Annotated in this window: 104 protein-coding genes and 1 pseudogene (1 of these 105 cut by a window edge); 44 read left to right on the top strand and 61 right to left on the bottom strand. The window is 73.3% G+C overall.

Annotated features, from left to right (window positions below):
* The first annotated feature begins 7 nt into the window (after window positions 1-7).
* Entirely contained in the window at window positions 8-1,894 is a 1,887-nt protein-coding gene (locus ABD665_RS03350) for a CheR family methyltransferase (protein WP_204912236.1), read from the top strand.
* On the opposite strand, the gene ABD665_RS03355 is transcribed toward ABD665_RS03350, so the two are convergent.
* From ABD665_RS03355 to ABD665_RS03380, 6 genes are all read right to left on the bottom strand, one after another.
* Window positions 1,823-2,974 (bottom strand): chemotaxis protein CheB, encoded by a 1,152-nt coding sequence (locus ABD665_RS03355; RefSeq protein WP_204912235.1) that lies wholly within the window; start codon window positions 2,972-2,974, stop codon window positions 1,823-1,825. The genes ABD665_RS03350 and ABD665_RS03355 overlap by 72 nt on opposite strands.
* Window positions 2,975-3,088: 114 nt before the next feature.
* Entirely contained in the window at window positions 3,089-3,469 is a 381-nt protein-coding gene (locus ABD665_RS03360) for a hypothetical protein (RefSeq protein WP_204912234.1), read from the bottom strand.
* Window positions 3,470-3,507: 38 nt separating this feature from the next.
* Window positions 3,508-4,887: an MFS transporter gene (locus ABD665_RS03365; protein ID WP_204912233.1), complete on the bottom strand. Its 1,380-nt coding sequence runs from the start codon at window positions 4,885-4,887 to the stop codon at window positions 3,508-3,510.
* A gap of 68 nt (window positions 4,888-4,955) precedes the next feature.
* Window positions 4,956-5,291 carry a Rieske 2Fe-2S domain-containing protein gene (locus tag ABD665_RS03370; RefSeq protein WP_204912232.1) on the bottom strand — a complete coding sequence of 112 codons (336 nt, stop codon included), beginning with the start codon at window positions 5,289-5,291 and terminating at the stop codon, window positions 4,956-4,958.
* Entirely contained in the window at window positions 5,288-7,828 is a 2,541-nt protein-coding gene (gene nirB / locus ABD665_RS03375; RefSeq protein ID WP_204912231.1) for a nitrite reductase large subunit NirB, read from the bottom strand. Before nirB ends, ABD665_RS03370 begins: the two co-directional genes overlap by 4 nt.
* Complete coding sequence (locus ABD665_RS03380; RefSeq protein WP_344741053.1) at window positions 7,828-10,413, bottom strand: molybdopterin oxidoreductase family protein; 2,586 nt, start codon at window positions 10,411-10,413, stop codon at window positions 7,828-7,830. The genes nirB and ABD665_RS03380 overlap by 1 nt, the downstream gene beginning before the upstream one ends.
* Before the next feature lie 294 nt (window positions 10,414-10,707).
* Here ABD665_RS03380 and cobA point away from each other — a divergent pair, with 294 nt between their 5' ends.
* From cobA to ABD665_RS03400, 4 genes are all read left to right on the top strand, one after another.
* A complete protein-coding gene (gene cobA / locus ABD665_RS03385) occupies window positions 10,708-11,850 on the top strand; it encodes a uroporphyrinogen-III C-methyltransferase (protein ID WP_204912229.1) in 1,143 nt (380 codons plus the stop codon).
* A complete protein-coding gene (locus tag ABD665_RS03390; RefSeq protein WP_344741057.1) occupies window positions 11,847-13,019 on the top strand; it encodes a uroporphyrinogen-III synthase in 1,173 nt (390 codons plus the stop codon). The genes cobA and ABD665_RS03390 overlap by 4 nt, the downstream gene beginning before the upstream one ends.
* A gap of 40 nt (window positions 13,020-13,059) precedes the next feature.
* Window positions 13,060-13,830 (top strand): DUF6498-containing protein, encoded by a 771-nt coding sequence (locus ABD665_RS03395; RefSeq protein ID WP_204912228.1) that lies wholly within the window; start codon window positions 13,060-13,062, stop codon window positions 13,828-13,830.
* A 70-nt stretch (window positions 13,831-13,900) separates the two neighbouring features.
* Window positions 13,901-14,479 (top strand): carbonic anhydrase, encoded by a 579-nt coding sequence (locus ABD665_RS03400; protein WP_204912227.1) that lies wholly within the window; start codon window positions 13,901-13,903, stop codon window positions 14,477-14,479.
* Between the two features lie 95 nt (window positions 14,480-14,574).
* On the opposite strand, the gene ABD665_RS03405 is transcribed toward ABD665_RS03400, so the two are convergent.
* From ABD665_RS03405 to hisI, 9 genes and pseudogenes are all read right to left on the bottom strand, one after another.
* Window positions 14,575-16,041: a glutamate synthase small subunit gene (locus ABD665_RS03405; protein ID WP_204912226.1), complete on the bottom strand. Its 1,467-nt coding sequence runs from the start codon at window positions 16,039-16,041 to the stop codon at window positions 14,575-14,577.
* A gap of 264 nt (window positions 16,042-16,305) precedes the next feature.
* Window positions 16,306-20,874, bottom strand: a complete 4,569-nt coding sequence (gene gltB / locus ABD665_RS03410) for a glutamate synthase large subunit (protein WP_425562103.1) — start codon at window positions 20,872-20,874, stop codon at window positions 16,306-16,308.
* 289 nt (window positions 20,875-21,163) lie between these two features.
* A complete protein-coding gene (gene lgt / locus ABD665_RS03415; protein WP_344741060.1) occupies window positions 21,164-22,192 on the bottom strand; it encodes a prolipoprotein diacylglyceryl transferase in 1,029 nt (342 codons plus the stop codon).
* Window positions 22,189-23,079 carry a tryptophan synthase subunit alpha gene (gene trpA / locus ABD665_RS03420; RefSeq protein WP_204914359.1) on the bottom strand — a complete coding sequence of 297 codons (891 nt, stop codon included), beginning with the start codon at window positions 23,077-23,079 and terminating at the stop codon, window positions 22,189-22,191. Before trpA ends, lgt begins: the two co-directional genes overlap by 4 nt.
* A gap of 125 nt (window positions 23,080-23,204) precedes the next feature.
* Window positions 23,205-24,425: pseudogene (gene trpB / locus ABD665_RS03425) on the bottom strand (tryptophan synthase subunit beta); the annotation flags it as partial.
* 146 nt (window positions 24,426-24,571) lie between these two features.
* The gene (gene trpC, locus ABD665_RS03430) at window positions 24,572-25,375 is read right to left on the bottom strand and encodes an indole-3-glycerol phosphate synthase TrpC (protein WP_204912224.1); all 804 of its coding nucleotides are present in this window, start codon (window positions 25,373-25,375) and stop codon (window positions 24,572-24,574) included.
* 44 nt (window positions 25,376-25,419) lie between these two features.
* The gene (locus ABD665_RS03435) at window positions 25,420-25,689 is read right to left on the bottom strand and encodes an HGxxPAAW family protein (protein ID WP_204912223.1); all 270 of its coding nucleotides are present in this window, start codon (window positions 25,687-25,689) and stop codon (window positions 25,420-25,422) included.
* 23 nt (window positions 25,690-25,712) lie between these two features.
* The gene (locus ABD665_RS03440; protein ID WP_204912222.1) at window positions 25,713-26,513 is read right to left on the bottom strand and encodes a Trp biosynthesis-associated membrane protein; all 801 of its coding nucleotides are present in this window, start codon (window positions 26,511-26,513) and stop codon (window positions 25,713-25,715) included.
* Window positions 26,510-26,929: a phosphoribosyl-AMP cyclohydrolase gene (gene hisI, locus ABD665_RS03445; RefSeq protein WP_204912221.1), complete on the bottom strand. Its 420-nt coding sequence runs from the start codon at window positions 26,927-26,929 to the stop codon at window positions 26,510-26,512. Before hisI ends, ABD665_RS03440 begins: the two co-directional genes overlap by 4 nt.
* Window positions 26,930-27,020: 91 nt before the next feature.
* Between hisI and ABD665_RS03450 the strand changes: the two genes are divergently transcribed.
* The 6 genes from ABD665_RS03450 to ABD665_RS03475 all read left to right on the top strand — a co-directional run bounded on the left by ABD665_RS03450 (window position 27,021) and on the right by ABD665_RS03475 (window position 34,726).
* Window positions 27,021-27,677, top strand: coding sequence for a TIGR03085 family metal-binding protein (locus ABD665_RS03450; protein ID WP_204912220.1), 657 nt, complete (start codon window positions 27,021-27,023; stop codon window positions 27,675-27,677).
* Between the two features lie 16 nt (window positions 27,678-27,693).
* Complete coding sequence (locus tag ABD665_RS03455; RefSeq protein WP_204912219.1) at window positions 27,694-27,918, top strand: hypothetical protein; 225 nt, start codon at window positions 27,694-27,696, stop codon at window positions 27,916-27,918.
* Between the two features lie 56 nt (window positions 27,919-27,974).
* On the top strand, window positions 27,975-30,509 hold the full coding sequence (locus ABD665_RS03460; RefSeq protein ID WP_344741065.1) for a glutamate--cysteine ligase: 2,535 nt from the start codon (window positions 27,975-27,977) through the stop codon (window positions 30,507-30,509).
* Between the two features lie 8 nt (window positions 30,510-30,517).
* Entirely contained in the window at window positions 30,518-32,293 is a 1,776-nt protein-coding gene (locus tag ABD665_RS03465; protein ID WP_344741067.1) for an N-acetylglutaminylglutamine amidotransferase, read from the top strand.
* A complete protein-coding gene (locus tag ABD665_RS03470) occupies window positions 32,294-34,243 on the top strand; it encodes a prolyl oligopeptidase family serine peptidase (RefSeq protein ID WP_204912216.1) in 1,950 nt (649 codons plus the stop codon).
* Between the two features lie 108 nt (window positions 34,244-34,351).
* Window positions 34,352-34,726, top strand: a complete 375-nt coding sequence (locus ABD665_RS03475; RefSeq protein ID WP_204912215.1) for a universal stress protein — start codon at window positions 34,352-34,354, stop codon at window positions 34,724-34,726.
* 65 nt (window positions 34,727-34,791) lie between these two features.
* On the opposite strand, the gene ABD665_RS03480 is transcribed toward ABD665_RS03475, so the two are convergent.
* The 5 genes from ABD665_RS03480 to ABD665_RS03500 form a co-directional block, all read right to left on the bottom strand.
* Window positions 34,792-35,685 (bottom strand): hypothetical protein, encoded by an 894-nt coding sequence (locus ABD665_RS03480; protein ID WP_204912214.1) that lies wholly within the window; start codon window positions 35,683-35,685, stop codon window positions 34,792-34,794.
* Between the two features lie 142 nt (window positions 35,686-35,827).
* Window positions 35,828-37,321 (bottom strand): Asp-tRNA(Asn)/Glu-tRNA(Gln) amidotransferase subunit GatB, encoded by a 1,494-nt coding sequence (gene gatB / locus ABD665_RS03485; RefSeq protein ID WP_204914356.1) that lies wholly within the window; start codon window positions 37,319-37,321, stop codon window positions 35,828-35,830.
* Window positions 37,322-37,344: 23 nt separating this feature from the next.
* The gene (gene gatA / locus ABD665_RS03490) at window positions 37,345-38,886 is read right to left on the bottom strand and encodes an Asp-tRNA(Asn)/Glu-tRNA(Gln) amidotransferase subunit GatA (protein WP_204912213.1); all 1,542 of its coding nucleotides are present in this window, start codon (window positions 38,884-38,886) and stop codon (window positions 37,345-37,347) included.
* Window positions 38,883-39,179 (bottom strand): Asp-tRNA(Asn)/Glu-tRNA(Gln) amidotransferase subunit GatC, encoded by a 297-nt coding sequence (gatC, locus tag ABD665_RS03495; RefSeq protein WP_204912212.1) that lies wholly within the window; start codon window positions 39,177-39,179, stop codon window positions 38,883-38,885. The genes gatA and gatC overlap by 4 nt, the downstream gene beginning before the upstream one ends.
* 145 nt (window positions 39,180-39,324) lie before the next feature.
* Window positions 39,325-40,515, bottom strand: a complete 1,191-nt coding sequence (locus tag ABD665_RS03500; protein WP_204912211.1) for a DUF1015 family protein — start codon at window positions 40,513-40,515, stop codon at window positions 39,325-39,327.
* Window positions 40,516-40,727: 212 nt separating this feature from the next.
* On the opposite strand from ABD665_RS03500, the gene ABD665_RS03505 reads away from it, so the two are divergent.
* From ABD665_RS03505 to ABD665_RS03525, 5 genes are all read left to right on the top strand, one after another.
* Window positions 40,728-41,348 carry an ACT domain-containing protein gene (locus ABD665_RS03505; protein ID WP_204914354.1) on the top strand — a complete coding sequence of 207 codons (621 nt, stop codon included), beginning with the start codon at window positions 40,728-40,730 and terminating at the stop codon, window positions 41,346-41,348.
* 93 nt (window positions 41,349-41,441) lie between these two features.
* Entirely contained in the window at window positions 41,442-41,951 is a 510-nt protein-coding gene (locus ABD665_RS03510; protein ID WP_204912210.1) for a hypothetical protein, read from the top strand.
* Window positions 41,952-42,069: 118 nt separating this feature from the next.
* The gene (locus ABD665_RS03515) at window positions 42,070-42,351 is read left to right on the top strand and encodes a hypothetical protein (protein WP_204912209.1); all 282 of its coding nucleotides are present in this window, start codon (window positions 42,070-42,072) and stop codon (window positions 42,349-42,351) included.
* A 44-nt stretch (window positions 42,352-42,395) separates the two neighbouring features.
* Entirely contained in the window at window positions 42,396-44,726 is a 2,331-nt protein-coding gene (gene ligA / locus ABD665_RS03520) for an NAD-dependent DNA ligase LigA (RefSeq protein ID WP_204912208.1), read from the top strand.
* Window positions 44,727-44,894: 168 nt separating this feature from the next.
* Window positions 44,895-46,337 (top strand): M1 family aminopeptidase, encoded by a 1,443-nt coding sequence (locus ABD665_RS03525; RefSeq protein ID WP_204912207.1) that lies wholly within the window; start codon window positions 44,895-44,897, stop codon window positions 46,335-46,337.
* Between the two features lie 43 nt (window positions 46,338-46,380).
* Here ABD665_RS03525 and ABD665_RS03530 read toward each other — a convergent pair whose 3' ends face one another.
* From ABD665_RS03530 to ABD665_RS03560, 7 genes are all read right to left on the bottom strand, one after another.
* On the bottom strand, window positions 46,381-46,779 hold the full coding sequence (locus ABD665_RS03530) for a hypothetical protein (protein WP_204912206.1): 399 nt from the start codon (window positions 46,777-46,779) through the stop codon (window positions 46,381-46,383).
* 116 nt (window positions 46,780-46,895) lie between these two features.
* Entirely contained in the window at window positions 46,896-47,966 is a 1,071-nt protein-coding gene (locus ABD665_RS03535; protein WP_344741074.1) for a uroporphyrinogen decarboxylase/cobalamine-independent methonine synthase family protein, read from the bottom strand.
* Entirely contained in the window at window positions 47,963-49,051 is a 1,089-nt protein-coding gene (gene mnmA, locus ABD665_RS03540; protein ID WP_204912205.1) for a tRNA 2-thiouridine(34) synthase MnmA, read from the bottom strand. Before mnmA ends, ABD665_RS03535 begins: the two co-directional genes overlap by 4 nt.
* A gap of 49 nt (window positions 49,052-49,100) precedes the next feature.
* Window positions 49,101-50,267, bottom strand: a complete 1,167-nt coding sequence (locus ABD665_RS03545; RefSeq protein ID WP_204912204.1) for an aminotransferase class V-fold PLP-dependent enzyme — start codon at window positions 50,265-50,267, stop codon at window positions 49,101-49,103.
* A gap of 154 nt (window positions 50,268-50,421) precedes the next feature.
* A complete protein-coding gene (locus ABD665_RS03550) occupies window positions 50,422-51,375 on the bottom strand; it encodes an FAD-binding protein (RefSeq protein WP_204912203.1) in 954 nt (317 codons plus the stop codon).
* Between the two features lie 49 nt (window positions 51,376-51,424).
* Window positions 51,425-52,207 carry an electron transfer flavoprotein subunit beta/FixA family protein gene (locus tag ABD665_RS03555; protein WP_204912202.1) on the bottom strand — a complete coding sequence of 261 codons (783 nt, stop codon included), beginning with the start codon at window positions 52,205-52,207 and terminating at the stop codon, window positions 51,425-51,427.
* Between the two features lie 161 nt (window positions 52,208-52,368).
* Window positions 52,369-54,336, bottom strand: a complete 1,968-nt coding sequence (locus ABD665_RS03560) for a protease pro-enzyme activation domain-containing protein (protein ID WP_204912201.1) — start codon at window positions 54,334-54,336, stop codon at window positions 52,369-52,371.
* Window positions 54,337-54,652: 316 nt separating this feature from the next.
* Here ABD665_RS03560 and glgX point away from each other — a divergent pair, with 316 nt between their 5' ends.
* The 5 genes from glgX (at window position 54,653) to ABD665_RS03585 (ending at window position 60,564) form a co-directional block, all read left to right on the top strand.
* The gene (gene glgX / locus ABD665_RS03565; protein WP_204912200.1) at window positions 54,653-56,755 is read left to right on the top strand and encodes a glycogen debranching protein GlgX; all 2,103 of its coding nucleotides are present in this window, start codon (window positions 54,653-54,655) and stop codon (window positions 56,753-56,755) included.
* 20 nt (window positions 56,756-56,775) lie between these two features.
* Window positions 56,776-57,744 carry an alpha/beta hydrolase fold domain-containing protein gene (locus tag ABD665_RS03570; protein ID WP_204912199.1) on the top strand — a complete coding sequence of 323 codons (969 nt, stop codon included), beginning with the start codon at window positions 56,776-56,778 and terminating at the stop codon, window positions 57,742-57,744.
* 130 nt (window positions 57,745-57,874) lie between these two features.
* Window positions 57,875-59,083 carry an iron-containing redox enzyme family protein gene (locus tag ABD665_RS03575; RefSeq protein ID WP_344741079.1) on the top strand — a complete coding sequence of 403 codons (1,209 nt, stop codon included), beginning with the start codon at window positions 57,875-57,877 and terminating at the stop codon, window positions 59,081-59,083.
* Window positions 59,080-59,364 (top strand): CDGSH iron-sulfur domain-containing protein, encoded by a 285-nt coding sequence (locus tag ABD665_RS03580; RefSeq protein WP_204912198.1) that lies wholly within the window; start codon window positions 59,080-59,082, stop codon window positions 59,362-59,364. The genes ABD665_RS03575 and ABD665_RS03580 overlap by 4 nt, the downstream gene beginning before the upstream one ends.
* Window positions 59,365-59,592: 228 nt before the next feature.
* Window positions 59,593-60,564 (top strand): type IV toxin-antitoxin system AbiEi family antitoxin domain-containing protein, encoded by a 972-nt coding sequence (locus ABD665_RS03585; RefSeq protein WP_204912197.1) that lies wholly within the window; start codon window positions 59,593-59,595, stop codon window positions 60,562-60,564.
* A gap of 376 nt (window positions 60,565-60,940) precedes the next feature.
* Here the strand turns inward: ABD665_RS03585 and glgP are convergent, their stop codons facing one another.
* Window positions 60,941-63,517, bottom strand: coding sequence for an alpha-glucan family phosphorylase (gene glgP, locus ABD665_RS03590; protein WP_204912196.1), 2,577 nt, complete (start codon window positions 63,515-63,517; stop codon window positions 60,941-60,943).
* 178 nt (window positions 63,518-63,695) lie between these two features.
* Here glgP and ABD665_RS03595 point away from each other — a divergent pair, with 178 nt between their 5' ends.
* From ABD665_RS03595 to glgB, 3 genes are all read left to right on the top strand, one after another.
* Entirely contained in the window at window positions 63,696-65,744 is a 2,049-nt protein-coding gene (locus tag ABD665_RS03595) for an alpha-1,4-glucan--maltose-1-phosphate maltosyltransferase (protein WP_344741912.1), read from the top strand.
* On the top strand, window positions 65,741-67,261 hold the full coding sequence (locus tag ABD665_RS03600; RefSeq protein ID WP_344741083.1) for a phosphotransferase: 1,521 nt from the start codon (window positions 65,741-65,743) through the stop codon (window positions 67,259-67,261). The genes ABD665_RS03595 and ABD665_RS03600 overlap by 4 nt, the downstream gene beginning before the upstream one ends.
* A 64-nt stretch (window positions 67,262-67,325) precedes the next feature.
* A complete protein-coding gene (glgB, locus tag ABD665_RS03605) occupies window positions 67,326-69,488 on the top strand; it encodes a 1,4-alpha-glucan branching protein GlgB (RefSeq protein WP_204912194.1) in 2,163 nt (720 codons plus the stop codon).
* 45 nt (window positions 69,489-69,533) lie between these two features.
* Here the strand turns inward: glgB and ABD665_RS03610 are convergent, their stop codons facing one another.
* The 3 genes from ABD665_RS03610 to ABD665_RS03620 all read right to left on the bottom strand — a co-directional run bounded on the left by ABD665_RS03610 (window position 69,534) and on the right by ABD665_RS03620 (window position 72,764).
* Complete coding sequence (locus ABD665_RS03610) at window positions 69,534-70,946, bottom strand: MFS transporter (RefSeq protein WP_204912193.1); 1,413 nt, start codon at window positions 70,944-70,946, stop codon at window positions 69,534-69,536.
* Between the two features lie 208 nt (window positions 70,947-71,154).
* Complete coding sequence (locus ABD665_RS03615; protein ID WP_344741086.1) at window positions 71,155-71,808, bottom strand: hypothetical protein; 654 nt, start codon at window positions 71,806-71,808, stop codon at window positions 71,155-71,157.
* Window positions 71,808-72,764 carry a tetratricopeptide repeat protein gene (locus ABD665_RS03620; protein WP_204912191.1) on the bottom strand — a complete coding sequence of 319 codons (957 nt, stop codon included), beginning with the start codon at window positions 72,762-72,764 and terminating at the stop codon, window positions 71,808-71,810. Before ABD665_RS03620 ends, ABD665_RS03615 begins: the two co-directional genes overlap by 1 nt.
* Window positions 72,765-72,856: 92 nt before the next feature.
* On the opposite strand from ABD665_RS03620, the gene pgm reads away from it, so the two are divergent.
* Both pgm and ABD665_RS03630 read left to right on the top strand, forming a co-directional pair.
* Window positions 72,857-74,491: a phosphoglucomutase (alpha-D-glucose-1,6-bisphosphate-dependent) gene (gene pgm, locus ABD665_RS03625; RefSeq protein ID WP_204912190.1), complete on the top strand. Its 1,635-nt coding sequence runs from the start codon at window positions 72,857-72,859 to the stop codon at window positions 74,489-74,491.
* 47 nt (window positions 74,492-74,538) lie between these two features.
* Window positions 74,539-75,297 (top strand): ABC transporter permease subunit, encoded by a 759-nt coding sequence (locus tag ABD665_RS03630; RefSeq protein ID WP_204912189.1) that lies wholly within the window; start codon window positions 74,539-74,541, stop codon window positions 75,295-75,297.
* A 42-nt stretch (window positions 75,298-75,339) separates the two neighbouring features.
* Here ABD665_RS03630 and ABD665_RS03635 read toward each other — a convergent pair whose 3' ends face one another.
* On the bottom strand, window positions 75,340-76,008 hold the full coding sequence (locus ABD665_RS03635; RefSeq protein WP_204912188.1) for a sigma factor-like helix-turn-helix DNA-binding protein: 669 nt from the start codon (window positions 76,006-76,008) through the stop codon (window positions 75,340-75,342).
* Complete coding sequence (locus ABD665_RS03640; protein ID WP_204912187.1) at window positions 75,998-78,271, bottom strand: ATP-binding protein; 2,274 nt, start codon at window positions 78,269-78,271, stop codon at window positions 75,998-76,000. The genes ABD665_RS03635 and ABD665_RS03640 overlap by 11 nt, the downstream gene beginning before the upstream one ends.
* 253 nt (window positions 78,272-78,524) lie before the next feature.
* Here ABD665_RS03640 and ABD665_RS03645 point away from each other — a divergent pair, with 253 nt between their 5' ends.
* The 5 genes from ABD665_RS03645 to ABD665_RS03665 all read left to right on the top strand — a co-directional run bounded on the left by ABD665_RS03645 (window position 78,525) and on the right by ABD665_RS03665 (window position 82,030).
* Window positions 78,525-79,712, top strand: a complete 1,188-nt coding sequence (locus ABD665_RS03645) for a spore photoproduct lyase family protein (protein WP_344741090.1) — start codon at window positions 78,525-78,527, stop codon at window positions 79,710-79,712.
* Window positions 79,713-79,853: 141 nt separating this feature from the next.
* The gene (locus ABD665_RS03650; protein ID WP_204912186.1) at window positions 79,854-81,056 is read left to right on the top strand and encodes an inorganic phosphate transporter; all 1,203 of its coding nucleotides are present in this window, start codon (window positions 79,854-79,856) and stop codon (window positions 81,054-81,056) included.
* Window positions 81,057-81,081: 25 nt separating this feature from the next.
* A complete protein-coding gene (locus tag ABD665_RS03655; RefSeq protein ID WP_204912185.1) occupies window positions 81,082-81,360 on the top strand; it encodes a hypothetical protein in 279 nt (92 codons plus the stop codon).
* A 5-nt stretch (window positions 81,361-81,365) separates the two neighbouring features.
* Window positions 81,366-81,722 (top strand): DUF3349 domain-containing protein, encoded by a 357-nt coding sequence (locus ABD665_RS03660; protein ID WP_204912184.1) that lies wholly within the window; start codon window positions 81,366-81,368, stop codon window positions 81,720-81,722.
* A 2-nt stretch (window positions 81,723-81,724) separates the two neighbouring features.
* Window positions 81,725-82,030: a DUF3349 domain-containing protein gene (locus tag ABD665_RS03665; RefSeq protein WP_204912183.1), complete on the top strand. Its 306-nt coding sequence runs from the start codon at window positions 81,725-81,727 to the stop codon at window positions 82,028-82,030.
* Window positions 82,031-82,376: 346 nt separating this feature from the next.
* Here the strand turns inward: ABD665_RS03665 and ABD665_RS03670 are convergent, their stop codons facing one another.
* From ABD665_RS03670 to meaB, 4 genes are all read right to left on the bottom strand, one after another.
* Window positions 82,377-82,937 (bottom strand): MarR family winged helix-turn-helix transcriptional regulator, encoded by a 561-nt coding sequence (locus ABD665_RS03670; protein WP_344741094.1) that lies wholly within the window; start codon window positions 82,935-82,937, stop codon window positions 82,377-82,379.
* Complete coding sequence (locus tag ABD665_RS03675) at window positions 82,934-83,464, bottom strand: PH domain-containing protein (RefSeq protein ID WP_204912182.1); 531 nt, start codon at window positions 83,462-83,464, stop codon at window positions 82,934-82,936. The genes ABD665_RS03670 and ABD665_RS03675 overlap by 4 nt, the downstream gene beginning before the upstream one ends.
* Before the next feature lie 8 nt (window positions 83,465-83,472).
* Entirely contained in the window at window positions 83,473-83,640 is a 168-nt protein-coding gene (locus ABD665_RS03680; RefSeq protein ID WP_183338635.1) for a hypothetical protein, read from the bottom strand.
* A 147-nt stretch (window positions 83,641-83,787) separates the two neighbouring features.
* Window positions 83,788-84,735, bottom strand: a complete 948-nt coding sequence (gene meaB, locus ABD665_RS03685; RefSeq protein WP_344741098.1) for a methylmalonyl Co-A mutase-associated GTPase MeaB — start codon at window positions 84,733-84,735, stop codon at window positions 83,788-83,790.
* Between the two features lie 89 nt (window positions 84,736-84,824).
* Here meaB and mce point away from each other — a divergent pair, with 89 nt between their 5' ends.
* The 3 genes from mce to ABD665_RS03700 all read left to right on the top strand — a co-directional run bounded on the left by mce (window position 84,825) and on the right by ABD665_RS03700 (window position 88,268).
* Window positions 84,825-85,361 (top strand): methylmalonyl-CoA epimerase, encoded by a 537-nt coding sequence (gene mce / locus ABD665_RS03690; protein WP_344741101.1) that lies wholly within the window; start codon window positions 84,825-84,827, stop codon window positions 85,359-85,361.
* A gap of 32 nt (window positions 85,362-85,393) precedes the next feature.
* Window positions 85,394-86,971, top strand: coding sequence for a DivIVA domain-containing protein (locus tag ABD665_RS03695; protein ID WP_204912181.1), 1,578 nt, complete (start codon window positions 85,394-85,396; stop codon window positions 86,969-86,971).
* A gap of 121 nt (window positions 86,972-87,092) precedes the next feature.
* Window positions 87,093-88,268, top strand: a complete 1,176-nt coding sequence (locus ABD665_RS03700; RefSeq protein WP_204912180.1) for a DivIVA domain-containing protein — start codon at window positions 87,093-87,095, stop codon at window positions 88,266-88,268.
* Between the two features lie 187 nt (window positions 88,269-88,455).
* Here ABD665_RS03700 and nucS read toward each other — a convergent pair whose 3' ends face one another.
* Entirely contained in the window at window positions 88,456-89,172 is a 717-nt protein-coding gene (gene nucS, locus ABD665_RS03705; protein WP_204912179.1) for an endonuclease NucS, read from the bottom strand.
* 65 nt (window positions 89,173-89,237) lie between these two features.
* Between nucS and ABD665_RS03710 the strand changes: the two genes are divergently transcribed.
* The 3 genes from ABD665_RS03710 (at window position 89,238) to ABD665_RS03720 (ending at window position 90,644) form a co-directional block, all read left to right on the top strand.
* A complete protein-coding gene (locus ABD665_RS03710) occupies window positions 89,238-89,510 on the top strand; it encodes a hypothetical protein (protein ID WP_344741104.1) in 273 nt (90 codons plus the stop codon).
* A complete protein-coding gene (locus tag ABD665_RS03715; protein ID WP_344741106.1) occupies window positions 89,507-90,319 on the top strand; it encodes an alpha/beta fold hydrolase in 813 nt (270 codons plus the stop codon). Before ABD665_RS03710 ends, ABD665_RS03715 begins: the two co-directional genes overlap by 4 nt.
* 91 nt (window positions 90,320-90,410) lie before the next feature.
* On the top strand, window positions 90,411-90,644 hold the full coding sequence (locus ABD665_RS03720; RefSeq protein ID WP_204912178.1) for a hypothetical protein: 234 nt from the start codon (window positions 90,411-90,413) through the stop codon (window positions 90,642-90,644).
* An 18-nt stretch (window positions 90,645-90,662) separates the two neighbouring features.
* Here the strand turns inward: ABD665_RS03720 and ABD665_RS03725 are convergent, their stop codons facing one another.
* The gene (locus ABD665_RS03725) at window positions 90,663-91,460 is read right to left on the bottom strand and encodes a peptidylprolyl isomerase (RefSeq protein WP_344741109.1); all 798 of its coding nucleotides are present in this window, start codon (window positions 91,458-91,460) and stop codon (window positions 90,663-90,665) included.
* Window positions 91,461-91,545: 85 nt separating this feature from the next.
* On the opposite strand from ABD665_RS03725, the gene ABD665_RS03730 reads away from it, so the two are divergent.
* Both ABD665_RS03730 and ABD665_RS03735 read left to right on the top strand, forming a co-directional pair.
* Window positions 91,546-92,157: a cob(I)yrinic acid a,c-diamide adenosyltransferase gene (locus tag ABD665_RS03730; protein WP_204912177.1), complete on the top strand. Its 612-nt coding sequence runs from the start codon at window positions 91,546-91,548 to the stop codon at window positions 92,155-92,157.
* A gap of 270 nt (window positions 92,158-92,427) precedes the next feature.
* Window positions 92,428-94,056: an SdrD B-like domain-containing protein gene (locus ABD665_RS03735; RefSeq protein ID WP_204912176.1), complete on the top strand. Its 1,629-nt coding sequence runs from the start codon at window positions 92,428-92,430 to the stop codon at window positions 94,054-94,056.
* 30 nt (window positions 94,057-94,086) lie between these two features.
* On the opposite strand, the gene ABD665_RS03740 is transcribed toward ABD665_RS03735, so the two are convergent.
* From ABD665_RS03740 to ABD665_RS03750, 3 genes are read right to left on the bottom strand one after another with little or no spacing between them, the layout of a single operon-like run.
* Window positions 94,087-94,461 carry a hypothetical protein gene (locus ABD665_RS03740; RefSeq protein WP_204912175.1) on the bottom strand — a complete coding sequence of 125 codons (375 nt, stop codon included), beginning with the start codon at window positions 94,459-94,461 and terminating at the stop codon, window positions 94,087-94,089.
* Window positions 94,458-95,018, bottom strand: coding sequence for an Asp23/Gls24 family envelope stress response protein (locus tag ABD665_RS03745; RefSeq protein ID WP_204912174.1), 561 nt, complete (start codon window positions 95,016-95,018; stop codon window positions 94,458-94,460). Before ABD665_RS03745 ends, ABD665_RS03740 begins: the two co-directional genes overlap by 4 nt.
* A complete protein-coding gene (locus tag ABD665_RS03750; RefSeq protein ID WP_204912173.1) occupies window positions 94,997-95,599 on the bottom strand; it encodes a sigma-70 family RNA polymerase sigma factor in 603 nt (200 codons plus the stop codon). Before ABD665_RS03750 ends, ABD665_RS03745 begins: the two co-directional genes overlap by 22 nt.
* 136 nt (window positions 95,600-95,735) lie before the next feature.
* Between ABD665_RS03750 and ABD665_RS03755 the strand changes: the two genes are divergently transcribed.
* From ABD665_RS03755 to amaP, 5 genes are all read left to right on the top strand, one after another.
* On the top strand, window positions 95,736-96,245 hold the full coding sequence (locus ABD665_RS03755) for an Asp23/Gls24 family envelope stress response protein (protein ID WP_204912172.1): 510 nt from the start codon (window positions 95,736-95,738) through the stop codon (window positions 96,243-96,245).
* 172 nt (window positions 96,246-96,417) lie between these two features.
* A complete protein-coding gene (locus tag ABD665_RS03760) occupies window positions 96,418-96,600 on the top strand; it encodes a hypothetical protein (protein WP_204912171.1) in 183 nt (60 codons plus the stop codon).
* Complete coding sequence (locus tag ABD665_RS03765) at window positions 96,597-97,001, top strand: Asp23/Gls24 family envelope stress response protein (RefSeq protein ID WP_204912170.1); 405 nt, start codon at window positions 96,597-96,599, stop codon at window positions 96,999-97,001. The genes ABD665_RS03760 and ABD665_RS03765 overlap by 4 nt, the downstream gene beginning before the upstream one ends.
* A complete protein-coding gene (locus ABD665_RS03770; protein ID WP_204912169.1) occupies window positions 96,998-97,570 on the top strand; it encodes a DUF6286 domain-containing protein in 573 nt (190 codons plus the stop codon). The genes ABD665_RS03765 and ABD665_RS03770 overlap by 4 nt, the downstream gene beginning before the upstream one ends.
* The gene (gene amaP / locus ABD665_RS03775; RefSeq protein ID WP_204912168.1) at window positions 97,570-98,187 is read left to right on the top strand and encodes an alkaline shock response membrane anchor protein AmaP; all 618 of its coding nucleotides are present in this window, start codon (window positions 97,570-97,572) and stop codon (window positions 98,185-98,187) included. Before ABD665_RS03770 ends, amaP begins: the two co-directional genes overlap by 1 nt.
* 29 nt (window positions 98,188-98,216) lie before the next feature.
* Here the strand turns inward: amaP and ABD665_RS03780 are convergent, their stop codons facing one another.
* The 19 genes from ABD665_RS03780 to thrB form a co-directional block, all read right to left on the bottom strand.
* Window positions 98,217-98,678 carry a DUF2550 family protein gene (locus tag ABD665_RS03780; RefSeq protein WP_204912167.1) on the bottom strand — a complete coding sequence of 154 codons (462 nt, stop codon included), beginning with the start codon at window positions 98,676-98,678 and terminating at the stop codon, window positions 98,217-98,219.
* 110 nt (window positions 98,679-98,788) lie between these two features.
* A complete protein-coding gene (locus tag ABD665_RS03785) occupies window positions 98,789-99,190 on the bottom strand; it encodes a F0F1 ATP synthase subunit epsilon (RefSeq protein WP_204912166.1) in 402 nt (133 codons plus the stop codon).
* A gap of 2 nt (window positions 99,191-99,192) precedes the next feature.
* Window positions 99,193-100,653 (bottom strand): F0F1 ATP synthase subunit beta, encoded by a 1,461-nt coding sequence (gene atpD, locus ABD665_RS03790; protein WP_425562128.1) that lies wholly within the window; start codon window positions 100,651-100,653, stop codon window positions 99,193-99,195.
* Between the two features lie 18 nt (window positions 100,654-100,671).
* Window positions 100,672-101,583 (bottom strand): F0F1 ATP synthase subunit gamma, encoded by a 912-nt coding sequence (locus tag ABD665_RS03795; RefSeq protein WP_204912164.1) that lies wholly within the window; start codon window positions 101,581-101,583, stop codon window positions 100,672-100,674.
* 1 nt (window position 101,584) lies between these two features.
* Window positions 101,585-103,222, bottom strand: a complete 1,638-nt coding sequence (atpA, locus tag ABD665_RS03800; RefSeq protein ID WP_204912163.1) for a F0F1 ATP synthase subunit alpha — start codon at window positions 103,220-103,222, stop codon at window positions 101,585-101,587.
* Between the two features lie 68 nt (window positions 103,223-103,290).
* Entirely contained in the window at window positions 103,291-104,166 is an 876-nt protein-coding gene (locus ABD665_RS03805) for a F0F1 ATP synthase subunit delta (RefSeq protein ID WP_204912162.1), read from the bottom strand.
* Window positions 104,163-104,726 (bottom strand): F0F1 ATP synthase subunit B, encoded by a 564-nt coding sequence (locus tag ABD665_RS03810; RefSeq protein ID WP_204912161.1) that lies wholly within the window; start codon window positions 104,724-104,726, stop codon window positions 104,163-104,165. Before ABD665_RS03810 ends, ABD665_RS03805 begins: the two co-directional genes overlap by 4 nt.
* A 13-nt stretch (window positions 104,727-104,739) precedes the next feature.
* Window positions 104,740-104,973 carry an ATP synthase F0 subunit C gene (gene atpE / locus ABD665_RS03815; RefSeq protein ID WP_091074010.1) on the bottom strand — a complete coding sequence of 78 codons (234 nt, stop codon included), beginning with the start codon at window positions 104,971-104,973 and terminating at the stop codon, window positions 104,740-104,742.
* A gap of 49 nt (window positions 104,974-105,022) precedes the next feature.
* Window positions 105,023-105,814, bottom strand: coding sequence for a F0F1 ATP synthase subunit A (gene atpB, locus ABD665_RS03820; RefSeq protein ID WP_204912160.1), 792 nt, complete (start codon window positions 105,812-105,814; stop codon window positions 105,023-105,025).
* Window positions 105,811-106,092: an AtpZ/AtpI family protein gene (locus tag ABD665_RS03825; protein ID WP_344741121.1), complete on the bottom strand. Its 282-nt coding sequence runs from the start codon at window positions 106,090-106,092 to the stop codon at window positions 105,811-105,813. Before ABD665_RS03825 ends, atpB begins: the two co-directional genes overlap by 4 nt.
* A gap of 41 nt (window positions 106,093-106,133) precedes the next feature.
* The gene (locus tag ABD665_RS03830; RefSeq protein WP_204912159.1) at window positions 106,134-106,619 is read right to left on the bottom strand and encodes a hypothetical protein; all 486 of its coding nucleotides are present in this window, start codon (window positions 106,617-106,619) and stop codon (window positions 106,134-106,136) included.
* Window positions 106,620-106,811: 192 nt separating this feature from the next.
* Entirely contained in the window at window positions 106,812-107,960 is a 1,149-nt protein-coding gene (locus ABD665_RS03835) for an MraY family glycosyltransferase (RefSeq protein WP_204912158.1), read from the bottom strand.
* A 161-nt stretch (window positions 107,961-108,121) separates the two neighbouring features.
* Window positions 108,122-109,093: an L-threonylcarbamoyladenylate synthase gene (locus ABD665_RS03840; protein WP_344741124.1), complete on the bottom strand. Its 972-nt coding sequence runs from the start codon at window positions 109,091-109,093 to the stop codon at window positions 108,122-108,124.
* Window positions 109,090-109,974 carry a peptide chain release factor N(5)-glutamine methyltransferase gene (prmC, locus tag ABD665_RS03845; RefSeq protein ID WP_204912157.1) on the bottom strand — a complete coding sequence of 295 codons (885 nt, stop codon included), beginning with the start codon at window positions 109,972-109,974 and terminating at the stop codon, window positions 109,090-109,092. Before prmC ends, ABD665_RS03840 begins: the two co-directional genes overlap by 4 nt.
* A 16-nt stretch (window positions 109,975-109,990) precedes the next feature.
* Entirely contained in the window at window positions 109,991-111,070 is a 1,080-nt protein-coding gene (gene prfA / locus ABD665_RS03850; protein WP_204912156.1) for a peptide chain release factor 1, read from the bottom strand.
* A gap of 83 nt (window positions 111,071-111,153) precedes the next feature.
* The gene (gene rpmE / locus ABD665_RS03855; RefSeq protein WP_204912155.1) at window positions 111,154-111,375 is read right to left on the bottom strand and encodes a 50S ribosomal protein L31; all 222 of its coding nucleotides are present in this window, start codon (window positions 111,373-111,375) and stop codon (window positions 111,154-111,156) included.
* Between the two features lie 112 nt (window positions 111,376-111,487).
* The gene (locus ABD665_RS03860; protein ID WP_204912154.1) at window positions 111,488-112,402 is read right to left on the bottom strand and encodes an EamA family transporter; all 915 of its coding nucleotides are present in this window, start codon (window positions 112,400-112,402) and stop codon (window positions 111,488-111,490) included.
* Window positions 112,403-112,544: 142 nt separating this feature from the next.
* Window positions 112,545-114,677 (bottom strand): transcription termination factor Rho, encoded by a 2,133-nt coding sequence (rho, locus tag ABD665_RS03865; protein WP_204912153.1) that lies wholly within the window; start codon window positions 114,675-114,677, stop codon window positions 112,545-112,547.
* 307 nt (window positions 114,678-114,984) lie between these two features.
* Window positions 114,985-115,343 carry the 3' portion of a homoserine kinase gene (thrB, locus tag ABD665_RS03870; protein WP_204912152.1) on the bottom strand. 529 nt of this gene lie beyond the right edge of the window, so only the last 359 of its 888 coding nucleotides appear in the window; its start codon lies off the right edge, out of view — the gene reads right to left on this strand; the stop codon is at window positions 114,985-114,987.

Consider the following 115,343-nt stretch of genomic DNA (forward strand, 5'->3'; position numbering starts at 1 on the left):
AGGACCGATGAGCGACACGGCTACGACCTCGGAGGACCCGGGGCCGGTGGGACCGGAGGACCGGCAGTTCGAGCAGCTGCTGGAGTTCCTGCGCGAGGTCCGCGGCATCGACTTCACCGGCTACAAGCGCCCGAGCCTGATGCGTCGCGTCCGGCACCGGATGGGCGAGCTCCACCTGACGTCGTTCGACGAGTACCAGGACCTGCTCCAGCTCCAGCCCGACGAGTTCGCGACGCTCTTCAACACGGTCCTCATCAACGTCACGAGCTTCTTCCGCGACGCGGACGCCTGGACCGAGCTGCGCGAGCGGCTCGTGCCGCAGCTGCTGGCCCGGGCGGACGGGGCCCCGATCCGGGTGTGGAGCGCCGGGTGCGCGTCGGGCCAGGAGGCGTACAGCATCGCCATGGTGCTGCACGAGGCGCTGGGGCCGGCGTTCCGGGAGCGCGTGAAGATCTACGCGACCGACGTCGACGAGCACGCGCTGAACGAGGCCCGCCAGGCCAGCTACGCCGAGCGGGAGCTCGACGGGCTGCCCGAGGGCTTCGCCGAGCGCTACCTGGACGCCGTGGGCGGCCGGTTCGTCGTGTCCTCGGAGCTGCGGCGCGCCGTGATCTTCGGGCGGAACGACCTCACCGTCGACGCCCCGATCTCGCGCATCGACGTGCTGCTGTGCCGGAACCTGCTGATGTACTTCAACGCCGAGACGCAGAACCGGGTGCTCGGCCGGCTCGGGTTCGCCCTCAAGCCCGACGGCGTGCTGTTCCTCGGCAAGGCCGAGATGCTGCTCAACCACGCGGACCTCTTCGAACCCATCGACCTCAAGCGGCGCTTCTTCCGGCGCATCCGGCTGGACGTGGCCGAGGGCGCGGGGTTCAGCGAGAGCGCGGTCCGCCGCCCGCGGGCGGTGGTCGCCGACGACACCGGCCGGCTGCGCAACGAGATCCTGCTCAACAACCCGGTCGCCCAGCTGGCGGTGGCCTCCGACGGGCGCCTGGCCATGATCAACCACCGGGCGAACGCGATGCTCGGCCTCTCCGACCGCGACCTCGGACGCCCCTTCCAGGACCTCGACGTCTCCTACCGCCCGCTCGAGCTCCGCCCGCACCTGCGGGCGGTGACCGAGACGCGGACGGCCGCCTGGCTCCGCGAGGTCGAGTGGCGCCGGATCGGGCCGGACCCGGTCTACCTCGACATCCAGCTCGTCCCGCTGACGGACAGCGAGGGGGGCGTGCTCGGCGTCTCGATCAGCTTCACCGACGTGACCCGGTTCCGGCAGCTGCGGGTCGAGGTGGAGACGGCGAACCGGCAGCTCGCGGCCGCGTACGAGGAGCTCCAGTCGACCAACGAGGAGCTCGAGACCACCAACGAGGAGCTGCAGAGCACGGTCGAGGAGCTGGAGACCACCAACGAGGAGCTCCAGTCGACCAACGAAGAGCTCGAGACGATGAACGAGGAGCTGCAGTCCTCCAACGACGAGCAGCAGAGCAGCAACGACCAGCTCCGCGAGCGCACCACCGAGGTCGGTGAGCTGAACGAGTTCATGGGCGCGGTCCTCGGCAGCTTCGGCGGCGCCGTCGTCGTCCTCGACCAGAACCTCGTCGTGCGCGTCTGGACCCCGCAGGCCCAGGAGCTGTGGGGCCTGCGGCCGGAGGAGACCATCGGGCAGTCCCTCCTCGACCTCGACAGCGGCATGCCGGCCGCCGAGCTGCACCCGCTGCTGCACGCCGTGGTCGTCGGCGACGCGCCCTCCGTCCGGGACCACCACATCTCCGCCGTCAACCGGCGCGGCCGCACGATCGACCTCGAGGTGGCGATCACCCCGCTACTCCGCTCGAGCGGTCCCGGGACCGCCGGCGCCCTCCTCCTCATGGAGGACGTCACCCCGGACGTCTGAGCCGGGCGCGAGGACCTCGGGCGGCGACGTCGCCCAGGACTCCGCCTCCCGGCGCAGCTGCCGCGCCCGGCCGCTGACCTCGGCGGCGTAGGCCAGCAGCCCGGAGTCGTCCGCGGGGCCCGTCGAGGTCAACCGGCCGAGCACCGCCGACTGCTCCTCGAGCGCGGCCACGGCCGCCCAGAGCTTGGCCTCGGACGCCTCGGCCTGCGCGGCCGCCAGGGTCTGCGGCGAGAACCGGTGACCGATGTGGCAGGCGAAGTAGGTGATCTGCGGCAGGTCGACCTCGGCCATGGCTCCGCCGCAGTCCGGGCACGCGAGCCGGGTGAGCCGGGCCTCCCCGGCCGCGAGGAAGTCGGGGTCGCCCGCGTCGACCATGGTCGCCGGCCGGTGCTCGTGCTCGTGCTCGTGCTCGTGCGCTGCGGCGATGCGTGCTGACATCCGGGCCTCCTCGTCCGTCGTGCGCTGCGTGATGAGGGTCAGGGCCGCGACGCTGCTGCGGCCGAGCTCGGGCGCGGGCACGGCTCGGGCGCCCGGGGCGGCGGCGAGCGCGGCCGCCGGCATGCTGGTGAAGTCGGCGTCGGCCTGGACGAGGACGGTCCCGCCCGCCCGGGCCACGAGCGCGGCGCCGACCGCACCGTCGTCGAGCACCCCGCTCAGCACGACGGCCACCGTACGAGGCCCGTACCGCGACGCCGCGCTCGCGAGCATCACGTCCACCGAGGGCCGCTGGCGGTTGACCCGGGGCCCGCTGCTGAGCCGCAGCCCTTCCGCGTCGACGAGCAGGTGGCGTCCCGGCGGGGCGACGTAGACGCGGCCCGCCCGCAGGGGCTCGCCGTCGGCCGCGGCGGCGACGGGCAGGGCCGTCGCCCGCTGCAGGATGAGGGGCAGCCGGCTCCGCGCGTGCTCGCCGATGTGCTGGGTGACCAGCACCGCGGCCGGCAGCTCGGCCGGCAGGGCGGAGACCAGGTCCACCAGCGGCTCCAGGCTCCCCGCCGAACCCCCGACCAGCAGGACGGCGTCTGCCCGCGGCCCGGCCGAGGGCTCCGCGGTCGCGTCGTGGTCGGTGTCGAGGTGGGGCACGAGCGTGGGCCTCCCGGCGTGCGGCAGCGGCTGCGCTGCCTGCTCAACGCCTGGTTCCGTTCTACACCAGGAGGGCACGTCCGGGCCGGAGGTCCCCGACGCGACCCTTGAGGGTCAGGCGTGCGGGACGTCGTCCGCCGCACGCTCGTCGGCCTCGGCGGCCGCGCGGTCGCGCTCCGCGGCACGGTGGTGCTCCGCCGCCTCGTCGTCCCGGCCCTTGGCGCTCGCCCGCACGGCGGCGGCGGCGTGCAGGGCGGCACTGGACCGGTGCGCCTCGGCGGCGAGCCGGTGGGCCTGCCGGTCGTGGCGCAGGGACTCCCCCGCCGCGCGTTCGGCGTTCTCCACGTCGGCCGGCGTGACCGGCCGACCGGCCGCGAGGTCCGCGCTGCGGTGCCGGAGCTCCGCGGCCCGCTCGCCCGCCTCGCGCGACCGCTCGGCCGCCCGACGGGCACGGTCCGTGCTCGCGGGCTCCGCGGGGACGTCGTCCGGGCTCATGTCCCCAGGCTAGAGCGTCCGGTGCCCGCCCGACCGGGTCAGACGCCGACCAGGCGACCGGGACGGTTGCGGATGAACACGAGGTAGGTGACGACCACGCAGACCACGTAGAAGGCGATGAAGGCGACGTACGCGCCGTTGCCGTTCTTGAGCGTGAGGAACGACTGGCGGAAGGCCAGGTTGACCAGCACGCCACCGAGGCCGCCGATCGCCCCGGCCAGCCCGATGAGGGCGCCGGCCCGCCGGCTGGCGAGCCGGGCGCGGAGGTCGGCCGCGGTCCCGTCGTCCGCCGCGAGGTCGGCCTTGGCCGAGAAGATCGCCGGGATCATCTTGTAGACCGACCCGTTGCCGAGCCCGCTCAGCACGAAGAGCAGCACGAAGCCCGCGATGAAGGTGGGCAGCGAGTGGGCCAGCGAGGCCAGGAGCACCACGACGGCGCCGAGCGCCATGGCGACGAAGGTGACCGCGCTGACCACCGAGCCGCGGTAACGGTCGGCGAGCGCGCCGCCGACCGGGCGGACGAACGACCCCAGCAGGGGTCCGAGGAAGGTCAGCGCCGCCGCCTTGACCGGCACCGGGAAGTCCTCGGGGAACTGCACCAGGAGCACCTGGCCGAAGGCGAAGCCGAAGCCGATGAACGAGCCGAACGTCCCGATGTAGAGCAGCGAGACGATCCAGGTCTGCGGGTGGCGCATCACCTCACGGATCGCGCCCCTGGCGTTCGACGCCATGGTCAGGTTGTCCATGAACAGGGCCGACAGGACCGTCGACACGACGATCAGCGGGATGTAGATCCCGACCATGATCTTGGGGTGGCCCGCCCCGGAGACGGCCAGGACCAGGAGGCCGACCAGCTGCACGACCGCGACGCCCAGGTTGCCGGCGCCGGCGTTGATGCCCAGCGCCCGGCCCTTCAGCCGGGCCGGGAAGTAGGAGTTGATGTTGGTCATCGACGAGGCGAAGTTGGCCCCGCCGACGCCGGCGAGCATCGCGCCCACGAGCACGGTGGCGAGCGAGACGCCGGGCTCGAGCACGACGGCGATGTAGATCGTCGGGACCAGCAGCAGCAGCGCGGAGATGATCGTCCAGTTCCGCCCGCCGAACTTCGCGACCGCGAAGGTGTACGGCACCCGCAGGACCGAGCCGACGAGCGCGGGGGTCGCGGTGAGCAGGAACTTCTCCGGCGCGGTGAAGCCGTACGCGGGTCCCATGAACAGCACGAGCACCGACCACAGGCTCCACACCGAGAAGCCGATGTGCTCGGACAGGACCGAGAAGACGAGGTTCCGGCGGGCGACCCGCTGGCCCGACGCCGCCCAGAAGGCCGGGTCCTCCGGGCGCCAGTCGTCGATCCAGCGGCCGCCGAGGTGGCGTTCGGCGGCGGCGGACAGCTCCGGCGTGGTGGTCGTCTGCGTCATGGCGGGTCCCTCGGGTCGGGTGGGCGGAGCGGGGGTCGGCGGTGGAGCGGGTGGGACGGCGGCGCGGGTCAGACGGTGAGGACGATCTCGTCACCGTCCAGGCGCACGTCGTAGCGCCGCAGGGGCGCGGCGCCGGAGGTGGAGCAGCCGGTGTCGAGCTCGAACGCGTTCAGGTGCAGCGGGCAGAGCACCACCCGCAGGTCGGTCTGGCCGTCGGCGATGGGGCCGCCGCGGTGCGTGCAGACCGCCGACAGCGCCCGCACGCGGCCGTCCCGGATCCGGAACACGGCGACCTGCTGACCGGCGACGTCGAAGGCGCGGCCCTCGCCGTAGGGGACCTGCTCGATCGGGCCCAGCCGGTGCTCGACGCCCGCCCCGACCTCGGCCTCGACCGACGCGCTCACCAGGCACCGCCGAGGAGCTCGGTGGCCCGGTCGGCCGGCACGTGCGGCAGCACCTCGAGCGGCAGCGCCGTGCGGAACTGCCCGGGCGTGACGGGTTCGCGGCCCTGGGTCCACGGGTCGACGTGGGTGTCGGCGTGGAGCTGGACCGCGGCGTCGAGCCGCTCCGCGATGCCCTCGGAGTCCTCGACGACGACGGCCCGGACGTGCTCGATGCCGACCCGCGGCACCCAGGCGTACGTGCGCTCGAGCCAGCTCGCGCTCTCGCGGTAGTACTGCAGGAAGCGGCCGGTGATCGTCTTGGCCTCGTCCGCGGTGTCGACGGTGCAGAGCAGGTCGCCCTTACGGATGTGCGCCCCGGCGGCCCCGCCGACGTAGATCTCCCAGCGCCCGCCCTCGATCGCGACGATCCCGACGTCCTTGCAGAGCGACTCCGCGCAGTTCCGGGGGCAGCCGGAGACGGCGAGCTTCATCTTGGCCGGCGACTCCATGCCCTGCATGCGGGTCTCGATCTCCACCCCGAGGCGGGTCGAGTCGCCCGTGCCGAAGCGGCAGAACTCCTGCCCGACGCAGGTCTTCACGGTCCGGAACGACTTCCCGTACGCGTAGCCCGACGGCATGTCCAGGTCGGCCCAGACGCCGGGCAGGTCCTCCTTCCTGATCCCCAGGAGGTCGATCCGCTGGCCGCCGGTGAGCTTGACCATGGGGACCTGGTACTTGTCGGCCACGTCGGCGATGCGCCGGAGCTGTTCGGCGGTGGTGACCCCGCCGCGCATCTGCGGGACGACGGAGAAGGTGCCGTCGCGCTGGATGTTGGCGTTGACCCGGTCGTTGATGAACCGCGAGTCCTTCTCCTCGACGTAGTCCTCGCCCCACATCATCTTGAGCAGCGACGCCAGCCCCATCTTCGACCTCGCGTCCTCGGCGCCGTCCGGGGCGAGCGCCGCGAACACGGCCGACGGGGTCATCAGCCGCTGCTCACGGATGATCTCCATCAGCGGCGCCTTGGCCATCGGGATCCCCGGCACGTAGTACGCGGCGGCCGGGTCCTCCTCCACCGCGCCGCCGGCCGCGTGCTCGACGAGCTGGGCGACCAGGCCCTTGCAGGTGCCGCAGCCCTTGCCGGCACGGGTGGAGTCCATCACCCCCGAGACGGTCTTGCAGCCGCCGTGCACGCAGTCGACGATCGCCTTCTTGGAGACGCCGTTGCAGTTGCAGACCTGGGCGTCGTCGGCGAGCTCGGCGACGCCGACCTCCTCGGACGGCCCGCCGAGGTCGAACATCAGCTCCACCCGCTGCTCGGGCAGCGGCAGCCCACGGTCGAAGGCCTGCTGCAGGAACGCGACCTTGGAGCTGTCCCCGAGCAGCGTCGCGCCGACGATCTTGTCGTCGCGGATGACGATCGACTTGAACACGCCGCGCTTGGGCTCGGAGAAGACGATGTGCTCGTCGGTCTCCTTCTCCGGGGAGGTGAGCCCCATCGAGGCCACGTCGACGCCGGCCACCTTGAGCTTGGTCGCGGTGCGCGAGCCGAGGTAGGCCGCGCCCGGGTCGTTCCCGGTGATCTGGTCGGCCAGCACCACGGCCTGCTCCCACAGCGGGGCGACCAGGCCGTAGACCTCGCCGCGGTGCTGCACGCACTCGCCGACGGCGTACACGTCGTCCTCGTCGACCACGCGCATCTGGTCGTCGACCACGATCGCGCGCTCCACCGTCAGGCCGCTGACCACCGCGACCTCGGTGTTGGGCCGGATGCCGGCGGCCACGACCACCAGGTCGCACTCCAGCTCGGCCCCGTCCTTGAGCCGCAGGCCGCGCACCCGGTCCGGCCCCCACACGTGCGTCGCGCGGTTGCCGCAGACGACGTGGATGCCGAGCGCCTCCATGCTCTGGCGCAGGATCTCGCCGCCCTCGGGCCCGAGCTGGGCGTTCATCAGGTGCTTCGGGGAGTGCACGACGGTGACGTCCAGGCCGTAGTGCTGCAGGCCGCGCGCCGCCTCGAGCCCGAGCAGCCCGCCGCCGATGACGACCGCGCGGTGGTGCTCCTCGTGCGTGGCGTGCTCGATCATCGCGTGCGTGTCGTCGATGGTCCGGAAGGCGAAGACGCCGCGCAGCAGGGACCCGTCCGCACCCTTGAGCCCCTCCATCGGCGGCATGAACGACCGGCTCCCGGTCGCGATGATCAGCTCGTCGTACGGCTCGGTGCGACCGTCGTCGGTGATCACCACCTTGCTGATCCGGTCGATGCGGTCGACGCGGACGCCCGCGTGCAGCGTGATGTCGTTCTCGGCGTACCACGCGAGGGAGTTCAGGTAGATGTCGTCGTGGCTCTCCTCGCCCGACAGGACGTGGCTGAGCATGATGCGGTTGTAGTTGCCGTACGGCTCGTCGCCGAACATGGTGATCGCGAACAGGTCGGCCCCGCCGCGGGCCAGGATCTCCTCGACCGCCCGCGCGCCGGCCATGCCGTTGCCGATGACGACGAGGCGGCGCCGGTCCCCCTGCGACCGGCTCGACGGCCGTGCCTCGACGGCCGTCATCAGTGCTCCACCAGGCCCAGGTCGACGACGAGGGTGCCGGTCAGGCCCTCCGGCGCGAGCAGCCGGAGCTCGATCAGCGACCCGCCGTCGATGTCCTCGACGACGCGGAGCGGCACGTGCACGTCGGCCTTGGCCCCGATCGGGAAGTAGCGCATGGCGACGCCGTCGCGCATCAGCACGAGGCTCACGAGCTCGTCGCTGGAGTTGCCGCCGCGGAAGTAGAGCGCCTGGCTGACCACGCCCTCGGGGACGAGGTGGCTGAGCTCGGGCGAGAGCGGCGCGGGCTTGTCCATGCCGGCGCCCTCGAAGGCGAAGACGCCCTGCAGGAAGCGGTTCTGAGCGAGCATCGGGAGGTCCTTACGTCGGGACGGCTGGAGTCTCTGGTTGAGCGTCGGTCGGGTGGGGGCGGACAGGGCGGTGTGGACGGGCGGGCGGGTGAGCAGCTCGTCCTCGTCGGGGGCGCCGAGGCGGGACACGGCGACGGCGCAGGCCTTGAAGGCCGGCATCTTCGAGTGCGGGTCGAGCGCCGGGTTCGTCAGAGCGTTCGCGGCCGAGGCGCCGCCCCAGTGGAACGGCACGAACACGGTGTCGGCCCGGATGTCGTCGCTGACCTGCGCCCGGAACGTGGCGGCGCCGCGGCGGGTGCTCAGCAGCACGATGTCCCGGCTGCCGATCTCCAGCCGCCGGGCCAGGTCCGGGTGCAGCTGCACCTCGGGCTGCGCCGACGACTGGCTGGGCGCCGGCACCCGGCGCGTCTGGGTGCCGCTCTGGTACTGCGCCATCAGCCGCCCGGTCGTCAGCACGTACGGGTAGTCGGCGTCCGGCGTCTCGGCCGCCTCCGCGTGCTCGACCCGCCGGAAGACGGCACGTCCGTCCGGCGTCGGGAACGTCTCGGCGAAGAGCCGCGGCGTGCCCGGGTGCGGCGCTCCCCCGTCGGTCGTGGTGTCGGGGCACGGCCAGAAGACGCCCTGCTCCGCGTCGATCCGCGCGGGGGTGATGCCGGAGTAGTCGGCGAGGCCGCCTGCGCTGGCCCGGCGCAGCTCGGCGAACACCTCGCCCGGGTCGGCCGAGAAGTACCGGCCGCGGCCCAGCCGCTCGGCGAGCTCCTTCATCACCCAGAGGTCGTCGTGCACGCCCGTGGGCGGCGGCAGCGCCTGCCGGCGGCGGATCACCCGGCCCTCGAGGTTCGTCATCGTGCCCTCCTCCTCGGCCCACTGGGCCGTCGGCAGCACGACGTCGGCGAGCTCGGCGGTCTCGGACAGGAAGATGTCGGAGACGACGAAGAGGTCGAGCGCCTCGATCCGGGCGCGCACCCGGTTGACGTCGGGGGCGGAGACGACGAGGTTCGAGGCCATCAGGACGAGCGCGCGCACGCCGCCCTCGGCGCCCATCCGGTCGAGCATCTCGAACGCCGACACCCCCACGCCGGGCAGCTCGTCGGGGTCGATCCCCCACACGCCGGCCACGTGCGCGCGGTCCGCGGGGTCGGCGAGCTTGCGGTAGCCCGGCAGCTGGTCGGCCTTCTGGCCGTGCTCGCGCCCACCCTGCCCGTTGCCCTGCCCGGTGACGGTGCCGTAGCCGGACCACGGCTTCCCCGGCAGCCCGAGCGCGAGCGCGAGGTTGATCCAGGCCTGCGCGGTGTCGGTGCCCTGGCTGTGCTGCTCCGCGCCGCGGGCGGTGAGGATCATGGCGCTCTCGGCGGTCAGCGCGTCGAGCGTCTGCTGCAGCTGGGCGACCGGCACGCCGGTGATCCGCTCGACCCGGTCCGGCCAGGACGAGGCGACGCCGGCCCGCACGGCCGCGAACCCCCGGGTGCGGGCGGCCACGTACGCCTCGTCGACGCGGCCCTGCCGGACGGCGAGGTGCAGCAGGCCGTTGGCCAGGGCGAGGTCGGTGCCGGGCCGCGGCGCCAGGTGCAGCGTGGAGCCGGCCGCGGTGGCCGTGCGGCGCGGGTCGACCACGACGTGGGTGGCGCCGTCGGCCCGGCCGGCGTCGAGGTGCTGCATCGCCGGGGGCATGGTGGCGGCCGGGTTGGAGCCGACGAGCACCACGGTCCGGGCCCGGGCCACGTCGGACAGCGGGAAGGGCAGGCCGCGGTCGATGCCGAACGTCCGGTTCGCCGCGGTCGCCGCCGAGCTCATGCAGAACCGGCCGTTGTAGTCGATCATCGAGGTCCGCAGCGCGACCCGGGCGAACTTGCCGAAGGCGTACGCCTTCTCGTTCGTCAGCCCGCCCCCGCCGAAGCAGCCGACCGCGTCGCGCCCGTACGCGGCCTGCGCGGCGGTGATCCCGTCGACCACCCGGCCGAGCGCCTCGTCCCAGGTGGCCTCGCGGAACGGGCTGCTCCGGTCCCCGCGCACCGTGCGGACCAGCGGGTGCAGCAGCCGCTGCGGGTGGTCGAGCAGCGAGGTGGCCGTCCAGCCCTTGGAGCAGAGGCCGCCGAGGTTCGTCGGGAAGTCGGCCTGCGGCTCGAGCGCGAGCGGCCCGGGCAGCCCGGGCACCGTCGGGCGCAGCTCGATGCCGCACTGCAGGGAGCAGTACGGGCAGTGCGTCCGGGTGGCTCCGGACGTGGGCGGCGCGCTCACGACGACCATGCTTGGGCAGGCCTGTTACGACGCCCTGGCCCGAGGGTTACGAGGCGTTCACCGATCTCTCACACGCCGCAGGAATGCCGGTGAGGGCCGGCGAGAGGCTGCCGGGCCACCCGCGACCGACCCCGGTTACGGGCGCGTGACGCCGAGGTCACCGCCGGGTGGCGCGACGAGCCCCGCCTCGTAGCCACGAGTTACCCGGAGGAAATCGGCGGGTAACGCCGGCTTCCTAGGGTGAGGCGTACCCGAGCCACCCCCGAGGCTCACGTCTGCAGGAGGTGGCTGCCCGTGCAGTTCGACCTCGACGTCACCGGCCGCAAGGTCGTCGTCCTGGGTTCCGCGAACGGTGCGCGTCGCGCCGTGGCGCGGTTCGTCCGGGGCGGCGCCCGCGTCACCCTCGTCGCCACCGACGGCCCGCCGGTCATCCGCCTGAGCACCGTGCGCTACGTCGCCGCGCCCGACGTGGAGGACACGTCCGGGCTGCTGCGGCTCGTCGGCCCGGCCTGGCTCGTCGTCTCCGTCGACCCGCCGGGCCCGCTGCGCGAGCGGGTCGCCGAGCTGGCCGGCCACCTGCGCGTGATGACGACGACCGAGGCGGCGGCCGACCACGCCGGTTCGGTGACGCTCGTCGGCGGCGGCCCGGGGCGTACGGGCCTGCTCACCGTCGACGCGGTGGCCGCGCTGGCCGCGGCCGACGTCGTCTTCTACGACCGGCTCGCGCCGACCGGGGACCTGGCCGCGCTGGCCCCGGCCGCCGAGCTCGTCGACGTCGGCAAGGCGCCGTTCCACCACCGCGTCGAGCAGCGCTCGATCGAGGAGCAGCTCGTGCACCGCGCGCGGGCCGGCGAGTCGGTCGTCCGGCTCAAGGGCGGCGACCCCTTCGTCTTCGGCCGCGGCGGGGAGGAGATGCTCGCCTGCCTGACCGCCGGCGTGCCCGTCCGCGTGGTCCCGGGCGTGAGCAGCGCCGTCGCGGTGCCCGCGGCGTGCGGCATCCCGGTCACCCACCGCGGCCTGAGCCACGCCTTCACCGTCATCTCCGGCCACCAGCGCCCGACCGAGGCCGAGCTGGACGGCCTGGTCCGGCTCGGCGGCACCCTCGTCGTGCTCATGGGCGTCGTGAACCTCGAGCAGATCGCGGCCGGCCTGCTGCGGGCGGGGATGGACCCGGCCACCCCCGCGGCCGTCGTCGAGCGCGGCTACTCCGACTCCCAGCGCAGCACCTTCAGCCACCTCGGCGCCCTGGCCGACGACGCCCGCCGCCTCGAGGTCGCCTCCCCGGCGGTCGTCGTGATCGGCGCCGTCGTCAGCGTCGCCCCCGAGCTCGCGGACGCGGCGCACGTCGTCGACCACCTGCCCGCGTGGGCCGGCGCGCTCGCCCCGGACGGGGCGCCCGTCGACCGGTCCCCAGTCGACCGGGGGTCCGGCCCGTGACCGCCCGCGCCGGCTCCTTCACCGACCGCGGCTCCGAGCCGTACGCCCGCCCCGTCGGCCTGCGCGTGGACCAGCTGCGCGGGTTCCGGATCGGGGTCACGTCGGACCGCCGTTCCGGAGACCTGATCGCCGCGCTCGAGCGCCGCGGGGCGCAGGTGCTGCACGCACCCGCGCTGAAGATCGCCCCGAACGAGCAGGACTCCGCCCTCGTCACCGAGACCCGGACGCTCATCCGGACCCGGCCCGAGGTCGTGCTCGTGACCACCGGCTACGGCGTGCGGCGCTGGTTCGAGGTCGCCGACGCCGCGGGCCTGGGCGCCGAGCTCACCGCGGTCCTCGAGGCGGCCCGGATCTTCGCCCGCGGGCCGAAGGCGGTCGGCGCCGTGCGCGCGGCCGGCCTCGTGGACGCCCAGCTCAGCGAGACCGACACGACCGCGGCCCTCGTCGACGCCGTCACCGGCTCCGGGCTGACCGGCTGCCGGGTGGCGATCCAGCTGCACGGCTTCACCGACGAGGAGCAGCTGCGGCGGCTGCGCGAGGTCAGCTCCGAGGTCGTCACCGTCACGCCCTACCGCTGGGTGCGCCCGACCGGCAACGACCGGCTGCCGCGGCTGATCGAGGCCGCGTGCTCGCGCCAGCTCGACGCCGTCACCTACACCAGCGCGCCGGGCGCCGCCGCAACGCTCGAGACGGCGTACGGGATGGGGCTCGGCGAGGCGTTCGTCGCGGCGCACCAGGACCACGTCACCGCGGCCGCCGTCGGGCCGGTCACCGCGCAGCCGCTCGTCGAGGCGGGGATCGTGCCGATCGTGCCGGACCGCTACCGCCTCGGCGCGCTGATCCGGCTCGTCTGCGAGGACCTCGCGGTCCACCACGTGCAGGTCTACCGCTGCCACGAGACGCTCGTCGAGGTCCGCGGGCGGAGCGTGTCGGTGGGCGGGCGGAGCGTCCTTCTCGGCCCGAGCGCGCTGGCGCTGTTTAAGGCGCTCGCCGCCTCCGACGGGGTCGTCTCGCGGGCCAACCTCGTCGCCGCCCTGCCCGAGCAGCTCGACGACCACGCCCTCGAGGTCGCGATGAGCCGGCTGCGCCGCGCGCTCGACGTCCCCGGGCTGATCACCACCGTCGTCAAGCGCGGCTACCGGTTCAACGGGACCCGCGTCGAGGTCTGAGCGGGGCCCGGGCGAGCCGGTGTCGTGGGACGCTGACCGGGTGACGCCGGACCAGCGCCCGTCCTACCCGCGCACCCCCGCGTACGGCGAGGGGTTCCCGGTCGGTGGCGCCGGGCCGCGTCCCGGGACCACGTCCGGTCCGCCCGTGCCCCGCCGGCCCGACCCCGTCGTCCCACCCGGCCGGGTCCGGCTCGCGCTCGGCCTGTCGGTCGCGCTCAACCTCCTGATCGTCGTGGGCGTGCTCGTCCTCGGGTGGCCGGCCGGCAACGTGTTCGTGCTGTTCTGGGCCGAGAACGTGGTGCTCGGGCTGGTCACGCTGGTCCGGATCAGCACGGCGGGCCCGGACGGGACGGGCCGGCTGACGACCGCGCTGTTCTTCGTCGTGCACTACGGGATCTTCTGCGCGGTGCACGCCGGGTTCACGGCCGTGGTGGCCTGGCGGCTGGGCACCGACCTGACGTTCGTCGCCCTCGGGCTGCCGGTCGCGCTCGTCGTCCTGCGCTACGCCGTGGAGCTCGCGACCTGGTTCGGGCCCGAGGGCCTGCGGGAGTGGAGCACGCCGTCCCGGGCGGCGGCCGCGCCGTACCCGCGGCTGGTCGTCCTGCACGTCGGGCTCCTGATCGCCTTCGGGCTGGTGCTGGTCGGCTTCTTCGCCGCCCTGCCGGACTCGCCGCTCGCCGCGTACGACCGGGTCCTGGCCGCGCTGCCGCCGTGGCTGGGACGTCCGGCGGTGCTGGCCGTCGTCGCGCTGGTCGTGCTCAAGACCCTCGCCGACGTCCCGACCACGCGACGGGCGCTGCGCTACCGCTGAGGCGGCTATTCCCTAGCGCTAGGGTCGGGTTTGCGCGGCACCGGTCGCGCACGACCGACCAGGAGACATCATGTCCGTGCTGCCCGAGGTGCTCGCCGCCAACGAGACCTACGCCGCCACGTTCGGGGACAAGGGCGCGCTCGCGCTCCCGCCGGCCCGCCGCTTCGCCATCCTCACCTGCATGGACGCTCGCCTCGACCCGGCCGGCTACGCCGGGCTCAGCGAGGGCGACGCCCACGTGATCCGCAACGCCGGCGGCCGGGCCAGCGACGACGCCATCCGCTCGCTGGTGATCAGCTACAAGCTGCTCGGGACGGCCGAGTTCTTCGTGGTGCACCACACGGACTGCGGGATGCAGTTCTTCACCGACGACGTGATGCGCGGGCTGCTGGCGCAGAGCCTGGAGACGGCCGCGCTCGACGAGAACGGCTTCCACGACGTCCGCACGGGCCCCGGCTCGACCGAGGGCGCGTACGTCGACTGGCTGACCATCGCCGACCCGGACGAGTCCGTCGTCGACGACGTCACCCGGATCCGGAACCACCCGCTCGTCCCCGCGGGCATCCCGGTCTACGGCTACACCTACGACGTGAAGACCGGCCGCCTGGTGGAGGTCGAGGCCGCCACCGCCGCGGGCGCAGCCTCGTAGGGCACGCCCCCGCAACCACCACGAGCGGTACCTCTTCCCGGTCTGGAGCTCGTCCAGACCGGGAAGGGGTACCGCTCGCGGGTGTGGGGTACCGGTCAGACCATCATCTGGCGGACCTCGGGGCCGATCGGCCGCGGCAGCGCGGACGAGCCCGAGAGGAACTTGTCCACGCCGTTCGCGCAGGCGCGGCCCTCGGCGATGGCCCAGACGATGAGCGACTGGCCGCGGCCGGCGTCACCGCAGGCGAAGACACCCTCGACGTCGGTCGCGTAGTCCGAGTTCCGCGCGATGTTGCCGCGCGGGTCGACCCCGACGCCGAGCTGCTCGACGAGCTTCTCCTTCTCCGGCCCCGTGAACCCCATGGCGAGCAGCACGAGCTCGGCCGGGATCTCCTTCTCGGTGCCCTCGATCGCCTTGAGCTTGCCGCCCTCGAAGACCACCTCGGAGAGGACCAGCGTCTTCACGTTGCCGTGCTCGTCGCCGCGGAACTCGGAGGTGGAGACGGAGTAGACGCGCTCCCCCGACTCCTCGTGCGCCGAGCTGACCCGGTAGGTCATCGGGTAGGTCGGCCACGGCTGGTTCTCGGGCCGGTCCGTCGGCGGGGTCGGCATGATCTCGAGCTGCGTGATCGACGCCGCGCCCTGCCGGATCGCCGTGCCGAGGCAGTCGGCCCCGGTGTCGCCGCCGCCGATGATCACGACGTGCTTGCCCTTGGCGTCGATCTGGTTCTCCGGCGGGTTCCCGAGCGCCGCCCGGTTGCCCTGCGGCAGGAACTCCATGGCCTGGTGGATGCCGCCGAGCTCGCGGCCCGGCACCGGCAGGTCACGCCCGACGGTGGAGCCGATCGCCACGACGACCGCGTCGTAGCGCTCCTTCAGCTGCGACCACGTCACCGAACCGCCGACGTCGACACCGACCCGGAAGTTGGTGCCCTCGTCGCGCATCTGCCGGATCCGGCGGTCGAGGACCGCCTTCTCCATCTTGAACTCGGGGATGCCGTAGCGCAGCAGGCCGCCGGGGGCGTCCGCCCGCTCGTACACCGCGACGGTGTGACCCGTACGCGTCAGCTGCTGGGCGGCGGCCAGGCCCGAGGGGCCCGAGCCGACGACTGCGACCGTACGGCCGGTGAGCCACTCGGCCGGCTGCGGGTCGACGCGGCGCTCGTCCCACGCCTTGTCGATGATCGACACCTCGACGTTCTTGATCGTCACCGCGTCGCGGTTGATGCCGACGACGCAGGCCGTCTCGCACGGCGCGGGGCAGAGCCGACCCGTGAACTCCGGGAAGTTGTTCGTCGCGTGCAGCCGCTCCAGCGCCTCGTCCCAGTCGCTGCGCCACACGAGGTCGTTCCACTCGGGGATCAGGTTCCCCAGCGGGCAGCCGGTGTGGCAGAACGGGATGCCGCAGTCCATGCAGCGCCCGGCCTGCTCCGAGATGATCGGCAGCAGCGCCCGCCCGGGCGAACCCGGGTAGACCTCTTTCCAGTCGTGCACGCGCTCGCTGACGGGCCGACGGTCCGCGACCTTCCGCGGCGTCGTGATGAACCCACGCGGGTCAGCCATGAGAAACCTCCAGCAAGAGGGAGAGCCGCGCGTGAACCACGCGGCAGGAAGGTCGGAGGGCGCCGCGACACCTGGAGCCAGCTGCGGACGGCGAGATGACGAACGGCGTCCGCCGCGCGACCAACGAGCGCTGAGCGGATGTCCCGGGCACCACCCGGTCCGAGCGTGGATGGGTCTGGCGGGAGCCCGGAGCCTGCGGAGGGCGGATGGTTGCGAGGACCGGGTGGTGCCCGGGACGTCCGCGGTCCCGACCGTCGAAGCTGCTCAACGCTTCACCGCGTCCATCATGCGCAGCGTCGTGGCGGCCTCGTCGAGACCTTCCGACTCCGCCGCGTCGCGTGCGGCCATGACCTTCGCGTACTCGCGCGGCAGCACCTTGGTGAAGCGCGGGGCGGCGGAGGCCCAGTCGGCGAGCAGCCCCTGGGCGACGACCGAGCCGGTCTCCTCGTGGTGCCGCTTGACCAGACCCTGCAGCAGCTCCAGGTCCGCCTCGCCGGGCACGATCGCGTCGACCATCTCGGTGTTGAGCAGCGACTCGTCGAGGTCGAGCAGGTAGGCGATACCGCCGGACATGCCGGCCGCGACGTTGCGCCCCGTACGCCCGAGGACCACCGCGACGCCACCGGTCATGTACTCGCACCCGTGGTCGCCTAGGCCCTCGACGACGGCGGTGGCGCCGGAGTTGCGGACGCAGAACCGCTCCCCCACCTGGCCGGCGATGAAGATCTCTCCGCCCGTGGCGCCGTAGCCGATGACGTTGCCGGCGATGATGTTCTCGCTGGCGACGAAGGTCGAGGCGCGGTTCGGCCGGAGCACGAGGCGCCCGCCCGAGAGCCCCTTGCCGAGGTAGTCGTTGCTGTCGCCCTCGAGGCGCAGCGTGACGCCGGCGGGCACGAAGGCGCCGAAGCTCTGCCCCGCCGACCCCGTGAACGTCAGGTCGATCGTCCCGTCCGGCAGGCCCTCGCCGTTGGTCGCCTTGGTCACCTCGTGGCCGAGGATCGTGCCGACGGTCCGGTCGATGTTGCGGACCGGCAGCGACGCACGTACGGCCTCGCCGTGGTCCAGCGCCGGACGGCAGATCTCGATCAGCTTCTGGTCGAGCTTGGCGTCCAGGCCGTGGTCCTGCGTGGTCACGTTGCGCAGGGGCGCGCCCTCGGGCAGCGCCGGACGGTGGAGCATCGGCGCGAGGTCGAGCCCGTGCGCCTTCCAGTGCGTCTCGGCGATCGTGGAGTCGAGCAGCTCGACGTGGCCGACGGCCTCGGCCAGCGTGCGGAACCCCAGCTGCGCGAGGTGCTCGCGCACCTCCTCGGCGATGAACTCGAAGAAGTTCACGACGAACTCCGGCTTGCCGGAGAACTTCTGGCGCAGCTCCGCGTTCTGCGTCGCGACGCCGACCGGGCAGGTGTCGAGGTGGCAGACCCGCATCATGATGCAGCCGCTGACCACCAGCGGGGCCGTCGCGAAGCCGAACTCCTCGGCCCCGAGCAGCGCGCCGATGATCACGTCGCGGCCGGTCTTGAGCTGGCCGTCGACCTGCACGACGATCCGGTCGCGCAGCCCGTTGACGAGCAGCGTCTGCTGCGTCTCGGCCAGGCCGAGCTCCCACGGCCCGCCCGCGTGCTTGAGCGAGGTTAGCGGGGCCGCACCCGTGCCGCCGTCGTGGCCGGAGATGAGGACCACGTCGGCCTTGGCCTTGCTCACGCCCGCTGCGACCGTGCCGACGCCGACCTCGGCGACGAGCTTGACGTGCACCCGTGCGCTCGGGTTGGCGCACTTGAGGTCGTGGATGAGCTGCTTGAGGTCCTCGATCGAGTAGATGTCGTGGTGCGGCGGCGGAGAGATGAGGCCGACGCCCGGCGTCGAGTGCCGGGTCTTGGCCACCCACGGGTAGACCTTCTGGCCGGGCAGCTGGCCACCCTCGCCGGGCTTGGCGCCCTGCGCCATCTTGATCTGGATGTCCGTCGCGTTGGTCAGGTAGTCGCTCGTCACGCCGAACCGGCCGGACGCCACCTGCTTGATCGCGCTGCGCCGCTCCGGGTCGTGCAGGCGGTCGGTGTCCTCGCCGCCCTCGCCCGTGTTCGACTTGCCGCCGAGGCGGTTCATCGCGATGGCCAGCGTCTGGTGCGCCTCGAGGCTGATCGAGCCGTACGACATCGCGCCGGTCGAGAAGCGCTTGACGATCGCGCTGACCGGCTCGACCTCCTCGATCGGGATCGAGGGACGGTCCGGGCTGATCTTGAGCAGCCCGCGCAGCGTCATCAGGCGCTCGGCCTGGCTGTCGATGTGCGAGGTGTACTGCTTGAAGATGTCGTAGCGCCCGGTCCGGGTGCTGTGCTGCAGCCGGAAGACGGTCTCGGGGTCGAACAGGTGCGGCTCGCCCTCACGGCGCCACTGGTACTCCCCGCCGACCGGCAGCGTCCGGTGCGCCTGCGGGATCCCGTTGGACGGGTAGGCCTGCAGGTGGCGCCGGTGCACCTCCTCGGCGATCTGCTCCAGGGTGACCCCACCCAGCTTGGACGTGGTGCCGGTGAAGTAGCGGTCGACGACCTCCGAGCTCAGCCCGAGCGCCTCGAAGATCTGCGCACCGGTGTAGGAGGCGACGGTCGAGACGCCCATCTTGCTCATGACCTTGAGGACGCCCTTGCCGAGCGCCTTGACCACGTTCTTGACCGCGACCTCGGGCTCGACGGCCGTGTAGACGCTGCGCCGGGCCAGGTCCTCGGCCGACTCGATGGCGAGGTACGGGTTGACCGCGGCCGCGCCGTAGCCGATGAGCAGCGCGACGTGGTGCACCTCGCGCACGTCGCCGGCCTCGACGACCAGACCGACCTGGGTGCGCGTCTTCTCACGGACCAGGTGGTGGTGGACCGCGGCGGTGAAGAGCAACGACGGGATCGGGGCCAGCTCGGCGTTGGAGTGCCGGTCCGACAGCAGGATGATCCGGGCGCCGTCGGCGATGGCCTGGCTGATCTCGGCGCAGAGCCGGTCGAGCGCGGCGCCGAGCGCCTCGTGGCCGCCGGACACCTCGTAGAGCCCGCGGGCGACGTACGTGGCGTAGCCGGGCAGGTCGCCGGCACGGTTGATCTTGACGATCTTGGCCAGGTCGTCGTTGTCGAGCACCGGGAACGGCAGCACCAGGCGTCGGCAGGAGGCCGGCGTGGGGTCGAGCAGGTTCTGCTCGGAGCCGATGGTGTTGAACAGCGAGGTCACGAGCTCCTCGCGGATCGCGTCCAGCGGCGGGTTCGTCACCTGGGCGAAGAGCTGGCTGAAGTAGTCGAACAGCAGCCGCGGCTTCTCGCTCAGGGCGGCGATCGGGGTGTCGGTGCCCATCGAGCCGATCGGCTCCGCACCGCCCGACGACATCGGCGCGAGGATCAGCCGCAGCTCCTCCTCGGTGTAGCCGAAGACCTGCTGGCGCCGCGTCACGGAGGCGTGGCTGTGGACGACGTGCTCGCGCTCGGGCAGGTCGTTGAGCAGGATGCGTCCCGCCGCCAGCCACTCGCCGTACGGCGCGGCCGCGGCCAGGGAGTCCTTGACCTCGTCGTTGGAGACGAGGCGGTGCTCGGCGAGGTCGACCAGGAACATGCGGCCCGGCTGGAGGCGGCCCTTCTGGACGATCTTCTCGGCCGGGATGTCCAGCACGCCCGCCTCGGAGGCGAGCACGACGAGGCCGTCGTCGGTGACCCAGTAGCGACCGGGGCGCAGGCCGTTGCGGTCGAGCACGGCGCCGACCTGGGTGCCGTCGGTGAAGACGACGCCCGCGGGCCCGTCCCAGGGCTCCATCAGGCAGGAGTGGAAGGCGTAGAAGTCGCGACGACGGGCGTCCATCGTCGGGTTGTTCTCCCAGGCCTCCGGGATCATCATCAGCATCGCGTGCGGCAGCGACCGGCCGCCGAGGTGCAGCAGCTCGACGACCTCGTCGAAGGAGGCCGAGTCCGACGCCTCCGGCGTGCAGATCGGGAACAGCCGCTCGAGGTCGCCGGGGATGAGCTGGCTGGCCAGGAGCGCCTCGCGGGCGCGCATCCAGTTCCGGTTGCCCTTCACCGTGTTGATCTCGCCGTTGTGCGCGATCATCCGGAACGGGTGGGCCAGCTCCCACGACGGGAACGTGTTCGTCGAGAAGCGCGAGTGCACGACCACGAGCGCGCTCTCCATGCGCTCGTCGCCGAGCTCGGGGAAGACGAGCTCGAGCTGCTCGGTGGTGAGCATGCCCTTGTAGACGAGCGTGCGGCACGACAGCGAGGAGAAGTAGACGCCGGCCTCGTTCTGGCTGCGGCGACGCAGGCAGTAGACGAGGCGCTCCAGCGCGAGGCCCTGCACCGGCTGCCCGGACGCGGTCACGAACAGCTGCTCGAAGGCCGGCATGTTGTCGCGCGTCAGGTCGGACAGCGAGGAGCTCTCGGTCGGCACCACGCGCCAGCCGAGGACCCGCAGGCCCTCCTCGACGGCGACCCGCTCGATGGTCTCCTTCGCCGTGGCCCGCGCGGCCCCGTCGACGGGCAGGAAGGCGTTGCCCACCGCGTACGACCCGGCCGGCGGCAGCTCGAAGCCCGCCTCGGCGCGCAGGAAGGTGTCCGGGACCTGCAGCAGGATGCCCGCGCCGTCGCCCGTGCGCGCGTCGGCGCCCGTGGCACCGCGGTGGTCGAGGTTGCGCAGGGCCTCGAGGCCCTGCTCGACGATCGCGTGGCTCGGGATCCCCGTCAACGTGGCGACGAAGGCGACGCCGCAGGCGTCGTGGTCGAGCGCGGGGTCGTACAGACCCTCCGCCTGCGGGCGCCGGAAGGGCGACGCGGCGGGGGCCGGGGAGGACGGGGGCGTGGAGAGCAGAGTCACGTGCGTGGACTCCTGTCGTTTCGTCGCCGAGCAGGACCCGGGCGGGGCTCACGAGGGGTACGAGCGTGGCGCACCCAGGACGTCGCTGGCCAGGAGCGGTGAGGATGCTAACGCAGGCTCGCGGGCATCGCTGAACATATTTCGGCCTGGACCGGCGTCTGGTTGCGCTGTCCGCGGCGTCATGGTGCTGGCGTGCTGGTCGACAGGGTGGCGCGACCGACTGCTAGGTAGCCCTAGCGTACCGACCCTGTGCGACCCCTGACGTCATCGTTCCCGTCACGGACGGACGTCACAGGTCGGTGCGGGACCGTTCCGGAGCCGCGGGCGAAGCGGTCGCACCGTCGCCCGGGACCGCGTCCGCCGGCTCGTCGGCCGTGCCGTCGTCGCTGACCGCCGCGTCCGTACGCGACTCGTCGCCCTCCCGGTCGGCCACGTCCGCGTCGGCGTCTACGACACCGTCGACCGGCGCGGTCGTGGCCGGGTCCTCGACGACCGTCTCGCGACCGGGACGGTTCCGGACGAGCCAGAGGAGCACGAGCGCGGCGGCCACGAAGACGATCACGGACGTGTAGTTGTTCAGGCGGAAGCCGCCGATCTCGTTCACGGTGTCGATCCGCAGGGCCTCGATCCAGAAGCGGCCGGCCGTGTAGAAGAGCACGTAGAGCGTGAAGACCTTGCCGTGGCCGAGGCGGAAGCGCCGGTCGAGCAGCACCACCGCGACGGCGACCAGGACGTCCCAGACGAGCTCGTAGAGGAACGTCGGGTGGAAGGTCGCGTACTGCTCGAAGCCGGACGGGCGGAACCGCGGGTCGATCTCCAGGCCCCAGGGCAGCGTGGTGGGCCGGCCGAACAGCTCGGAGTTGAACCAGTTGCCGAGCCGGCCGATGCCCTGCGCCACGGCGATGCCGGGGGCGCACGCGTCGAGCAGCGCCGGGAAGCGGATGCCCCGGCGGCGGGCGACCAGCCAGCCGCCGAGCGCCCCGAAGGCGACGGCGCCCCAGATGCCCAGGCCGCCCTGCCAGATCTTCAGCGCGTCGACCGGGTGGCGTCCGGGGCCGAAGTAGAGCTCGTAGTCGGTGATGACGTGGTAGATCCGGGCCCCGACGATGCCGAACGGGACGGCCAGCACGACCACGGACTCCAGCCCGTCGGAGGTACCGCCGCGCGCCCGCCAGCGACGGGTCGCGATGACCATGCCGACGATGATCCCGGCGATGATGCACAGCGCGTACGCCCGGATCGGCAGCGGGCCGAGGTGCCAGACGTTCTGGCTCGGGCTCGGGATGAACAGGGGCGCCAGGGCGACGAGCGGGCTCACCGTGCTGCGGGCTCCGCGGCCGCGACGCCCTGCGCCAGGTCGGCCACGAGGGCGCGCAGCGCGGTCAGGTCGTCGGGGCGGCCGGCGTCCTCCGCCTCGAGCAGCGTCTTGACGAGCGCGGAACCGACGATGGCCGCGTCCGCGTAGGCGACGGTCTCGCGCGCCTGGGCACCGTTCGAGATGCCGAGGCCGACGCCCACCATGGCGTCGGGCACCGCCTCGCGGATCCGCGCGACGAGGCCGGGGGCCGCGGTGGAGCTCTGGGTCCGTGCGCCGGTGACGCCCATGACGGACGTGGCGTAGACCCAGCCGCGGCACGCCGAGACGGTGTCGACCAGCCGCTGGTCGGTGGAGGACGGCGACACCAGGAACACCCGGTCGAGCCCGTGGGCGTCCGAGACCTCGAACCAGGTCTCCGCCTCGTCCGGGGTCAGGTCGGGCGTGATGAGCCCGGAGCCGCCCGCGGCGGCGAGGTCGCGTGCGAAGGCGGCCGGGCCGTAGTGCTCGATGAGGTTCCAGTAGGTCATGACGACGGCCGGCGTGCCGGTGGCGGCGACCGCCTCGGCGGCGGTCAGCGCGTCGCGGGTCCGCACCCCGCGCTGCAGCGCCCGCGTCCCGGCGCGCTGCACCGTGACCCCGTCCATCATCGGGTCGCTGTAGGGCAGCCCGATCTCGACGAGGTCGACGCCCGCCGACTCCCCCTCGCCGGTCAGCGCGCGCAGGGCGGCGACCGAGGTGGGGACGTCCGGGTAGCCCACGTGCAGGAAGCCGACGAGCGCGCCACGCCCCTGCTCGCGGGTCGCGGCGAAGACGCCACCCGTCTGCCCGCGGTCGAAGGCGGGGCGGGTCGCGGCGTCGGCGGCCGGGGTCGTGCCCGGCGTCGTCACCGTGCTCACAGCTGGACCGCGGTGGTGCTGGCGGGCCCGCTCTCGTCCAGCGACATGTCCAGGTTGGGGTCGGCGCTCAGGTTGGTGCCCACCGGGCGGCCGGACTCCGAGCCCGTGCCGCGCGTGTCGACGTTGAACCACTGGATGGCCGTGTCGACGTCCTTGTCCCCGCGCCCGGAGAGGTTGACGAGGATGATCGACGGCTCGCCGTCGGCCCGCGGCGGGAGCGAGCGGCCGAGCCGCAGCGCGCCCGCGAGGCCGTGCGCGGACTCGATGGCCGGCAGGATCCCCTCGGTCTGCGTCAGCAGGCGGAACGCCTCCATGGCCTCGGTGTCGGTGACCGGCTCGTACGTCGCCCGTCCGGTCGCCGCGAGCCACGAGTGCTCGGGGCCGACGCCGGGGTAGTCGAGGCCCGCCGAGATCGAGTGGGAGTCCTTGGTCTGGCCGTCCTCGTCCTGCAGGACGAAGGTGCGCATCCCGTGCAGGACCCCGACCGACCCGGCCGAGATGGTGGCCGCGTGCCGCCCGGTCGAGACGCCGTCGCCGCCGGCCTCGTAGCCGAAGAGCCGGACGTCGGCGTCGGGGATGAAGTCGGCGAAGATGCCGAGGGCGTTGGAGCCGCCGCCGACGCAGGCGGCGACGGCGTCCGGCAGCCGGCCGTAGCGGTCGAGGACCTGGGCGCGGGCCTCGGTGCTGATGACGCGCTGGAACTCACGGACCAGCAGCGGGAACGGGTGCGGACCGGCGACCGTCCCGATCAGGTAGTGCGTCTCGTCGACGCTGGCGACCCAGTCGCGCATGGCCTCGTTCATCGCGTCCTTGAGCGTCTGCGTGCCCGACTCGACGGCGATGACCTCGGCGCCGAGCAGGCGCATGCGGGCGACGTTCAGCGCCTGGCGCTCGGTGTCGACCTTGCCCATGTAGACGGTGCACTCGAGGCCGAAGAGCGCAGCGGCGGTGGCCGTGGCCACGCCGTGCTGGCCGGCGCCCGTCTCGGCGATGACGCGCGTCTTGCCCATCCGCTTCGTCAGCATGGCCTGGCCGAGAACGTTGTTGATCTTGTGCGAGCCCGTGTGGTTCAGGTCCTCGCGCTTGAGCAGGATCAGCGGGGCGGGCCCGTCGGCGGGACGCGCGTGCTCGGCGAACCGGCGGGCCACGGTGATCGGCGACGGGCGCCCGGTGTAGTCGGCGAGGAGGCCGGCGAGCTCGGCGCCGAAGACCGGGTCGGCCACCGCCGCGTGGAACTCCTGCTCGAGCTGCGCCAGGGCGGCCCAGAGCGCCTCGGGGACGAACTTGCCCCCGAACTGCTCGAAATGACCGCGGGCGTCGGGCAGGGCGCTGACCACAGGAGGACCTCGTCTCGGGAGCGGCCCGCGGTTCACGGGCACCCGCGCAGGATACGGCGCGGGGCCGCACGGGCCTGGTTCTTTACGGCTGGGTGGTTCGGCTGGCTGGTTCGGCTGGCGGGTGGCGCTGCGCGGGCGCGGCGGCGTCAGCTGCGGTGCACGGCCGGGTGGGCCCCGGCCGCGACGAGGTCGGCGACCCCGCTGCGCGGGTCCCGGCCGGTGACGAGCGCCTCGCCGACGAGGACGACGTCGGCCCCCGCACGGGCGAGCTCGATGACGTCGTGGGGACCGCGGACGCCGGACTCGGCGACGCGGACGACGCCGTCGGGGATCAGTGGCGCGAGCCGGGCGAAGGTGGTCGGGTCGACCTCGAGGGTCTGCAGGCTGCGGTTGTTCACGCCGATGATCCGGGCGCCGGCGTCGATCGCACGGCGCACCTCGTCGGCCGTGTGCGCCTCGACCAGGGGGGTCAGGCCGATCGACTCGGCCCGCTCGACGAGGCTGATGAGCTCGTCGTCGTTGAGCGCCGCCACGATGAGCAGGACCAGGTCCGCACCCGCCGCGCGCGCCTCGAAGAGCTGGTACGGCGTGACCACGAAGTCCTTGCGCAGCACCGGGATGTCCACGGCCCGGCGCACCTGCACCAGGTCCTCGAGGGTGCCGGAGAACCGGCGCTGCTCGGTGAGGACGGAGATGACGGCGGCGCCGCCGGCCTCGTACTCGGCGGCCAGCGCGGCCGGGTCGCCGATCGTGGCCAGCGCCCCGCGGCTCGGGCTGGCGCGCTTGACCTCCGCGATCACGGAGACCCCCGGTCCCCGGAACACCGGCATCGGGTCGAGCGCCGCGTCGACGTGCAGGCACCGATCCTTGAGCCGGCCCAGCGAGACGTCGGCCTGCCGCAGCTCGAGGTCCTCGCGGACCCCGGCGACGATGTCGTCGAGCACTCCCATGACGTTGTTCCCCTGCGTCCTACGTCGTGTCCACGGCGCGGGCCCTAGCGGGCCCCGTGCCCCATCTTCTGCAGCACGAGCGTGGCGACGCCCGCAGCGACCAACAGGGCCACACCGATCCCGAAGACGACCCAGGCCTGGAAGACCACGCCGAAGCCGCCGATGATCACGGCGACCATCGCCGTCAGGCTGCCGACCCACGCCGCGAGCGTCTGCCCGTGGTGGATGGGCTTCTTGCGCTCGTTCCCCGGGTCGGTGATGTCCGAGCGGTGAGCCGTTCCGGACTCGTCCGCTGCACGGGACGGGGCTGCCATCGCGCTGCTCCTCTGCTCCACGGTCAGGTGGGGTCGTCGGTCCGGGCGTCCACCCGGGGCTTCATCGTGACACTGGAAGGTTGTTCGTGCACAACGGCCCTCCCGGATGACGACGGGGCGTCCGGATCCTCGTCGGTGCGTCCGGACCCCGGGTCGCCGCGCCGGTCCCCGGGCTCGGCACCGGCCACCGTCGGGTCCACGCCGGCGTCCAGCAGCCGCCAGAGGGCGGCCGGGTCGTCGTCGCGGACGTCGGCGACGGCGGCCACGGGCTGCCCCTCGCCGGATGCGCCGACGGCGGGTCGCTCGAAGCGGGACGCGCGCGACGGCCACCGCGGCGCGGTCAGGGTCATGACGACGGCAGCGGCGAGGACGAGCAGGCCGGCGGCGGCGTAGACGTACGGCCACGCGGTCCCCACGAGCGCGAACTGGTCGGCGAGGCTCACCTCGAGGACGCGGCTGCGCACCGCTCCCGACGCGGGCCGTGGACGGGTGGCGCCCAGGACGAGGATCCCGGCCCCGGTCAGGACCAGCAGCACGCCGAGCACGCGGCGCCCGCGGGCCCGGAGGACCAGCCCGAGCAGGGCTCCGGCGAGCACGACCAGGGCGAGGGCCTGGGCCAGGCCGCCGGTGGCCTCGGTGCCGGGGAAGGCGACGGAGACCCCGGTGCCCGCCGCCCGCCACCAGGCCCGCGAGCCGGCCACGAGCGCGAGCACCGCGCCGACGGCGAGCCCGCCCAGGCCGAAGGCCCGCAGAGCACCCGTACGGTCCCGGGCCGCGGCGGGCGTCGAGCCGGCGGCGGACGTCGTGCCGGGCGCCGCGCTCACGAGCCCGCGGCCACGGGGTCGGGGGCGGTCGCGTCCGCGGCGAGGGGCAGGACGAGGGCGGGCAGCGGGCGGGCGTCGAAGCAGGTGGCGTCACCGGTGTGGCAGGCCGCGCCCTCCTGCCGGACGGTCAGCAGCAACGTGTCGCCGTCGCAGTCGAGCCGGACGCCGCGGACCCACTGGCGGTGGCCGCTGGTCTCGCCCTTGACCCAGTACTCCTGGCGGCTGCGGGAGAAGAAGGTGGAGCGCCCGGTCGTGAGCGTGCGGTGCAGCGCCTCGTCGTCCATCCACCCGACCATCAGCACGTCGCGCGTGGTCTCGTCCTGCACCACCGCGGCCACCAGGCCGGCGGCGTCGCGCTTGAGCAGCGCGGCGATGGCGGGGTCGAGCCCCGACGACGTGGTCGGAGTCGCGGTCATGGGGTCCAGTCTCCCCCGCCGCCCCAGCGGGCCCGGCCACGTTCCGCTCGCCCGGCGGCGGGACCGGCTCGCACCACTACCATCGACCCTCGTGACGTTTGCGCAGTCCGAGCGCGCCGAGCTGGCCGACCTCCTCGACCGGGTCGGCCCCGAGGCCCCCACCCTCTGCGAGGGCTGGACGTCCCACGACCTGGCCGCGCACCTCTGGATCCGCGAGACCGACCCGGTCGGTGCCGGCGGGATCGTGGCGCGGCCGCTGGCCGGGTTCCTCGAGCGGCGGATGGCCGAGACCAAGGCGCGCTGGCCGTACGACGAGCTGGTCGACAAGGTCCGCAACGGCCCGGCCCGCTTCTCCGTGTTCGCGATCCCGGGGGTCGACGAGGGCGCGAACACCACCGAGTACTTCGTCCACCACGAGGACGTGCGCCGCGCCACCGACCCGGCGCTGCCGCCGCGCGAGCTGGGCGACGACGTCGAGGGCTGGCTGTGGCGCCGGCTCAAGCTGCTGGCCCGGGCGCAGTTCCGGCGCTCACCGGTCGGCGTCGTGCTGGAGCGCGAGGGCACCGTCGACGAGCACGGCGAGCCGGAGACCATCCGGGCCGCGGCCGGGACCCGCATCGTGACCGCGGTCGGCCGTCCGAGCGAGCTGACCCTGCTCGCCCACGGGCGCACGAGCGCCGCGCAGGTCCGCCTCGTCGGCGAGCCCGACGACGTCGAGCAGCTGCTGCGCAGCGAGCTCAGCGAGTGAAGAGCACACTCGGGGTGTGAGATCTGCTGCTGCCCGGACGACCGCCCGCATCGTCGGCGTCATCGCGATCGTCGTCGGAGCCGTCTGGGTGGGCCAGGGGCTGGGCTACCTGCCGGGCAGCTTCATGACCGGCAACCGCACCTGGTTCTGGGTCGGGCTGGCCTGCGTGCTGGTCGGGCTGGCCCTGCTCGTCACCTCGCGGCGGCGGCCCGTGGAGCCCGAGGACACAACCTCCCCGTAACACGTGCTCACTAGTGTGAGCGCGATGAGAGCAGCGCAGGCACCGCCGGGGTCGACGTGCCCGCCGAGCTGACGCTGGGGGCCGAGGAGGAGCTGCACCTCGTCGACCTGGACAGCTGGAAGCTGGTCGGCCGGGCGCCCCAGCTGCTCTCCCGGCTGCCGGCCGCGAACTACTCCGCGGAGATCCAGCGCACCACCGTCGAGACGAACACCGACGTCGTCGACACCCTCGACGGCCTGCGGGCGGAGCTCCTCCGGCTGCGCCGGCTGCTCGTCAGCGAGGCCGCCCGGGACAACGTCGGGGTCGCCGCCGTGGGCACCGCGCCGAGCGCGGCGTTCGCCGACTTCGAGCTCACCACCACCGGCCGCTACGGGCGCATGCAGGAGCAGTACCGGATGCTCGTCGACGAGCAGCTCATCTGCGGGCTGCAGATCCACGTGGGCGTCTCCGACCGCGACCTCGCGGTCGAGATCATGCAGCGGATCGCCCGCGACCTGCCCGTGCTGACCGCGCTGTCGGCCAGCTCGCCCTACTTCAACGAGCAGGACACCGGCTACTCCTCGATCCGCACGATCATCTGGCAACGCTGGCCCACCGCCGGGGCCACCGGCCCGCTGCGCTCGGCCCAGGAGTACGACGCGCTGCTCGCCGACCTGATCCACTCGGGCGTCATCGCCGACGAGAAGATGGCCTACTTCGACGTCCGGCCCTCCTCCCACGCGCCCACCCTGGAGCTGCGCGTCTGCGACGTGTGCCCGGTCGTCGACGACGCCGTCCTCATCGCCGGCCTCTTCCGGGCGGCCGTCCGCGCCGCCGAGATCGAGATCCTCGAGGGCCGCCCGCACGAGCCGGTCGCCGCACCCATGCACCGCGCCGCCCTCTGGCAGGCCGCGCGCGGCGGCCTGTCCGGCAACCTGCTCGACCGCAGCCTGCACCCCCGCCCGGTGCCCGCGGCCGACGCCGTGTGGGCGATGGTCGAGCGCCTCCAGGGCCCGCTCACCGAGCTCGGCGACGCCGACGAGGTCCGCTGGCTCGCCGAGTCCGCGCTCGCCCGCGGCAACTCCGCCGACCGGCAGCGGGCCGCGTACGTCGATCTCGGCCGCCTCGAGGACGTCATGGAGCTCGTGGTCGCCGAGACGCGCGGGCCGGCCGAGGGTCCCCGGCCCGCGGCCCCCGAGCTGCGCCGCTACCGCGCCCGCGCCGGCGACGAGGCGATCGGCTCGAACCGCCGCCCGCGGCCCGCGTACGAGGCGCTGGTCGAGGTGTTCCGCGACCTCGACGCCGACCGGATCGACGAGCGCGCCCGCGCCCGGGACGCCTGGGTCGCCGAGCACGGGGTGACCTTCGGGGTCGAGGGCACCCAGCAGCCCTTCGCCGTCGACCTGGTGCCGCGGCTCGTGTCGCCGCACGAGTGGGACGACCTGCGCCGCGGCCTGGTGCAGCGGGCCCGGGCCATCGAGTGCTTCCTGCGCGACGTCTACGGGGAGCAGCGGATCCTGCAGGACGGCCTGCTCAAACCCGACCTCGTCGTCGGCTCGCCGGGGTGGCGCGACGAGGCGCTCCGGCTGCCGGACGGGGTCGTCCGGGCGCCGGTCATGGGCTTCGACCTGGTGCGCAACGAGTTCGGCGGCTGGCGGGTCCTCGAGGACAACGTGCGCAACCCGTCCGGCGCGGGCTACGCGCTGGCCGTCCGCGAGCTGATGGACGCCGTCATGCCCGACCTCCCCCGTCCGTCCGGGCTCCTCGACCCGGCCGGCGCCCTGGCGCTGCTGCGCACGACGGTCCTCGGCGGCCGGACGGACGGCACCGCCGCGCTGCTGTCGAGCGGTCCGGACAGCTCGGCCTGGTTCGAGCACCGCGTGCTCGCCGAGCGCGCCGACCTGGTGCTCGTGGGGGCCGACGACCTCGAGGTCGTCGACGGCGAGGTCCGCCACCGCGACGGGCGGCGGCTGGACGCGCTCTACCTGCGCCTCGACGTCGAGCTCGTCGACCTGGTCGACGGCGCCGGGCGCGCGGTCGGGGCCGAGGTCCTCGACGTGGCGGAGGCGGGCGCCGTCCTGCTGGCGAACGCGCCCGGCAACGGCGTCGCCGACGACAAGGCCATGTACTGCTACGTGCCGGAGCTGATCGGCTACTACCTCGACGAGCACCCGACGCTGGAGTCCGTCCCGACCTACCGGACCGGCGAGGAGAGCGAGTACCGGATGGTCCTGGACCGGGTCGGCGAGCTCGTGACCAAGCCGGTCGACGGCCACGGCGGGGCGGGCGTGCTCATCGGTCCGGAGGCCTCGGCCGCCGAGGTGGCCGCCCGCCGCACCGAGATCGCCGCGGACCCGGCCGGCTGGGTCGCCCAGGAGGTCGTGGCCCTCTCCTCCCACCCGACCCTCGCGGGCAGCCTGCTGCAGCCGCGCCACGTCGATCTGCGCGTCTTCGCGTACGTCACGGGCACCGGCCCCGACGACGTCGTCCTCGGCGGCCTCGGGCTGACCAGGATGGCCCCCGAGGGCTCCCTGGTGGTGAACTCCTCGCGCGGCGGCGGCGCCAAGGACACCTGGATCATCGGCAGCGACACGGAAGGCGGACCGGTCTGATGTGCGGGTTGAGCGGGGAGATCAGGTTCGACGGGCGGTCGGCCGACGTCACCGCCTGCGGGTGCGTCACCGAGGCGATGGCGCACCGCGGGCCGGACGGGTCCGGGCTGTGGGCGCGGGGCCCGGTCGTGCTCGGGCACCGGCGGCTGTCGATCATCGACCTCAGCGCGGCCGGCGGGCAGCCGATGGTGGACTCCCCGCTGGGCCTGACCGTGGCCTTCAACGGCTGCATCTACAACTACAGGGACCTGCGCGCCGAGCTCGAGGGCCACGGGCACCGCTTCTTCTCCACCTCCGACACGGAGGTGATCGGCAAGGCGTACGCGCAGTGGGGCACGTCCTGCGTGGACCACTTCCTCGGCATGTTCGCGTTCGCGGTCGTGGAGCACGCGAGCGGGCGGCTGGTGCTGGCGCGGGACCGGCTGGGCATCAAGCCGCTCTACCTCGACCAGACCGCGGCCCGGCTACGGTTCGCGTCCTCGCTGCCCGCGCTGCTCGCCGGGGGCGGCACCGACACGTCGATCGACCCGGTCGCCCTGGCCTGCTACATGACGTTCCACAGCATCGTGCCGCCGCCGCGGACGATCCTCAACGGCGTCAAGAAGCTGCCGCCGGCCACGGTCCGCGTCGTCGAGCCCGACGGGACCTGGACCGAGCGGACCTACTGGAAGCCGGCGTTCAGCCGCGACGCCGCCCAGGCCGGCTGGAGCGACCGGGACTGGGAGGAGGCGCTGCTCGAGTCCCTCCGCGTGGCCGTCGACCGCCGGATGGTCGCCGACGTGCCGGTCGGCGTGCTGCTCTCGGGCGGGATCGACTCCTCGCTCGTCGTGGCCCTGCTGGCGCAGGCCGGGCAGCACGACCTCAAGACGTTCAGCATCGGCTTCGAGGCCAGCGGCGGGGAGAGCGGGGACGAGTTCGAGTACTCCTCGCTCGTCGCGAAGCGCTTCGGCACCGACCACCACCGGATCCTCATCGACGACTCCCGGCTGCTGCCCGGCGTCGACGCGACCATCGCGGCGATGAGCGAGCCGATGGTCAGCCACGACTGCGTCGCCTTCTACCTGCTCAGCGAGGACGTCGCGAAGAGCGTCAAGGTCGTGCAGTCCGGCCAGGGCGCGGACGAGGTGCTCGGGGGCTACGACTGGTACCCGCCGCTCGCCGGCGTCCCGCGCGCGGACGCGGCGGAGGCGTACGCGGACGTGTTCTTCGACCGGCGCTGGTCGGCCATGCCGAGCCTGGTCTCGCCCGACTGGCTGATCGACCACGACGCCCCGAGCGAGCTCGTCGCGCAGGGGTTCGCGGAACCGGGCGCCGAGACCGCGGTCGACGCCGCCCTGCGCAGCGACACCACCGTGATGCTGGTCGACGACCCGGTCAAGCGCGTCGACAACATGACCATGGCGTGGGGCCTGGAGGCCCGGGTGCCCTTCCTCGACCACGAGCTGGTCGAGCTCGCGGGCCGCATCCCGCCGGGGCTCAAGCTCGCCGACGGGGGCAAGGGCGTGCTCAAACGCGCGGCCCGGGGCGTGGTGCCCGACGAGGTCATCGACCGGACCAAGGGCTACTTCCCGGTGCCGGCGATCCGGCAGCTGCAGGGCCCGATGCTCGAGAAGGTGCGCGACGCCCTCAGCAGCGACGCGGCCCGCCGGCGGGGGCTGTTCCGCGACGAGACCGTGCAGGCGCTGCTCAGCGACCCCAACCGCACCCGGACCCGCCTCGGGTCGAACGCGCTGTGGCAGCTCGGCCTGCTGGAGATGTGGCTGCAGCACCACGGGGTGGGCTAGGTGGGGCCCGACCAGGAGGTGCTCGCCGCCGCCGCGGAGGCCGCGTGGCGCCGCACCCCGTCCCCCTCGCTCGCCGCGGCCGTGCGCCTCGGCGAGGAGCTGACGGACGCCTGGGGCAGCTGGGCCCCGACCCTGTCGCCGGACTGCGCGCAGGTCGCCTTCGTCAGCGACCGGACCGGCAGCCCCCGGTTGTGGGTCCAGGACCTCCCGCGCTCCGCGGCCGCGGGGGGCGACGGCACGTTGCCCGAGGCCCGGATGGTCGACCTGTCCGAGGACCCGGTCGTCGCGGTCAGCTGGTCGGCCGACGGCGGCTGGCTGGCGTGCGCGCTGGCGACCGGCGGCGGCGTCCGTACGCAGGTGTGGGTCGTGCGCCCGGACGGCAGCGGGGCGCGGCGGGTCGCCGGCTCGGAGACCGTCCACGCCGAGCTCGGGCCCTGGACCCGCAGCGGGCACCGCGTCAGCCTGACCGTGCCGGCCGAGCACGCCGGCGAACCGACCCGCGCCTACCTCGTCGACCCGGCCAACGGCGAGATGTACGCCCTGGCCAGCGGCGAGCTGATCTCGGTCCTCGACCTGTCCGTCGACGAGGACTACGTGGTCCTCAAGGACGGGCAGCGGGGCAAGCAGTTCTGCGTCGTGGTCGACCGCGTCGCCGACGCCGACCACCCGCTGCTGCCCTACCCCGCGACGGGTTCGACGGACCGCGCGATCGTGCGGCCGGCACCGCCCAGCGATCCGCTGCCGCCCGACCACCCGGCCGCGCTCGAGCCACTCATCGCCTACCTGGCGACCGACGCCGGGCTCCCCCGCCGCCAGCTCGTCGCCATCCCGCTCGGCCCGGCCGGCTGGCGCGGCCAGTCCGGCGTCCTCGCCCCGCGGCCCGACGCCGAGCTGGAGGGCCTCGACGCCGACGACGCGGGCCGCCGCCTGCTGCTCGTCTGGAACGTGGCCGGCGGGCGTTCCGAGCTCGAGCTCGTCGACGCCTGGACCGGCGAGGCGTCCGTCGTCGAGGACGTCCCGGGGGCCGTGATCACCGGGATGCTGATCAGCCGCGACGGCTCGACCGCGCTGATGGCCGTCGAGGGGCCCGAGCGCCCGCGCGAGCTCTGGTGCCTGGACGTGGAGACGCGCACGTGGACGCTCGCCACCGCCGTCCCGCAGCGTCCGGACGCCCGCCTGGTGACGCCCACGCTCGAGTTCCTGCACGGGCGCGACGGGCTGCCGCTCACGGGCTGGCTCTACCGGCCGCCGGGTTCCGTGGGGCCCGGCCCGGCGATGCTCAGCCTGCACGGCGGGCCCGAGGCCCAGGAACGGCCGACGTTCAGCCCGCAGCACCAGGCCATGGCCGCGGCCGGCATCGCCGTCTTCGCGCCGAACATCCGTGGTTCGTCGGGCTCGGGGCGCGCGTTCGTGCACGCCGACGACGTGCACGGCCGCCGCGACGCGTTCGACGACGTGCTGGCATGCGCGGAGTTCCTCGTGCGCCTCGGCGTCGCCGAGCCGGGCCGCGTCGCCGTGACGGGACGCTCGTACGGCGGCTACCTCACCCTGGCGATGCTCGCCTTCTCGCCCGGGACCTTCGCCGCCGGCGTCGACATCTGCGGGATGTCGGACCTGCACACCTTCTACCGCGACACCGAGCCGTGGATCGCGTCGGCCGCCGTCACCAAGTACGGCGACCCCGAGCGCGACTGGGCGCTGCTGCGCGCCCTCTCGCCGATGCAGCAGGTCGCGAACATCGACGTCCCGCTGCTCGTCGCCCACGGCGAGCTCGACACGAACGTGCCGTTCGGCGAGGCGACCCAGGTCGTCGCCGCCCTGCGCGAGCTCGACCGGCCGGTCGAGCTGCTGGTCCTGCAGGGCGAGGGCCACGAGTACCGACGGGCCGACTCGCGCCGGCTGCTGCTCGGCACGATGCTGCTGTTCCTCGACGAGGCCCTGGCCCGCTGAGCCCCGGCGGCCGCCCGCCCCGCACCCCCGCCGCCGGTCCCGCCGAGGGTGCGGCATCATGCCGGGAAGGCGGCTGCCCTGCCGCCTCCCGCCGCTGGGAAGGACACCATGAGCGTTCTCGTCGCCGTCACGGACAGCCCGGAGGGCAAGGCCGCCCTCGAGGCCGCAGCCAATGAGGCCGCCTCCCTCAACGTCCCGCTCACCGCGATCAACCTGACCTCCGCGGACCTGGACACCTCGATGCTCGCCGACGGCGTGCCGGTCGAGGTCGTCACGCCCGGCGGCGGTTCCGACGTCGACGAGGTCGAGCAGGTCCTGCAGGCCATCGAGGACCGCCCCGAGGTCACCCGCCTCGTCGTCGGCGTCCGCAAGCGCTCCCCCATCGGCAAGGCCGTCCTCGGCAGCATCGCCCAGCGCCTGATCCTCGAGTCCACGGTTCCCGTGCTCTCGGTCAAGACCAGCGACGCGGAGACCCGCGGCTAGTCGCCTTCCCTCTCTGCCGGATCGAGTGCGCGGAGATCGCGCGACACGCACGGCGTGTCTCGCGATCAGCGCGCACTCGGGAAGAGGCGGTGCCACTCCTCGTCGAAGACGGGGTCTGGACCGGCCCAGCCACCCGCCCTGAGTGCGGACACGACGAGCGCCACGACCGCGCGCGGGTGACGCATGCGCTCCCCCGTGACCCGCACGAGGGTCGCCCCGGTCACCGCCAGCTGCTCGTGTCGGGAGATGTCGGTGTTCCACTGACGCCGGTCCGTACGGTGCTGGTCGCCCTCGTACTCGATGACGACGCGCCAACGACGGAGGAGCAGGTCGACCCGGCCGATCCTCCGGCCGTCGAGGCTCACGATCGGGTTCACCTCGGGCTCGGGGAGCCCGGCCAGGACGAGGCAGAGCCGCAGGCGCGTCTCGCGTACGGAGTCCACGTGGTCACGGACGAGCGCCGAGGCCCGCCGCGCCAGGACAGCGCCCCGCCCGTGGTGCTGCGCCGCAGCCGCGACCAGCGCCGCCTGGGTCGTGAGGTCCCACCTCACGAGCCAGTCCCCGGCCGCCACGAGCTCGACGAGGTCCAGCTCCTGCGCCGCGGCGAGCAAGGCGGGCACCGGTCCGAGGCTGCCCGGGTGCGGTCCTGCGGAGGGGCGTGCCCGGACGCGCCGGACGCGAATGCCCGGACGCCGGACCTGATGAGGGTGCGCCGAGACGAACCGCAGCGGACGAGGGCTGCCCAGGTCCAGGCCGAGCGCCTGGAGCGCCGACACCCCGTCGAGCAGGGCGTCCGCCGGCAGCACCAGCCGGGCGGCCGCGATGCTGACGGCGAGGTCCGGCTCGATGAACGCCTCGACGTAAGCACCGTGGTGCTCGCGGCGCACCGCCGGCCCGCGCAAGCCTGCAGGTGTGAGCCCGGCGTCCCTCGCCTGCGCGGTGGTGAAGGGCTCGAGCACCCCGGCACCATGCCCTAGCGAGCGCATCCTCCGCCCCGGCGCGACCCCCAACCTGGGGACAACTCATCCCTCCCGCGCCGAGTGCGCGCAAAGCGTGAGACACGCCGGGCGTGTCGGACGATCTGCGCGCAGTCGACGGAACCTACGTCAGGCGCTCGAGGACGAGCTCGCGTACGCGGGCGGCGTCGGCCTTGCCGCCCATGGACTTCATCACGGCGCCGATGAGGGCGCCGGCGGCCTGGACCTTGCCGGCGCGGATCTTGTCGGCGACGCCCGGGTTGGCGGCGATGGCCTCGTCGACGGCGGCACCGAGGGCGCCGTCGTCGGAGACGACCGCGAGGCCGCGCTGCTCGACGACCGCAGCCGGCGAACCCTCGCCCGCCAGCACGCCCTCGAGAACCTCGCGGGCGAGCTTGTCGTTGATCGTCCCGGCGTCGACGAGGCCCTGGAGCTCGGCCACCTGGGCGGGCGTGACGGGCAGCTGCTCGAGCTCGACGCCGTCGGCGTTCGCGCGGCGGGTCAGCTCGCCGAGCCACCACTTGCGCGCAGCCTGCGGGGTGGTGCCGGCGGCGACGGTCGCCTCGACCTGGTCGAGCGCGCCGGAGGCGACGACGTCGCGGAGCTCCGCCTCGCTGAACCCCCACTCCGCGCTGATGCGGCGCAGCCGCTTGGCCGGCGGCTCGGGCAGCGTGGCGCGGAGCGACTCGACCCACTCGGGCGCCGGGGCGACCGGGACGAGGTCGGGGTCGGGGAAGTAGCGGTACTCCTCCGCCTGCTCCTTGCTGCGGCCCGAGGAGGTCGTGCCGGGACCCTCCTGCCAGTGCCGCGTCTCCTGCTTGACCCGGCCGCCGTCGCTGAGCACGGCCGCCTGGCGGGTGATCTCGTAGCGGATGGCGCGCTCGACGCTGCGCAGGGAGTTGACGTTCTTGGTCTCGGTCCGGGTGCCGAGCGGGGCGTCCGGGGTCGCGCGCAGCGACACGTTCGCGTCGCAGCGCAGCGAGCCCTGCTCCATCCGCACGTCGGAGACACCGAGCCCGCGCAGCAGGTCGCGGAGCATCGCGACGTACGCCCGGGCCACCGCCGGCGCGTACTTCCCCGCGCCCTCGATCGGGCGCGTGACGATCTCGATCAGCGGCACGCCGGAGCGGTTGTAGTCCAGCAGCGAGTGGTCCGCGCCGTGGATGCGCCCGGTCGCGCCGCCGACGTGCAGCGACTTGCCGGTGTCCTCCTCCATGTGCGCGCGCTCGATCTCGATCCGGTACGTGCGCAGCACGCCCTCGTCGTCGGGCACCTCGACCTCGGCCCAGCCGTCGTACGCGATGGGCTCGTCGTACTGGCTGATCTGGTAGTTCTTCGGCTGGTCGGGGTAGAAGTAGTTCTTCCGCGCGAAGCGGCACCAGCGCGCGATCGAGCAGTTCAGCGCGAGGCCGATCCGGATCGCGGACTCGACGGCCGTCTCGTTGACCACGGGCAGCGAGCCGGGCAGGCCGAGGCAGGTCGGGCAGACCTGCGTGTTCGGCTCCGCGCCGAACGCCGTGGAGCACCCGCAGAACATCTTCGACGCGGTGTTCAGCTCGACGTGCACCTCGAGCCCGAGCGCCGGGTCGAAGCGGCCGACGGCGTCGTCGTAGTCCATGACGAGGTCGGGAGCGGTCGTGGTCACTTGGTTCCTCCTGCGACGGCCGGGACGACGAGCTCGGGGGCCTGCGCGAGCAGCGGGCCGCCCCAGCGCTCCTCGAGCGCCCGCTCCAGCGCGGCGCCGACCCGGTAGAGCCGGTCGTCGGCCAGCGGCGGCGCCATGACCTGCAGCCCGACGGGCAGCCCGTCCTCGGGGGCGAGCCCCACGGGGAACGAGGCGCTCGCGTTGCCGGCCAGGTTGGACGGGATGGTGCAGAGGTCGTTCAGGTACATGGCCAGCGGGTCGTCGACCTTCTCCCCGATCCGGAACGCGGTGCCCGGGGTCGAGGGCGAGACCAGGACGTCGACCTGCGCGAAGGCCGACTCGAAGTCGCGCGTCACGAGCGTGCGGACCTTCTGGGCCTGCCCGTAGTAGGCGTCGTAGTAGCCGCTGGACAGGGCGTACGTGCCGAGGATGATCCGGCGCTTGACCTCCGCGCCGAAGCCGGCCTCGCGGGTCAGCCCCATGACCTCCTCGGCGTCGTGGCTGCCGTCGTCGCCGGTACGCAGGCCGAACCGCATCCCGTCGAACTTGGCGAGGTTGGAACTCGCCTCGCTCGGCAGGATCAGGTAGTAGGCCGGGAGCGCGTAGGCGAAGTTCGGGCAGGAGACCTCGACGATCTCCGCGCCCAGGCCGGCCAGCACGTCGACCGCCTCGCGGAACCGCTGCTCGACGCCGGGCTGGTAGCCCTCGCCGCCGAGCTCGCGGACCACGCCGATCTTGAGCCCGCGCACGTCGCCCGAGCGGGCGGCCGACACGACGTCGGGCACGGGGGCGTTCGCGGAGGTCGAGTCGAGCGGGTCGTGTCCGCCGATGACCGCGTGCAGCAGGGCCGCGTCGAGGACCGTACGGGCGCACGGCCCGGGCTGGTCGAGGCTCGACGCGAGCGCGACGAGGCCGTAGCGGGAGGTGCCGCCGTACGTCGGCTTGACCCCGACGGTCCCCGTGACGGAGGCGGGCTGCCGGATGGAGCCGCCGGTGTCGGTGCCGATGGACAGCGGGGCCTCGAAGGCGGCGAGCGCCGCGGCCGAGCCACCCCCCGAACCCCCGGGGATCCGGTCGAGGTCCCAGGGGTTGTGCGTCGGGCCGTAGGCGGAGTTCTCGGTCGAGGAGCCCATCGCGAACTCGTCGAGGTTCGTCTTGCCGAGGATGACCAGGCCGGCGTCGAGCATCCGGCGGGTGACGGTCGCGTCGTACGGCGGCACCCAGCCCTCGAGGACGCGGGAGCCGGCCGTCGTGGGCGCACCGGCGTAGGTGAGCACGTCCTTGAGCGCGACGGGCACGCCGGCCAGCGGCCCGAGGGTCTCGCCGGCGGCCCGTGCCTGGTCGACCTTCGCGGCGGCGGCCAGCGCGCGCTCGCCGTCGACGTGCAGGAAGGCGTGGACGGCGGGCTCGACGGCGGCCATCCGGTCGAGGTGGGCCTGCGTGACCTCGACCGAGCTCACGTCGCCGGAGGCGATGGCGGCGGCGAGGCCGGACGCGGTCGCCCGGGTCAGGTCGTCGGTGCTGCTGACGGTGCTCACGCGTCCTCCCCGAGGATCCGCGGGACGCGGAAGCGGTCGTCCTCCGCCGCCGGGGCGCCCGCGAGGACGACCTCCCGGGGCAGGGACGGGCGGACGACGTCGGGGCGCGAGACGTTCTCCAGCGGCAGCGGGTGCGACGTCGGCGGGATGTCGTCGGCCGCGACCTCGGAGACCTTGGCGACGGCCTCGAGGATCGCGTCCAGCTGGGGCGCCAGGTGGGCCAGCTCGTCCGGGGTCAGCTCGATCCGGGCCAACCGGGCCAGGTCGGCCACGTCGTTGGGCGTCAAGGCCACGGGGCGTCACTCCTCGAATCACGTGCGTGCGGGACGGCACGCCGCTGCGCGACGACCGGCTGTCCATCCTAGGACCGCGCCCCGGTCGCCCTCCCCGGCGTTTCTCGCGGCGGAGCGACGGTCGGGCGACGCGGCCGCCCCTCGCCTAGAGGGTCAGCGGGCGCAGCACCGCGCCGGTCTTGAGCTTGGGCGTGAAGAACGTCGACTTCGGCGGCATCAGCAGCCCCTCGCGGGCCGTGCGCCCGATCTCGGCGAGGCTGACCGGGCGCACCAGCACGGCGGCGGTCGCGCGGCCGCCCGTGACGGCGTGGAGCGTCTCGTCGAGGCCGTGCTGGTACGCCGTCGACACCGCCACGCCCTCCAGCGCCGTCTCCAGCCACACCCCGTCCAGCGACCGCACGTCGTCGAACGCGCCCGGTCGCGGGTCGAGCCGCTCCGCGCCGTCGGCGGTGACCAGGACGAGGAACCCGTCGGCCGCCATCGCCGCCGCGGTGCCCGCGTCCGGAGAAGCGGTCGGCGTCCGGACGAAGAACCGGTCGAGCGCCGCCCGGAGCTCCTCGGGGTCGACGCCGGCGTACAGACGGTGGATCGCCTCGACGCTCAGCTGGTCGGCGACGAGCTCGGCGACGAAGGTCAGCGTCAGCTCGGCGTCGGTGTCGTCCCGCCCGGTCGCCGCCCGGACCTCGTCGCGGTAGGTGCGGCTGACCGCGTAGCGGTGGTGCCCGTCGGCGATCAGCACGTCGTCGGACGCCAGCAGCGCGCGTACGGCGCTCACCCGCCCGGGGTCGGTCACCCGCTCCCAGACGTGCTCGACCGTCCGGCCGTCGGCGTCGTCGACCAGGCGGCCGACCGGTTCGCCGGGCTCGGCGAGCAGCGCGGCCAGCCCGGTCGCGAGCGAGAGCCCCCACACCGGCGACAGGTTGGCCTGCGTGGCGCGCGTCAGCTCGAGCCGGTCCGTCGCGTCCTTCGGCGTCGTCCGCTCGTGCGGCAGCACGCCGCCCGCGCCGGCGTCGACCACCTCCAGCGCACCGAGGACCCCGGCCACGTCCCGCTCGGACCCGCCGCCGTCGGTGAACCGCAGCCGGTAGATCGTGAACGACGGCTCCGCGTCGCGCACCAGCACGCCCTCGTCGACCCAGCGCCCGAGCGTCTCCGACGCCTCCTCGTACCGGTCCGGCCCGCCGCGCGGGACGTCCACCCGCGTCACGTTGTGGGGCGAACGCTCCTGCAGCGCGTCCACGTCCGCGTCGTCCAGCACGTCGTACGGCGGCGCCAGCAGCGGGTCGAGGTCGGTCCCCGCGTAGCGGAGGGCGCGGAACGGTTCGAAGCGGGGCACGTGTCCATTGTCTCCGCTCCGCTCCGACGCGCCTCGCGCTCGGACCCGACGCTTTCGTCGTCTCAGGTGACGACGGAAGAACGTTGTCGTCACCTGCTCCTCCTCAACGCGTCGGCGCGCGAGTCGGTGGTGGCCAGGCTGACCACGGATAGACACGACACGGGAACGAAACCCCCCGGTAACGCCGCTTCTGCGACGATGGCCCCGTGTTCCTGATGCGCGTCACCCTGCCCGACCGGCCGGGTTCGCTCGGCTCGGTGGCCACCGCCATGGGTGGCGTGGGCGGTGACATCAACGCCGTCGAGATCGTCGAGAAGGGTGACGGCGTCGTCGTCGACGACTTCATCGTCGACCTGCCGCCCAACCAGCTGCCCGAGATGCTCGTCACCGCGTGCCAGAACCTCGAGGGCGTACGCGTGGAGTGGATCGCCCGCTACCCCGAGGGCGGCGGCCTGCAGTCCGACCTCGAGGCGCTCGAGCGGATGACGGCCGACCCGGTGCACGCCGCCGAGACGCTCGTCTCGCTGTGCCCCGTGGTGTTCCGGTCGCACTGGGCGATCCTCGTCGCGACCGGGGCCGGCGGTCCCGAGATGACCTTCTCGACCACGCTGGCCCCCGACGTCAGCCCCGAGCTGGCGGCCCGGCTGGCCCCGTTCGACGTGACGCACCGCCTCGACCTGGAGAGCGGCTGGGCGCCGGGCTGGGGCGACTGCACCGTCGTCGTCACCCCGATCACCCAGGACCGCGTGATCGTCATCGGCCGGCAGGGCGGGCCCGTCTTCCTCGACTCCGAGGTCGCCCGGCTGCACCACCTCGCGGCCCTGGTCAAGTAGCACCCGACTCCTCCACCGCACCGCCCCGCGAAGCCGGTACCGGGGCTGCGCGACGGCCCTCCGGCGGGCACAATGCCGGGCAGGGGGTGCCCGATGGAGGGTTACGGCTGGGCCGAGCTGGGCGAGCTCGTGACGTCCTTCGGCTACGGCGTGCTGTCCGCCCTGGTGCCCGTGGTCAACGCGGAGAGCTACGTCGTCGTCTCCGGCATCTCCTCGATCGGGCGGGCTGCGCCCGTCGTCCTCGGCGTCGCGCTCGGCCAGACCCTCGGCAAGGTGCTGCTGTTCCTCGGCGTCCGCCGCGGGAAGCAGTTCCCCTTCGTCCGGCGTGAGCGGGCCCGGTTCCGGCGCGGGACCGCCGGACCCGCGCGTCGGCGGTTCAGCGAGGCGGTCGCCTTCCTGCTCCGCCTGGTCGGCGAGAAGCGCTGGGGGCTGCCCATCGTGCTGCTGGCCGCGGTCGTCGGCTTCCCACCCCTGTACGCCGTCGCCCTGCTCGCCGGCGCGACCCGGATGCGGCTCGCGTGGTTCACGGCGGCCGTCCTGGTCGGCCGCACCCTGCGGTTCGTCCTCGTCGCCCGCGGCGTGGCCGTGCTGCACCCGCAGTAGCGCGACCGACGCACGTCCGGTGCCGCGCGGGATCCGTACGGGCCCCGTTCCTGATCGACGGCTGTGAACCTGACCTCGACCCCACCGTCGGGGACCCGCCGCTGGCTACCCTGGGCGCATGCGGCTGCGCGCGGCGTTCTCGGACCTCAACCTCAACGGGGCGACGCCGCCGCGCGTCCAGCCCCGGCTGGGCGAGTGGGGCCCGGAGATGGTCCCCAGCACCGGCCAGAAGCGGCGCATGCGGATCTGGGTCGGGCTCGTGCTGCTCGGCGCGATGCTCGCCGTCTTCGGTCTCGGCTGGTACGTCTACCACGCCATGACCGGCAGCTGGGGCTTCGGCCTCGACGGCAAGGAGGGGTTCCTCACCCCGGACGTCGTGCTCGCCCTGCTGCGCACCTGACGCGCCCACGTCGGCGGGCGCCCGGCCGCCTCTAAACTCACGGGATGTCCGACACCGTGGTCTCCGCGTCTGACGAGGCAGCGAAGGAGGTCGCCGACCTCACCGGTCGGATCAACCGCCTGCGGCACGAGTACTACGAGGGCGACCAGTCGACGGCCTCGGACGCGGAGTACGACGACCTCGTCCGGCGCCTCCAGTCGCTCGAGGAGCAGCACCCCGGGCTGCTGCGGCCCGACAGCCCGACGCAGACCGTGGGCGGCGCGCCGGAGACCGCGTTGTTCGCGCCCGTCGTGCACCGCGAGCCGATGCTCTCGCTCGACAACGTCTTCAGCCGGGGCGAGCTCGACGAGTGGGCCGCCCGCGCGCAGCGCGACGCCGCGAAGCGTGCGCCGGACGCGCCGGTGCGGTGGCTGTCGGAGCTCAAGATCGACGGCCTCGCGATCAACCTGCGCTACGAGCGCGGCGTGCTCACCTCCGCCGCCACCCGCGGCGACGGCGTCACCGGCGAGGACGTCACCCCGAACGTCCGCACCATGGGGTCGATCCCGCTGCGGCTCGCCGGGTCCGGGCACCCCGACCTCGTCGAGGTGCGGGGCGAGATCTTCTTCCCGGTCGCGAACTTCGACGCCCTGAACGCGCGGCAGGCCGCCGCCGGGGAACGGCTCTTCGCCAACCCGCGCAACGCCGCGTCCGGGTCGCTGCGGCAGAAGGCGGAGGGCAAGAGCCCGGAGCGGCTGGCGCTGATGGAGGCGCGGATCCGCGGTCTGCGCATGCTCGTGCACGGCGTCGGGGCCTGGCCGGTCGAGCAGATCGAGCGCGCGGAGTCGGTGCCCACCGGCCCGGTCACCGCCCAGAGCCAGGTGTACGAGCTGCTCGCGACGTGGGGCCTTCCGACCTCCACCCACTACCGCGTCCTCGACACGGTCGACGAGGTCTGGGCCTTCATCGAGCACTACCGCGCCGAGCGCGCGTCGGTGGAGCACCAGATCGACGGCATCGTCGTCAAGGTCGACGACCTCGACCTGCACGTCGCCCTCGGCGCGACGAGCCACTCGCCGCGCTGGGCCACCGCGTTCAAGTACCCGCCCGAGGAGGTGCGCACCAGGCTGCTCGACATCGTCGTCTCGATCGGCCGTACGGGACGGGCGACGCCGTTCGCGGTGATGGAGAAAGCCCTCGTCGCCGGCTCCGAGGTGCGGCAGGCGACCCTGCACAACCAGGACGTGGTGAAGCAGAAGGGCGTCCTGATCGGCGACACGGTCGTGCTCCGCAAGGCCGGGGACGTGATCCCCGAGGTGCTCGGCCCGGTCATCGAGCTCCGCGACGGCTCCGAGCGCGCCTTCGTGATGCCGGAGCGCTGCCCCGAGTGCGACACCCCCCTCAGGCCGGCGAAGGAGGGCGACGTCGACCTCCGCTGCCCGAACGCGCGCAGCTGCCCGGCGCAGGTCCGCGGGCGGGTGGAGCACATCGGTTCCCGCGGCGCGCTCGACGTCGAGGCCCTCGGCGAGGTGACCGCCGCGGCGCTCACGCAGCCCTTCGCACCGCGTACGCCGCCGCTCGTCGACGAGTCGGGCCTGTTCGACCTGACGATGGACGACCTGCTGCCGATCCGCGTCGTGCCGCGGGACCCCGAGACCGGTCTGCCCCGCCTCGCCGAGGACGGCACCGAGAAGCGGCTCGCCCCCTTCCAGCGCAACGCCAGCGCGGCCGAGCGACGTGCGGCGCGCGAGGCGGGCGCCCCGCTCGACGCCGACGCGCGGTTCCCGTCCAAGCAGGCGGAAGAGCTGCTGAAGAACCTCGAGGTCGCGAAGACCAAGGACCTGTGGCGCTACCTCGTCGCGCTGTCGATCCGGCACGTCGGGCCGGTCGCCGCACGGGCGCTCGCGCAGCACTTCGGGTCGGTCGACGCGATCCGGGCCGCCTCGCGGGAGGAGCTCGCCGCCGTCGACGGCGTCGGGCCGATCATCGCCGACGCGCTGGTCGACTGGTTCGCCGTCGACTGGCACGTCGCCATCGTGGACCGCTGGGCCGCGGCGGGCGTGCGGCTCGCGATCCCGGACCACCCCGGACCGCAGGCGACGCCGACGGCACCCGCCGGCCTGCTGGCGGGACTGTCGGTCGTCGTCACCGGCACCGTCGAGGGCTTCAGCCGCGAGGAGGCGGCCGAGGCGATCGTGGCCGCCGGCGGCAAGGCCGCCTCGACCGTCTCCAAGCGGACCGCCTTCGTCGTCGTCGGGGAGAGCCCGGGCGCCTCGAAGCTGACCAAGGCGGAAGCCTTCGGCACACCGCAGCTCGATGCAGCGGGCTTCCGCCGGCTCCTGGCCGAGGGTCCTGGCGCGTTCGCGGAAGAGGCGTCGGAGGACGACGCCTCCTGAGGGAGGGCCCGGGCCGGCCGCTCCCCGGAGCGGGCTGCTCGTCGTCCCGGACGCACGCCCGACCGGGGCTGGCGCCTGTCGGTGCCGGGAACTAGCGTGACGCGCGCCGTCAGGACCGGACCCGCGCTCGTCGGGACGGACGCGCGGCCGACGAACCAAGGAGCACGGATGCATCCTCCCCTCAGCCGCTGGGCGGCCCGTCTCGGCGCAGGCGCGCTCGCCGTGACGCTGCTGCCGCTCGCGCCGACGACGGCGACCGCCGCCCCGGTCGTCGCCCAGGCTCCCGCGAAGGCCGCGGCGCCGGGCACGGTCGCCGGCGGCACGACGGTCCACGACTCCCTGTTCGGCGAGATCGGGAACACGGGCTACGACGTCAAGCACTACGGCATCGCGCTGGCGTACGCGGCGGACGGCTCCGTGAAGGCGACGACGACCATCGAGGCGACGGCGAAGAAGAAGCTGTCGTCGTTCTCGCTCGACCTCGAGGGCCTGACCGTCGACCGCGTCCGCGTCGAGGGGCGTACGGCGACCTTCACCCGCACCGGGACCAAGCTGCTCGTCACCCCGGCGCGGCCGACCGGCAAGCGGTTCACCGTCGTCGTCGGCTACCACGGGCGCCCCGTGACCCACATCGACCCCGACGGGGCGCAGGACGGCTGGGTCCCGAGCACGACCGGGGCGACGGCGCTGTCGGAGCCCGTCGGCGCGCAGACCTGGTTCCCGAACAACAACACCCCGCGCGACAAGGCCTCGTTCGACGTCGCCCTCACCGTTCCGAAGGACCTGGCCGCCGCCGCCAACGGGGTGCTGCGGAGCCGCACGACGAAGCACGGGAAGACCACCTGGACGTGGCGGCAGCGCCAGCCGATGGCGACCTACCTCTCGCTCGTGGCGATCGGCGACTTCGACGTCTACCGCTCGAAGGTCAAGCTGCAGCACGGCCGCACGATCAGCGCCTGGACGTTCGTCCAGCCCTCGCTGGGCAAGGCCGCGGCGCAGCGGGCGCTGCTGCCGAAGGTGCTGCGGTTCAGCGAGCAGCAGTACGGCCGCTACCCCTTCGACGGCACCGGCATGGTCATCCAGGACCTCGGCGTCGGCTACGCGCTGGAGACGCAGAGCCGGCCGTTCTTCGACGGCGTGCCCGACGACGCGACCCTGGTGCACGAGCTCGCGCACCAGTGGTTCGGTGACTCGGTCACCCCGCGCGACTGGGGCGACATCTGGCTGAACGAGGGCTTCGCGACCTACGCCGAGGCGAACTGGGCGTCCGAGCACGGCGGCCCGACCACGTGGCAGGCCTTCCGGAAGGTGTACGACGCCAACGACACGTCGTCGGACCTGTGGAAGCCCGCGCCGAACGCGCTGGAGGACCCGGCGGACCTCTTCGGGGACCCCGTCTACGTCCGGGGCGGCCTGACGCTGGAGGCCCTGCGGCACCGGATCGGTGACGAGAAGATGCAGACCCTGCTGAGCACCTGGGCCAGGCGGCAGAAGGGGAAGTCGGTGCGGACGAGCCAGTTCGTCGCCCTGGCGGAGCAGGTCAGCGACCAGGACCTGGGCTGGTTCTTCCGGAGCTGGCTCGAGGTGACGTCCAAGCCCGTGGGCTACTGACGCGGCGCCGGGACCCGGCCGCCGGGGAGACCCGGCGGTCGGCTCAGGCGGAGGTCGGCGCGGCCGTCGCGGTCGCGCCGCCCTCGGGCAGCCGGAGGCGCCAGGAGTAGGAGCAGTAGGCGGTGACGGTGCAGAGGATCAGCACGCCGAGGAAGACGTGCAGGCCCCTGATGCCGGCGAAGCCGAGCATCATCTGCACGGCGATCGCGACGATGATGCCGACCGGCATCCACAGCGTCCACGACGGGCGGCCCGCCTTGCGCAGGGCCGCGCCGAGGACCGCGCCGATGACGGCCAGCACCAGCACGGCGAAGGCGTTGGTCGCGTGGGCGATGAGCAGCGGCTGCACGCCGTCGAGGTAGCCCGACCCGAGTCCCGCCTGGGCGACCGCGAAGGCGAAGAGGAGGGTCGCGACGATGCGGAGCTGTCGGATCTGGGCCACGCGGTCATCATGCCGCAGCCGGTCTCGGCCAGGTGGCCGCCTCCGCCGGGTTCCGGGAGCGCCAGCGAGTGGAACCCATGCGGGGGTGTGGGGGTCGTCCCCCACATGATGTGGCCTCAGCCGAGCAGCCGGTCGGTCACGATGTCGGCCGCGGAGCGCAGCACCCGGAGGGCGGCGAGCGCCCCGGCGGGCTCGAAGCCCGCGAGCCCGCACGCGGGCGTGAGGGCCGTACGCAGCCCCGCCTCGGCGTCGAGCCCCAGGTCGTCCAGCCGGGCGAGCACCCGGGTGGCGACGGCGTCCGGCGTGGGCAGCGGGCCGGCCACGTCGGTCGGCAGCGCACCCGCGCCGAACCACAGCCCCTCGGCGAGACCCTCGCCGACCTCGTCCCACGTCCCGGTGCCCATCCGCCCGAGGTCGAGCGCCACGCCGACGACCCCGACCTCGCGGAGCAGCCGCACGGGCGCCCCCGGGGCGCAGCAGTGCACGACGACCGGGACGGCGGCGGCGCCGACGGGACCGGTCGCGGCGAGGTGGGCGACCAGCGCGTCGTACGCCTCCGCCACCTCCGGCCGGTCCACGGAACGGTGCCGGGAGAAGCCGCTGGCCGTGCTCAGGCTGCCGGTCAGGACCGCGGGCAGCAACGGTTCGTCGAGCTGGACCACGAGCTCCACGTCGGGCAGCCGGCGACGGAGCTCGTCGACCAGCGCGCCGATCCCCTCGGTCAACGACTGCACGACGTCGCGGCGGGCACCGTGGTCGGCGACGACCCGGTCGCCACGGGGACGTTCGAGGGCGGCAGCGAGGGTCCACGGACCGGCCACCGAGACCTTGACCGGTCCGACGTAGCCCTGCGCGACCTCCTCGAGGTCGTCGAGGTCCTGCCGCAGAAGCGAACGGGCCTGCCGCGCGTCGCGGTTGGGCGCGTCGGCCAGCCGCCAGCCCGCCGGCTGCAGGTCGACCGCGAGCCCGGACATCAGCGCCGCACCCCGACCGACGAGCTGCGCGCCCGGGCCGCGGGCCGGGAGCTCGGGCAGGTAGGGCAGGTCGGGGCACTCGGCGAACGCCGTCCGCACCGCGCCGCCCATGTCCGTGCCGGGCCAGGAACCGACGCCGGTCCACAGCACCGAGGACGGACGGCGGTCGGCCAGCCCGGTGACGTCCGCGACGGGTACCGCGGCCTCGCTCACGGGACCAGCGCCGGACGCGTGACGGCGATCGTGGCGCTGCCGACGACGCGGGTGCCGTCGTAGCAGACGACCGCCTGCCCGGGCGCGACGCCGGACAGCGGCTCGTCGGTCTCGACGACCAGCTCGTCCGCCTGGCCCGGGGACGTGCGCAGCTCGACGGTGGCGGGCACGGGGGTGCCGTGCGCGCGCACCTGCACCAGCCCGCGCCAGGAGCCCTCGGGCACCGGACCCGTCCAGGTCGGGCGGACGCCCGACAGCCGCGTCACGTCCAGCGCCTCGCGCGGACCGACCGTGACCGTGCCGGTGACCGGGGTGACGTCGAGGACGAAGCGCGGCTTGCCGTCGGCGGCGGGCACGCCGAGCCGGAGCCCGCGGCGCTGCCCGACGGTGAAGTGGTGCGTCCCCTCGTGCTCGCCGACGCGGGTGCCGTCGAGGTCGACGACCGCGCCGGGCCGCGTGCCCAGCCGCGCGTCGAGGAAGCCGGCGGTGTCGCCGTCGGGGATGAAGCAGATGTCGTGGCTGTCCGGCTTGGCCGCGACCGACAGCCCGCGGGCGGCGGCCTCGGCCCGGACCTCGGTCTTGGTCGAGGTGCCCAGCGGGAACCAGCTGTGCGCGACCTGGTGCGCGGTCAGGACGCCGAGGACGTACGACTGGTCCTTGGCCTCGTCGACCGCCCGGTGCAGCTCCCCGCCCTCCAGCCGCGCGTAGTGGCCGGTGCAGACGGCGTCGAAGCCGAGGGCGAGGCCGCGCTCGAGCACGGCGGAGAACTTGATCTTCTCGTTGCAGCGCAGGCAGGGGTTCGGGGTGCGCCCGGCGGCGTACTCGGCCACGAAGTCGTCCACCACGTCCGCCGCGAAGCGGTCCGACAGGTCCCAGACGTAGAAGGGGATCCCCAGCCGGTCGGCGGCGCGCCGGGCGTCGTGCGCGTCCTCGCGCGAGCAGCACCCGCGGGCGCCGCTGCGGAAGGACTGCGGGTTCTTCGACAGCGCGAGGTGGACCCCGGTCACGTCGTGACCCGCGTCGACCGCGCGCGCCGCGGCCACGGCCGAGTCCACACCTCCGGACATGGCGGCCAGCACCCTCATCCCGACCGTCCCCTCAGCTCGTACCCGACGACTCGTGAGTTTAGTGGCGTCAGACGTACGCGGCCGACGCCCGCGCCCGGGCGACGACGTCGGGCAGGACGGCCGTCACCCGCTCGAGGTCGGCCCGGGTCGTGGTGTGGCCCAGGGAGAACCGGACCACGCTGCGGGCCTCGTCCTCCCCCACGCCCAGCGCGGTCAGCACGTGGCTGGGTGCGGTGACGCCGGCCGAGCAGGCCGAGCCCGTGGACGCGTCCACGCCGGCCGCGTCGAGGAGCATGACGACCGCGTCCCCGGGCGCCCCGGGCAGGCCGACGCTGAGCACGCCGGGCAGCCCGGCCGCCGGGTCCGCGGCCGACGCCCCGTGCCGCACCGCGTCGGGGACGGCCGTGCGGATCCGGTCGAAGAGCTCCTCGCGCAGCGCGGCCTCCCGTACGGCCTCGGCCTCGAGCGTCGCCACGGCCACGTCCACGGCCGCCGCGAACCCGGCGGCGCCGACCACGTCGAGCGTGCCGGAGCGGACGTCGCGCTCCTGCCCGCCGCCGTGCTGGACCGACGTCAGTGCGGTCGACCGACGGGCCAGCAGGGCGCCGATGCCGACCGGGCCGCCGAGCTTGTGCGCGGTGAGGGTGAGCAGGTCGAGCCCGCTGCGCCCGAAGTGCACGGGCACGTGCCCCACGGCCTGCACGGCGTCGCTGTGCACGACCGCGCCCACGGCCCGGGCCTCCCGGGCGACCTCGGCGACGGGCTGCACCGTGCCGACCTCGTTGTTGGCCCACATCACCGACACCACCGCCGTACGCGGTCCGAGCGCGGCGCGGTACGCGCCCAGGTCGAGGAGGCCGGTCGCGTCGACGTCGAGCAGCGTGACCTGAGCCCCCTGGGTCTGCGCGAGCCAGAGGGCCGCGTCGCCGACCGCGTGGTGCTCGATCGCGCTGACCAGGACGTCGCGGCGGTCCCCGTCCCGACGCGCCCAGTAGGCGCCCTTGACCGCCAGGTTGTCCGCCTCCGTGCCGCCGCCGGTGAAGACCACCTCGGCCGGCTCGGCCCCCAGCCGCTGCGCCACCAGCTCGCGCGCGTCCTCGACGACCCGGCGGGCCGCCCGCCCGGAACCGTGCACCGACGACGGGTTGCCGGTCCGGGTCAGCTCGGCCGAGACCGCCGCCACCGCCTCCGCCCGCATGGGCGTGGTCGCCGCATGATCCAGGTACGCCCGCATGGCACCAGTCTGCTCCTGGGACCCGGACGCCCGAACCTGGCGACCAGTGGTCGCTCCGGGCCTTCTTGCGGGCCTGAGAAGCTGCCGGACCGACCAGTGGTCAAGCAGAACGACTGGGTTGCGCAGGAGGGGGCGGGGAAGGTGAGGGGGGGGGTTACTGCTCGTCGGCCTTCAGGCCCTCGACGACGGCGTCGAGGACCTCGTGGAGGTCGCCGACCACGCCGAGGTCGGCGAGGGCGAAGATCGGGGCCTCCGCGTCGGAGTTGACGGCCAGGACCGCCTTGGAGGTCTGCATGCCGGCGCGGTGCTGGATCGCGCCCGAGATGCCGGCGGCGACGTAGAGCTGGGGCGAGACGGTCGTCCCGGTCTGGCCGACCTGGTAGGCGTGCGGGTACCAGCCGGCGTCCACCGCGGCCCGGGAGGCGCCGACCGCGGCGCCGAGCGCGTCGGCCAGGGCCTCGACCTCGGCGAAGTCGCCGCCGGTGCCACGACCGCCGGACACGACGATGCGTGCCTCGGTCAGGCCGGGGCGTCCGCTGGCCACCCGGGCGTCGCGCGACGTGATCCGGGCACCCTTCGCCGCGTCCGAGACGACCACCGCGAACGTCTCCACCGCGACCGTGGCGCCGGGCGCGACGGGCTCGGGCGTCACCGAGTTCGGCTTGACCGTGACCACGGCGACGTCGCGGCCCCCGTGGCACCGGGTGGTCCAGCCACCGGCGAGCACGGACTTCGTGACCGTGCCGTCGGCGTCGAGGTCGACGGCGTCGGTCACCAGGCTCGCCCCGAGCCGCACGGCGAGCCGCCCGGCGACCTCCTTGGCCTCGACGCCCGAGGTCAGCAGGACGGTCGAGGGCGCGACCGCCGCGGCGACCTGGTCCAGCGCCTCCGCCTTGGGCGCGACGAGGTAGGCGTCGAACGCGGCGTCCTGCACGCTCAGCACCCGGGTCGCCCCGTGCGCCGCCAGGATCGCGGCCGCGGCCTCGTCGACCGCGTCGAGCACGACGGCCACCGGGTCGCCGACCCGGCGGGCCAGGGTCAGCAGCTCGAGGGCCGGGCGGGTCGGGACGGCGTCCGCGAACGTGGCGAGGACCAGGACGGTGGGCATGCGCTCTCCTCGAGCTCTGGGGCGGCGGGCGGCGGGTGTCCGGGCGGCGTCAGGCGTAGCGGCCGGCGTGCAGGAACTCCAGGACCGCCGCAGCCCCGGAACCCCCGGTGTCCGTCACGACCTCCCCGGCACCACGGGCCGGCCGCGGCTCCGCGTCGACCACGCGGGTCCACGCGGCGTCGAGCCCCACGTCGGCGGGGTCGAGGCCGAGGTCGTCCAGGTCCCAGGTCTGCACGGGCTTCTTCTTCGCGGCGAGGATGCCCTTCATCGAGGGGTAGCGCGCCTCCCCCGACTGGTCGGTCACGCTGACCACGGCCGGCAGGTCGACCTCGACGGTCAGCCGGGCGGTGTCGTCCTCGCGCATGATCGTGGCGTGGCCGTCGGCCACGGCGAGGTGGCCCGCGTACGTCGCCGTGGGCCAGCCGAGCCGCTCGCCGAGCATCGCCGGCAGGACGCCCATGGCGCCGTCGGTGGAGGACATGCCGCACACGACGAGGTCGGCGCCCGCCTTGCGCACGGCCGCGGCCAGCACGGTGCTGGTGCCGATGACGTCGGTGCCGTGCAGCGCGTCGTCGAGCACGTGGACGCCGGCACCGGCGCCCATCTGCAGCGCCCGCTTGAGGGCTGCCGTGGCGTCCTCGGGTCCGACGGTCAGGACCGTGACCTCGACGTCGTCGCCCTCGTCGGCGAGGCGCAGGGCCTGCTCGACGGCGTACTCGTCGAGCTCGGAGAGCAGACCGTCGGTCCCCTCGCGGTCGACCGTCAGGTCGTCCGCGAAGACCCGGTCGGCGCTCGCGTCGGGGACGTGCTTGACGCAGACGACGATCTTCACGGCGCCGACGTTACCCGTGGGTAACTTGAGGGGCCAGCCACCCCGGCGAGCGGGTCAGCGGCACCAGCACGGGCACCGGACGGCAGGAGGGGCGCCGCTCGCGCGACGCCCCTCCTGGTGATCACCTGCCCGGGGCGGAGGCCCCGGTCATGCCCTCGTGCTCAGCGCTTGGCGACCGCCGCGGTCGTCGGCGCCGGGGTGGTCAGCTTGAGGAACGAGGTGTTCGGGACACCGCGCCCCGTCACCTGGTCCCAGCCCTTGCTCGTCGGGAGCGAGGCGTCCTGGCCGAAGGTCCGGACGATGTAGGACAGCCCGTCGTCGGCGTTCTCGCTGTTGACGTAGTTCACGCGGACGACGCCCCAGTTCGGCGCCTTGACCGGCAGCACGTCGTCGACGAGGCCCGACTTCTTGTAGATGACCGGGTTGAGCAGCCCGAAGCCCCGGCCCTGGTTGTTCTGCACGGCGAGCGCGGTCATGCCGGCCAGCAGCGGGCTGGCGAGGCTGGTGCCGCCGATGCGGTACTCGGAGTAGTAGGTGCCGTCCGAGAACTTCTGGGTCTGCCCGATGAGCATGCCCGTCTGCGGGTCGGCGTCCATGGCGACGTCCGGCACGGCCCGGCCGTTCGCCAGCTGCGACGCCACGACGCCGCGCTGGTAGGACGGCTGGTTGAACAGCGACGAGACGCCGCCGCCCGCGCCGTAGAGGTAGCCGCCCGGGGTCCAGGACTTGTCGTCCTTGGCCAGCGAGTAGGTGCGGGTGCCCCAGCCGGTGTCGAAGACGCGCGAGCCGTCGGCGCCGATGCCCGTCGCGGTGCCGCCGACGGCGGTGACGAACGGCTCGGTCGCCGGGTAGTCGGCCTGCTTCAGACCGGTGTTGGCGACCTCGTCGCCGTTGTCGCCGGAGGAGAACAGGACGCTGATGCCCTGCAGGGCGGCCTGCTGGAAGACCGACTCGTACGCGGCGACCGCGTCGGACGAGGTGACCTCGCCCGCGTCGCCCCACGAGTTGGAGACGACCTGCGCGACGCCCTCGTCGGTCACCCGAGCGAGGGTGTCGAGGAAGTCGTCGTCGAAGCAGCTGGACGAGGCGTAGTAGCGGATGTTCGCACCCGGGGCCATGGCGTGGACGGCCTCGACGTCGAGGGTCTCCTCACCGCTCCAGCCGGAGGGGTCGCAGAGGTCCTCGTTGTTGTAGCTCGCCGGCAGGTTCTCGGTCAGCTGGCCGGGGGCGTAGCTGCCGTCGCCGTGCTGCGCCGCGTACTTCTCGGCGTCGCTCGCGATGAGCTGCCAGCGGTAGGCGTCGGTGATGGCGACCGTGGTGCCGGCGCCGGTGAGCGAGGTGTCGCCCTCGTACGCCGCGCGGTACTGCGGGCCGGTGTAGCCGCAGGGCGCGTAGCTGAGCGTCGTGTCCTTGAACTGCGGCAGCGGGGTCTTGAAGTCGGCCTGCTTGGAGGCCGCGACCTGGCCGTAGTAGCGGCTGCACGGGCGGGCGTTCTTGAAGCCGGCGGGCGGCTCCGTCGCCGCGTGGCGGGACATCTTGACCTGCGTGGTGTCGAGACCGTCGACGGTCAGCACCGCGCTGGCGACCTTGGCCGGGAGCGCCGCGGCCGTGGTGGGTGCGACGACCTTCTGGCCGAGGTGGCTGAACGACTTGAGCTCGACGTTGAACGCCTTGTCCAGCTGGGCGACGGTGCCCGAGGCGGTGACGTAGCGGCGGAACGGCGCGGTGCCCGAGACCGTGAGGCCCTTGCCCGCGAGGTAGGAGCGGACTGCCTGCTCGGACGCGGCCGTCGGGGCGTACGAGGCGTGGAACTGGTCGGCCGTCAGGAACTGGCCGTAGCCGGCCGAGCCCGGGGTCGAGACCGCGAGGGCTGCCTTGGCCAGGGCGTCGGAGCCGCCCTTCGGCGTGAGGAAGACCTTGACGGACAGTGTCTTGTCGGCCTTGGCGTCGGGTGCCGCGGCGGCGACCCGGGCCTTGGTCTTGGGCAGCCAGCGGGGCAGCGTGGACGTGATGGCCACCGTGCCCGTCGGGGCCGCGGACGCGGTCTGGACGGTGGCCAGCAGGCTGGCCGGGACGAGCAGGGTCGACGCGGCGACGAGCAGGCGTGCTCGCCTCGAGCGGAGGTGCATGGAGCTCCCGAGTGGTGGAGGGGGTAGGGCGCCCGGGCCGGAGGAGTTCCCGCGGGGCTCGGGCAACGTAAGCCCGGCGGTGGCCGCAGGTCTATAGCCTGAAAATATTGTGGCGATCGTCTCAGTTCGACGGTCCGGGTTTGCCGCACGGGAGCGCGGGTAAGCCGGGCACCAAGTCGGCCGGGAAGTGGTCACGACCGGACGCGCGGAGCCAACGAACCAGGCATGATGAGCAGGCCCGCGCGGCTTCCGCGCGCGGTGCTGCGCCGGCTGGTCCCTCCACGAGGACCGGCGCGCAGCGTCCTGAGGAGGCTCGATGACGATCTCGCTGCCGGTGCCCGGCGACACGTCCATGCTCGGCGCGCACCTCGTCGACGGCGGCGCCGCCTTCGCGCTCTGGGCCCCCCGGGCCACCCGCGTCGAGCTCGCGCTCGTCCACGCCGACCGCAGCCAGGTCAACCACGAGATGCACCGGTCCGCCGACGGCGTGTGGCACGTCTTCGTGCCCGGCGTCGGCGACGGGCAGCGCTACGGCTACCGCGTGCACGGCGCGTGGGACCCGGCCAACGGCGAGCGCTTCAACCCGGCCAAGCTCCTGCTCGACCCGTACGCCCGCGCCATCACCGGCGGCGTCGACTACTCCGGCCCGATCCTCGACCACGTCGCGTCGTCGGACTTCGTGCCCAGCCCGGAGGACTCGTCGGGCTCGGTGCCGCTGAGCGTCGTCGTCCGCGACACCCCGCCGCCGCGACCCGTCGCCGCTCCGGTCCCGCTGGGCGACAGCGTCGTCTACGAGCTGCACGTCAAGGGCTTCACCCGGCTGCACCCGCTCGTCCCCGAGCACCTGCGCGGCACGTACGCGGGCCTCGCCTACCCGGCCGTCGTCGCCCACCTCAAGTCCCTCGGCGTCACCGCGGTCGAGCTGCTGCCCGTGCACCAGTTCGTCTCCGAGCCCTTCCTCATCTCGCGTGGCCTCTCGAACTACTGGGGCTACAACACGCTCGGCTTCTTCGCGCCGCACTCCGCGTACGGGTCGGTCGGCACGCTCGGGCAGCAGGTCGACGAGTTCAAGCAGATGGTCTCCGCGCTGCACGACGCCGGCATCGAGGTCATCCTCGACGTCGTCTACAACCACACGGGCGAGGGCGGCCACGAGGGTCCGACGCTGTCGTTCCGGGGGCTGGACCACCTCGGCTACTACCGGCTCACCGCCGACCGGCGCAACGACTACGACGTCACCGGCTGCGGCAACTCGGTCGACACCTCCGAGCCCGGCGTGCTGCGCCTGGTGCTCGACTCGCTGCGCTACTGGGTCACCGAGATGGGCGTCGACGGCTTCCGCTTCGACCTCGTCACCACGCTGCTGCGCGACGACCTCCACCACGTCGACCAGGAGCACCCCTTCAAGCAGGCCCTGCGCGAGGACCCCGTGCTCAGCCAGGTGAAGCTGATCGCCGAGCCGTGGGACGTGGGCCCGTACGGCTACCAGGTCGGGGCGTTCGGCGACGGCTGGAGCGAGTGGAACGACCGGTTCCGCAACTACGTGCGCGACTTCTGGCGCGGCAACACCCACGGGGTGTCCGAGCTGGGCCAGCGCCTGGTGGGTTCTCCGGACGTCTTCGACCACGACAACCGTCCGGTCAGCGCCACCGTCAACTACGTCACCGCGCACGACGGCTTCACCCTGCGCGACCTCGTCACCTACGACGTCAAGCACAACGGCGGCAACGGCGAGTCCAACCGCGACGGCACCGACGACAACCGTTCGTGGAACTGCGGCGTCGAGGGTGAGACCGACGACGCCGGCATCAACGCGATGCGGCGCCGGCAGGCCAAGAACCTCATGGCCACGCTCGCGCTGGCGGCCGGGGTGCCGATGGTCGTCGCCGGCGACGAGCTCGGGCGGACCCAGGGCGGCAACAACAACGCCTACTGCCAGGACTCCCCCACCTCCTGGGTGCACTGGGACACCGGCGACGGCTGGACCGGGCTGACCGACCTGACACGCCGCCTGCTGACCCTGCGGGCCGAGCACCTGGTGTTCCGGCGGACGACGTTCCGGCACGGCGAGCAGCTGGTCGACACCACCAACCACCCGACCGGGCGCAAGAACCTGGCGTGGTTCGGCGGCGGCCGCGGCGAGATGACCGCCGACGACTGGCAGGACCCGCACCGCCGCACGCTCGGCGTCTACCTGGCTCACGACGCCCCGAACCGGGACCACGACGAGGCCTTCCTGGTCTGGTTCCACGGCGGCGCCGACGAGGTGCACGTCGAGCTCCCCGACGGCGGCTGGGCCGACACCTACACGGTCGTCGCGCACACCGGCGAGGAGGGCGAGCTGCCGATCGAGAAGATCCCGGCCGGCACCTCGCTGCGCCTCCCCGGACGTACGGTCGTGGTCCTGCAGGTCGACTGACCGCCGCTACCGGGAGGGCCGTGAACCGCCGCACGAGGCTGCTGACCACCGCCGGACGCCGCCTGCCGCGCCCGGACCCGCCGACGCCGGCCTACCTGCGCCGCGTCCGCAGCGAGCTGCCGAAGCCGCTCGCCCACGTCGTGCTCGGCTCCGTGTCGCGCGGCATCGAGCTGCTCGACGACGTCCTGCCGACCACCCCGTACGCCGTGCCGGTCCGGGTCTACCGCCCCCGGCAGGCCGTCGGGCCGCTGCCGCTGCTGGTCAACCTGCACGGCGGCGGCTTCGTCTTCGGCAACCTCAGCGGCGCCGACTGGCTCTGCGGGCAGCTCGCCGACCGGGTGGGCGCCGTCGTCGTGTCGGTCGACTACCGCCTCGCCCCCGAGCACCCGGCGCCCGCGCCGTACGAGGACGCCTGGGCGGCGACGTCGTGGCTGCTCGACCACGCCGGGCGCTGGGGCGCCGACCCCACGCGCGCGGTGGTCGTCGGCGAGAGCGCCGGGGGCAACCTGGCCGCGCTCGTGACCCTCGCCCTGCGCGACCGGCGCCGCGCGGACCCGGACGCGCCCGGGCTCGTCGGCCAGGTGCTGATCTACCCCTCGACCGACCTCACGATGACGACCGGTTCCGCGCTCGCCATGGTCGACGCGCCCGTCCTGAACAAGGCGGCGGTCGACTGGTACGGCCGCCAGTACGTGCCGCAGGGGCTCCCGCACTCGATCCTCCCCGACGACCCGCGGGTGAGCCCGCTGCGCGCCGCGGACCACGCGGACCTGCCGCCGGCGCTCGTGGTCGCGGCGGGCCTGGACCCGCTGCGCGACGACGCCCTGGCGTACGCGGCCGCCCTCGACCGTGCGGGCGTGCCCGTGCGGACGGTGCTCTACCCGGAGGCCGTGCACGGCTTCGTGTCGATCCCCCGCTTCGAGCCGGCGGCGGCGCAGGCGCTCGACGAGGCGGTCGCCCATGCGGCAGCCGCAACAATCCACCCCTAGGGGTGAAGTTCGCGTCGTCGCGCAACCGTACGCCGACGCGCGGCGGTAACTTCTCCGTAACCGGTGTGTAGCAGCACGCGTCGGGTGCACGGGTGAGGCACGTCGCCTCGCCCTCCACCGGAGGAGCACCGTGACCGTCATCGACGACCCCGTCCGTACCGATCCCACGCCCGCCGCGCCGCTTGTCCGGCCCGGCGCCGCGCCCATCCCGTTCGTGCCGGTCGCAGCCGTACCCGCGTCCGTGGCCGACCCTGACCGCGCCGACGGCCCCGCCCCGCTCCCGGCCCCGCGCGGGCCCGTCTCGGCCGCGCTGCTGACCGCGATCCGGCGCGACCCCTCGCGCAGCATCGACCTGCGTCACCTGGGCTGGGACGGCGAGGCGGCCGACGCGCCGACCGACGACGACCTCCAGCTGGCGCTGTGGCTGGCGTACGAGCTGCACTACCGCGGCCTGGCCGGCGTCGACGAGCGGTGGGAGTGGCACCCCGAGCTGCTCTGGGCCCGCGCCCGCTGGGAGGACCAGCTCGTGGCCGGCCTACGGCTCGCGGTGCCGTCGGACCTCGCTTCTCAGGAGTCTTCGTCGTCCGAAGGTGCGGGCGAGCCGGACGCGGGCCTCGCGGGCGACCCGGTCGCGCAGGTGGTCGACGGCCTGACCGCGCTGGCCGAGGCCGACGGCGAGCCGTCGCTGTCCAAGTACCTGATGCGGCGGGCGAGCCGGGAGCAGTTCGCGGAGTTCCTCGTGCACCGTTCGCTCTACCACCTCAAGGAGGCCGACCCGCACAGCTGGGCGATCCCCCGGCTCAGCGGGGCGGTCAAGGGCGCGATGATCACCATCCAGGCCGACGAGTACGGCGGCGGCGTCCCCGCCGCGATGCACGCGCAGCTGTTCCGGGCGCTGCTCGCCGACTGGGAGATCGACACGACGTACGGCCACCACCTCGAGCGGGTCCCGGGCGTCACGCTGCTCGCGACGAACCTCATCTCCCTGTTCGGCCTGCACCGGCGCTGGCGCGGCGCGCTCGTCGGGCACCTGGCCGCGTTCGAGATGTCCTCGTCGGTCCCGAACGCGCGCTACGCCCGCGGGCACCGTCGCCTCGGCGGCGGCGAGCAGGCGGCCCGGTTCTTCGACGAGCACGTCGTTGCCGACGCCGTCCACGAGCAGATCGCCCTGCACGACCTCGCCGCCGGCCTGGCCCGCTCCGAGCCGGCGCTCGCCGGGGACGTCCTGTTCGGCGCGCGCTGCGCCGCGTACGCCGACTCCGTCTTCGCCGACCACCTCCTCGGCCGCTGGGACGCCGGCCTCAGCAGCCTGCGCGACGAGGCCGGGGTGACCGCGTGAGCGCCCTCGAGGAGTTCGGCGAGGACGTCACCGTCACGGTCTGCCCCGACGGCCCCCTCCTCCTGCGCGGACCCGCCCACCTCCGCTCGGCCGACGGCCGCACGATCGACCACGACCGTACGGTCGTCGCCCTCTGCCGCTGCGGCCGTTCCCGCCTGAAGCCCCTCTGCGACGGCTCCCACCGCCTGAGCCGGTTCCGCGACCCCGCCACGGCCGACCAGCTCGACCACCTCCTCACCAACGCCACCCCGTACCGCGAGGAGGGTTCCGAGGGCTCGTAGGGGTCTGGCTCCGCCACGTCACCCCGAGCGCCCCGGGCTCACCTGCTCCTGCGCCTCACCTTGCTCAGGTCTTTCACGTTTACGTGAAAGACCGGTGCTGACCACGGCAGATCTGCCGTGCACAGCACGCAACTTCCGTGGTCAGTGGTTGTCCACAAACGCGTCGCCGCGCGTCGCGGCGCCTGTGGAGTTCCGGCACGAATCGGGATCCGTCACCATCCTTCCGGCGTGGACCACCTCACCAGCCTGCTCACCCGACGCGGCTACGTCACCCGTGGCGAGGCACTCGCGCACGGCGAGACCGACCAGACGCTGCACGCCGCCCTCCGGTCAGGCGTGCTCGTACGCCTCCGCTACGGCGCGTACGCCCTCGCCCACGTCGTCGCCGACCTCGACGAGGCGGGTCGGCACGTCCTGCTGGCGCGGGCATGCCTGGCGCAGCAGCGCGGTCGGGTGGCGCTCGCCGGCCCGAGCGCCGCTCTCTTCCGCGGCTACGACGTGTTCGGGCACGACCTCGAGACCGTGCACCTCGCTCGTCTCGACGCAGGATCCGCGCGACGGGAGAGCGGTGTCGTGCACCACCGCCTCGGCTCCGCGGTCGCTCTGGGCGTCGAGGTCCGCGACCAGGTCCTGGTCGTGAGCGCGCAGGACGCCGTGTGGCAGACCGCGCTGCTGTCCGAGCTCGAGGGCGGGGTGGTCACGGCCGACTCGGCGTTGCACCAGCACCCCGAGCTCGCCCTGCCGCTCGCCCGCGTCGCTGCGGCTTCGCTGGCCCAGCCTCACTCTCGCACCGCGAGGCTCGCCCTCCGGCTGGCGCGTGGAGAGTCCGAGTCGCCCGGCGAGTCGCTCACCCGGATGGCCTGCTTCCGTCATGGCATCCCCGCACCCGCGCTCCAGCGCGACGTGGTCGACCACCGCGGCCGCCTGATCGGGCGGGCCGACTTCTACTGGGAGCAGTTCCGCCTGCTCGGGGAGTTCGACGGGCGGATCAAGTACCAGCGGCTGCTGCGCGAGGGCGAGACCGACACCCAGGCCGTGGTGCGGGAGAAGACGCGCGAGGACGAGATGCGGGCGACGGCGTGCGGCATGTCCCGCTTCGTGTGGTCCGAGGTGCAGCCCGGCTCCACCGGGCGCCGCATGGCAAAGCTCCAGCACGAGCTCGAGCAGTCGCGGCGCCTGTACGTCCGCGTCGCCAGCTGACGCTCGGTCAGCCGCCGGCCGCCGTACGCCTCCGGCCCGGCACCCCGACCGCTAGCCGCGCCCGTCTCCGGCGCCACTGAGAACAGAAGTCTTGTACTGAGCACGGCAGATCTGCCGTGCTCAGTACCGTCTCTCACGTAAACGTGAAAGTCCTGTGACTCGTGGGAGCGCTCGGCCGACGGCGCACAGCGACCGCAGACCGGTGCCGCTGGCGCGCCCGACGCCACTGAGAACAGAAGTCTCGTACTGAGCACGGCAGATCTGCCGTGCTCAGTACCGGTCTTTCACGTAAACGTGAAAGTCCTGTGACCCGAGTGGCGGGCCGCCGGGGAAGGGAGAGAGCGGACCAGGCGGCGAACTCCGCCCCGGCGAACCCCTAGGCGGAGGGCGGGTTGGAGAGGCCGGTGGGGAGGGCGGCGAGGCCCATCTCCGCGGTGCTCACGAGGAGGGGGTGGTGGGGGACGACGCGGACGGTGTAGCCGATCGAACCCGCCCTCCGGGCCTGGACGGTCCCCTCGTAGCGGCGGAGGCCGTTGTCGAGGTCCTCGCCGGCGGGGAACGGGGTGATCCGGGCCTCGCGGAGCTGGTCGTCGGAACCCACGCGGCCCGTGACGAGCTGCACCTCCACGTCCTCCGGCGAGAGCGAACCCAGCCGCACGGTCGCGCTGACGTGGATGCCGGTGCCGACCTCGACCTGGTCGCCGTCGAGGGACTGGACGTGGTCGACGACCACGCCGCCCCAGGCGTCGCGGACCTTGCGCTTCCACTCGGCGAGGGCCTCGGGACCACCGGTCTCCTCGGCGAGCGAGCGGCTCGACGCGGCCGAGGGGGCGTAGAGGTGCGTCACGTAGTCGCGGACCATGCGCGAGGCCAGGACCTTCGGGCCGAGCCCGGCGACCGTCTCGCGGATCATCTGGATCCAGCGCTTGGGGTAGCCGTGCGAGTCGCGGTCGTAGAAGCGCGGGACGATCTCGTTCTCGATGATCTCGTAGAGCGACTTCGCCTCGAGGTCGTCACGCTGGTCGCCGGTGACGCCCTCGGCGGACGGGATCTCCCAGCCGAAGGCCGGGTCGTACCACTCGTCCCACCAGCCGTCGAGGATCGACAGGTTGGCGGCGCCGTTCAGGGCGGCCTTCATGCCGGACGTGCCGCACGCCTCGTACGGGCGCAGCGGGTTGTTCATCCACACGTCGCAGCCGGGGTAGAGCGGCTTGGCCATGCCGATGTCGTAGTCGGGCAGGAAGACGATCCGGTCGCGGACCTCGGGGTCGTCCGCGAACTGCACCATCTGCTGGATGAGCGCCTTGCCGCCCTCGTCGGCGGGGTGCGACTTGCCGGCGATGACGATCTGGATGGGCCGCTTCTTGCTCGTCAGCAGCGCCTTGAGCCGCTCCGGCTCGCGCAGCATCAGGGTGAGGCGCTTGTACGACGGCACGCGCCGGGCGAAGCCGAACGTGATGGTGTCGGGGTCGAGCACGCCGGAGACCCAGTCGGTCGGCAGGCCGCGGTTCGCGCTGCTCTCCGCGAGCCGCTTGCGCGTGAACGCGATCAGCTCGGTGCGCATCCCGCGCTTGAGGTTCCAGATGGTCTTGTCGTCGACCGCGGACAGGCCGTTCCAGTCGTAGCCGTCGATCACGGTCTCGCTGGTGCTGCCCGAGGGCGCCTCCAGCAGCGCGAGCAGGTCGCGGTGCACCCACGTCAGGTGGTGCACGCCGTTGGTGATCGAGGTGATCGGCACCTCGCTCGTGTCGAAGGCGCGCCACAGCCCCTGGAACATGTCGCGCGACACCTCGCCGTGCAGCAGCGAGACGCCGTTGGCGCGCTGGCCGAGCCGGAAGCCCATCACGGCCATGTTGAACACGCCGTGGTCGCCGCCGTCGTAGTCCTCCGAGCCCAGCGCCATGACGCGCTCGAGCGGGAGACCGAAGTCGGCGAACTGGTGGCGCACGAGGTCGACCGGGAAGCGGTCGATGCCGGCCGGGACCGGGGTGTGCGTGGTGAAGACGGTGCCCGCACGGGCGGTCTCGAGCGCGGTGTCGAAGTCGACGCCGGCGACGACCTGCTCACGGATCCGCTCGAGCCCCTGGAAGCCCGCGTGCCCCTCGTTGGTGTGGTAGACCTCCGGCGCCGTCGTGCCCGTGAGCCGGCAGTACGCGCGGACGGCGCGGACACCGCCGATGCCGAGCAGCGTCTCCTGGGCCAGCCGGTGCTCGGTGCCGCCGCCGTACAGGCGGTCGGTGGTCTCGCGCTCGGGCCCGGCGTTGCGCTCCACGTCGGAGTCGAGCAGCAGCAGGGGCACGCGCCCGACCTGGGCGAGCCAGACCTGCGCGGCGAGCACCCGGCCGCCGCCCAGCGGGACGTCGACGACGACGGGCGAGCCGTCGGCCTCGTGCAGCAGGGTCAGGGGCAGCGCGTTCGGGTCGAGCAGCGGGTAGGTCTCCTGCTGCCAGCCGGCCGCGTTCAGCGACTGGCGGAAGTAGCCCTGCCGGTAGAGCAGCCCGACGCCGATGATCGGGACGCCGAGGTCCGAGGCGGTCTTGAGGTGGTCGCCGGCCAGGATCCCGAGGCCGCCGGAGTACTGCGGCAGCACCTCGGTGATGCCGAACTCCGGCGAGAAGTAGGCGATGCCGACGGGCGCCGACGGGTTCTCCGCCGCGAAGCCCGCGTACCAGAGGTCGCCGCTCGTGTAGTCCGCGAGGTCGGCCTGGACGACGCGCAGGGTCTTGAGGAAGCGCTTGTCCGAGCTCAGCGTCTCCAGGCGCTCGACCGAGACGTCGGACAGCAGCTTGACCGGGTCGTGGCCGCTGGTCTCCCACAGGTCGGGGTCGACCGAGCGGAACAGGTCCTGGGTGTCGGTGTTCCAGCACCAGCGCAGGTTCCGCGCGAGGTCGCCCAGAGGTTTGAGCACCTCCGGGAGCACAGGACGGACGGTGAACCGACGGATGGCGCGCACGCGCAGCACCCTAGCGGCGCCACCTGTCGCGCACGCCACATCGCCACGCCTGAGACGTGGACCACATCGGGCGACCCGTCCGCAGGGAGCGACGCCCGCCCGGTCCCCCCGAGGTCGACCCGCTCCGCACCGATAAGTTGGCGGGGTGAGCCTGACCGACGTGGGTCCCGACCCGTCCATCCCGACGTCCGACCCGAGCTCCGCCCAGCCCCGGCTGGGAGCGCGGATCGGCCGCATCCCCGTGACCAAGGTGTCGCCCGTCGTCGAGAACGGCGCCTACCCGGCCAAGGCGACGGTCGGCGAGGCCGTGCCGATCCGGGCGACCGTGTTCCGAGAGGGGCACGACGCCGTGAACGCGACCGTCGTGCTGACGGCGCCGGACGGCACCGAGCGGTCCGAGCCGATGCACCCGACCACGCCGCTCGGCTTCGACTGGTGGGCCGCCACGGTGGTCCTCGACGTCGAGGGCCCCTGGACCTTCCGCGTCGAGGGCTGGAGCGACCCGTGGGAGACCTGGGTCCACACCGCCGAGATCAAGATCCCGGCGGGCATCGACGTCGACCTCGTCTGCACCGAGGGCAAGGCGCTCTTCACCGCGGCGGCCGACCGGGCCGACGCCGACGGGGCGCCCGGTCCCGCCGCCCGGCTGCGCGGCGCCGCCCGTGCGCTGGAGCAGGGCCAGCAGGTCGAGGACCGGCTGACGGACGTGCTCGCCCCCGACGTCCGCGCGGCGATGCTGCAGTACGGGCCGCGCGAGCTCGTCTCCCCCACCCCCGAGTACCCGGTGTTCGTCGACCGTCGCGAGGCGCTCTACGCCTCCTGGTACGAGTTCTTCCCGCGCTCGCAGGGCGCGACGTTCGACGAGGCCACCCAGACCTGGACCTCGGGGACCTTCGCGACCTCGTACGAGCGCCTCGAGGCCGCCGCGGCCATGGGCTTCGACGTGATCTACCTGCCGCCCATCCACCCGATCGGGACGTCGTTCCGCAAGGGCCCGAACAACACGCTGACGCCGGGGCCGGCCGACCCGGGCTCGCCCTGGGCGATCGGCAACGTGGAGGGCGGGCACGACGCCATCCACCCCGACCTCGGCACGTTCGAGGACTTCGACGCGTTCGTGGCCAAGGCCCGCTCGCTCGGGATGGAGGTCGCGCTGGACTTCGCGCTGCAGGCCTCGCCGGACCACCCGTGGGTCACGACGCACCCGGAGTGGTTCGCGCACCGCGCCGACGGGTCCATCGCGTACGCGGAGAACCCGCCGAAGAAGTACCAGGACATCTACCCGATCAACTTCGACGACGACAAGGACGGGATCTACGCGGAGAGCCTGCGGATCCTGCGGCTGTGGATGAGCCACGGCGTCCGGATCTTCCGCGTCGACAACCCCCACACCAAGCCGGTCGACTTCTGGGCCTGGCTGCTGGGCGAGGTGCGCCGCACCGACCCGGACGTGCTGTTCTTCGCCGAGGCGTTCACCCGCCCGGCGATGATGCACATGCTCGGCAAGGTCGGCTTCCACATGTCGTACACCTACTTCACCTGGCGCAACGAGAAGTGGGAGCTCGAGGAGTACCTGACCGAGCTGTCGACGGAGACGGACAGCTTCTTCCGCCCGAACTTCTTCGTCAACACCCCCGACATCAACCCCTTCTACCTGCAGACCGGCGGGCCGACGGCGTTCACGATCCGCGCGGTGCTCGCCGCCACGCTCTCGCCGCTGTGGGGCGTCTACTCGGGGTTCGAGCTCTTCGAGAGCGCGCCGCTCGGGCCCGGGCGCGAGGAGTACCTGGACTCGGAGAAGTTCCAGTACCGCCCGCGCGACTGGCAGGCCGCCGCCGAGAGCGGGGAGAACCTCAACCTCCTGCTCGGCCGGCTCAACCAGATCCGCCGCGAGCACCCGGCCCTGCAGCAGCTGCGGGACCTGCACTTCCACTCCGCGGCCCACGAGCAGGCGCTCGTCTTCTCCAAGCGCGCGGTCGACCCGACCGGCGCCGGTGCGGACGACGTCGTCATCGTGGTCGTCAGCCTCGACCCGCACGAGGTCGTCGAGACCGAGGTCGTGCTCGACATGGAGGCGCTCGGCCTGTCGAGCCGCGACGTCTACCTGGTGCACGACGAGCTGACCGGCCAGACCTGGCGGTGGGGCCAGCGCGCGTTCGTCCGTCTGACCCACGACGACCCGGCCCACGTCCTCACGGTCGTCCGCCACGGGCAGGGCGCCGCGTGACGGCCGCCGCCGCCGACGTCGCCGGTCCCCCCGAGGGCTCCCCCACGGGCCTGCCCCCGGCCGCCGCCGCGTCGCTGATGCACGTGGTGACCGGCGCGCGCTGGTTCGCGGGCAAGGGCCGCCGCCCCGAGCTGCGCTCGTTCACGCCGCTGCCGTGGCTGAACGACCCGCCGCCCCCGGGCGACGCGGCGGGCGCTGCCGACGAGACGGACGGCGCCGATGAGGAGGTGCCGCGGGTCCGGCTCGCGGTGCTCGAGGTGGCCTACCCCGACGAGACGGGCGCCCCGGGCGACGGGGCGGCCGACGCCCCCACCCCCGGCGTCGAGCACTACCAGCTGGCCCTCGCCCACCGTCACCACCGCCTGCCCGCCGGGCTCTCCGGCGCGACCGAGCTCTACGTCGACGGCGGCACGGTGGTCTACGACGCCACGCAGGACGTCGGCGGTGCCCGGGTGCTGCTGCAGGCGCTGCTCGCGGGGACGTCGGTCGGCGACGAGCAGGGCGGCGTGCGGTTCCACCTGCGCGACGCCGCGGCGCTCACCCCCGACCTGGAGCCCCAGGTCTTCCGCGGCCAGCAGAGCAACACTTCGGTGATGTTCGGCGACGTGGCGATGCTCAAGCTGTTCCGTCGCCTCGAGCTGGGCCGCAACCTCGACATCCAGGTGCACGAGGCGCTCAACGACGCCGGGATGACCGACGTGGCCCGCCTGTTCGGGTCCGTCGAGGCGACCTGGACGCGCGACGGCGAGGTCCTCGGCGCCGACCTGGCGATGTGCGTGGAGAAGCTGGCGGACGCCGTCGACGGCTGGGACCTCGCTCTGGCCTCGCTCGAGTCCGAGACCCGCGGGGCCGCGCGGGAGCACGGCTCCCCGGAGGGCTCCGACGTCGGGTTCGCCACGCACGCCGAGGCTCTCGGTCGGGCGCTGGCGGAGGTCCACGAGGCCCTGCGCACCGCGTTCGGCACCGCGACGCAGGCCGGGTCCGACGTCGCCGCCACCATGACGCAGCGCCTCGCCGCGGCCCGGGCGGTCGCGCCGGCGCTCGCCCCGTACGCGGACGGCCTGCGGGCCCGCTTCGGCGCCCTCGCCGGCACCGAGCTGGACGCGCAGCGCGTGCACGGCGACTTCCACCTCGGCCAGACGCTGCACACGCCCTCGGGCTGGAAGATCATCGACTTCGAGGGTGAGCCGGCCAAGACGATGGCCGAGCGCGTCGCGCCGGACTCGGTCTGGCGCGACGTCGCCGGGATGATGCGCTCCTTCGACTACGCCGCGGCGAGCGTGCCCGGCGAGGCGTCGGGCGCCTGGCGCGACGGCTGCCGCGACGCCTTCCTGTCCGGCTACACCGGCGGTCGGGGCCTCGGCGCCGACGACGCCGGGCTGCTGGCCGCGTACGAGGCGGACAAGGCGGTCTACGAGGTCGTCTACGAGGTGCGCAACCGGCCCGACTGGGTGGGCATCCCGCTCGGCGCGGTCGCGACCCTGGCCGCCCCGCCCTCGGGCACGACGGGCCCATGAGCCGCACCGGCCCGGCCCCGCACGACCCCCAAGAACCTGACGTATCGAACCCGGAGGAGCTCGCATGAGCCACGACCCGAGCGGCAACCTGACCGGATGGGACCTGAGCGGCTTCCACGAGGGCCACGACACCGAGGCCTGGCGCCGGCTCGGCGCCCACGAGACGACGGTCCACGACGACGAGCGGGGTGACCTCACCGGCACCCGCTTCTCGGTGTGGGCCCCCAACGCGCAGACCGTGCGCGTGGTCGGCGACTTCAACGGCTGGAACGGCGAGGGCCACACGCTGACCCTCGTGCCGGGTTCCGGGGTCTGGGCCCTGTTCGTCGAGGGCGTCGGCACCGGCAACCTCTACAAGTTCGAGGTGCTCGGCGCCGACGGCGTCTGGCGGCTCAAGGCCGACCCGATGGCGATGTTCGCCGAGGCCGCGCCGCACACCGCCTCGATCGTCTACAACAGCCAGTACGCCTGGGGCGACGACCAGTGGATGTGGTACCGCGGGGAGAAGAAGCAGTACCAGGAGCCGATGAGCATCTACGAGGTGCACATCGGGTCGTGGCGCAAGGGCCTGACCTACGTCGAGCTGGCCGAGCAGCTGGTGGAGTACGTCAGCTGGCAGGGCTACACCCACGTCGAGTTCCTGCCGGTCGCGCAGCACCCGTTCGAGGGCTCGTGGGGCTACCACATCACCGGCTACTACGCCCCGCAGAGCAAGTTCGGCTCCCCCGACGAGTTCCGCTACCTGGTCGACAAGCTGCACCAGGCCGGCATCGGCGTGCTCGTCGACTGGGTGCCCGGGCACTTCGCCACCGACCCCTGGGCGCTGCAGCGCTTCGACGGCACCGCGCTCTACGAGCACGAGGACCCGAAGCTCGGCTGGCACCCCGACTGGGGCTCCTACATCTTCAACTTCGGCCGCAACGAGGTGAAAAGCTTCCTCGTCTCGAACGCCTACTTCTGGCTGCACGAGTACCACATCGACGGCCTGCGGGTCGACGCCGTCGCCTCGATGCTCTACCTGGACTACTCCCGCAAGGAGGGCCAGTGGATCCCGAACAAGTTCGGGGGCCGGGAGAACCTCGAGGCCATCGAGATGCTGCGCGCGACGAACAGGCACGCGTACGCCCGGGAGCCCGGCACCATGATCATCGCCGAGGAGTCGACGTCCTTCCCGGGCGTCACGCGGCCGGTCGACCAGGGCGGCCTGGGCTTCGGCTTCAAGTGGAACATGGGCTGGATGAACGACTCGCTGCGCTACTACGGCCGGGAGCCGCTGCACCGGCAGTACCACCACCACGAGATGACGTTCGCGATGGCGTACGCCTACTCCGAGAACTTCATCCTGCCGATCAGCCACGACGAGGTCGTGCACGGCAAGGGCTCGATGTACGAGCGCGCGCCGCAGGACGACTGGCGCAAGTTCGCCACGATGCGCGCGTTCTACTCCTTCATGTGGTCGCACCCGGGCAAGAAGCTGCTGTTCATGGGGACGGAGTTCGGGCAGAAGCGTGAGTTCTCGGAGGCGCGCAGCATCGACTGGTGGCAGAGCGCCGAACCTGGTCACCACGGCGTCCAGCGCCTGGTGAAGGACCTCAACGAGGTCTACCGCGCGCACCCGGCGCTGTGGAAGCTGGACACGGACCCGTCCGGCTTCTCCTGGATCGACGCCGACGACGCCGGCGGGAACGTCTTCTCGTTCCTGCGCTACGACGGCGACGGCGAGATGATCGCCTGCGTCACGAACTTCTCCTCCGAGCCCCGCTCGGACTACCGGATCGGCCTGCCCGTGGCCGGGGTCTGGAAGGAGATCCTGAACAGCGACGCGACCGTCTACGACGGCACGGGTGCGTTCGGGAACCTCGGGCAGGTCGTCGCGGTGGACGTGCCGTCGCACGGCTACGCCGCGTCCGCGCGAGTCACGATCCCGCCGCTCGGCGCGGTCTGGCTGAGCTTCACGCCGGAGCCGACGGAGGAGCACGCCGACCCGGAGGCGGTGGAGGCGGGCACGCTCGCCGCCGCCAAGGCCGTCTCCCCCGAGGCGTCGACCGAGGCCGGCCAGGGCGGCGGGGCGCTGACCGTCGCCGAGCAGGCCGGCGGTCGCCGCTCCGGTGGTCGCACGAACCTGCGCGAGGCGACGCCCGCCGCCCCGAAGGCGCCGGCCGAGGAGATCGGGCCCGACGGCGGCCTCACTCGGTCGCTCCAGGGCAAGGACGACCCCGAGGTCTGAGACCGGGTCGGCGCCTGACGGAGCCCGGCGAGCGCGCCGGCTCCGTCAGGCCCGACCGAGCTCCACGCCGACCCCGGGAGCCGTCGCCGGGTCCTCCTGGTGCTCGAAGGGTTCGCTGAGGCGCCGGTAGTAACGGCTGCCCAGGGCGACGAGCGAGGCGGCGAGGCCGAGCACGCCGGTGACCACGAACACCAGCGCCATCCCCCGGTCCGCACCGGTGCCGAACCAGCCGCCGATCGCCGCGGCGCCCGCGCCGTCCGTCATGAAGGGGATCGCGCCGAACTGCGCCACGGGCCCGATCAGGAGCGCGGTCAGCGGGGCTGCGGCCTGCTCCACGCTCTGCGCGAAGCCGAAGACCCGGCCCTGGCGCTCGTACGGCACCACCCGCTGCAGCACGGTCTGCTCCGCCGCCTCCGCGAAGGGCATCAGCAGCATGTAGGCGTACATGCCGACGGCGAGCACGACGACCGACGAGCGCAGCGGGAACAGGCACGTGACGCCCCACAGGACGACGTTCGCGAGGAGCAGGGTGCGGACCGGGTTGGTCCCCAGCCCGATGCGGCTGACCAGCAGCCCCCCGATGATCACACCCGTGCTGAGCACGCCCCAGAGCAGCCCCCACGCCTGCACGGCCATCAGCGACAGCCCATACGCGTCGAGCAGCGCCAGGAAGACGCCACCGAGGAAGTTGTTGAAGCAGGAGAACAGGATCAGGGCCATCAGCCCCGGGACGCCCCGCACCAGCCGCAGCGTCCCGCGCAGGTCCACCCGGCGGTCGAGGGCCACGGCCGCGGCGTCGGGCGCGGCGTCCGCGTCGGGCAGGGCGCCGGGGACGTCACCCGGGATCCGGACCAGGGCGAGGTGCACCAGGGCCCCCGCGAGCACCGCGAGCGCGAGCAGCAGCGCGTAGCGCATGCCCGCGGCGGCGACCAGCAGCCCGCTGATGACCGAGGTGACCAGGAACCCGACCCCGGAGACCGTGCCGACGAGGCCGTTCGCGCGGTCGCGCAGGTCGGCCGGCACGAGCAGCGTGACGAGCGTGACCGTGGCGATCGTACGGATGTTGCCCGCCACGACACCGAGCATGACGAGCACCACGAACACCCACAGCGCCACGCTGTCGGTGCGCCGGAACGTCTCGGGCGCGGTCAGCAGGTAGAGGACGGTCGCGGCCGCGTAGAGCACCAGCGACGCCAGCGACGAGACCTGCAGCGCCGCCTTCTTGCGGTGGTGGTCGACCAGGCTGCCGAACCAGATCCCGGTCAGCACGGCGGCGACCAGGAAGATGCCGCCGATCATCCCCGTGGCGAAGACCGACCGGGTCTCGAGGAACACCCAGAACGTCACCGCGAACCACAGCGTGAAGTTCATGACCGACACCACCAGGGTGTTCAGCAGCACGTGCAGGAACGTCCGCTGCCCACCCGTGCGCAGGTCGAGCCGTGGTCCTCCGGTCATTGCTCCGCCCTCCCGTCCCGGTACCCCCACCGAGACTCGCCGGGTGGGCCGGACTCATCGGGCAGGCGGGACTCGACGGGTGAGCGACGCACGCCCCCTGAGCTTGTCGAAGGGCCTCGGAGAGGTCGGCGTCCCACGCTTCCAGAGAACGCCGACCCGTTCCGGGCCCTTCGACAGGCTCAGGGAGCGTTGTCGGGGGGCCAGCGGGTCAGACCCGGCCGAGCTCCAGGCGGATCGCCTTCAGCGTGATGGTCATCGCCTGCGCCGTGCAGGCGACCTTCCCGTCGCCGGCCAGCCCGATCACGCTGTCGACCTGCTTCATCGTCAGCCGCTGCGCCTGCCCGCCGGACCCGTCGTCGAGCGTGCCGCCGCCCGAGGTCGACCCGCTCGTGAAGGTGGCCGTGCCGCCCTTCAGCGCGTACGTCCCCCGCACCTCGCCGTCCACGCGCAGGTCGCCGGATTGGCCGCCCGCCGTGACGACCATGGGCCGCTCGCCGGCGCCCGCCAGCGTGTAGCGCCCGTCGTCGAAGGCGACGGTGACGTCGCCGCCCTGCCCGGTGCCGTAGGTCGAGCCGCCGACCGCGACGAAGCGGACGAGCTGGTACCGCCCCACCAGGCACTCCGCCACCGGCAGGGTCGGGACCGCTCCGGGTGTGGCCGGGGCCTCGCGACCCGGGCCCGGGATCGGCGTGACCGCCGGTGCCGCCGCAGGGTCCGTGGGGCTCGCCGACCCCGAGGACGGCACCGGCGTGGAGGCGACCGACGGGGCAGGCACCGGGGCGGGGTCCGGGCTGCCGGAGCAGGCGGACAGCACCAGCGCTGCCCCGAGCGTGGTGGCAGCCGCCAGCACGCGCACCCGCATCAGAAGAGGGCCGCCATCAGGCCGCGGCGGGCGGCGAGCACCCGCGGGTCGGTCGGGCCGACGGTCTCGAAGAGCTCCAGCAGCCGGACCCGCGCGGTCTCCCGGTCGGGCCCGCCGCGCCGGACGACGCCGAGCAGCCGCTCGAAGGCCTCGTCGACCTGGCCGCTGACGAGCTCGAGGTCGGCCGCGTCGAGCTGGGCGGCGGCGTCCTTGACGTCGGCCGCCCGGGTCAGCGTGTCCTGGGGGTCGAGCACGGACGCACGGGCGAACAGCCCGGCCTGCGCCCGGCCGAGCGCGGCCTCGGCGTCGTTCGGGTTGGCCTTGAGCAGCAGGTCGAACTCGTCGCGCGCCCGGGCGAAGTCGCCGGCCGCCAGGGCCTCGTCGGCCGCGGCGAACCGCGGGTCGGGCTGAGCCTCGTCGGCGTCGTCCGGACCGGCCCCGGCGGGACCCGTCCCGGGCGCGACCGGCTGCGCGCGCCCGACCATGCCGTTGGCGATGGCCGTCTTGAGCACCTGGTCGACGGCCTGCTGCACCTGGTCGCGCGGGAGCACGCCCTGGAAGAGCGGCACCGCCTGCCCGGAGATGATCGCGAGCACCGTCGGCACGGCCTGCAGCTGGAGCGCCTGCACGATGCCGGGGGCGGCGTCGACGTCGAGCCGCACGAGCAGGAAGCGACCCTCCGAGGCGTTCGCGACGGCCGCGAGGGCGTCGGAGAGCTGCTGGCCGGTGGCCACGCGGGGCGAGTAGAGCTCGACGACCACCGGGTGCTGGGTGGACGGGCGGATCGCGTCGTTCTCGAAGGTCTGCTCGGTGGACTCCAGGACGTACGACGCCCCGCCGGCCGGTGCGGCGGGCGCGGGGGCGCCGGGCGCACCTGCGGGCGGGCCCGCCTTGGCGCGCGCGGCGAGCTGGGACAGGTCGATGGCTCCGGGACGGCTGAAGCTGGACGTGCTCATGCGGTCCAGTGTCCCAGGCCGGGCCAGCACCGTCCGACCCGTTCCGGGGACCCCAGGTCGTGCCCCCGCCCGTGCTCGGCACAATGACCCCCATGGCTCACCCTCGTGCCGGCCAGCCGGCCCTCCCCGAAGACCTCATCGACGTCGACGCGGTCATCGGCGCCTACTACGACCTCGTGCCGGACCCGTCGAACCCGGACCAGCAGGTGTCCTTCGGCACCTCCGGCCACCGGGGCTCGAGCCTGGACGTCGCCTTCAACGACGCGCACATCGCCGCGACGACGCAGGCGATCGTGGAGTACCGGGCGCAGCAGGGCATCACCGGCCCGCTCTTCCTGGGCAAGGACACCCACGCGCTGTCGAAGCCGGCCTGGATCACCGCGACCGAGGTCCTGATGGCCAACGGCGTCACGCTGCTGGCCGAGAACGAGGAGGACTACACCCCGACGCCGGCCGTGTCGCGGGCGATCGTGGTCCACAACGCCGCGCTGTCAGCCGGGCAGCCGCAGGCCGACGGCATCGTCGTCACCCCGTCGCACAACCCGCCGCGCGACGGCGGCTTCAAGTACAACCCGCCGCACGGCGGACCGGCCGACACCGACGCCACCTCGGCCATCGCCAGGCGGGCCAACGAGCTGCTGGCCGACCCGTCGGGCATCCGCCGGAAGCGCTACAGCGAGGTCGTGGGCGACGTGCACCGCCACGACTACCTCGGCGCCTACTGCGAGGACCTCGTGAACGCCCTCGACCTCCGCGCGATCCGCGAGGCAGGGGTGCGGATCGGCGCCGACCCCATGGGCGGGGCGAGCATCCAGTACTGGGAGTACATCGCGGAGCACCTGGGCGTCGACCTGACCGTGGTCAACATCAGGGTCGACCCGACGTGGGCGTTCATGACGCTCGACACCGACGGCAAGATCCGGATGGACTGCTCCTCGCCCAACGCGATGGCCAGCCTGATCCGCAACAAGGACGCGTACGACATCTCGACCGGCAACGACGCCGACTCCGACCGGCACGGCGTCGTCACCCCCGACTCCGGCCTGATGAACCCGAACGCCTACCTCGCCGTCGCCATCTCCTACCTGTACGCGCACCGCCCGGGTTGGCGCGCTGACGCGGCGATCGGCAAGACCCTCGTGTCCTCGTCCATGATCAACCGCGTCGCCGAGGACCTGGGCCGGAAGCTGATCGAGGTGCCGGTCGGGTTCAAGTGGTTCGTGCCGGGCCTGCGCACCGGAGAGGTCGCCTTCGGCGGCGAGGAGTCGGCGGGCGCGTCGTTCCTGGCCCTCGACGGCAGCACCTGGACCACCGACAAGGACGGCATCCTGCTGGCCCTGCTGGCCAGCGAGATCCGCGGCGTCACCGGCCGCTCGCCCAGCGAGCTCTACGGCGACCTGACCGCGCGGCACGGGACGCCGGCGTACGCCCGGGTCGACGCCCCGGCCGACCGCGAGCAGAAGGCGAAGCTGGCCAAGCTGGACCCGTCGGCGGTCACCGCGACCGAGCTCGCCGGCGAGCCGATCACCGCCAAGCTCACCCGCGCCCCCGGGAACGACGCGGCCATCGGCGGCCTCAAGGTGACCACGGAGTCGGCCTGGTTCGCCGCCCGCCCGTCGGGCACCGAGGACGTCTACAAGATCTACGCGGAGTCGTTCCGCGGGCCCGAGCACCTCGCCCAGGTCCAGGAGGCCGCCCGCGAGGTCGTCAGCGCGGCGCTCGCCTGAGCGCCGCCTCCGCGCCGAGCGCGCTCGGCCGCTGGTCGCGCTCCCTGGTGCTGCTGCTCGTCACCGCGGTGGTGCTCGTGCCCGTGGGCGTACCGGTCTGGCGGGCCTTCGGGCCCGACCGGAGGACGGGCGCCCCGGGCGGGGCGCTCGCCCTGCTCGACGCGGTCGTCCGCGCCCTGTCGAGCCCGGCGGTGCGGACCTGGCTCACGAACAGCCTGCTGGTGACGTCGGTGACGGTGGTCGTGTCGATCGCCGTCGCCGCGCCGGCCGGCTACGTGGTGTCGCGCGGTCGCGGTCGCGGGGTCCGGGGCTTCGCCCTGCTGATCTTCGGCCTGCAGTCCCTGCCGATCCTGCTCTTCACGGTCCCGCTGTTCGTGCTGTTCACCTCGCTGGGCCTGAACGACACGCTGCCCGGGGTGATGGTGGTCTACGTCGGCATGTCGGTCGCGGTCGCCACCTGGATGATGAGCAGCCACCTCGACTCGATCCCGGTGGAGCTGGAGGAGGCGACGTGGATCGACGGCTGCTCGGTGCTGGGCGGGTTCCTGCGGGTCGTGCTGCCCAACGCCCTGCCGGGCGTGCTGTCGGCGGCCGTGTACGTGTTCCTGCTGACCTGGAACGACTACTGGATCGCGCTGGTGTTCCTGCGTTCGGAGGCGAGCTACACGCTCGGCCTGGCCCTGGCCGGACCGGGCTCCTCCCCGGTGATCGCGGTGATCTCGATGCTCCCGCCGCTGGTCGTCTTCGGGGTGCTCAACCGCTACTTCAGCGTCGGCGGCATCGGCGGCGCGCTCGCCGGACGCTGACCCGCCCCGGCGGGAGCCGCGCCGCACGGGGCGGGCGGGGGCTCACCTGGGCTCGATGGGCGGCACGATGCCGTCCTCGATCGCCCGGCGGAGGAGGTCGACCTTCGTCGAGGCGGGGCGCTCGGCCTCGCTGTACTTCGCCCGGATGCGGCGCAGGTACTCGCGGGCGCTGTTCTCGGTGACGAAGAGCTGGGACGCGATCTGGGAGATCTCCAGCCCGGAGACGTAGAGGACGAGCACCTCGCGCTCGCGCTCGCTCAGGCGGGCCCGGACGAAGTCGGCGTCGCCGTCGATCATCGACAGGATCTCGGCCGACACCAGCGTCTGACCCTGCGCCACCTGCCGGAGCTTGTCCAACGTGAGCTGGATCGGCTCGGACTTGCGGCTCAGCCCGTGCGCGCCGGCCGCCAGCGCGCTCCGGACGTGGCGCGGGTTGTCCAGGACGGAGTAGACGAGCACCCGGCTGCCCGCCGCCACGACCGTGGCGACGGTGGCGCCGGGCTCGGAGCCGTCGCCGAGCGCGAGGTCGAGCACGACGACGTCGGGCGGGTTGGCCTCGACGATCTCGACCAGCGCCGCGGCGTTGGTGACGTGCCCGCGCAGCCGGATCGGTCGGCCCGAGCCGAGCCGGGCGGCCCCGACGAGCCCGATCCAGACCACGTCGTGGTCGTCGGCGACCACCACCGTGATCGGTGCCGCATCAGCGACCACGCGTCTCCACCTCCGAGGTGATCAGGAACCCCGACGCGTCGAGGCGTACGAGGTGCGTGCCGGCAGCATCCTCGCTCAGCACGGACGCGGACGTCGTCCCGTCCTCGGGAGCGAGCCGCACCACGAGACGCGAGACCGACTCGACCGCGAGGGCCCGACGGACGGTGTCGAGGAGAGCCTGCCCGATGCGGGGCGGAACCGTCGAGTGGCGACTGTCGACGAGCCGGACGTCGACCCCCCGGCGCCGTGCGCCCTCGGTGAGCACGGCGAGCTCGTCGCTCATCACGTTGCGGGCCACCAGCGACTCACGCAGCGTCGCCTCCAGCAGCAGGGCCTCGGCCCGCAGGTCCTCGGGCACCGGGTCGGTGGAGCCGGCCAGCCGCACGAGGATCGTGCGGGCCTGGGACCGGAGGTCGGCGACCCAGAGCGCCCGCTGCACGAGCGCGACGTGCTGGCGCACCGACGCGTCGATGGCCGCGTCCTCCTGGCGGCGCAGCGCGACCTGCCGCCGGCTGATCGTGCGGAGGATGCGGTTCACCAGGACGGCCATCACGAGGAACAGCACCGGGCCGGCACCCCAGCTGAGGACCCCGGCCCAGCCGTCGGGGCCGGTGAGGGACCACAGCAGCACGCTGGCCTCGGTGATCGCGAGCCCGAGCAGCGCCCAGCCCGCCCGCCGGCGGACGACGAGGGTCACGAGGACGAGCTGGACGGAGAAGAGGTGCCAGACGAGGATCCCGAGCGCGGGCTGCGGGACCGTGAGGGTCATCGCGGCGCACAGGCCCGCGACCGCGGCGACCGCCCCGGCCGCCGTCCCCCGGCTCAGCCGCAGCCCGTCGCCGGGCCGCAGCACGAGCGCCGTCGCCAGCACGGCCAGGACCATCGCCACGACGAGCGGCACGAGCGCCCGGTAGACGCCGGCCGTCGCCGCCCCCACCGCGAGGTTCACCGCGAGCGCGACCCAGGTGACCGCCGTGAACCGTGCGGCCGGGAAGTCGACCGGCAGCCGCGGCTCCTCCTCGTCGGGGACCGGGACGACCCGGGCGGTGGCGTCGGCGGAGCCGGTCCAGGTGAGGGTGAAGACGGTCCCCCGCCCGGGCACGCTCGTCAGGTCGGCGTCGAGCCCGCTCTGCCGGCACGCCTCGAGCATCGACACCCGTACGCCCAGCCGGTCGGGCGGCAGCCGGTCGGGCGCGAAGCCCCTGCCGTCGTCGCGCACCTGGACGACGAGGGCGACCTCGTCCCCGGGCGGGTCGGCGTCGAAGCGCACCGCCACGGTCGACGCGCCGCTGTGGCGCACGGCGTTGCGGACGGCCTCCCGCACCGCGCTCAGCAGGGTCTCCGACACCTGGTCGGGGACCCGGAGCGCGGCCACCCCGTCCGCGAGATGCTGGACGTAGACCACGTCGGGGCTCACCCGGCGGGCCGTCTGCTCGGCCAGGCTGGCCAGGACCGGCACCGAGAGCGCACCCCTCGGGACCGCCGCGTCGCGCAGCGCGTCGACCTTGGCGAGCGTCTCGCGCGCCAGCTGGGCCGTCGCCCGCGCCGTCGCGGCACCGTTGCTCTGGACGGCGGCGGTGAGGGTCGTCATGACGTCGTCGTGGATCAGCTGATCGAGGCGGGCGCGCTCGTCGGCGAGGGCGCGCTCGACGGCCTGGCGGACACCCTCGTCGCGCAGCCGTGCGCCCAGCTCGTCCGCCGTGCGGGCGGCGCTCAGCATGCCGAGGGCGATGACCCCGACCACGAGCCCGGCCGACGTGCCGAAGAGGCCCTCGACGACGGCCTCGACGAGCTCGGTGCCACCCGCGAGCCGCAGGACGGTCCAGGCCGCAGCCAGCACGAGCGCGTACGCCGCACCCACCCGCAGCCCGCCCCAGACCGAGGCGCAGACCACGGCGAGACCGACGTGGAACCAGAGGAAGGGGTAGGTGTCGGGCGCCGCCATCGGGCTCAGCGTCAGCACGGCGGCCAGGGTCAGCACGGCGAACGCGAGCAGCCAGCCGCCCAGCGCCCGGCCGCGCACGGCCAGGACGAGCATCCCGACCACCACCACGGCCTGCACCGCGCAGACGGCGACCAGCCAGGGTCGCGGCAGTCCCGGGGCCTGGTCGAGCAGGGCCGGCACGCCCGGCAGCAGCCCGACCACGGCGTAGCCGGCGAGGATCCGGTGGATCATCGCCGTCATGTCGTGGGCGATGGGGGTCGCCGGACCCGGGCGCGAGAGCCAGGACCCGTTCCGGGGCACGTCGAGAGCCCTGGTCACCGAGGTCCCCTCCTTCGGCCGTCGCCCCGTCGCTGTCCGGCCCGCCCTGCTGCGGCCGGTCCCGACCCCCGGCCGGACCGCCCGCCCCGCGGGGCGGTGGCGCCGTTCCGGGGGCCGGCCTCCCGCCCCCCAAGCTCCGGTCGGCGAGGCACGATCCCCCGAGCGCGCTCCGCCGACCGGCACCACACGACTATCCTGGATGTATCGCCTGAGCAAGTAGTTGCACGGGAAATGACTTCCTTGTCCCCCGTACGTGCGACGTGGGCCCATCCTGCTCCTCCCCCTCCCGAGGCTGACGCTGACCACCCTGCTGCCCCTGACCGACGTCTCCGCGACCGCGCCCGACCCCGTCCGGACGTCGCGTCCGCGGCGCTGGCTGCCCCGCCGCGTGCTCGTCATGAAGGCGGCCGTCGACCTCCCGCACACCGCCGAGGTGCTGCGCCGCGCCACGGCGGCCGGGGTCGAGGAGATCGACGTCGTCGGCCGGGTCAGCGCCCCGAAGGGCGCCTCCGAGCGGGAGACGTACGCGTGGGCCAAGTCGACGCTCGCCCTCGTGGTGGCGCCACCGAGCGCCCGCAAGCCGCAGCCGATCCCGCCGAGCGCCGACTGGCGCATCGACCTCGCCCGCGGCTGCCCGGCGCACTGCCAGTACTGCTACCTCGCCGGCTCCCTGAGCGGACCTCCGGTCACCCGCGTCTTCGCCAACCTCGACGAGGTGCTCGCGCCGATCGGCGAGCTCGCCGGGCAGGGCACCGTCACGAGCGGCACGGCCGCTCGGGGCCACGAGGGCACGACCTTCGAGCTGTCCTGCTACACCGACCCGCTCGGCATCGAGCACGTCACCGGGTCGCTGGCGGCCGCCGTCCAGCGCGTCGGCACCGGGGCGTACGGGGACGGGGTGAGCCTGCGGTTCACCACCAAGTTCGACGACGTGGAGGAGCTCGCCGGGCTCGACCACGGCGGCCGCACCCGCGCCCGCTTCTCGGTGAACGCCGCCGAGGTGGCCGCCCGCTTCGACGGCGGGACGGCCCCGATGCCCGGCCGGCTGCAGGCGCTGGCCACCCTCGCGGCCGCCGGCTACCCGGTCGGGCTGACCGTGGCCCCGGTGATGCCCGTCGAGGGCTGGCGGGACGCGTACGGGCAGCTGCTCGACGACGTCCGGGCCTCGCTCGCCCCGGTGGCCGCCGCGGACGGGCATCCCGTCGACCTGACGGTCGAGGTCATCACGCACCGCTTCACGCCGGGCAGCCGCGACGTGCTGCTCTCGTGGTACCCGAAGACCCGGCTCGAGATGGACGAGTCGGCCCGCAGCCAGAAGCGCTCCAAGTTCGGCGGCGTGAAGTACGTCTACCCCCGCGACACCATGCGCGAGCTGCGGTCCTGGTTCGAGACCGAGGTCCCCGCCCGGCTGCCGGGCACCCCCCTGCTCTACCTCACCTGACCTCGTCGGGAGGGCGTGCGGGACCGTTCCCAGGGTGAGTGGTGTCCGGTGCCGTACGGATAGATGAACAATGAATGAACCATGCTCCGGGGGCCGTTCCGGGGTGGATATCCACAGCTCCGGACCAGCACCATCGACGCTGTGACCGAAGCCCTGTTCATCCTCGCGATCGTCGTGATCACCGCCCTGGCGTTCGACTTCACCAACGGCTTCCACGACACCGCCAACGCGATGGCCACGTCCATCGCGACCGGAGCCCTCAAGCCCAAGACGGCCGTGCTCCTCGCCGCCACCCTCAACCTCGTCGGCGCGTTCCTGAGCATCCAGGTCGCCCTCACGGTGAGCAACAAGATCATCCACATCCAGGGGGCCAACGGCGCGCCGGTCCCGGAGCTGATGGGGGTGCCGATCCTCACGATCATCTTCGCGGGGCTCGTCGGCGGGATCCTCTGGAACGTCCTGACCTGGCTCCTCGGTCTGCCGTCGTCCTCGTCGCACGCGCTGTTCGGCGGGCTGATCGGCTCGGCCATCGCCGCGCTCGGCCTGGACGGCGTCAAGTGGGACGGCGTCGTGTCGTCGGTGATCCTGCCGGCCTTCTTCTCCCCCGTCGTCGCCGGCCTCGTGGCGGCGATCGGCACCTGGGTGGTCTTCAAGATCACCGCCGCGGTCGCCACCGGTCCGCGCGAGAAGGGCTTCCGCTGGGGCCAGATCGGCTCGGCCTCGCTGGTCGCCCTCGCGCACGGCACGAACGACGCACAGAAGACGATGGGCGTGATCACGCTCGCCCTGATCGCGTACGGCAGCTGGACCGCGGGTGAGGGGATCCCGCTGTGGGTGAAGATCGCCTGCGCGGTGGCCATCGCCTCCGGCACCTACATCGGCGGCTGGCGCGTCATCCGCACGCTCGGCAAGGGCCTGGTCGAGATCAGCTCCCCACAGGGCATGGCCGCCGAGTTCGCCTCGGCCGCGGTGATCCTGTCCTCGAGCCACCTCGGCATGGCGCTCTCCACCACGCACGTCGCCACCGGCTCGATCCTGGGCTCCGGGGTCGGACGGCCGGGCGCGACCGTGCGCTGGGGCGTCGCGGGCCGGATGGCGATCGCCTGGGTCATCACGCTCCCCGCCGCCGCGGTCGTCGGTGCGATCTGCTGGGCCATCGCGCACGGCGTCGGCGGTGCCCTCGGCACCGGGCTGGTGTTCGTCATCCTGGTCGTCGTGGCCGGGCTGATGTTCCGTCACTCGCGCAAGACCAAGATCGACCCGAACAACGTCAACGAGGAGTGGGACGGCGGCCTCCACCCCAAGGGCGTCACGGCCGAGTCCAAGACCCCCGTCAACGTCTGACCGCCCGAAAGGCAACGAGAACATCATGGGTGAGATCTTTCTGAAGGCCTTCGAGGCCCTCTGGCAGGTGCTGGTCGCCGGGATCGTCCTCGGCGCCGGCCTGCCGGCCGTCTTCGCGCTGGGCATCAAGGCCCTCGGCACCGGCCGCACGCTGGCCGCCGACGGCGTCACGTACACCACGCCGCCCACCGGGGCGGGCCGTGCGGGTTCCACCGTGCTGTTCGCGGTCTGCGTCGCGGCGATCCTGGGCGGCATCTTCCTCGTCGTGGCCAGCGGCTTCGGCATCAAGATCTTCGGGAGCTGAGCGCGATGACGACGACCGGGAGCACCACGGCGGACGTCGGCGGAACCGACCAGCCGAACGTCGCCCTCCGCGTCCTGCACTGGCTCGAGGCCGGCTACCCCGACGGTATCCCGCGCCAGGACCGCTTCCCGCTGATCGCGCTGCTCCGTCGGCGCCTCACCGAGGAGCAGACCCGCGAGATCGTGCGGGACCTCACGGCGCCGGGTGCGCTCGAGACCCGCGGCGACGACCCGATCACGCAGGCGGAGATCGAGGAGCTGGTCGCCCGCCAGCTGTCCGAGTCCCCGACCCCGGAGGACGTCAGCCGAGTGTCCGCCCGCCTCGCCGCCGGCGGCTGGCCGCTGGCCGACACGCTCGACTGACCGTGGGTCTGACCAGCTGGGTCACCTCCGTCGTCGGCTGGCTCAAGGCCGGCTACCCCGACGGGGTCCCCGAGGCCGACTACGTCCCGCTGCTCGCCGTGCTGTCGCGTCGGCTGAGCAGCGATGAGGTGCGCGCGGTCGCGGCGCAGCTGGTCGGCCAGGGCCGGCTCCCGATCGACGACGCCGACATCGGCACCCTGATCACCAAGATCAGCGACGACCTGCCGCGCGAGGAGGACGTCCTCCGCGTACGGACCCGGCTGGCGCTCGGCGGGTGGCCGCTGGCCGACCCGCGCACTCTGGGCTGACCGCGCGAGTTCCGACCCAGGCGTCCCAGGACTTTCACGTTTACGTGAAAGTCCGGTACTCACCACGGCAGATCTGCCGGGCAAAGTACTGGACTTTCACGTAAACGTGAAAGTCCTGAGGCTCGAGCGACGCGGACGACGGGTAGGGACAGAGGTCAGGCGGCGGCGGCAAGGTCCACGGGCGCCGGACCGGGGCCCGTTCAGGAGCGCTCCGGCACACGTGCCGCCGCCGGGACATGACGAGAGTCAGCGACTGCCTGCTCGGGGGTTCAGGTAGCCGCTGACTCTCGACCCCTTCATCGCCCCGGCCCCGGCCCGCGTTACGGCCGGGCCCGGATGACCTGCGTCACACCTCGAAGTCGCCGGCCGCCTCGCGCGGCGGGGTCAGCAGCTCGGTGAGGTCGTCGCACTGCTCGTCGGAGAGCGAGCCCAAACCGAAGCGCACGGCCATCACGACCTCCGTGGCCCGCTCGACGAGCTCGCGACCCGCCGGGGTGATGGAGGCGAGCACCGCACGGCCGTCCTCCGGGTGCGGCGTACGACGGATGAGCTCGGCCGCCTCCAGCCGCTTGACCAGGGGCGTCACCGACGTCGCGTGGACCTGGAGCCGCTCCCCGATCTTGCCCAGCGGCAGCGCGCCGCGCCGCGAGAACGACAGCAGCACGAGCACCTCGTAGCGGGCGAAGGTGAGCCCGAGGGGGCGCAGCCGCTCGTCGAGCTCGGTGAGGACGAGCTGGTGCACCCGCATCAGCGAGGTGACGGCGCGCATCCGGGGGACGTCGCCCCAGTGCTGCGACCACAGCCCGGCGGCGGCCTCGATCGGGTCGAACGGCAGGCTCGGGCGGCGCCGTACGGCGGCCGCGGGCGTGTCCTCGGGAGGCGAACCGGGGCCGGACGGCGTGCTCACGTGCCGTCGTCCTGCGCCGGGGCCGTGGCCCGCAGGCCGGCGCGCTGCATGGTGTCCTGCAGGAGGACGTCCCGCCCGTCGATGTCGGCCACGAAGCGGATCTCGCTGATCCCCTGGACCTGTGCCGCGGACTCGAACACGAAGTGACCGTAGTTCAGGAGCCGGCCGAGCAGCGGCTTCTTGACCGTGATGTCCAGGATCCGCCCGAGGGGCACGCTCGCCCGCTGGGTGCTGAAGGTGCCGTGCACCCGGAACACCCGCATGTTGGTGATGACGAACCGGTCGCGGTACTCGTCGAGCACCCGGAACAGCGCCTGGCCGCCCAGCGCCAGCCCGGCGACGAGCAGCACCCACCGGACGGGGCCGACGTACGCGAACGCGCTGACCACGACCGGCACCGCGACCACGAGCCGGGCCCAGGCGAGCACGCTCGCGGCCCAGTGCTTGTGCACCTCGCGGACGACGTACTCGCCCTGGTCGCGCAGCAGGTACTGGTCGACGTGGGGGTCCAGCCAGGACGCGAGCACCGGGGTCGCTAGGAGGCGAGGCTGGTGAAGAACGTGATGATCGAGCCGAACGCCTTGCCGACGGCCAGGAAGGCCGTCCGCACCGCCGCCGCCGCGCCCTCGGGCTGGTTGACGACGTAGAACAGGCAGAACCCGACCACGAGCACGAAGACGAAGCGCTTCACCCACTTGGTCACGCGATCCCCCTCGGCCTGCTCGTCGGCGCACGCCGGCGTCACCGGGTGCCGGGCCGCTCGTGCCCTCCACCTTTCTACCGGGCGCGGGCCTCGGTGTCGCGCAGCCACGCCGCCGTCGCGCGCCGGCGCGCGCCCACGCCGTGACGCTCAACGCGTGGCGAGCAGGTCCCGGGCCGCCGCGTACGGGTCGAGCCGGCCGGCCGCCACCTCGCCCGCGAGCCGGTCGAGCTCCCCGGCACCGCCCGGCGCGCTCGCCCGGACCTCGGCGAGGACGAGCTGCTCGACCTCGCCACGCGCCCGCCGGGTCCGCCGGGCCTCCCAGCCCCCCGTACGGCGCTGGTGCTCGGCGAAGGCCTCCACGGCCGCGAGGACGTCGTCGACCCCGGTGAGCTCCACGCTGGACAGCTGCACCACCGGGGGCACCCAGTCCCCCGGCTCACGGTGGCCGTGGGCCACCATCGCGCGCAGCTCCTGGGCCAGCCCGGAGGCGCCGTCCCGGTCGGCCTTGGTCACCACGAGCACGTCGGCCACCTCCAGCACGCCGGCCTTGGCCAGCTGGACCCCGTCGCCGGCGCCGGGCGCCAGCAGCACGAGCGTGACGTCGGCGGTGGCCGCGACCGCGACCTCCGACTGGCCCACGCCCACGGTCTCGACCAGCGTCGTCGTGCACCCCGCCGCGTCCAGGACGCGCAGCGCCGCGGGCACCGCCGCCGCCAGCCCGCCGAGCTCGCCGCGGGTCGCCATCGACCGGATGTGGACGCCCGCGTCCAGGGCGTGCTCCTGCATGCGGACCCGGTCGCCCAGGACGGCCCCGCCCGAGAAGGGTGACGTGGGGTCGACCGCCAGCACGCCGACCCGGTCGCCGCGGCTGCGCAGCCGGGCCACGAGCGCACCGACGGCGCTCGACTTGCCGACGCCGGGCGCCCCGGTGAGCCCGACGACCAGGGCACGGCCGGTGTCCGCGGTCATCGCCGCGACCAGACCGGGCACCAGCGGCGACGCGCTCTCGACCAGGCTGATCAGGCGACCCACCGCCCGGGGCCGTCCGGCCCGCACCCCGGCCAGCAGCCCGGCCGGGTCGGTCGTCGTCACCACGGGGTGCGGGTGCGGTCGCCGGGACCCGCGCTGCTCGCCACCGTGCCATCCTCGCAGGACCGGCGCGGCCGGAGCCCTACCGTGGGGGCGTGGTCGACGCCGAGGCTCCCGGGACCGCCCCCGCCCTGCACCTGCCGGGCGTGGTGGCGCTGGACCACGTGGGGATCGCGGTGCCCGACCTCGACGTGGCGATCCGCTTCCACACCGAGGTGCTCGGGCTCGTGCTCGTGCACCGCGAGGTCAACGAGGAGCAGGGCGTCGCCGAGGCGATGCTCGCCGCCGCGGGCGCCCCGTCCGGTGCGGCGGAGGTGCAGCTGCTCGCGCCGCTGGACGAGGGTTCGGCGATCGCGCGGTTCCTGGACCGCTCCGGCCCCGGGCTGCAGCAGGTGGCGTACCGGGTCTCGGACGTGGACGCGGCCTGCGCCGAGCTCCGCACCCGCGGCGTGCGCCTGCTCTATGATCGGCCGCGAGCAGGGACGCGTGGCTCGAGGATCAACTTCATCCACCCGCGGGACGCGGGTGGTGTCCTCGTCGAGCTGGTGGGGGCGGCGGGTCCGGACCGGGGGCCGACCGAGGCCGCCCGCGTCGTGCACGATCCGGAGGGGGTCCGGGTCGACGGGGGTTGAGCCACGGCTCACCAGGAGGGACTCACACACACATGGCCCGTTCGGACAACGCAGGTCTCGGACTGTTCGAGGACACCGCGAGCGCCGCAGGGAACTTCCCCGGCGCGCTGCGCGGCTACGACCGCCAGGCGGTCGACGAGTACGTCCGCACGCTCGAGGCGAGCGTCGTGCAGTCCCGCAGCCACGCCGCCGACCTGGAGAAGCAGGTCACCGGTCTGCAGGACCAGCTGCAGGAGAGCAAGCTGCGCGAGACCGACCCGGACGACGTCGACTACGCCGGGCTGGGCGGGCGTGCGAACGAGATCCTCCGCCTCGCGCAGGAGCAGGCCCACGACCTGACCACGGCGGCGACGCTGGAGGGCGAGCGCATCCGCGAGGAGGCGCGCCGCGACGCCGCGCAGCAGCGCGAGCAGGCCGAGCGCGACAGCGGCGAGCTCCGTACGGGCGGCCTCAGCGAGATCAGCGAGCTGCGGACGCGGCTCCAGGACGAGGTCGCGGGGCAGGTCGCCCGCGCCCAGGCCGAGTCGTCGGCCCTGCTCGAGGCGGCCCGGCGCGAGGGCGCGTCGCTGCGGCTGCAGGCGGAGCACGAGGTGGCGACGATGCGCGACGAGGCCCGCCTGGAGACCGACGCGCTGCGCAGCGAGGTCGCGCGCGAGGTCGCCGAGTCCCGGGCCGAGGTGGCCCGCGAGCGCGAGGAGACCCTGGCGCGCGTCCGCGGCGAGCACGACGACCTCGCCGCCCGGACCCGGGCGATGCTGGCCGAGGCCGCCGAGCACCACACCCAGTCCACCGGGCGCCTCGAGGGCGACATCGCCGAGTCCGCGCGGATCCGCGCCGAGGCGGTCGCCGAGGCCGAGCAGGTCCGCGGCAACGCGATCGCCGAGGCGGAGAACCGTATCGCCACCGCCCGAAAGCAGGCCGCGGCCATCACCGCCCGTACGCAGCAGGAGTTCTCCTGGCGCAAGCAGCAGCTGCGGCGCGAGACCGAGCTGCTGCAGCAGCGCAAGCAGGCGGTGCTCAGCCAGCTCGCCAGCCTCTCCGAGCTCGCGCAGCAGACGGCGTCGTCCTTCCCCGACCTCGACGAGGACGCCGACCAGGGCGACCGCGGTCAGCAGGCCCGCTCCGACGGTTCCGCCTCCGGCACGGGGTCCGACGCCCCGAACGACGCGCCCGACGAGCACGACGTGCCCGAGGACGGCGACGACCGGACCGTGCTGAAGCGCTACAGCACGCCGACGCTGCCGCAGGACGCCGGTTCGTCGGAGGCGAGCGACGAGGCCGAGGCCGGTCGCACGGACGGCGGGGACACCGCCAGCAGCACCGGCGCCGGCTCTGACGCCGACGCGCCGGCCGACGACGACGCGACCACCGTGCGCAGCGCGGTGCCGGCGGCGGGCCAGCAGGACGAGGGCGGGGCCACCGGCCGGACCACAGGGACGACCGTGACCCGGACCGCCGGCGACGACGGGCCGAGCGAGGGCGGCAGCACGGGCACGGACGACGACGGTCTCGACATCCCGATGGACGGCGAGCCCACGCTGCTCGCGGCCCCGGGACGCCTGCCGTCGGTGGACCCGTCGGCGGGCCGGGGCAGGACGCCGCGGGGCTGATCTTCTCGATCGTCCGCCCGGGCGGTTCGCACCGCGGTCCGCCCGGGTCGAGCCGCTAACCTGGCGCGTGGAACGGGTCCCGCGCCGTCCAGGGGACCCGGCATCGTCCAGGGGGCCGAGAATGAGCACAGTTCGCCACGCAGACCACGACCCGGGCACGGGCTACTTCGGGAGCGCCCGCAAGGGCTACGACCGCGCCGCGGTCGACCGCTTCGTCGAGGACGCGCAGACCCAGATCGCCGGGCTGCAGCGCGAGGTCGACAACCTGGCCGCGCAGAACCGCGCGATGGCGGCCCAGCGCGCGATGACCCCCGACTTCTCCAGCCTCGGCGGCCGCGCGCAGGAGATCCTGCGTGTCGCCGAGGAGCAGGCCCAGGAGACGACGCACCGGGCGAGCACGGCGGCCGACGACCTGGTCGCGGGCGCCCAGCGGGACGCCGACCGGATGCGCGACGACACCGTGCACGAGCTGGCCGGTCTGCGCCAGCACCGCCTGGCCGAGCTCGACGAGCTCCGGCGGCGGACCGAGGAGGACACGAACCTCGCCCTCGAGCGGGCGCACGCGTCGGCCCAGCAGCTGCTGGCCGCTGCCCGGCTGGAGGCGGACGCCGTCCGCACCGAGGCCGAGGCACGGGCGCACGACCTGGTGCAGACCGCGGTCTACGAGGCCGAGCAGCAGCGGGCCGCCGCGCAGCGCGAGGCTGCCGCCGTCGCCGCCGACGTCGCCGCCCACCGCGAGGCCACGTACGCGGAGCTGCAGCGGGCGCAGGAGGAGGCGGCCGCGCACGTCGAGGCGATGCTCGCCGAGGCGACCCGGCAGCAGACGACCACCGCGGCCCACCTGGCCGCCGAGACCGAGCAGGCGATCGCGCTGCGGGCCGAGGCGCTGGCCGACGCCGAGCACCTCCGGACGACCGCCCAGGCCGACGCCGAGGCCGCCGTCGCGCGCGCCCAGCAGCAGGCCGCGACGATCGACGAGCGCGCCCGCCAGGAGTACGCCTGGCGGCGCCGCCAGATGCGCCAGGAGCAGGCCCTGCTGGACCAGCGACGTTCCGCGATCCTGGGTCAGCTGACCTCGCTCAGCGCCCTCGCCGCCGAGACCGCCGGCAACCTGCCCGAGGTGCCGGAGATCCTGTTCAGCGAGTTCGAGTCGCTGTCCTCGGGTTCCGCGGAACGCCAGCCCGTCGCCCCGACCGTCGAGGTCGACGAGCAGGACGACGCGCCCACCGACGAGCAGCAGGTCGAGCACGACGAGGACGCGACCTCGGTCCGCTACCTCGACTCCCGCTCCGCCTGACCCGTACGCGGACGCCAGACCCCGCACGAACCCTCTGAGCCTGCGGGGCAGCTACGCCCCCTGAGCCTGTCGAAGGGCCCGGAACGGGTCGGCTCCGTCCACCGACGTGAGGCCGACCTCTTCGAGGCCCTTCGACAGGCTCAGGGGGCGTTCGTGGGCTCTTCGAGCGTCCTGGCGTTCCGCGCCCTCAGAACAGCCGCGAACCCGGGTCGTCCAGGCCGCGGAGGACGTCGTAGTCGACCAGCACGCAGGCCAGGCCGCGGTCCTCGGCGAGGGTGCGGGCCTGCTTGGTGATGCTCTGGGCGGCGAAGATCCCGCGCACGGGGGCGAGCAGCGCGTCCCGGTTCAGCAGCTCGCGGTAGCGGGTGAGCTGCTCGACGCCGTCGATCTCCCCGCGCCGCTTGATCTCGACGATCACGTACGCGTCGTCCGCGTCGCGGCACAGCAGGTCGACCGGCCCGACCGGCGTCGGGTGCTCCCGGCGGACCAGCGACAGCCCCGGCGCGATGCTGCCGGGGTGCTCGGCGAGCAGGGCCTGCAGGTGCGCCTCGACGCCGTCCTTCACCAGGCCGGGGTCGATCCCGAGGTCGTGGCTGGAGTCGCTGAACACCTCGCCGATCGAGATCTGCAGGGTGTCGCCGTCGCGTCCCCGCACCTCCCAGACCGCGGTCAGCGGCTCGCCGACGACCGCCGACCCGGGCAGCGGCTCCGGGACCGGGGGCGCCGGCTTCTCGGTGAGCCTGCAGGGCGGGCTCATCCAGTTCAGCGGCTTGTAGGCGCGGTCGTCCGCGTGGATCGAGACGGACCCGTCCGCCTTGACGAGGATGAGGCGGGTGGCCATCGGCAGGTGGGCGGTCAGCCGACCCGCGTAGTCGACCTGGCACCGGGCGATCAGCAGACGCACCGCGCCACCCTAGTGGTGTCCGGCGGACCGCAGGACGCGTCGCCACGTCCTGACAGACTGGAGGCGTGGCCCGTCGACCGAGCAAGCACCTGCGCCCGGCGCGGCCCCTCTCCGCCGGCCACGCCACGTCCGAGACCAAGGCCGACGGCGTCTGGGTGGTGCGCAGCATCCCCGGCGCCCGGGCCGAGAAGACCTACCGCTGCCCCGGCTGCCAGCAGGTCGTCACGCCGATGACGCCGCACGTCGTCGTCTGGCCCGCGGAACCCTCCTGGCAGACCGCCAGCCCCGTCGAGGAGCGCCGCCACTGGCACACCGGCTGCTGGCAGCGCCGCCCGTGAGCGTGACGGCGGACGGACGGCCGCTCGCGAGCACCACGTACGGCGAGCAGGGGCCGCGGGTCGTCCTGCTGCACGGCCTCTTCGGGCAGGGCCGCAACTTCACGGGCGTGGCGAAGGCGCTGGCCGACGCGGCCCGGGTGACCCTCGTCGACCTGCCGGACCACGGCCGCTCCCCCTGGTCGGACGAGTTCTCCTACGTGGCCGTCGCCGACCGCGTGGCCGGCTTCCTGGCCGCGACCGCCCCCGGCGAGCGCTGGACCGTGGTCGGGCACTCGATGGGCGGCAAGGTGGCCATGCTCGTCGCGCTGCGCCACCCGGCGCTGGTGGAGCGGCTGTGCGTCGTGGACGTCGCTCCCGCCACGTCGGCGGCGGTCAGCAGCTTCGGCACCTACGTCGAGGCCATGCGCGAGGTGGACCTCGCCACGCTGGTCGACCGGGCGGCGGCCGACGCCGTCGTGGCGGCGCGGGTCCCGGACCGGGCCGTCCGCGGCTTCCTCATGCAGAACCTGCGCCGCGACGGCAGCGGCGACCAGGCGCGCTGGCACTGGCAGATGAACCTGGCCCTCCTGGGCGACCGCCTGCCCGCGATCGCCGGCTGGCCGGGCGAGGGCCTCGGCCCGTACGACGGTCCCGTGCTCTGGCTCGCGGGCGCACGGTCCGCCTACGTCACGTCGGCCGACGCCCCGGTGATGCGGGCCCTGTTCCCGCGGGTGCTGCTGGTCCGGGTGAAGGACGCCGGGCACTGGGTCCACGCGGACCAGCCGGCGGTGTTCGTCGCGACCGTGCGCCGCTTCCTGACGGCCACGTGAGCGACCGCCGGCTCCCCCGCAACCGCGGGGTGGACCGCCGTGGAACTCTGGAGCGGCGCCACGCCCACGGACCCGACCGAGGAGGTAGGAGATGCACGACCTGCTCGTCACGCTGCTGACGCTGGTGCCGCTCGACGCGACCCCGGCCGCCACCGGCATCCAGGACCCCGTCTCCCCCACGGGTCAGGGCAACGGCTTCGCCGCCTCGATCCTCGGCGGCTTCTTCGGGCTCGGCCTCATCGTCCTCGCCGCCGTGCTGATCTCGATGAAGCCCAAGCGGCGCGACCCCCGCGACAACCCGCCGCCGAGGCCGCGCCCGCGCTGAGGCCGCGCCCACGCCAGGTCAGGACGCCTTGGTGATGCTCTCGATCTTGGCCGGGCTGTTCGGCACGCCGCCGCCGCTGGAGCCGAAGCTGCCGTCCTGGCCCTGCGAGGCGATGCCGGCCACGACCTGGCGGGACTCCTCGTTGAAGCTGCCGAAGACCGTGTAGCTCGGCGGCAGCGGCGACTCGTCGTAGACGAGGAAGAACTGCGAGCCGTTGGTGTTCGGGCCGCTGTTGGCCATGGCGATCGTGCCCTTGCCGTACGTCTCCGTGCCGTCGAGCTCGTCGGGGAACGTGTAGCCGGGACCGCCCGTCCCCTTCGCGGTCGGGTCGCCGCACTGCAGGACGAAGATGCCGGAGTCCACGAGGCGGTGGCAGCGGGTGTCGTCGAAGTACTTCTGCGCCACCAGCGACTCGAACGAGTGCACCGTGCACGGGGCCTTCGTCCGGTCGAGCCGCAGCGTGACGTCGCCCTCGGTCAGGTGCATGACGTAGCTGACCGTGCCGCTGCTGGAGATGTCCGTCGTGGTGGGCGGCTGCACGGGCCGGGCCGGCGTGCCGGTCGTCGTGTACTCGCAGGCGCCGTCGGACGGGCCGGCCTGGTCGGGCTCGACGGTGTCCGACCCGGCGGGCGCGGGGGCTGCGGTCGAGGCGGCGGGCGCCGGCGGCACCGTCCCGCAGGCCGCCAGGACGGCCAGCGGGAGGCCGGCCAGGGCGAGCACGAGACGGTTCCGGGCGCGGTCCGACGACCGGCGCGCGGCACGGGCGGGACGGGCCGGGAGGCCGGGGCGGACGTCGGGACCAGGGCTGCTCAGCACCGGGCCAGGGTGCCACGGCGCGACGGCGCCGCCGGGCACGACAAGCCGGGGGCACCCGCTGCGGGCCCCTGCGTAGGGTGAGCCCGTGGTTGTCCTCTCGAAGATCTACACCAAGACCGGCGACGGTGGCCGTACGCGGCTCACCGACATGACCGAGGTCAGCAAGAACGACCTCCGCGTCGAGGCGTACGGCGACGTCGACGAGGCGAACGCCGCGATCGGCGTGGCGCTGGCCGCGGGCGGCCTGCCCAACGAGGTGACGGCCGTGCTCTCGACGATCTCGAACGAGATGTTCGACGTGGGCGCCGACCTCTCCAACCCGCTGCGCCCCCTCAAGGAGGGCGACCGCGAGCCGCTGCGCGTGACGCAGGAGTACGTCGACCGGCTCGAGGCGTGGTGCGACCGGTTCGGCGACGAGCTGCCCCCGCTGCGCTCGTTCATCCTCCCCGGCGGTTCCGTCGCGGCCGCCGAGCTGCACGTCGCCCGCACCGTGACCCGTCGCGCCGAGCGCGCCGGGTGGGCCGCCGTGGCCGCGTACGGGACCGAGCCCGTCGAGGAGGGCGAGGGCGGCGTCAATCAGCTGGCCCTGCTCTACCTGAACCGCCTGTCGGACCTGCTCTTCATCCTCATCCGCGTGGCCAACGGGCCGGAGGGCGACATCCTCTGGGTCCCCGGCGGCGACCGGGTGCACGGCTGAGCCATCAGCAGCGCGACCGGTCGCGCTTGAGGTCGATCGGGTCCTGACGGCGCGTCGAAGCTCGCAGCCACGATGCGGCGATGACCGCTACGGTGCTCATGATCATCGGGACGGCACACCGTGCCCGGTTGCCGCACCGCCAGGAGTCCGTCGCCCATGGTCCGCGCCCTCAGCCTGCTCCGCCCTGCCGCTGTACTGTCTGCGGCCCTGCTCGTCGCGGGCCTGGTTCCCAGCGGCTCTGCGACCGCCGCGCCTCTTGATGGGCCGGCCATGACCGTCACCGTCTTTCCCTCTCCGGAAATGCCTTTCTGGCCCGGTCTCGGCGAGTCGCCGGAGCAAGCCGCGAACTTGGGCTCGATGCCTGGTTCGGTTGTGCTCCGGGCGAACATCACGAACACCGGCAGCGAGACCCTCCGGGACTTCTCGGTCACGACCCGGCTCGCCCAGAGCACGACGTCCAGCAACGTGAGCTGCGACTACAACCCCGAGGGTGTGCAGCTGCCACCCGGTGACGGCCCAGTGCTCCTACCCGGCCTGTTCGCTCAGTGCTTCGGGCTTGGGCTCTCCGGGGTGACCGACGACGCCGTCGCCGACCTCGTCACGACCGCCACGGCCCGAGGCGCCGACACCGGGACCCTCATCACCGTCGTGAAGCACTACTACGCCATCGCCCAGGACGACTCGGACAAGGTCGGCGACCTCGTCTGGCTCGACGCTGATCGCGACGGCGTCCACGACGACGGCGAGAGCGGGATCGCAGGCGTGCGGCTCACGATCGCTGGCCCGGACGGAAAGCCCGCAACGAACCTGTACCAACAGGATCAGGTCATCGAGCCGCAGACGACGGACGCAGAGGGTCACTACCTCTTCAAGCACCTTCGGCCGATCGCCGACGGTGAGCGATACACGGTGACCGTCGATCCGGATTCATCCGCTCTGCAGGGGCTGCAACCGACTCTGTCCGGCGTGGGATCCGCCGCGACGGACTCCTCTACGGGAAGCGGTCAGTCTTCGGAGTGGATGGGCGGGACGGGGTCTCAGGACACCAGCGTCGACTTCGGCTTCGTCACCGCATCGACGCCGCCCCCCGTGGACCCGCCCGCACCAGGCAAGGCACCGGTCGCGTTGACCGCCGATGCCTCCCCCGAACCGGCGACGATCGGCTCGACCATCAAGATCACGGGGTCCGTCCGCCGCGCTGGTCAGCCCTACAAGGCCCCGACGGTGCTCGAGTTCCGACCGGACGGGGCCGACGCTTACGCGCCGTTGAAGAAGGTCAAGAGCAGCAGCAGAGGCACGCTCACAGGGAGCGTGAAGGCCAGTGTGTCGGGAACGTTCCGGTACCGGTTCGCCGGCGACGACACGACGGAGGCCGGAGTAGCCGCCGGTGACCACGTGGAGGTCCGGAAGGCTTCGGTCGCCTTGACGGTGGCAGCGCCAGCATCGGCGACGAAGGGCAAGACGATCAAGGTGGTCGGTTCTGTCACCCGCGAGGGCAAGAAGTACAAGACGTCGACGGTCCTGGAGTTCAGAGCGGACGGCGACGCCGCCTACGCCAAGGTGAAGACGGTCAGGAGCAACAGCAAGGGAAAGCTGTCGACCGGCGTCAAGGCGAACGCCTCCGGCACGTTCCGGTACCGGTACGCCGGAAGCTCTGCCAATGCCGCTGCGGCGTCGACGGGAGACCACGTCGCCGTCAAGCCGAAGCCGCCGAGCAAGCCCAAGCCGAAGGCGTACAAGAACTGCATGGCTCTCACGAGGGTCTATCCCCACGGCGTGGGGAGGACCGGCGCCAAGGACAAGGGCGGCTCCGTCGCAGACTTCACGCGGGACACGAAGGCGTACACCCTCAACAAGAAGAGCGACCGGGACAAGGACGGCATCGCCTGCGAGCGATGAGACGGGCTGTCGCGATGGACGACTGGTCGATCAGCGCTCGACGCTGAGCACGGCGACGGCGATGCTGCCGGACCGCAGGTCGTGACGGGCCAGCACCTCGACCAGCGCACGCCGGACGTCCCTGGCCGTCGCGGCCGCCGAGCGGTCCGGCCCCGTCACGACGTCCACCCGTACGTCGACGACGTCCGCACGTCGGTGCAGCTCGATGCCGTCGGCCGCGGAACGCGCGCCACGGCCGTTCAGCAGGACGGTCGACCCGGCGTGCAGCCGACGCAGGGCGTTGCGCAGGGTCGGCTCGAGCCGCACGACGCCGGCGGTGGTCGCGGCAGCCGTGGCGAGGTCGTCGCAGAGGGCGTCGGTGGCCGCGCGCAGCTCCTTCGCCGTCGGCGTGCCCGGGACGCTCACAGCACGTCCTCGACGACGAGCTCGACCCGCCGGACCTCGACGCCCGCCTCCGCGGCGACCAGGCTGCGGACGCGCTCGCGCAGACGCTCGGTGGCCGTGCGCAGCGACGTTCCGGGGTGCAGGGCGACGGCCAGGTCGACGTCGACCAGGGTCGGCCCGGCCGGCTGCTCGTCCCGGTCGACCAGGCGCACGCGGCAGCGACGGGCGCGGACGCCCGGGACCGTGTCGGCGGCCGCCCAGACCAGACCGACGACGGCCTGCTCGCTGATCGTCAGCCCGGGGTCCTCGTCGGCGTCGAGCGGCAGGCTCTGGCCGCGCCGGACCTCGGCGCGGACGAGGCTCATCACCGACGACGTGAAGCCGGGGTCCGGCTGCAGCTCGGGGTCGGCCGCCTCGACCGCGCGCAGCTCGGCGGCCGCGTCGGACAGCCGGAGCAGCCGCGCCCGGGCCTCGAGGCAGTAGGGGCAGCCGCGCTCGTGCTCGTCCGGCGGCCCGTCGAGGTGGCTCCAGACGTCGTCGATGGAGCGACCGCAGCTCAGTCGCGTGTCGTCTGCCATGCGCTCATCCTCTCGGCCAGGTCCTGCCGGGCCCGCGCGATGCGTCCGCGGACGGTGCTCACGGGCAGCTCCAGCGCGGTGGCGATCTCCTCGTACGACAGCCCGTCGATCTCCCGCATGCTCCAGGCCGCCCGCTGGCCGACCGGCAGCTCCTGCAGCGCCCCGGCCAGGTCGGCGAGCTGGGCCCGCTGCTCCAGCCGGGCGTCCGGCCCGGGCTGGGTCGTCGCCGGTTCCGCCACCGTACCGACGACGTCGACCGGCTCCTCGGGGCGTCGGGCGCGGACCACGTCGATGCTGCGGCGCGTGGTGATCTGGTAGAGCCAGCTGCGGAACGACTCGGCGCGCTCCAGGCTCGGGAGCCGCCGCCACGCGGTGACGAACGCCTCCTGGACGACGTCCTCCGCCGTCCGGCGGTCCTGCGTGAGGCGCCAGGCGTGCCGGTAGAGCGGGGCCTGGTAGCGGCGGACCAGCACGGCGAAGGCCAGGTCGTCGCCGCTGACGCTGCGTCCCACCAGGGTCGCGTCGTCCCAGTCCTCCGGCGGCTCCGGGTCGACGACGGCGGGGTCGTCCTGCGTGCGCACCTGCCGCTGCCTCTTCTCGTCGGGTGCCCGGGGGCAGGTGGAAGTGCTCGCGAGAAAACTTTCCGGTCTCGCGTGACGAATCCTCGCAGGCACCGTCTTACCAGTGACAGCCCGTACATCCGCAAGAGGAGACACCATGTCCCAGACCGTCATCCCGCAGACCACCGAAGAGCGCGACGCCGCCAACGCCAAGGCCGCCGCCGACGCCGAGGCGAACGCGCCCAAGCAGCTCGACGCCCTGCACACCGAGCACGGCGACACCACCATCGCCGACACCGTCGTCGCCAAGATCGCCGGCATGGCCGCGCGCGAGGTCCCGGGCGTCTACGCCATGGGCAACGCCGCCCGCCGCGCCATCAGCGGCCTCACCAACCGCGTCAGCGGCGGCACCGGCCAGGCCAGCGTCTCCAACGGCGTGAGCGTCCAGAAGGGCGAGAGCCAGGCCACCGTCGACGTCTCCGTCGTCGTCGAGTACGGCGCCTCGATCGTCACGGTCAGCGAGCAGATCCGCGAGAACGTCATCCGCGCGGTCGAGTTCGGCACCGGCCTCGAGGTCGTCTCGGTCGACGTGAACGTCAGCGACGTCCACCTCCCCGACGAGGACGACGACGCCGTCGACACGTCCTCCAGCGCCGCGCTGCGCTGACCCTGCGCCACCTCCCGCGCCTCTGCGCCGGGACCGGCGCGGCACTGACCTCCGGGTCGTGGCCGCGCCCCGTCGGGACGGGCCACCTCGGCCCGTCCCGGCACCCACGCTCGACCGCCACACCCTGGCGACGCGGCCGGACCGCGTCCCGCTCCCGGAAGGAACCCGCGCCATGTCGCGCACCACCACCGCTCTCTTCGTCGGCCTGGTCCTCGGGCTGACCGCAGCCTTCGGCACGTTCGGCAGCTTCGTCATCGTGCTCCTCTTCGGCGCGATCGGCCTCGTCGTCGGCCTCGTGCTCGACGGCAAGCTCGACCTCGCCGGCCTGCTCGGACGGGCCACGGCCAAGCGATGAGCACCGTCGTCAGCACCCGCTCCGACGCCGACGCGGGCGCCGAGATGCGCGGGCGCGGCCGGCTGGTCCTGGCCGAGCGCGTCCTCGAGAAGATCGCCGGCCAGGCCGCCACCGAGGTGGTCGCGACCACGGGCCGGTCCGGCGGCTTCCTCGGTCGTCGCACCGAGAGCGACCCGAACGCCCGCCCCAAGGTGGACGTGACCCTGTCGGCCGAGTCCGCCGACCTCGCGCTGGCCGTCGGCATCGCCTACCCGGGCTCGATCCGCCGCGCCACGCAGGAGGTGCGCGAGCACGTCACGGAGCGCGTCGAGACCCTGACCGGCGTCGACGTGCGCCGCGTCGACATCGACGTCACGTTCCTGAGCCTGTCCGACGGCTCGGCCCCGAAGGCGCTCCGGTGAGCCGCACCGACGCCCGGTCGCGACGGCTCCGTCGCCGGTCGAGCCGCACCGTCCCGGCCACCGTCGTCGCCCTGGTCCTGCTCGCCCTCGGCGTGCTGACCGCGATCGCGGCGATCGCCCGCCTGGTCACCGGCAGCTGGGACGGCCGGGTCACCGGTGTCACCGGTGCCGTCACCGGCCTGACCTGGGGCTCCACCGCCGTGGTCGCCGCCGCCGTCGTCGCCCTCCTGCTCGGGCTGGTCCTGCTGGTCGCCGGCCTCAAGCCCGGCGCCTACCGCTCGGCCCACCTGTCCGGCCCGTCCGGCGCGGGGATCGAGCAGACCGACTACGTGATCACCAACGGCGCGATCGCCCGGCTCGCGGCCGGCCAGGCCGACCTCGTCGACGGCGTGGACAAGGTCTCCGCGTCCGCCGACGGCCGCCGGGTCCACCTCCGGATCACCACGAGCTCGGAGCAGACCACCCAGATCCGTGACCGCGTGATCAGCGGGGTCACCGACGCCCTGACCGCCACCGGTCTCGACCCGGCACCCCGGGTCACCGCCGCCGTCCGCACCAAGGAGCTGTGATGCGCCAGACCGCCAGCCGCCTCAACCGCACGTGGTTGACCATCCTCGGCGTCCTGCTGCTCCTGGTCGGCGCCGTGGGCGTCCTGCTGGGCACGGGGCAGGCCGCCCCGCTGCTCGCCCGGACCGGCGCGGGCTTCACCCCGCCGGGCACCGACCGCCGGCTCTTCGGCGACGCGACGGCCGGCGCCTTCGCCCTCACCTGGGTCGTGCTCGTCACCGCCGTCGTCGCGGTCGTGCTCGCCCTGCTGGGCCTGCTGTGGCTGATCGCCCAGATCCCCCGGGCCAACGCCGCGAAGCCGTTCCGTCTGCACGACGACGCCCGTACGGGGCTCACCCGGGTCGACGCCGACGTGCTGACCCACGCCGTCGAGGCGCAGGTGAAGGCCCTCCCCGGGGTCACGGGGGCCTCCGCGGTCATCCGGGGCAGCGCCGCGCACCCCGACCTCACGCTGCGCGTGACGGCGGACGACCGGACCGACGTCCGCGGCCTGCTCGAACGGCTCCACGACCAGGTGGCCGCCGACCTCGGCGCCTCGCTCGACACGCCGCTGCGCCGTCTCGGCGTGCAGGTCGAAGTCAGCTCCGGGCGGACCGGGACCGACCACATCACCGTCTGACGGTGGACGCGGAACGGCCCGTCAACCTCTCAGGAGGTCGGCGGGCCGTCGGCGCGTGCGGAGGCGATACCGGGCGGGGCGGCCTCGAGCCAGGCGAGCAGGCCGAGGATCGAGTCCTCGCTCATCGCCAGCTCGCGCGTCTGCGGCCCGACCTCGAGCGCCAGGATCCGGGACTCGGCCGTCAGCGACACGGCCTCGACCGGGTCGGGGTCACGGCTGTCGACGACGCGCACCTGACCGCGGGGGAACGTCTCGCGGGGCCGGACGGCGAACGAGAAGAAGCGGAACCACTCCAGCCGGCCGGCGTGGTAGCGACCCACCCCGAGCACCCAGCCGGCCCCTGGCGTCGCCGTACGGACCCGCAGGCTGCACTCGAAGGTGCCGCCGCTGCGGGAGAGCCACCGGCGGCGGACGGCGAGCAGCAGCAGGAGCAGGACGGCGAGCACGAGCAGCAGACCCAGGGTCTCCAGGACCCCCAGCCAGCCGCTCATCCACCGCCCTCTTCCCTGTCACCCACGCTGCCTGCGAGCATGCCAGCAACCCCCGCACGGTGCGTCGCTGCACCGGACGGGGGTGGCACGGGCCGTGGCCCGCGCCGGGACTACTGCCGCTTCTGCGCCGCGCGCAGCTGGGCGGTCGCCCGCTGGAAGTGCTTGCGGTCTTCCTCGCTGCCGTCACCCGTGTCGAGCCGCTGCTGCGCGTCGGCGAGCTCACGCTCCGCCTCCGCGACCGACACCTCGTCGGCCAGCTGGGCGTACTCGGACAGGATCGACACGCGGCCCTGCGACACCGACACGAACCCGCCGTCGACGGCCACGACCTCACGCTTGCCGTCGTCGCAGAAGATCACGACAGCGCTGGGCTGCAGCACGGCGAGCACCGGGGCGTGCCCCGGCAGGATGCCGATCTCGCCGTCGGTCGTCTTCGCGACGACGTTGTGCGACTCCCCGGACCAGACGACCCGGTCCGCGGAGACGACCTCGACCTGCATGGCGTCAGCCACGGTCAGCCTTCCTTCTGGAGCTCGGACCAGCGACGCTCCACGTCCTCCATGCCACCCACGTTGAAGAACGCCTGCTCGGCGATGTGGTCGACCTTGCCGGACACGATCATCTCGAAGCTGTCGATCGTCTCCGAGAGCGGGACGGTCGAGCCCGGGATGTTCGTGAACTTCTCGGCCATGAAGGTGTTCTGGGACAGGAACTGCTGGATCCGGCGGGCCCGGTTGACGGCGATCTTGTCCTCCTCGGACAGCTCGTCGACACCGAGGATCGCGATGATGTCCTGCAGGTCCTTGTTCTTCTGGAGGATCTGCTTGACCTGCACCGCGACGTCGTAGTGCCGCTGCCCGATGTACTGCGGGTCGAGGATGCGGCTGGTCGAGGTGAGCGGGTCCACGGCCGGGTAGAGACCGCGGGAGGCGATCTCGCGGCTGAGCTCGGTCGTCGCGTCGAGGTGGGCGAACGTGGTGGCCGGCGCCGGGTCGGTGTAGTCGTCGGCGGGGACGTAGATCGCCTGCATCGACGTGATGGAGTGGCCGCGGGTCGACGTGATCCGCTCCTGCAGCTGACCCATCTCGTCGGCCAGGTTGGGCTGGTAGCCCACCGCGGACGGCATCCGCCCGAGGAGGGTCGAGACCTCCGAACCGGCCTGCGTGAACCGGAAGATGTTGTCGATGAAGAGCAGCACGTCCTGGTTCTGGACGTCGCGGAAGTACTCGGCCATGGTGAGGGCCGACAGCGCGACGCGGAGCCGGGTGCCCGGCGGCTCGTCCATCTGCCCGAAGACGAGGGCGGTGTCCTTGAGGACGCCGGCCTCCTCCATCTCGTTGATGAGGTCGTTGCCCTCGCGGGTCCGCTCGCCCACGCCGGCGAACACTGAGGTGCCGCCGAAGTTGTGGGCGATCCGGTAGATCATCTCCTGGATCATGACGGTCTTGCCGACGCCGGCGCCGCCGAACAGGCCGATCTTGCCGCCCGTCACGTACGGGGTCAGCAGGTCCAGCACCTTGATGCCGGTCTCGAGCATCTCGGTCTTGGACTCGAGCTGGTCGAACTTGGGCGGCGGGCGGTGGATGGACCAGCGCTCGTCGACCTGGATGGTCGACGGCTCGACGTCGAGGACGTTGCCGGTCACGTCCCAGACGTGGCCCTTCGTGACGTCGCCCACCGGGACCGAGATCGCCGCACCGGTGTCGCGGACCTCCGACCCGCGGCGCATGCCGTCGGTCGGCTTGAGGGCGATGGCCCGGACGAGGTTGTCGCCGATCTGCAGCGCGACCTCCATCGTCATGGTCCGGGTCTGGTCACCGATGGTGATGTCGACCTGCAGCGCGTTGTAGATGTCGGGCATCTGGTCGACCGGGAACTCGACGTCGACGACGGGACCGATCACCCGGGACACCCGGCCGACGCCACCGGCGGTGGGGGCCTGGGTCGTCTCGGGGCTGAAAGCTACGCTCATGATGCTCCTTCTTCCTACGTTCTAGTCGCTGCCGGAGGAGGCGTCGGCCAGAGCCGCGGCACCCCCGACGATCTCGGAGATCTCCTGGGTGATCTCGGCCTGCCGTGCCTGGTTGGCCTCGCGGGTGAGCCGCTCGATCAGCTGCTGCGCGTTGTCCGTGGCCGACTTCATCGCCCGTTGCCGGCTCGCCAGCTCGGACGCGGCCCCCTGCAGCAGGCAGTACTGGATGCGGCTGGCCACGTAGAGCGGGAGCAGCTCGTCGAGGACGGTCTCCGCGTCCGGCTCGAACTCGTACAGCGGCAGCAGCTCGCTGTCCGCGGGGGGCTCCTCGCCCTCCACGACCTCGAGCGGCAGGAGCCGGATGACCTCGGCCGTCTGCGTGAGCATCGACACGAACCGGGTGTAGACGACGTGGATCTCGTCCACGCCACCCTCCTCCGTCGGCGTCAGGAACGCCTTGATGAGCTCGTCGGCGATCTCGCGGGCCTGGGCGTAGCTCGGGGACTCGGAGAAGCCCTCCCACTGGCCGGCGATCGGACGCTGCCGGAACTTGTAGAACGCGGCAGCCTTGCGGCCGGCCAGGTACGGCACGGCCGTCTTGCCGTTCTCGCGGAGCAGCTGGTTGAGCTCCTCCCCCGCCCGGATGACCGAGGACGAGTACGCCCCGGCCAGACCCCGGTCCGAGGTGATCAGGAGCACCGCGGCACGGGTCGGGTTCTCCGCCTCCGTGGTCAGCGGGTGGTCCACGTTCGAGAACGTGGCCACCGCCGACACCGCCCGCGTCAGCTCACGGGCGTACGGGGCCGACGACTGGGCACGCTGCTGCGCCTTGACGATGCGCGACGCCGCGATGAGCTCCATCGCCCGGGTGACCTTCTTGGTGGTCGTCACCGAGCTCCGGCGCTCGCGCAGCTCCCTCAGGCTCGCAGGCACGTCAGCTTCTCCGCTGCTTGACGATCTGCTCCTGGTTCACGTCGTCCGGGTCCGTCGCGTCGTGCTCCTCGCGACCCGCGAGCAGCTTGCCCTCGCTGGTCTGGAAGCCACGCTTGAACTCGGCGATCTGCGTCCGCAGGCCCTCGGCCGTGTCATCGTCGAACAGCTTGGTCTCGCGGATGTTCTGCAGGGCGCTGCCGTTGTGACGCAGGTAGTCCAGCAGCTCGCGCTCGAAGCGGAGCACGTCGTCGACGGGCACCTCGTCGAGCAGGCCCTGCAGGCCCGCCCACACGGAGACGACCTGCTCCTCGATGGGGTACGGGGAGTACTGGGGCTGCCGCAGCAGCTCGGTCAGCCGGGAGCCGCGGTCGAGCTGGCGCCGGGTGGTGGCGTCCAGGTCCGAGGCGAACATGGCGAAGGCCTGCATGTCCCGGAACTGCGCGAGCTCCAGCTTGAGCGAGCCCGACACCTTCTTCATGGCCTTGGTCTGGGCCGCGCCGCCGACCCGCGACACCGAGATGCCGACGTCGATGGCGGGACGCTGGTTGGCGTTGAAGAGGTCGGACTGCAGGAAGATCTGGCCGTCCGTGATGGAGATGACGTTCGTCGGGATGAAGGCCGACACGTCGTTGGCCTTCGTCTCGATGACCGGCAGACCCGTCATCGAGCCGCCACCCAGCTCCTTGGAGAGCTTGGCGCAGCGCTCGAGCAGCCGCGAGTGCAGGTAGAAGACGTCGCCGGGGTAGGCCTCGCGGCCCGGCGGACGACGCAGCAGCAAGGACATGGCGCGGTAGGCCTCGGCGTGCTTGGTGAGGTCGTCGAAGACGATCAGGACGTGCTTGCCCTGGTACATCCAGTGCTGGCCGATGGCCGAGCCGGTGTAGGGCGCGACGTACTTGAAGCCGGCGGCGTCGGACGCGGGCGCGTGCACGATCGTCGTGTACTCGAGCGCACCGGCCTCTTCCAGCTGGCCACGGATGCCGGCGACGGTCGAGCCCTTCTGGCCGATCGCGACGTAGATGCAGCGCACCTGCTGCTCGGGGTCACCGCTCGCCCAGGCATCGCGCTGGTTGATGATCGTGTCGAGCGCGATCGCGGACTTGCCGGTCTTGCGGTCACCGATGATCAGCTGGCGCTGGCCCCGGCCGATCGGGATCATGGCGTCGATGGCCTTGATGCCGGTCTGCAGCGGCTGGCGGACCTCCTGGCGGTCCATCACGCCGGCGGCCTGGAGCTCGAGCTGACGCCGGCCGTCGAGGTCGGTGATCTCGCCGAGCCCGTCGATCGGGTTGCCGAGCGCGTCGACCGTGCGGCCGAGGTAGCCGTCGCCGACCGGGACCGAGAGGACGTCACCGGTCCGCCGGACGACCTGGCCCTCCTCGATGCCCTCGGAGTCACCCATGACGACGACGCCGATCTCGCGGACGTCGAGGTTCAGGGCGATGCCCAGGGTGCCGTTCTCGAAGGTGAGCAGCTCGTTCGCCATCGCCGAGGGCAGACCCTCGACGCGGGCGATGCCGTCGCCGGAGCTGACGACGGTGCCGACCTCCTCGCGGCTGGACGTGTCCGGGGTGTAGCTCTGGACGAAGCGGTCCAGCGCTTCCCGGATCTCTTCGGGACGGATCGTCAGTTCTGCCATCGCCTGCTGCCTGCTCTCGTTCGTCGTGTCGTCACGCGTGCTGATTCAAGTTTTCTCGGCCGGACAAGTTATGCGTTGCCGAAGAGCCGACGGGCCTCGTCGAGCCGCCCTGCGACGGTGCCCTCGACGACCTCGTCGCCGAGCTCGACCCGGACCCCGCCGAGCACGTCCGGGTCGATGACCTCCTGGATCACGAGGTCGCGACCGACCTGGCGGGCCAGCGCGGCCTGCAGCCGCCGGCGCTGCTCGTCGTCCAGCGGCCGAGCCACGCGGACCGTCGCCACGACGCGGTTGCGCTGCGCTGCGGCGAGGTCGACGTAGCCCTCGATCGTGTGGGCGAAGGTCCGCTCGCGTGCGACCACGGCCCGCCGGGCCAGCGCCACGGTGGCGTCGCCGGCACGACCGGACAGCAGGTCGCCGACCAGGTCCTGCCGCGCGGAGAGCGGCATCGCCCGGTCGGAGAACGCGTTGCGCAGCTCCGGGTCGGACTCCACCAGCCGGGCGAAACGGAAGAGCTCGTCCTCGGTCTCGTCGAGCACGCCGGCGCGTTCCGCCGACAGCAGCTCGGCGCGGACGGCCTGGCGCTCGAGGGCGGCGACGAAGGTCTGTCCCGTCCCCCAGCGCATCCCGGCCGCCTCGACCACGACCTCCAGCGCCGTGCGCGACACCTTGCCGTCGAGCAGGCCGCGCACCAGGCCCTGGCGCTGCGCGGCCTCCGTCCCCGGGTCGGTGACCGCACGACGCAGCGCGACCGAGGAGCCCAGCGCGTCCACGACCGCGAAGAGGTCGGGCGCCAGCGTGTCCAGGTCGGCCGGGTCGGGCGCGTTCGTCACCGCGCCGACGACGCGGCTGAGGAAGCCCCCGTCGGCACGGCTGCTCGCGCGGCCGTAGCGCTCGTCGAGCACCCCGTCCAGCGCGTACAGCTGGGTGTCGCTCACCGTCATGACAGGCCTGCGGTGCTCGGCTCGCCCGACGTGCCGGCCTGCTCGGACTCGAGGTCGGCGATGAAGCGGTCGACCGTGCGACGGGCACGCTCGTCGTCGTCGAGGCTCTCGCCGACGATCCGGCCGGCGAGCGTGGTGGCCATGCCACCGATCTCGTTCCGGAGCTGCGTCATCACCTGCGTGCGCTCCGCCTCCAGCTGCGCCTGCGTCTGGGTGCGGATGCGGTTCGCCTCGGCCTGGGCCTGCTCACGCATCTCGGCCAGGATCTGGCTGCCCTGCGTCTTGGCGTCCTCGCGGATCTTGGCAGCCTCGCTGCGCGACTCGTTGAGCTGCGCCTGGTACTGCTCGAGCGCGACCTGGGCCTCGGCCTGGGCGCGCTCGGCCTTCTCGATGCCGCCCTGGATGGCCTCGGTGCGCTCAGCGTAGGTCTTCTCGAAACCGGGGACGACGTACTTGGCGATCAGGAACCAGAGCAGCAGCGCGAAGACGATCGCCGCGACGATCTCGAAGGGCGCCGGGAGGAGCGGGTTCTCCGCCAGTGGGGTGAGGAGGGGGGTCATCAGGACCGCCGCGTCACTGACCGACGAAGCCGAACACGAAGGCGAGCGCGATGCCGATGATCGCGAGCGCCTCGGTCAGCGCGAAGCCGATGAACGCGGTGCTGAGCATCGCACCGCGGGCCTCGGGCTGGCGGGCGGTGCCCTCGATGACGGCGGCGAAGATCAGACCCACGCCGATACCGGGGCCGATGGCGCCGAGACCGTAGCCGACGATGCCGAGCGAGCCGACGAGCTCCAGGGGAGTCATGTGGTGGTTCCTTTCGGTTCTCCGCTGGCGGTCAGCGGAGGGGTGGCGGTCAGTGCTCCTCGGCGGTGGCCGAGGAGATGTACTGGGCGGTGAGCATCGTGAAGATGTAGGCCTGCAGCGACTGGACGAAGATCTCCAGACCGAAGATCAAGAGGCTGAACAGCAGGGACGCCACACCGGCGACCTTGTTGATGACCGGCTCGCTGTGGAGCAGCAGGTACTCCCCGCCGAGCACGAAGACGAGGACCAGCAGGTGGCCCGCGAACATGTTCGCGAAGAGTCGCAGCGACAGCGTCGCCGGCCGCACGATGATGTTGGAGAGGAACTCCAGCGGCGCGACGATGATCAGCATCGGGCCGGGCACGCCGGGCGGCATGGTCGCGTGCTTGAGGTAGCCGACCGGACCGAACTTCTTGATGCCGATGCCGTTGTAGATCAGCCAGACCAGGCCCGCGAGCCCGTACGCCCAGCCGACGTGCGCGGCGGTCGGCATCAGGGTCAGCGGGAAGACGCCCCACAGGTTGTTGACCAGCACGAAGCTGAACAGCGCGATGAGGAGCGGGACCCACTTCTTGAAGTCGTGGCCGATGGTGTCCCGGGCGATCGAGTTGCGTACGAACATGTACGCGGACTCGCCGATGAACTGGCCCTTGCTGGGGACCAGCGCGTTCTTCCGCGACATCACGCGCCAGAAGACGAAGATCAGGACGACCGACACGACGGCCTGGAGCAGGTACTTGTTCGCCCAGTCCTGCCCGGGGATGAGCGGGGGCAGGTCAAAGCTCTCGACCCCGGGTGGCTGATAGCCCTCCAGGGGGATCAGCGCGGACAACCCGCTCACCGTTCTCCCTCCGTCACCTTCGTGGAAGGCTGCGCCGGCTCGGTCGCCTGCAGCCGCTTGATCGTCAGATAGATGCCGAGGCCCGCTCCGAGGAGGATGCCGACCGGCAGCAAGAAGTTGGTGCGCAGGAAGTGGTCGCCCACCCAGCCCAGTGCGCCGTAGAAGAGCACGCCGGAGATCAGGTAGGAGAGCACGCGCATGCCCTGGTCCATCGCCGCGTTGTCCGGCGCGGACCGACCCTGGTCCCGCTGCTCCCCCTGCGTCATCGCGGCGCTCACGCTAGCAGCCGCGGCGGGGCGCTGATCGTGCGTGGACGCGCTCACGGGACGGGCTCGTGCTCGGGCGCGGGGGTCTCGTCGTTCGCGTCGTAGACGCTGATCCGCAGCCGGGAGAAGACGATCACCTCGACGACGAGCCAGCCCACGACGACCGCGACCGTCGAGAGGAAGACCACCATCGGGACGACCGGGAAGCGGTCGGAGAAGCGGGCGTACAGGAGCAGCAGCAGGCCCAGCACGACGACGCGACCGGTGTAGCTGGCCAGAGCCACCGAGAGCAGCAGCCGCGCGCCCGCGTCGGCGAACCTCACCATCACGAGCTGCCCGACGCTGTAGAAGAACAGCACCATCACCGAGGCGAGGGCGGCGGACGCGAGGCCGCGCACCCCCATGCCGATGCCGAAGCCGATCATGGCCACGACCGCCGCGCCGACGCCGCCCGCGAGGCCGCCGAAGAGCAGCTTGCGCGCCCGTTCGACGTGCACGCTGCGGGGCGTCCGAGCACGCTCGGCAGGATGGGTCGACATGGAGATCGGGCAGTCCTTGCTGGTCGGGGCGCCGTTGCGCGGAGGAGCGAGTGGCGCCTGGCGCCGGGGCTGCGAGGCCAAGAAGTTAGCACAGGCTGACCCCTCCGCCCGACCGCGACCCGCGTGCCGGGACGCTCCGGAGGGGGTTCCGGGCGGGCTCGCACGACGCCCGCACAGGCCCTCTGGGGGTCCTCAGTCGCGCAGGCCGACCCCGGCCCGCTCCGGCTCCGGGCGGACCTTCACGGGGCGCACGGGACGGCGCCCGAGGGTGACGAGCAGCAGCACCAGGGCGAGCACCGCGACGACGGCCGCGACGGTCCACTGACGGCTGCCGTGGACCAGGCCGAGCCCGATCACGCCGAAGGAGACGAGCCCCGACCAGACGTACATGAGCAGCACCGCGCGCCGCTGGCTGTGGCCGCGCTGGAGCAGCCGGTGGTGCAGGTGCTGCTTGTCGGGCAGGAACCACCACTTGCCCGCGTACGTGCGCCTGATGAACGCCAGCACCAGGTCGAGGAAGGGCAGCGCCAGGATAGCCAGCGGCAGCACGAGGGGCAGGATCGTGGGCACCAGGCCCCGGTCGCTCGCCAGCTGCGAGGGGTCGATCTGGCCGGTGAGGCTGACCGTGGAGGTCGCCAGCAGCAGCCCGAGCAGCATCGAGCCCGAGTCGCCCATGAACATCCGCGCCGGGAAGAAGTTGTGCGGCAGGAAGCCGAGGCAGACCCCGACGATCACCACGCTGATCAGGCTGGACGTCGTCGCGCGCGTCAGCCCCTGGCTGACCGTGTAGACGTACGTGTAGGTGAAGAACGCGAACGCGCCGATGCCGACGACGCCCGTGGCCAGGCCGTCGAGGCCGTCCACGAAGTTCACCGCGTTGCAGCAGACCAGGATGAAGAACGCGGTGATCGCGATCGAGGAGAACTGGTCCAGCAGGATCGGGTTGCCCGGGACCGGGATCCACAGCACCTTGACGCCGAGGGCGACCGCGACGCCGGCCGCCAGCACCTGCCCCGCGAACTTGGCCAGCGCGGGCAGCTCGTACACGTCGTCGAGGACCCCGACGACCCCGATGACCGCCGCCGCGACCAGCACGGCCCGGGAGTCCTGCTGCACCGTCGCCTGGCTCCCGAGGAACGGCAGCTGCCACGACAGCAGCAGCGCCGCCCCGACCCCGCCGAGCATCGCGATGCCCCCGAAGTAGGGCATCTCGATGGTGTGGACGTCCCGGTCGCGCACCCGGGCCAGCGCGCCGACCCGGAAGGCGAGGCGCCGGCAGAAGGCGCTACCGAGGTACGTGACGGCGGCGGCCACCAGGAGGACGAGCAGGTACTCGCGCACTAGGGCGTGCCTCCCCATGTCCAGCAGGCGCGGGCGTGGCAGCCGCGCCCGGTCCGGCAAGGCGGAGGAGCGAAAGCGCAGCGGGCTGCGCTGAGCGAGGCCGACGCCGTCGGTCGGGATGCGGGGCCGCGCCGGTGCCCGCTGGAATGGGGAGACATGTCCTAGGGGGTCGGCTCGGGCTCGACGCGCGGTTCATCGGGCTGGGGCCGGGCGGCGGGCTGCGGCGCGGGCTCGGCGGGCTCAGCGGGTGCAGTGGCCTCGGCGGGTTCCGCAGGTGCGGTGGTCTCGGCGGGTTCCGCGGGCTGCTCGGGTTCCGTGGGCGCGTCCTCCTCCGCCGGGACCTGCTCGGGCGCCGCGACCGCCGTCGCCGCCGGCGCGTCCTCCAGGTCGGCGAGGCCGGGCAGCACCTCGCGCAACGTCTCGAGGCTGAGGGCCCCGCGGCGCAGCAGCTGGCCGTCGTCACGGCGGGTGAAGTCGACGATGGTCGACGGCAGGGCCTGCCGGTCCCCGGCCGCGTCGTCCGCCACGGAACCGAGCGGGCCGCCGTCGAGGTAGACCGACACCCGGTCGCCGAGCTGCTCGACGGCGTCGTCGCAGGTGAGGGCGGCCGGTCGTCCGGAGATGTTCGCGCTGCTCACGGCCAGCGGGCCGGTGCGGCGGAGGATCTCGCGGGCGAGCGCGTGGTCGGGCACCCGCAGCGCGATCGTCCCGTCGGTGTCGCCGAGGTCCATCCGCAGGCTGGGCTGGATCCGGCAGACGATCGTCAGGGGGCCGGGCCAGTGCACCTCGACGAGCTCGCGCGCCTGGTCCGGCACGTCGCTGGCCAGGGCCCGGACGAGGCTGGCGTCGCCGATGAGCACCGGCGGTGGCATGTCGCGCCCGCGGTTCTTGGCGTTCAGGAGCCCCTGCACGGCGTCGGCGCTGAAGGCGTCCGCCCCGATGCCGTAGACGGTGTCGGTCGGCAGCACGATGCACTCGCCGTCCTCGACGGCCCGTCGGGCGGCGTCCACCGCCCGGGTGACCTCGTCCTCGTCGTCGACCGTGCAGTCGAAGCGGTCGTAGACCGCGTCGTCGATCTCCCGCTCCTCGAGCTCGACGCTCTCGCCCTCGTCCTCGTCCGGCTGCACGCTCACCCGGCCATCCTGCCAGCGGTCCGGCGGACCGCCGTCACGAAGCGCGGCCGGCCGGTCAGGTCGACGTGGTCGCGGATGCCGCTGAAGGCGTCGCTGCGGGTCACCACGGCCGGCGCGGACTCCCCCTGCACGTCGGCGTGCTCGAAGCAGAGCAGGCCGCCGGGGCGCAGCAGCCGGGTGGCGACCGCCGTGACGACCCGGATCGCGTCCAGCCCGTCCTCGCCCGAGAAGAGCGCGGGCAGCGGGTCGTGGTCACGCACCTCGGGCGTGACCGAGGCGTACGCGTCGAGGGGGATGTAGGGCGGGTTGGCGATGACGAGGTCGACCTGGCCGTCGAGCACGTGCAGGGCGTCGGCCATGTCGCCGACGTAGAGCTCGACGAGGGTGTCGGCCAGGTTGCGCCGGGCGTACGCGGCCGCCTCGGGCGAGACCTCGACCGCGTACACGTCGAGGAACATCAGCTCGGTGGCGAGCGCCTTGGCGATCGCGCCGGAGCCGCTGCACAGCTCGACCACGCGGGGTCGGCCGCCGTCCGCGACCATCGGGCGCAGCGCGTCGATCGCCCAACCCGTCATGACCTCCGTCTCGGGCCGGGGCACGAAGACCCCCGGTCCGACCTCGAGCTCGACGTGGCGGAAGTAGGCACGACCCGTCAGGTGCTGGAGCGGGACCCGGGCCGCCCGGCTCGTGACCAGCCGCTCGAACGCCGCGACCGCCTCGTCGTCGAGCCCGTCCAGCAGCGGGATCCGGGCCGGCTCGATGCCGCACACGTACGCCAGCAGCGTCCGCGCGTCGGCGTCCGGGGAGGCCACGCCAGCCTCCCGCAGCCGGTTCGCGGCGTCGCGGAGGACGGCCCGGACGGCGTGCGGCGCGTTCGTCATCGTTCGCTCCCGCGCGTCAGGCCGGCTCGCCCACGGCGTCCAGGCGGGCCGCAGTGTCGGCCTCCTGGAGCGCCGTGATGACGGGCTGCAGCTCGCCGTTCAGCACCTGGTCGAGGTTGTAGGCCTTGAAGCCGATCCGGTGGTCGGAGATCCGGTTCTCGGGGTAGTTGTAGGTGCGGATCCGCTCGGAGCGGTCCACCGTGCGGACCTGGCTGCGCCGGGCCGCCGAGGCCGAGCTGGCGGCCTCCTCCTCGGCCGCGGCGATGAGCCGGGCGCGGAGCATGCGCATGGCCTGCTCGCGGTTCTGCAGCTGGGAGCGTTCGTTCTGCATGGACACGACGATGCCCGTCGGCAGGTGGGTGATGCGCACGGCCGAGTCGGTCGTGTTCACGCCCTGCCCGCCCGGGCCGGAGCTCCGGTAGACGTCGATCCGGAGGTCGTCGGGGTTGATCTCGACCTCGGTCTCCTCGACCTCGGGCATCACCAGCACCCCGGCCGCGGACGTGTGCACGCGGCCCTGGGACTCGGTGACGGGCACCCGCTGCACGCGGTGCACGCCGCCCTCGAACTTGAGCACGCCGAACGGCATCTGGTCGGGCTCCCCCACGCTGGGCGCCTTCACCGCGACGGTCACCGTGCGGTAGCCGCCGAGGTCGGTCTCCTGCGCGTCGAGGACCTCGACCTTCCAGCCCCGCGTCTCCGCGTAGCGGGAGTACATCTTCAGCAGGTCGCCCGCGAAGAGCGCGGACTCCTCACCGCCCTCGCCGGACTTGATCTCGATCAGCGCGTCGGCGGAGTCGTTGGGGTCGCGGGGAGCGAGCAGCCGGGTCAGGCGGTCCACCACGGGAACCAGCTTCCGCTCCAGCTCCTCGGCCTCGACCGCGAAGGTCGGGTCGTCCGGCGCCAGCTCACGGGCGGCGGCCAGGTCCTCGTTCAGGCGGTGGTACTCGTCGAGCCCGCGCACGATCGGCGTCAGCTCGGCGTAGCGGCGCCCGACGCGCCGCGCCTTCGCCAGGTCGGTGTGGGTCGAGGGGTCGGCCAGGGCGGCCTCGAGCTGCGCGAACTCCGCGCGCAGAGGCTCAGCTGACTCGAACATGGGTCCCCCTCGATCGCACCGGCTCAGGACGTACGAAGCGCCGGGAGCGAGGACGTGGTCCCCGCTCCCGGCGCTCGGTGGTGCTAAGCCTTCTTCGCGGCCTGGGAGGCGGCGTAGCGCTTCTCGAACCGGGCGACGCGGCCGCCGGTGTCGAGGATCTTCTGCTTGCCCGTGTAGAACGGGTGGCACGCCGAGCAGACGTCGACGCGCATGGTCTCGCCGCCGGTGCTCTTGGTCGTGAACGTGTTGCCGCAGGTGCAGGTGACCTGGGTGTCCGCGTAAGCGGGGTGGATGTTGGCCTTCATGTGGGTCTCCTTGTGTTTGGGCCGGGTCGCCAGACGGGCGTGAACCGGCACCGAGGATCAATCTTGCCGTACGGGATCTACAACGCCAAAGCGCGCGATTTAGTCCCGGTCCTCAGGGCCTGATCGGCTCGGGTCTCCCACCCGCCGAACCGGCCACCGCGAGCAGGATGAGCGCGCCGCCGACCAGGCCCAGGGGACCCAGCCGCTCCCCCAGCACGAGCGCCGCCAGCACCGCCGCGGTGAGCGGCTCGAGGAGCGTGGCCACGACCGCGGCGCTGCCCGCCACGGTCCTCAGCCCGGCGTAGAGCAGCGCGTACGCGAGCGCGAGCGTGAGCACGCCCAGGTAGGCGAGCAGCCCGACCACGACGGGGTCGCCGCTGAGGTGCGGCCCGGGGGCGAGCAGCCCGAGCGGCAGGAGCCCGACCGCACCCGCGCAGGAGGTCACCGTCGCCAGCGCGAGCGGGCTGGAGACGCCGGCGACCCGCCGACCGAGAGCGGTGGAGACGGCGTACGTCGTCCCCGACGCGATGGCGAGCAGCACCCCGAGGAGCGGTCGCGGGCCGGTCACCGACGTCCCGGCCGAGCTGCTGACGAGGACCAGGCCGCCGAGGGCCGCGACCAGCACGAGCGCCCGCGTCGGGCCGGGCGCGCGCCGGGACCGGACGCTGTCGACCAGGGTCAGGAGCACCGGGGCCAGCCCGAGCGCGATCACGGTGGCGACGGTGACCCCGACGTTCACGACCGCGGCGAAGTAGAGGGCCTGGTAGGCGCCGGTCCCCAGGCCGACCGCGACCGCGGTGCCGGGCCGCTCCCGCAGCAGCCGCCGCACGTCGGGGAGCCCGCGCAGCACGAGCATCGCAAGCAGCAGGACGACCGCGGCCAGGCCCATCCGCCAGGCGCTGATCGTGAGCACCGACATCGGCACGCGCTCGCGGACGAGCTGGACCGCCAGGCCGCCGGTGCCCCACAGGACGCCGGCGAGCGAGATCTGGACCAGCCCGCGGCGTGCGGCGGACGACGCGTTCATCACGGCTCCTCGCCGGTCGGGCGGTGGACGGGCGGGGCGGCAGACGAGCGCCGCGCCGCCCACCGTCGGTGACGGTGGACGACGCGGCGCAGCGCAGACCGGGGTCGGACCCCTCAGCGCCCGGACGGGCGTGGGCGGGAGGTCAGGCCGGCATCGACTTGGTGATCGCCACCATGAAGTCGCGGTTGCTCTCCGTCTTCTTGAGCCGGTCGAGCAGCGTCTCCAGGCCCTGGAGGCTGTCGAGGCCGCCGATGACGCGGCGGAGCTTCCACACGATGTTGAGCTCCTCGCGGGACATGAGCAGCTCCTCGCGACGGGTGCTCGAGGCGTCCACGTCGATGGCCGGGAAGATGCGCTTCTCCGCGAACTCGCGGCGCAGCCGGATCTCCGAGTTGCCGGTGCCCTTGAACTCCTCGAAGATCACCTCGTCCATCTTGGAGCCGGTCTCGATGAGCGCCGTGGCGAGGATGGTCAGCGAACCGCCGCCCTCGATGTTGCGCGCCGCACCCAGGAACCGCTTCGGCGGGTAGAGCGCCGCCGAGTCGACACCACCGGACAGGATCCGGCCCGAGGCCGGGGCCGCGAGGTTGTACGCGCGGCTCAGGCGGGTGATGCCGTCGAGCAGGACGACCACGTCCTTGCCCGCCTCGACCAGGCGCTTGGCCCGCTCGATCGCGAGCTCGGCCACGGTCGTGTGGTCGCCGGCCGGCCGGTCGAAGGTCGAGGCGATGACCTCGCCCTTGACCGTCCGCTGGAAGTCGGTGACCTCCTCCGGACGCTCGTCGACGAGCACCACCATGAGGTGGACCTCGGGGTTGTTCGCGGCGATCGCGTTGGCGATCGACTGCATCATCATCGTCTTGCCGGCCTTGGGCGGGCTGACGATGAGGGCGCGCTGGCCCTTGCCGATCGGCGCCATCAGGTCGACGATGCGCGTGGCCAGCTGGGTGGAGGTCGTCTCCAGCTTGAGCCGCTCCTGCGGGTAGAGCGGGGTCAGCTTGGCGAACTCCGGACGGTTGCGCGCCGCCTCGGGGTCGCCGCCGTTGACGGTCTCGAGCTTGACCAGCGGGTTGAACTTGGCCTTGCTGTCGCCCTCCTTGGACTGGCGCAGCTGGCCGGTGACGACGTCGCCCTTGCGCAGGCCGAACTTCTTGACCATGGCGAGCGAGACGTACGCGTCCTCGGGGCTGGGCAGGTAGCCGCTGGTCCGGACGAACGCGTAGCTGTCCATCACGTCGAGGATGCCGCGGGCGGGGACGAGGACGTCGTCCTCGCTGACCGTGGGCTCGTTCTCGTAGCGGTCCATGCCGCCGCTGCGCCCGGTGGTGCCGGGGCGGCGGTTCTGCCGGTCGCGGCTGCGACGGCGACGGCCGCGGCGGCCACCGCCCTCGTCGTCGTCGTCGTACCGGTTCTGCTGGCTCTGGCCGCCGGCGTTGCGACCGGTGTCGCGCTGCTGGCCGCCGGAGCCGTCACGCTGGCCCTGGCGGTCGTTCTGCTGACGGTCGTCGCGCTGGCGGTCGCCCTGCCGGTCGTCACGCTGACGGTCCTGCTGGCGGTCCTGCTGCCGGTCGCCCTGCTGACGGTCGTCACGCTGGCGGTCCTGCTGCCGGTCGTCGCGCTGCCGGTCCTGCTGGCGGTCGTTCTGCTGGCGGTCGTCGCGCTGGCCGTCGCGGTTGCGCTGACGGCGCTCGCCGTCGTTGCCGTCGCGGTCACCGTCGTCGCGACGCTCGGAACGCTCCTGGCCGCCGTCCTGCCGGCCGCTCTGCTGCTCGGCGCCGTTCGCGTCGCCCTGCGTCTGGCGCTCGGCCGGCGCGGACGCCTCCCGGGCCTGCGGGGCGTTCTCGCGCAGCTCGTGCAGGGCGTTGGCGATCTCGTCGCCGCGCCGGGTCTCGCCGCCGCGGGACTCGCCGCCGTCGCTCACCGTGGGCTCGCCCGCAGCACGCGTCGCCGAGCGGCGACGGCGTCCGCCGGAACCGGCCTCGGCCGCGTCGCCCCCGGAGGAGGAAGCAGCCTCGTTCGAGGACCCGCCGTTGGTGGAGCCGCCGTTCGAGGAACTGCTGCTCGAGGAACCGCCGTTGGAGCCGCCCGTCTGGGCGCTCTGGATGGCGGAGATCAGCTGGCCCTTGCGCATGGCGCCGGTGCCCTTGAGGCCCAGCGAGCTGGCCAGCTGCTTGAGCTCGGGCAGGACCATCGAGTCCAGCCCGCTGCCGCGGCGCTTGCGGGCGCCGCCCTCGGCGGGCCCGTCGACAGCAGCCTGCGCCGAGGCTTCGCTCATCAGGGTGTCGGTCAAAGTGTGTCCTTTCGGAGTGGGCCACGCGTGTGTCCCAGTCCAGGGCCGGGTGGTTCACCTCGGCCGGTGGTGTGTGAGGCCCTCCCGCAGCCTGCTGCCCGTCGTCGGGCGCGTGGGGGCTGCGGAAAGTGACGCAGTGCTTGACACGGGGTTGGCGTCGCGCCGTCAGGAAAGGCGCAGCAGGACCAGTTCTTCGGGTGTCCTCGGATCCAGCGAAGGCTGGACCGGAGAGGCACCGGCTGTGTCGAGCAAGTTCAGGCTTGCACTGTCCCGGCTGAATGCCGGTCAGGCTTCACAACGCCCGGGCGGGTCGTCCGATTCCCAGCCGCCGGAACCGGGTCCCGGGCTCGGCCGCCTCCAGCCCCACGAGGTCGCGCTCCGTGCCGAGCACGACCACGGTGGGACCCGCGCCGCTGATGGCGGCGGCGAAACCGGCCGCGCGCAGCCGGGCCATCAGCGCGTACGCGTCCGGCATGGCCGGCTCGCGGTAGCGCTGGTGCAGCCAGTCCTGGGTGCCCGCGTGCAGCAGGGTCGGGTCCTCGGCGACCGCGTGCACGAGCAGCGCCGCGCGCCCGGCGTCGGCCGCGGCGTCGGCGTGCGGGACCACCGCGGGCAGCAGCCGGCGCGCCGCGCGCGTCTCGACGGCCACCT

The sequence above is a fragment of the Microlunatus spumicola genome (assembly GCF_039536445.1).
Classification (GTDB): Bacteria; Actinomycetota; Actinomycetes; order Propionibacteriales; family Propionibacteriaceae; genus Microlunatus; species Microlunatus spumicola.

What these genes read in the sequence shown, in the direction of transcription:
- ABD665_RS03350 (WP_204912236.1), top strand. Translation starts at nt 8, where the DNA reads ATGAGCGACACGGCTACGACCTCGGAGGACCCGGGGCCGGTGGGACCG.
- ABD665_RS03360 (WP_204912234.1), bottom strand. Translation starts at nt 3,469, where the DNA reads ATGAGCCCGGACGACGTCCCCGCGGAGCCCGCGAGCACGGACCGTGCC.
- ABD665_RS03365 (WP_204912233.1), bottom strand. Translation starts at nt 4,887, where the DNA reads ATGACGCAGACGACCACCACGCCGGAGCTGTCCGCCGCCGCCGAACGC.
- nirB (WP_204912231.1), bottom strand. Translation starts at nt 7,828, where the DNA reads ATGACGGCCGTCGAGGCACGGCCGTCGAGCCGGTCGCAGGGGGACCGG.
- ABD665_RS03400 (WP_204912227.1), top strand. Translation starts at nt 13,901, where the DNA reads ATGTCCGTGCTGCCCGAGGTGCTCGCCGCCAACGAGACCTACGCCGCC.
- ABD665_RS03405 (WP_204912226.1), bottom strand. Translation starts at nt 16,041, where the DNA reads ATGGCTGACCCGCGTGGGTTCATCACGACGCCGCGGAAGGTCGCGGAC.
- trpC (WP_204912224.1), bottom strand. Translation starts at nt 25,375, where the DNA reads ATGGGAGTGCTCGACGACATCGTCGCCGGGGTCCGCGAGGACCTCGAG.
- ABD665_RS03435 (WP_204912223.1), bottom strand. Translation starts at nt 25,689, where the DNA reads ATGGCAGCCCCGTCCCGTGCAGCGGACGAGTCCGGAACGGCTCACCGC.
- hisI (WP_204912221.1), bottom strand. Translation starts at nt 26,929, where the DNA reads ATGACCGCGACTCCGACCACGTCGTCGGGGCTCGACCCCGCCATCGCC.
- ABD665_RS03475 (WP_204912215.1), top strand. Translation starts at nt 34,352, where the DNA reads ATGAGCGTTCTCGTCGCCGTCACGGACAGCCCGGAGGGCAAGGCCGCC.
- gatB (WP_204914356.1), bottom strand. Translation starts at nt 37,321, where the DNA reads ATGGACTACGACGACGCCGTCGGCCGCTTCGACCCGGCGCTCGGGCTC.
- ABD665_RS03510 (WP_204912210.1), top strand. Translation starts at nt 41,442, where the DNA reads ATGGAGGGTTACGGCTGGGCCGAGCTGGGCGAGCTCGTGACGTCCTTC.
- ABD665_RS03515 (WP_204912209.1), top strand. Translation starts at nt 42,070, where the DNA reads ATGCGGCTGCGCGCGGCGTTCTCGGACCTCAACCTCAACGGGGCGACG.
- ligA (WP_204912208.1), top strand. Translation starts at nt 42,396, where the DNA reads ATGTCCGACACCGTGGTCTCCGCGTCTGACGAGGCAGCGAAGGAGGTC.
- ABD665_RS03525 (WP_204912207.1), top strand. Translation starts at nt 44,895, where the DNA reads ATGCATCCTCCCCTCAGCCGCTGGGCGGCCCGTCTCGGCGCAGGCGCG.
- mnmA (WP_204912205.1), bottom strand. Translation starts at nt 49,051, where the DNA reads ATGAGGGTGCTGGCCGCCATGTCCGGAGGTGTGGACTCGGCCGTGGCC.
- ABD665_RS03545 (WP_204912204.1), bottom strand. Translation starts at nt 50,267, where the DNA reads ATGCGGGCGTACCTGGATCATGCGGCGACCACGCCCATGCGGGCGGAG.
- ABD665_RS03550 (WP_204912203.1), bottom strand. Translation starts at nt 51,375, where the DNA reads ATGCCCACCGTCCTGGTCCTCGCCACGTTCGCGGACGCCGTCCCGACC.
- ABD665_RS03560 (WP_204912201.1), bottom strand. Translation starts at nt 54,336, where the DNA reads ATGCACCTCCGCTCGAGGCGAGCACGCCTGCTCGTCGCCGCGTCGACC.
- glgX (WP_204912200.1), top strand. Translation starts at nt 54,653, where the DNA reads ATGACGATCTCGCTGCCGGTGCCCGGCGACACGTCCATGCTCGGCGCG.
- glgB (WP_204912194.1), top strand. Translation starts at nt 67,326, where the DNA reads ATGAGCCACGACCCGAGCGGCAACCTGACCGGATGGGACCTGAGCGGC.
- ABD665_RS03610 (WP_204912193.1), bottom strand. Translation starts at nt 70,946, where the DNA reads ATGACCGGAGGACCACGGCTCGACCTGCGCACGGGTGGGCAGCGGACG.
- ABD665_RS03615 (WP_344741086.1), bottom strand. Translation starts at nt 71,808, where the DNA reads ATGCGGGTGCGCGTGCTGGCGGCTGCCACCACGCTCGGGGCAGCGCTG.
- ABD665_RS03620 (WP_204912191.1), bottom strand. Translation starts at nt 72,764, where the DNA reads ATGAGCACGTCCAGCTTCAGCCGTCCCGGAGCCATCGACCTGTCCCAG.
- pgm (WP_204912190.1), top strand. Translation starts at nt 72,857, where the DNA reads ATGGCTCACCCTCGTGCCGGCCAGCCGGCCCTCCCCGAAGACCTCATC.
- ABD665_RS03655 (WP_204912185.1), top strand. Translation starts at nt 81,082, where the DNA reads ATGGGTGAGATCTTTCTGAAGGCCTTCGAGGCCCTCTGGCAGGTGCTG.
- ABD665_RS03660 (WP_204912184.1), top strand. Translation starts at nt 81,366, where the DNA reads ATGACGACGACCGGGAGCACCACGGCGGACGTCGGCGGAACCGACCAG.
- ABD665_RS03695 (WP_204912181.1), top strand. Translation starts at nt 85,394, where the DNA reads ATGGCCCGTTCGGACAACGCAGGTCTCGGACTGTTCGAGGACACCGCG.
- ABD665_RS03700 (WP_204912180.1), top strand. Translation starts at nt 87,093, where the DNA reads ATGAGCACAGTTCGCCACGCAGACCACGACCCGGGCACGGGCTACTTC.
- ABD665_RS03720 (WP_204912178.1), top strand. Translation starts at nt 90,411, where the DNA reads ATGCACGACCTGCTCGTCACGCTGCTGACGCTGGTGCCGCTCGACGCG.
- ABD665_RS03735 (WP_204912176.1), top strand. Translation starts at nt 92,428, where the DNA reads ATGACCGTCACCGTCTTTCCCTCTCCGGAAATGCCTTTCTGGCCCGGT.
- ABD665_RS03745 (WP_204912174.1), bottom strand. Translation starts at nt 95,018, where the DNA reads ATGGCAGACGACACGCGACTGAGCTGCGGTCGCTCCATCGACGACGTC.
- ABD665_RS03755 (WP_204912172.1), top strand. Translation starts at nt 95,736, where the DNA reads ATGTCCCAGACCGTCATCCCGCAGACCACCGAAGAGCGCGACGCCGCC.
- ABD665_RS03760 (WP_204912171.1), top strand. Translation starts at nt 96,418, where the DNA reads ATGTCGCGCACCACCACCGCTCTCTTCGTCGGCCTGGTCCTCGGGCTG.
- ABD665_RS03765 (WP_204912170.1), top strand. Translation starts at nt 96,597, where the DNA reads ATGAGCACCGTCGTCAGCACCCGCTCCGACGCCGACGCGGGCGCCGAG.
- amaP (WP_204912168.1), top strand. Translation starts at nt 97,570, where the DNA reads ATGCGCCAGACCGCCAGCCGCCTCAACCGCACGTGGTTGACCATCCTC.
- ABD665_RS03780 (WP_204912167.1), bottom strand. Translation starts at nt 98,678, where the DNA reads ATGAGCGGCTGGCTGGGGGTCCTGGAGACCCTGGGTCTGCTGCTCGTG.
- atpA (WP_204912163.1), bottom strand. Translation starts at nt 103,222, where the DNA reads ATGGCAGAACTGACGATCCGTCCCGAAGAGATCCGGGAAGCGCTGGAC.
- ABD665_RS03805 (WP_204912162.1), bottom strand. Translation starts at nt 104,166, where the DNA reads ATGACGGTGAGCGACACCCAGCTGTACGCGCTGGACGGGGTGCTCGAC.
- ABD665_RS03810 (WP_204912161.1), bottom strand. Translation starts at nt 104,726, where the DNA reads ATGACCCCCCTCCTCACCCCACTGGCGGAGAACCCGCTCCTCCCGGCG.
- atpE (WP_091074010.1), bottom strand. Translation starts at nt 104,973, where the DNA reads ATGACTCCCCTGGAGCTCGTCGGCTCGCTCGGCATCGTCGGCTACGGT.
- ABD665_RS03830 (WP_204912159.1), bottom strand. Translation starts at nt 106,619, where the DNA reads ATGTCGACCCATCCTGCCGAGCGTGCTCGGACGCCCCGCAGCGTGCAC.
- prmC (WP_204912157.1), bottom strand. Translation starts at nt 109,974, where the DNA reads ATGACGAACGCGCCGCACGCCGTCCGGGCCGTCCTCCGCGACGCCGCG.
- prfA (WP_204912156.1), bottom strand. Translation starts at nt 111,070, where the DNA reads ATGTTCGAGTCAGCTGAGCCTCTGCGCGCGGAGTTCGCGCAGCTCGAG.
- rpmE (WP_204912155.1), bottom strand. Translation starts at nt 111,375, where the DNA reads ATGAAGGCCAACATCCACCCCGCTTACGCGGACACCCAGGTCACCTGC.
- ABD665_RS03860 (WP_204912154.1), bottom strand. Translation starts at nt 112,402, where the DNA reads ATGAACGCGTCGTCCGCCGCACGCCGCGGGCTGGTCCAGATCTCGCTC.
- rho (WP_204912153.1), bottom strand. Translation starts at nt 114,677, where the DNA reads ATGAGCGAAGCCTCGGCGCAGGCTGCTGTCGACGGGCCCGCCGAGGGC.